Here is a 115,343-nt window from a genome sequence, read left to right as displayed (position 1 = left end):
GCGACGATGGCGGCGAAGGTGCCGGGGATCGACGCGGTCCTCGTCGGGCACGCGCACGTCGAGATCGAGCAGCAGGTCGTGAAGAACGAGAAGACGGGCAGGTCCGTCGTGCTGGCGGAGCCGCTGTGCTACGCGGAGCGGCTCGCGCTGTTCGACTTCGATCTGGTGTGGGAGAAGGGCCGCTGGTCGGTCGAGTCGGTGCGGTCGAAGTTGCTGAACTCGGCGTCTGTGAAGGACGACCCGAAGATCACCAAGCTGCTCGCGGACGAGCACGCGCTGGTCGTGAAGTATGTGAACCAGGTGGTCGGGCAGGCGACGACGACGCTGACGACGGTGGACGCCCGGTACAAGGACGCCCCGATCATCGACCTGATCAACAAGGTGCAGGCGGATGTGGTGACGGAGGCGCTGAAGTCGACGCAGTACGCGTCGCTGCCGGTGCTTTCGCAGGCGTCGCCGTTCTCCCGTACGTCGGAGATCCCGGCCGGTGACGTGACGATCCGCGATCTGTCGAGCCTGTACGTGTACGACAACACGCTGGTCGCGAAGTTGCTGACGGGGGCGCAGGTGCGGGCGTACCTGGAGTTCTCGGCGCAGTACTTCGTGCGGACGGCGGCGGGGGCGCCGGTGGACGTCGAGAAGCTGACGAACGCGGAGAACCGGCCCGACTACAACTACGACTACGTGTCGGGCGTGACGTACGACATCGACATCGCGCAGCCGGCGGGGTCGCGGATCAAGAACCTGAAGTTCGCGGGTGCGGATCTGGACGACGCGGCGCAGTTCGTGTTCGCGGTGAACAACTACCGGGCGAACGGTGGTGGCGCGTTCCCGCATGTGGCGTCGGCGCAGGAGCTGTGGTCGGAGTCGACGGAGATCCGGACGCGGATCGCGGAGTGGGTGACGGCGAAGGGCGTCCTGGACCCGGCGGACTTCGCGTCGGTGGACTGGAGGCTGACGCGGGACGGGACGCCGGTGTTCTAACCCGGAGCCCTGCTAGCTGTGCAGTTCGATGAGGGGGCCGCGCTCTCCTGCCTGGTGTCCGGGCCGGGGGGCGCGGCTTTCGTGTGGGGTGAGGCCGAAGGTGGTGAAGGCGGTGCGGCGGGGCTGCGGGTAGGGCTCGTTCCTCGTCAGGGTGTTGAGGATGGTGGCGCTGCGCCAGGCGGCGAGGCCGAGGTCGGGGGCGCCGACGCCGTGGGTGTGGCGTTCGGCGTTCTGTACGTAGACGGTGCCCTTGACGGTGTCGTCGAGGACGAGGCGGAACTGTTCGTCGATGCGGGGGCGCTCCGACTTGTCGCGGCGGAGGTAGGGGTCGAGGCCGGCGAGGAGCTGGTCGAGGGGGCGTTCGCGGTAGCCGGTGGCGAGGACGACGGCGTCGGTGGTGAGGCGTGAGCGGGTGCCCTGGCGGCGGTGTTCGAGGTGGAGTTCGACCTTGGCGGCGCCGACGCGGCCCGCGGTGCGGACACTGACGCCGGGGGTGAGGGTGGCGTCGGGCCAGCCGCCGTGCAGGGTGCGGCGGTAGAGCTCTTCGTGGATGGCGGCGATGGTGTCGGCGTCGATGCCCTTGTGGAGTTGCCATTGGGCGGGGACGAGGTGGTCGCGTTCGGCCTCGGGGAGGTGGTGGAAGTAGCGGGTGTAGTCGGGGGTGAAGTGTTCGAGGCCGAGCTTGGAGTACTCCATGGGTGCGAACGCCTCGGTGCGGGCGAGCCAGTGGATCTTCTCGCGGCCGGCGGGGCGGGCGCGGAGCAGGTCGAGGAAGATCTCGGCGCCGGACTGTCCTGAGCCGATGACGGTGACGTGCTCGGCGGCGAGGAGGCTTTCGCGGTGGGTGAGGTAGTCGGCGCTGTGCAGGACGGGCACGGTGGGTTCGAGGGCGAGGGGCTTGAGGGGTTCGGGGATGTGGGGTTCGGTGCCGACGCCGAGGGCGATGTTGCGGGTGTACGTGCGTCCCAGGGCTTCGGCCTCGCCGTCGGCGTCGAGCTGGGTGTGGTCGACCTCGAAGGCGGCGCGTTCGGGGTTCCAGCGGACGGCGTCGACCTGGTGGGAGAAGCGCAGCGCGGGGAGGTTCTCGCTGACCCAGCGGCAGTAGGCGTCATACTCGGCGCGCTGGATGTGGAACCGCTCAGCGAAGTAGAAGGGGAAGAGGCGGCCGCGGCTGCGCAGGTAGTTGAGGAAGGTCCAGGGGCTGGTGGGGTCGGCGAGGGTGACGAGGTCGGCGAGGAAGGGGACCTGGAGGGTGGCGCCGTCGATGAGGAGGCCGGGGTGCCAGTGGAAGGCGGGGCGCTGGTCGTAGAAGACGGTGTCGAGGGCGGCGAGGGGGTGGGCGAGGGCGGCGAGGGAGAGGTTGAAGGGCCCGATGCCGATGCCGACGAGGTCGCGGGGCGAGTCGGAGGGGCGTTCGGCTGGCACGGCGTTCATCGGGGGGTGTGTCCTTCCACCGGGGGCGGGGGGAGCGCGGGATGTGGATCTTCAGGGGGGTGGGGGCAGGGCGTCGGACGTGGGTCGGGTCAGCGGGGGATGTGGCCCTCTACCAGTTTCAGGAGGGCCGACAGGTCGCCGGGGTCGGTGTGGGGGTTGAGGAGGGTGGCCTTGAGCCAGAGGGTGCCGTCGGCGGTGCGGGCGCGGCCGAGGACGGCGCGGCCCTCGGTGAGGAGGGCGCGGCGGATGGCGGCGATGGTGTCGGCGTCGGCGTCGTGGGGGCGGAAGAGGACGGTGGAGAGGGTCGGGGTGTCGTAGAGGTCGAAGCCGGGGTGTACGTCGATGAGTGCGGCCAGGTGGTGGGCGAGGGCGATGACCTGGTCGGTGAGGGCGCCGAGTCCGGTGCGGCCGAGCGCTTTGAGGGTGACGGCGATCTTGAGGATGTCGGGGCGGCGGGTGGTGCGCAGGGAGCGGCCGAGGAGGTCGGGCAGGCCGGCTTCGGTGTCGTCGTCGGCGTTGAGGTAGTCGGCCTGGTAGGTGAGGGCGGCGACGTCGGCGGCGTCGCGGACGGCGAGGAGTCCTGCGGCGACCGGCTGCCAGCCGAGTTTGTGCAGGTCGAGGGTGGTGGTGTGGGCGCGCTCCAGGCCGCTGAGGAGGGTGCGGTGGCGGGCGCTGAAGAGGAGGCCCGCGCCGTAGGCGGCGTCGATGTGGAGGCGGGCGCCATGGCGTTCGCAGACGTCGGCGATCTCGGGGAGGGGGTCGATGAGGCCGGCGTCGGTGGTGCCCGCGGTGGCGGCGACGAGTGTGGGGCCGGGGAGGTCGGTGAGGGCCTCGTCGAGGGCGGCGGGGTCGAGGGTGCCGGTGGGCGCGGGCACGGTGAGGGCGCGGGGGAGGCCGTAGAGCCAGGTGGCGCGGGGGAGGCTGTGGTGGGCGTTGGCGCCGACGAGGAGCTGGACGGGTTCGGGGTGGTGGTTCGTCTCGCGGGCGAGGAGGACGGCGAGCTGGTTGGCCTCGGTGCCGCCGGTGGTGACGAGGGCGTCGGCGGTCCGCGCGGTGTCGCTCGTGCCGTAGACCTCGCGGGCGAGGACGCCGGTGACGAGGTCTTCGAGGGCGGAGGCGGCGGGGGCCTGGTCCCAGGAGTCCATGGAGGGGTTGAGGGCGCTCGCGGCGAGGTCGGCGGCTGCGGCGACGGCGAGCGGCGGGCAGTGCAGATGGGCGGCGCACAGGGGGTCGGCGGGGTCGGCGGCGCCTTCGGTGAGGGCACTGACGAGGGTGCGCAGGGCGTCCTGGTCGCCGGTGCCGTGTTCGGGGAGTAAGGGTCCCGCGTGGGCGCGGAGCAGGGCGGCGACGGCGTCGGGTCCGCCGGCGGGGAGGGGGCCGTCGCGGCGGACGGCGCCTTCGTGGAGTGCGTCGAGGACGGTGTCGAGCAGCGGCCGCAGTGCGGCGGGTCCCTGGGTTCCTCCGGCGAGGGGCGGGGTGCTGCTCATGCGTGTCCTTCGGTCCGGTGACGGGTGGGGTGGGCGCGGCAGGGTGAGCCGCGCCGCACCAGTCTTGGACCTCAGGTAAGGGTGCCTTTACCGAATGGAAGGAGGGCAACCCGAAAGGGGTACTCGTGTACGGGTGACGGGTGTTGGTGGTGTATAGGGCGTTTGGGTACGGCTGGGGCAGGGGTTGCGGGGTGTTCAGGGATTACGGGGTGCTCAGGGGTTGCGGGGTGTTTCCGGGTTGCGGGGTGTTCAGGGGTTGCGGGGTGCGCGGACCTTGAGGGCGCGGGCGAGGTCGTCGAGCTGGTCGACGAGTTTGCGGCGCAGGGCCGGGGTGGGGGCGCTTTCGGTGAGGCACTGCTCGCCGAGGCGGAGGGTGTCCTCGTCGACGGCGTGGGCGGGGAAGGCGTGGCGGCCCGCGGCTTCGGCGATGGCGGGGCCGCGGCGGGCGGCGAGGGCGGTGGCGTCGTCGAAGTAGCGGGGGACGTAGCGGCGCAGCAGGTCGGCCTGTTCGGGTTGCCAGAAGCCCTGGGCGGTGGCGGTGAACAGGTAGTTGGAGAGTTCCTGGGCGGGGTCGGTGGTGAACAGGGCGGTCCAGGCGGCTTCCTTGGCCTGCGGGTCGGGCAGGGCGGCGTGGCAGCGGGCGGCGCCTTCCTGTCCTGTGGCGCTGGGGTCGTGGGCGAGTTCGGCCTCGATGACGGCGTCGTCGATGGCGCCGAGGACGCTGAGCCGGCCGAGGATGCGCCACCGTAGTTCGGGGTCGAGGTCGGGTCCGCCGGGGACGGTGTTCGCGTCGAGCCAGTCGCGGAGGGTGTCGGCGTGCTGGGCGGAGCCGATGAGGTGGCGTACGGCGGTGAGGCGCAGGCCGGGGTCGGTGCCGTCGTCGGTGCGGCGCAGGAGGTCCTCGCCGAGGGTGGTGAGGAGGGTGAGTGCGGCGGGGCGTTCGGCGGGGGTGCTGTAGCGGTCGGCGATCTCGGTGCGGGCGAAGGCGAGGACGCCCTGGACGAGGGCGAGGTCGGTCTCCTCGGGGAGGTGCGCGGCGGCGGTCTCCAGGTAGGCGGCGGGTTCGAGGTCGCCGTCGCGGACCATGTCGCGGAGGGTGTTCCACAGGACGGCCCGGGTGAGGGGGTCGGGGACGCCGGAGAGGCCGCGCAGGGCGGCTTCCTCGGAGGCGGGGTCGAGGCGGACCTTGGCGTAGGTGAGGTCCTGGTCGTTGGGGACGATCAGCGCGGGCCGGGGTCCGGGGAAGGTCCGGGTCTCCCCCGGTACGTCGAGGGCCACGCGCTCGCGCAGGGTGAAGCGGCGTCCGTCGGCGGGGTCGCGGTCGTAGAGGCCGACGGCGACGCGGTGGGGGCGGGTGCCGGCGCGGTCGAGGGCGAGGGTCCAGGTGCCGGTGTCGCTCGTGGCGGGGCCCTGCCGCGGCGGCGGGGTGGCGCCGGAGGCGCCTGCGTCGGGCGCCGTGTCGTGGGCGGAGGCGGCGTCCGCGCAGGACACGGTCAGTGTGTCCACGCCGGTGGTGGAGAGCCACGCCGACGCCCAGGCGTGGACGTCCCGGTCGGGGCCGGAGGCCGTGGCGAGGGAGTCGATGAAGTCGGCGAGGGTGGCGTTGGCGAACTTGTGGCGGGTGAAGTGGGTGTTGATGCCGGCCAGGAAGTCCTTCTCGCCGAGCCAGGTGACGAGTTGGCGCAGGGCGCTGGCGCCCTTGGCGTAGGAGATGCCGTCGAAGTTGAGGAGGGCGGAGGCCGTGTCGGGGACGGCTTCGGGGGCGACGGGGTGGGTGGAGGGGCGCTGGTCGGCGTCGTAGCCCCAGGTTTTGCGGGCGACGCCGAAGTCGACCCAGGTGTCGGTGAAGCGGGTGGCTTCGGTGAGGGTCTGGTAGCCCATGTACTCGGCGAAGGACTCGTTGAGCCAGATGTCGTCCCACCACTGGAGGGTGACGAGGTCGCCGAACCACATGTGGGCCATCTCGTGGGAGATGACCATGGCGCGGGTCTGGCGTTCGGTGTCGGTGACGGCGGAGCGGTAGACGAACTCGTCGCGGAAGGTGACGAGGCCGGGGTTCTCCATGGCGCCGGCGTTGAACTCGGGGACGAACGCCTGGTCGTAGGAGTCGAAGGGGTAGGGCTCGGCGAACTTCTCGTGGTAGCGGTCGAAGCACGCGCGCGTGACGTCGAGGATCTCGTCGGCGTCGGCGTCGAGGTGGGGCGCGAGGGAGCGGCGGCAGTGCAGGCCGAAGGGCAGGCCGCGGTGTTCGGTGCGGACGGAGTGCCAGGGGCCCGCGGCGACAGCGATCAGGTAGGTGGAGAGGAGGGGGGTGGTGGCGGCGCGCCACTTCCCCTCCCCCAGGTGCTCGGTGACGGAGTTCGCGAGGACGCTCCAGCCGTCGGGCGCGGTGACGGTGAGGTCGAAGACTGCCTTCAGGTCGGGCTGGTCGAAGGCGGCGAAGACGCGCTGGACGTCCTCCATGAAGAGCTGGGTGTAGACGTACGTCTCCCCGTCGGTGGGGTCGGTGAAGCGGTGCATGCCCTCGCCGGTGTGCGAGTAGCGCATGGCGGTGTCGACGCGCAGTTCGTGCGGGCCCTCGGTGAGGCCGGTGAGCGGCAGCCGGTTGCCGTCCAGGGCGGCCGGGTCGAGGGCCTGTCCGTCGAGGGTGACGGAGCGCAGCTCGGCGGGCTTGAGTTCGACGAAGGTGTCGCCCGGGGTGTGGGCGGTGAAGCGGATCACGGTGCGGGAGTCGAAGGTGTCGCTGCCGCGGGTGAGGTCGAGGTCGACGGTGTACCGCTGGACGTCGATCTGCCGGGCTCGGGTCTGCGCTTCGTCGCGTGTCAGTACGGGCATGGGCTCATGCTGCCGTACGGCTCGGGCGCGGGGACAGGGCGGCCCCGGTCAGCGCTTGCTGTCCTCGGCGATCTGTTCGTGGTGGCGGATGACCTCGCTGATGATGAAGTTGAGGAACTTCTCGGCGAAGGCCGGGTCGAGTTTGGCGTTCTCGGCGAGCTGGCGCAGCCGTTCGATCTGGCGGGACTCGCGGGCCGGGTCGGCCGGGGGCAGCGCGTGCTGGGCCTTGAGGTGGCCGACCTGCTGGGTGCATTTGAAGCGTTCGGCGAGCATGTGGACGACGGCCGCGTCGATGTTGTCGATGCTGTCGCGGAGGCGGTCGAGCTCGGCGCGGACGGCCGGGTCGACGGGCGGCTGTGATGCGGACGTAACGGAAGTCATGACAGGTCAGCCTACGTGGAGCATGGGTGGGTCGTCAGGGTCGGGGATGCGGTCGGACCAGCCGCCGGGGACGGTGCGGCCCTGCTGTTCGCGGAAGCGGACGGGTGCGGTGCCGACGCGGCGGGTGAAGAGGCGGGAGAAGTAGGCGGGGTCGTCGTAGCCGACGCGGCGGGCGACGGCGGAGACGGGCAGTTCGGTGGCGGCGAGGAGTTCTTTGGCGCGGCCGAGGCGGATGCCGAGGAGGTAGTCCTTGGGGCTGCATCCGGCGCCTCGGCGTACGGCGGTGCGCAGTTCGGCGGGGGTCATGCCGTGCCGGGCGGCGTGTTCGGCGACGGACAGCGGCCGGAAGGCGTCGCGGGCGAGGGCCTGGAGGACGGGGTCGCCGTCGGGGGCCATGTCGGCGCGGGCGCGGCGCAGGGTGACGAGGAGTTCGTGGACGGCGGCGCCGGTCTCGACCTCCAGGAGGGGGTTGCCGCGGCGGGCGGCGCGGGCGATGCGGCCGACGACGGCGCGGGCGGGGGCGGCCTCGGAGAGCGGTACGAGGGGCCGGTCGGCGTCGATGTAGCCGAGTTCGGTGTAGGTGGTGGTGGCGGGTCCGGTGAAGTCGACGAAGCACTCGTCCCAGCCGGTGTGCGGGTCGGCGCCGTAGTGGTGGGAGGTGCCCGGGGTGAGCCAGAGGAGGGCGGGGGCGGTGACGGGGGCGCGGTCGCCGTCGGGCAGTTCGATCCAGCCGCTGCCCGCGGTGACGACGACGGCGACGTGGTGGTCGAGGGTGCGGGGGCCGACGGCGGGCAGCAGTCCGTGCTGGAGGCCGACGCCGAGGCAGACCAGGCCGAGGCGGTGGTGGACGGGGCTGGGTGTGAAGTACCGCATCCAGGTGTGGTACGTGGACATGTGTCCCCTCCCGTGGCGTTTTGTGCGGGTGTGCTCTTCCCCGCGGTGTTTCTGCCGGGGCTCCCGTGGCTCGCGTCCAACACCAGCCGATCTTTGTCCATGGACCCCGTCGGCCGCCAGAGGTGACAGTGGCGGGCGGTGGGTGAGGCGCCCACCTGGCACGAAGGGGCACGTCATGGCCGAGTTCAGGGTGGGCGGGGACGATTTCGAGGTGGACGGCCGTCCGGTGCGGCTGCTCTCGGGCGCCCTGCACTACTTCCGGGTGCACGAGGAGCAGTGGGGGCACCGGCTGCGGATGCTGCGGGCGATGGGTCTGAACTGCGTCGAGACGTACGTGCCCTGGAACCTGCACGAGCCGCGCGCGGGCGAGGTGCGGGACGCGGCGGCGGTGGGCCGCTTCCTGGACGCGGCGCGCGAGGCGGGCCTGTGGGTGATCGTGCGGCCGGGCCCCTACATGTGCGCCGAGTGGGAGAACGGCGGCCTCCCGCACTGGGTGACGGGCCCCCTGGGTGCGCGCGTCCGCACCCGCGACCCCGGGTTCCTGTCGTCGGTCGAGCGCTGGTTCCGGGTGCTCATGCCGCACATCGTGGAGCGGCAGATCGACCGGGGCGGCCCGGTGATCATGGTGCAGGTGGAGAACGAGTACGGCAGCTACGGCTCCGACGCGCGTTATCTGCGGGCCCTCGCCGATCTGCTGCTCGATCTCGGGGTGAGCGTGCCGCTGTTCACCTCGGACGGGCCCGAGGACCACATGCTGACGGGCGGCTCCGTCCCGGGCATCCTCGCCACGGCGAATTTCGGCTCGCACGCGCGCGAAGCCTTCGAGACGCTGCGCCGGCACCGTCCGACGGGCCCGCTGATGTGCATGGAGTTCTGGTGCGGCTGGTTCGACCACTGGGGCGCCGAGCACGTCGTACGGGATCCGGCGGACGCGGCGCGGGCGCTGCGCGAGATCCTGGAGTGCGGGGCGTCCGTCAACCTGTACATGGCGCACGGCGGGACGAGTTTCGGCGGCTGGGCCGGGGCGAACCGGGGCGGTGCGCTGCACGACGGCCCGCTCCAGCCGGACGTCACCTCCTACGACTACGACGCCCCCGTCGACGAGTTCGGGCGCCCCACCGAGAAGTTCTGGCTGTTCCGCGAGGTGCTCGGCGCGTACGCGGAGGGGGAGCTGCCGGAGGTTCCGGCGCCGCCGGCGGTGCTCGCGGCGCCGGTGACGGCCGGGTTGGAGGCGTTCACGCCGCTTGCGGACGTGCTCGCGGCGCTGGGCGGACCCGAGTCCGAACATGCGGTGCCGCCGTCGTTCGAGGACCTCGACGTGGACCGGGGCCTCGTCCGGTACGCGGTGACCGTGCCGGGGCCCCGGCAGCCGTACCCCCTCCGGGCGGACGGGTTGCGGGACATCGCCGTCGTGTACGTCGACGGGAAGCGGGCCGGGGTGTTGACGGAGGAGGAGCCGGAACTCCCCGAACCGGTCGCCGGGCACGCGCGCGTGGAGCTGTGGGTCGAGTCCCTGGGCCGCGTCAACTACGGCCCGCGCACGGGTGAGCGCAAGGGCGTCACCGGGGGCCTGCTGCACGAGCGGCAGTTCCTGCACGGCGTCCGCGCGCGCGGTCTCCGCCTGGACCGGTTCACACCCGAGTCGGTCGCCGCGCTGGCGGCGGGTGCGCCGGGTGACGCGGGCCGGGGCCTGCACCGGGGCGCGTTCGAGGTGGCCTCGGGCGCGGGGGACGCGGTGCTCGAACTCGGCGGGGGGTGGACGCGGGGCTTCGTGTGGGTGAACGGATTCTGCGTCGGGCGGTATTGGGGGGTGGGACCGCAACGGGGCCTGTACGTACCGGGACCGGTGCTGCGGGCGGGTACGAACGAGGTCTGGGTACTGGAGCTGGAGGGGGCGGGCCCACCGAGGGCCCTGCTGCGCGCACCCGCGTCTGCCGAGTGACCGTTGACGGGCGACCGCGCCCCTGAAATGGCGCACGCAGTGCGCATTTCAGGGGCGCGGGGAACTGCGCGACCAGCCACGACGCACGTCGCACCCGCCGATGGCCCAGCGCCTAGGTCACATCGAGTTCGCTCACCTCGAACCCGTCAAGCACGAACTCCGCCGTCCCGTGCTCCCCCACCTTGCGCAACCCCACCCACATCTCCCCCTCCGCCGGCGCAGCCACCTCGTACTCCAGCGTGCCGGGCGTCACCGCCACCCCCAGCTCCCGCCGGATCAACTCCGGGGCGCCGGGCCCGTCGACCCCGGTGATCCAGGCGTACTGGCCGGCGAGTTCACACTCGTACCGCAGCCGCACCCGGTAGCGCCGCCCAGGCAGGAAGCGGGCCGTGTGCGGGACCGTGCGGTAGACGAGCCCCTCGTTCTCGCCCCGGGACTTGAGGGACTGCGTGCCGTCGATGACGTCGTCGATGGTCTTGCCGTTCCAGCCGCGCTGGGTGAAGGGCGCGTGCCGCTGGGCGATGTGGGTGCGCGGGTCGGTGGAGCCGCCCGCGTCGCCCTTGACGAAGGGCCCCCAGCCTTGCGGGACGTGTTCGAAGTCCTCGGAGACGAGAACACCGGGCCGCGAGGCCGGGCGTTCGGCCTCGACCACGCGGACGTTGTCGAAGCGCACCCGCGCCGCCCCGGCGGCGGCGCGCAGCGCGAGCGTCGTGGCGCCGCCGCTCTGCGGGACGGTGAAGTGCACGAACATCCGCTGGAAGCGCGTGCCGTGCTTGCGGTCGGCGGCGACGTGGTTGCCGGCGGTCGAGGTGTCCGTCCAGTTGGCGGCGGTCACACCGTCGGCCGTGCGCACTTCGAGGGTGGCCCGGCGCCGCTCCCCCGCCGTGGCGCCCACCTCGACCTGGACGGACGCGGCGTAGGTGCCGGGGGCGAGCCGGGTGAGGCGCTGTGCGACGGTCGCGGCGGCGCCGGGCGCGATGACGAGTTCGTAGTCGCCGAGGGCGCTGCGCTCCACCGACGCCGGGCCCGTCACCTGCCAGCCCTTCAGCGACCCCGCGTGGAACCCCGGGTCGTGCAGCGGCGTGCCTTCGCCCCAGGCGGGGTCGCGGGTGGGGTCGGTGCGGCGGCGGTACACCACGTAGGGCTGGTCGGCGTCGGCGGTGAGCGTCACCTTGCCGTCGGCCACGGGGAGCCAGGAGTGGAAGACGCGGCCCTGGTCGGTGAGGCGGTACACGGCGACGCGGGACGATCGCGTCCAGGCGCGCGGGAGCAGCCATGTGCTGGTGCCGCCGCCGGGGTTGTAGTGGTACAGCTTGGCCGGGTCGCCCGCTTTCGCCGGTTCCCAGGGCAGCAGGTAGGTTCCGGCGTCGTAGACGAGGCGGCCGTCGGTGGTGATGCGGCGGGCGCCCGTCTCGTCGCTCACGGCGGTCCGTTCGTCGCCGAAGAACGTGATCTCGTGCTCGTTCCACGTCTTGATGGGCCGGGCCTGCAGGTATTTGGCGGGGAGCGCGTGGGTCCAGATCAGGCGGTAGAACGTCGTCCAGTCCGTCTTTCCCGTCCAGCCCTCGAAGTTGCCCATCCGGGCGACGCCGAGCAGGGTCGGCCATTTGTCGGCGAAGACGTCCTTCTGGTGGTGGCGGATGAAGCGGATGAGGCGCGAGTTGATGCCGCGGCTGGTGTCGGGGCCGTAGTCCGTCTCTGTCGCCCAGTGCGACCACAGCGACGACCTCTCGAAGCCGTGGCCCCATTCGGTGGTGACGTTCCAGCCCTGGTCGCGGAAGGTGCGCTGGAGACGGTCGGAGGTCCAGCCGGATTCTCGGAACACGTCGATGTAGAGGGTGTTGAGGGCGGGCTCGGTGTCGCGGCGCAATGCGGCGAAGCGCTTGACGATGTCGCCGGAGACGAGGTCGCGGCGCTGGTCGATGCGGTAGCTCTGGTCGAGCCAGTCCCATTGCTTGTCCGTCTTGTCGACGAGGGTCTCGGAGAAGGCGTGGGCGACGGGGTAGGACTCGGTGGCGTTGACGTGGACGCCGAAGTCGCTGTTCCAGGTGGCGCCTTCGCGGACCAGGGTGTTGAGGTCGGGGAGGCCGCCCGCGCGCGTGTTGTAGTTCCCGGCGTAGTCGGGGTGGGCGGAGTCGTGGCCCTCGGACTGGTAGCCCTTGAGGAGCGTGTACTGGCGCAGGCCGTCGGTGGCGAGCGAGATCCGCTTGACGTTGTCGAGGGTCGCCAGGAACGGGTTGGTCGCCTGCGAGGCGAAGTTGAAGGGGATGTGCGGGACGACCCGCAGGTGCTGGCCGTCGGCGCCGCGCGGGGTGACGGCGATGTCCCGGAAGGCGATGGCGGCGTCCTGCCAGTCGACGCGGCCGTCGCCGTTGCGGTCCCCGGTGATGACGACGGTGGCGTACGGGAGGGGTTCGGTGGCGTCGACGGGGGCGGTGGCTGCGCGGTGCGTCCACTGGCCGGGTGCGAGGCGGGCCTCCGTGCGGCCCTCGGTGTCCCGCACGACGGTCTCGCGCCACAGGCGGCCGTTCTCCCAGGTCGTGCCGCCGGTCGGCTTGTCGTGGACGGTGTTGGTCTCGACGGCGCCGCCGAGCGTGTCGTGCGCGAGCACGGCGTAGGCGCAGCCGGTCGGCGCCTCGGCGGGGCTGTCGGGCTTCGGTGTGACGAGGGTGTCGCCGCTCTGCGCCTTGTCGAGCTGGATCCTCGCGGCGAGGAGCGCGGCGCCGGGTTGGTCGCTGCGGACGGAGAGCAGGGCGAGGCCGGGGATCTGGAGGGTGCCGACGCGCAGGGCGGCGGTGTCACGGATGCGGGTGACGCGCCAGTCGACGCGGTGTCCTTCGACGGTGATGCGTACGTCGATGGTGGTGGCGCCGGAGAAGGTGAGCCGGTAGTCGGCGCGGTCCCCGCCGATGTCCGACGTCACCTTCGGGGTGTGCGGGGCGCCGTCGATCAGGACCGTGGTGACCGGGTCGGGTGTGCCGTGCAGGACGGCACCGCGGGCGCGGTCGGTGTAGGAGACGACGGCCGGGAAGCCGGTGGCCACGCGGACGTCGAGGCCTGGGGAGCGGAGCACGGCGGTCGGGTCCTGCGCGTCGGTGCCCTGCGCGGTGGCGGCGCCGGTGAGGCCGAGCGTCAGGCTCACGCCCGTGGCGGTGCCCGCGGCGACGACGGCCCTGCGGCTGGGGTGCTGGGACTCCTCTGACGGGGCGGTGGGCGGCACGTTGCACTCCTTACGCGGGCTGGTGCCCGGCTCGGGACGAGGTGCCGATCACGATGCGCCGCGCGGGGCGCGGGCGCCCATGGACAAAGGAGGGACAGGTGTTGGACTAACGGACGCGCGGCGACGTGCGAGGGCCGCCGGGCCCGTACAGGTCGGGGCGGACGGCCTTACGCTGGGAGCGCCGGGTCCGGGGGCGGGCCCCGGGGGTACACGGCCCGGCGGCCCCTGGGGGTGCGCGGTGAACGGCGGTCCTGTGGTGCACGGCTATCCGCATCTGGAGACCGTGCGGGCGGCGGTCACCGCGCTGTACAAGCGTCTCTCGTACGACACGGTGCACTTGTTCGCGACGAGTGTGGCCCCGGCGGACGTGGCCTTCGGCGACGAGGACGACCTGCATCTCGGGGCGCAGCGGGTGGCGCGCGAGCTGGTGCGCCACTATCACCTCCCCGACGCGCGCATGATCGTCGGGTTCCGGGAGATGGAGCACGCGGCGAGCGTCGAACTGGCGGCGGGGCCCGAGTACTTCATCGAGCTGAACGACCGGTTCCGTACGCATCGCAGGGACATCGGCGCGGCCCTCGCGCACGAGATCATGCATGTGTACCTGCACCGCCTGGACCTGTCGTTCCCGGGGACGCGGGACAACGAGATCCTCACCGACACCGCCGCCACGTATCTGGGCGCGGGCTGGCTGCTCCTGGACGCCTACCGGGAGGACGGCGCGTCGTCGCAGAAGCTGGGTTATCTGACGCCGGAGGAGTTCGGGTACGTCCTGGCGAAGCGGTCGCTGGCGTTCGGGGAGGCGCCGGAGACGTGGTTCACCAGCGCGCAGGCGTACACGGCGTACACCAAGGGCCTGGCGCAGGCGCGCCGTGACGAGCAGCAGCCCCCGCTGACGGCGGCGGGCTGGGCGGGCCGCCGCCGCTATGCGAAGGACCGCCGTTACGCCCAGGACCACAGCACCCGGGGCCCCGCCCCGGCGGGCCCGTACGCGTTCTCGGCGGACGGCCCGCAAGGCCGCGCGGGGCTGCGGGTGTCGTTCCCGTGCCCCACGTGCCACCAGCGGATACGGGTTCCGGTGCGAGGGCGGGTGCGGGCGCGGTGCGGGTTGTGCCGGACGGTGCTGGAGTGCGACACGTGAGACCCGGGGTCCTGGGCGACTTCTACGACGCCCCGTACACCGCCCCCGGCGCCTGCGCCCGCGCCAGCAATTCCCGTACCGCCGCACCGGCGCCCGCCGGGGTCCACCGTTCCGCCTTCTCGGCCGTCGGTCCGGGCCGCCAGCCCTCCATGACGGTGATGCGGCCGGCCTCGACCTCGAAGACGCGGCCGGTGACGTCGTCGCCGGTGGCGGCGGAGCCGAGCCACACCACGAGCGGGGAGACGTTCGCGGGCGCCATCGCGTCGAAGCCGCCGTGCTCGGGTGCGGCCATCGACGCGGCGAACGTGGTCCGGGTCATCCGGGTGCGCGCGGCGGGCGCGATCGCGTTGACCTGGACGCCGTACCGGCCGAGTTCGGCGGCGGCGACGAAGGTCAGGCCGAGGATGCCGGCTTTCGCCGCGCTGTAGTTGCCCTGTCCGACCGAGCCGAGGAGCCCGGCGCCGGAGGAGGTGTTGACGACCCGGGCCGTCACGGGGCGGCCCGCCTTGGCCTGGGCCCGCCAGTACGCCGCCGCGTGCTTCAGGGGAAGGAAGTGGCCTTTCAGGTGGACGCGGATGACGGCGTCCCAGTCGTCCTCGTCCAGGTTCACGAGCATCCGGTCGCGCAGGAACCCGGCGTTGTTGACGAGGGTGTCGAGCCGGCCGAAGGTGTCGACGGCGGTGGCGACGAGCGAGGCGGCGCCCTCGCTGGTGGCGATGTCGCCGCCGTGCGCGGTCGCCTCGCCGCCCGACGCGCGGATCTCGCGGACGACTTGTTCCGCCGGGCTGTGTGCGCCCGGTGTGCCGTCGAGGCCGACGCCGAGGTCGTTCACGACGACCTGCGCGCCCTCGGCGGCGTAGGCGAGTGCGTGTGCGCGGCCGAGGCCGCGACCGGCGCCGGTGACGGCCACGACCCGCCCCGCGCACAGCCCGTCGCCCCCGGTGGTGTCCGCGTCCGTCATGTCGCGCCCCCTTGTCGGCCGTCCTTGTCGGCCGTCGCCGCGTCCAGGAATGCGGGGCGTTCGCCGCCGCCGTGCAGGAGCAGGCTCGCTCCGGTGATGTAGGAGGCCGCGTCGGAGGCCAGGAAGACGGCGGCGGCGCCGATCTCGCGCGGCTCGGCGAGGCGGCCGAGCGGGACGGTGGCGCCCACCGCCGCGATCCCGGCGTCGTCCCCGTAGTGCAGGGCGGAGAGTTCGGTGCGGACCATGCCGAGGACGAGGGTGTTGACGCGGATGTCGGGGGCCCACTCCACGGCCATGGACCGCGCCAGGTTCTCCAGGCCCGCCTTGGCCGCCCCGTACGCGGCCGAGCCGGGTGAGGGGCGGGTCCCGCTGACGCTGCCGATCATGACGATGGAGCCGTGCGCGGCGGCCAGTTGTGCGCGGGCGGCGAGGGAGGCCGTGAGAGGCGCGGTCAGGTTGAGCTCGATCACGCGCGCGTGGCGCTCCGCGTCGGTGTCGCCGAGCAGCCGGTACGGGGTGCCGCCCGCGTTGTTGACCAGGACGTCGACGCGGTCGAGCCCGGCGAAGAGGTCCTGGACGGCGGCCGGGTCCCGCAGGTCGACCGGGACGAACACGCAGCCGGGCCGGGGGTGTTCGGGCGGGCGGCGGGCGCAGACGACGACCTGGGCCCCGGCGCGCAGGAAGGCGTCGGTGATGCCCGCGCCCACGCCTCTGGTGCCGCCCGTGACGACGACGACCCGCCCGCTCAGGTCCGTGCCGGACGCCGCCATACAGCACTCCCTCCCACCAAACAAACGTTAGGTGGGAGGGAGGGTGCGCGTCTAGGCCACGGCGGCCTTACGGTGCCTGCGGGACTCAGGCCGCGGCCTTGCGGGGCCCGCGCGGCCCCTGACCGCGCCGGTTGCCACCCGACGCCGTAGCGCCCGCCGCACCGGAGGCCGAACCCGAGCGGCGACGGCCGCCGGACGCGCTCGCGCCCTGCCCGGAGCGCTGACCGCCCTGGGCCGAACGCTGACCGCCCTGGCCGGACCGCTGACCGCCCTGCGCCGAACGCTGGCCCTCGCCGCGACCGGCGCCGGAGGCACCGCCGCGGGAGCGGCGCGAGGAGCGCCGCGGCTTGTTCGCGGTCTCCGCCGTGGCCTGCTCGGGCACGGCGATGGTGACGGCCACACCGGAGGGCTCGCGCGCGCCGGTGATCGTCACCAGCTCCTCGTCGGTGGAGCGGACCTGGGTCGTGCGGGGCTGCACCTTGGCGTCCCGCATGAGCCGCTGCACGTCCCGCTTCTGCTCGGGAAGGACGAGCGTGACGACGCTGCCGGACTCGCCCGCGCGGGCCGTGCGACCGCCGCGGTGCAGGTAGTCCTTGTGCTCGGTGGGCGGGTCGACGTTGACGACGAGGTCGAGGTCGTCGACGTGGATGCCGCGGGCGGCGACGTTCGTGGCGACCAGAGCGGTGACCCGGCCGTCCTTGAACTGCTCCAGGGTGCGGTTGCGCTGCGGCTGGCTGCGGCCGCCGTGCAGCGGCGCGGCGAGCACGCCGCTGGCCAGGAGCCGCTTGGCGAGCCGGTCGGCGGAGCGCTTGGTGTCGACGAAGAGGATGACGCGGCCTTCGCGGGCGGCGATGCGCGCGGTGACGGCCTTCTTGTCGGTCTCGTCGAGGACGTGCAGGACGTGGTGTTCCATCGTGGTGACGGCGCCCGCGGAGGGGTCGACGGAGTGCACGACGGGGTCGGTGAGGAACTGCTTGACGAGCCGGTCCACGTTCCGGTCGAGCGTCGCCGAGAAGAGCATGGTCTGACCACCCGGCGCGACCTGCTTGAGCAGGGCGGTGACCTGCGGCATGAAGCCCATGTCGGCCATCTGGTCGGCCTCGTCCAGGACGGTGATCCGCACCTCGCCGAGGGCGACGTCGCCGCGCTCGATGAGGTCCTTGAGCCGGCCAGGGGTGGCGACGACGACCTCGGCGCCGCGGCGCAGCTGCCCGGCCTGGCGGCCGATCGACATGCCGCCGACGACGGTGGCCATGCGCAGGTGCAGGGCGGTGGCGTACGGGGTGAGGGCGTCGGTGACCTGCTGGGCGAGTTCGCGCGTGGGGACGAGCACGAGCGCCAGCGGGGTCTTCGGCTCGGCCTTGTTCCCGGCGGTGCGGGCGAGCAGCGAAAGGCCGAAGGCGAGGGTCTTGCCGGAGCCGGTGCGGCCGCGGCCGAGCAGGTCGCGTCCGGCGAGCGAGTTGGGCAGCGTCGCGGCCTGGATCGGGAAGGGCGCGGTGACGCCCTGGGCCGCGAGGGTCTTCAGGAGCGCGGCGGGCATGTCGAGGTCGGCGAAGGCCTCGACCGGGGGCAGCGCGGGGCTGGTGTTCTCCGGCATGGTGAATTCGCGGGGCGGCGTGGGCTGCTGCCTGCGCTGTTGCTCGGGGGCGCGCCGCCTGCCGGCTGCTGCGGGGCGGGGACTGCGACGGCTGGACGGGCGGGCTGAGCTGGCCATGCGGCATGCCTTCCGGGGGGATCTCCGGGGGTCCGGGGGGTGGGGACAGCATGAGCCGGGGCCCGCACCGTGAAGGTGCGGACCCCGGCCCGGTGATGCTGGTCAGGCGGGGAGGATGTTCTCCGCCTGGGGGCCCTTCTGGCCCTGCGTGACGTCGAAGGTCACCTTCTGGCCTTCCTGGAGCTCGCGGAAGCCCGAGGTGGCGATGTTCGAGTAGTGGGCGAAGACGTCAGCGCCGCCGCCGTCCTGCTCGATGAAGCCGAAGCCCTTTTCCGAGTTGAACCACTTGACGGTACCGGTGGCCATGAAATTCTCCTTGAAACAGGTAGCAGCCCCCCACTTCCGAGAATTTCCCGGTAAAACAATAATGCGCCTGAGGAACATTCCCGTCAGGCGCACATAAAGTCTATGGGTACCAAAACTGCAACGCCTTGACCTTAGCACGGTTTTTCAGCGGGCCGCGAGTCCGTCCAGGAGCATGGTCAGGTACTGGCGGGCGATCTCGTCGGGGCTGTGCTGGCCGCCCGGGCGGTACCAGGAGGCGGCGACCCAGACGGTGTCGCGGACGAAGCGGTAGGCGAGGCGCAGGTCCAGGTCGGCGCGGAAGGCCTGGTCGGCGACGCCGCGCTCCAGGGTCGTCAGCCAGGTCCGCTCGAAGCGGCGCTGGGAGTCGGCGAGGAAGGCGAACCGCTCCTGCCCGGCGAGCTGCTTGGCCTCGCGCTGGTAGATCGCGACGGCGGCCCGGTGCCGGTCGATCTCCCGGAAGGACTCGGTGACGAGCGCCTCCAGGGTCTCGCGGGGCCCGAGTCCGGCGTCGAGCACGGTGTCGTAGCCGGTCCACAGCTCGTCGAGGAAGGTCCGCAGGATCTCCTCCAGCATCGATTCCTTGGAGTCGAAGTGGTAGTAGAGGCTGCCGGCGAGGAGGCCCGCCTCGTCGGCGATCTTGCGGACGGTGGTGGCGTTGTAGCCCTGGGCGGCGAAGACCCCGGCGGCGGTCTCCAGGAGTTCGCGGCGCCGCTCGTCGGGGGCGACCTGTGGCTTCTTCTTCGTAGGCACGTCCCTATTGTGGTCCGCCGTCACAGGCCGCCGACGACGGCCACCGGGCCCGGTGCGTGCAGCGCCCCCGCTCCTTCGACGAGTACGGCGTCGTAGCGGCCGAGCTCGTACCCCGCGACCTGGGCGCCGTCCCCGGTGAGGGCGACGACGAGGGTGGGGCCGGGCGCGAGGGGCAGGCGGCCGCGCACGACGGCGACGGCCGGGGGCGCGGGGAGGGCGCCGCGCCGCCACATGACGTTGAGGTTCACGACGGGCCCGCCGATGAGGCGGCAGCCGGTGGGCACGTCCCCGGCGAAGTCGCGTGGCTCGTAGCGGGCATCGACGCGGACGGGGGCGGAGTCGACGGTCAGCTCCATCCCGTCGCCGTCGACCATGGTGAGCGTCCGGTCGACGCCGGGGAACGCGGAGAACGGCCCGTCCGCCGCCACCTCGGCGAGGCTGACCCGCCACCGGAAACCCGTCATGTCCGCGCCCGGCGGCGAGCAGACGATCTCGCGGGTGGTGCCGCCGCCGTTCTTCCAGGCGACGGCGGTGCGGTCGGTGGCGGGCAGCACCCGCACAGCATGGTCGATCATGGTCGCCGAGGGTACGCCGGGACACCCGCGCCGAACGGGCGAGCGGGTTGGTTATGTTGGTCGCGCCTACGTTGATGACCTCAGGAGCCGGCCGTGGAGCCCACCTCTCAGTCCGCCGCGACACCGATGTGCTATCGCCACACCGACGTCGGGACGCACGTCAGCTGCACCCGGTGCGACCGGCCGATATGCCCGACTGCATGCGTGAGGCGTCGGTCGGCTTCCACTGCCCGGAGTGCGTGCGCGAGGGGTCGCGGTCGGTGCGCCAGGCTCGCACGGTGGCCGGGGGCCGGATCTCGGCCGTGCCGCTGGTGACGTACGTATTGATCGCGGTGAACGTCATCGCGTACGTCGCCGAGATCGTCTGGCCCGGCGTCGTCGCGCAGCTGGAGATGGTCGGCCGGGGTCTGGTCGGTCCCGACGGGGTGCGGTACCACTACCAGGAGCTCTACCCGGCGGGCTTCCACACCGACGGCGTGGCCGAGGGCGACTGGTACCGGCTGCTGACCGGCGCGTTCCTGCATCTGCCGCCCGGCGACAGCCCGTTCGCGCTCCTGCACATCCTGTTCAACATGGCCTCGCTGTGGAGCCTCGGCCGGATCGTCGAGGCCCAGCTGGGCCGCGCCCGCTACCTCGCGCTCTATCTCGTCTCCGCGCTCGGCGGCTCGGTCCTGGTGCTGCTGCTCGCGCCCGAGACCCCGACGCTCGGCGCGTCCGGCGCGGTCTTCGGACTCGGCGCGGCGTACTACGTGACCATGCGGCGGCTCGGGGCGGACCGGCGCCAGCTCAACCAGTTCATGGCGTACTTCCTGCTGTGGATGCTGATCTCCGCCGGATTCACGTCGTGGCAGGGGCACTTGGGCGGTCTGCTCACGGGCGCGCTGGTGACCGCGGGGCTGGTGTACGCGCCCCGGGAGCGCAGGAACCTGATGCAGGGGCTGGCGTGCGGGGCGGTAGTGGCGCTGCTGGTGGTCCTGACCGTGGTGAGGGTCTCGGCCCTCTGAGCCGACGCCCGGCGGCTCGTGGCCCCGGGCGCGCCGCGACGCCCACCCTGTCGTCCGGTCGGGGACAGTTGGATGGGCGTCGCGCTCAGTTCCGTACGCCGTTGTACGGGACGTTCAGGGGTGCGGGATCACACCATGAGGGCGCGGTCCGTCGGGCGGATCGGGGCCGGGAGCTCCGAGGCGCCGGTCAGGAAGCGGTCGACGCCGCGGGCGGCCGAGCGGCCCTCCGCGATGGCCCACACGATGAGGGACTGGCCGCGGCCCGCGTCACCGGCGACGAAGACGCCGGGGACGTTGGTCTGGAAGTCGCCGTCGCGCTCGATGTTGCCGCGGGCGTCGAGCTCCAGGGCGAACTGCTCGACCAGGCCGTTCTCCTGGTCGGTGCCGGTGAAGCCCATGGCGAGGGTGACGAGCTGCGCGGGGATCTTGCGCTCGGTGCCGGGCTTCGGGGTGAGCTTGCCGTCGATGAACTCCACCTCGGTGAGGTGCAGCGCCTGGACGTTGCCGTCCTCGTCGCCCTCGAAGTGGGTGGTGGAGACGGAGTAGACCCGCTCGCCGCCCTCCTCGTGCGCGGACGTGACCTTGTAGAGCATGGGGAAGGTCGGCCACGGCTGGCCCGCGTTCCGCTCCTCGCCCGGCCGCGGCATGATCTCCAGCTGCGTGACGGAGGCGGCGCCCTGGCGGTGGGCGGTGCCCACGCAGTCGGCGCCGGTGTCGCCGCCGCCGATGACGACGACGTGCTTGCCCTCGGCGGTGATGGGGGGCTGCACGAAGTCGCCCTCCTGCACCTTGTTGGAGAGCGGCAGGTACTCCATGGCGAAGTGCACGCCGTTCAGTTCGCGGCCCGGGACGGGCAGGTCGCGGGAGATCGTGGCGCCGACGGCGATGACCACGGCGTCGTGGCGCTTGCGCAGCTTCTTGGCGTCGATGTCGCGGCCGATCTCGACACCCGTACGGAACTTGGTGCCCTCCGCGCGCATCTGCTCGATACGGCGGTTGATGTGCCGCTTCTCCATCTTGAACTCGGGGATGCCGTACCGGAGGAGACCCCCGATGCGGTCCGCGCGCTCGTAGACGACGACCGTGTGACCGGCCCGCGTCAGCTGCTGGGCGGCGGCGAGTCCGGCCGGGCCCGAGCCGATGACGGCGACGGTCTTGCCCGAGAGGCGCTCGGGGACCTGCGGGGCGACATCGCCCCGGTCCCACGCCTGGTCGATGATCGAGACCTCGACGTTCTTGATGGTGACCGGCGGCTGGTTGATGCCGAGGACACACGCGGACTCACACGGAGCCGGGCACAGGCGGCCGGTGAACTCCGGGAAGTTGTTCGTCGCGTGCAGGCGCTCCTGCGCGGCCGACCAGTCCTCCCGGTACGCGTAGTCGTTCCACTCGGGGATCAGGTTCCCGAGCGGGCAGCCGTTGTGGCAGAACGGGATGCCGCAGTCCATGCAGCGCGACGCCTGCTTGCTGATGATCGGCAGCAGGGAGCCGGGAACGTAGACCTCGTTCCAGTCCTTGACGCGCTCGCCGACGGGGCGGGTCCTGGCGACCTCGCGCCCGTGGTTGAGAAAGCCCTTGGGATCAGCCATTGGTCGCCGCCTCCATCATCTTCTCGGTGATCTCGGTCTCGGTGAGACCGGCTCGCTCGGCGGCGTCCTTGGCGGCGAGCACTGCCTTGTACGTGCTGGGGATGATCTTGCTGAAGCGCTCCACGGACACGGTCCACTCGGCGAGCAGCTTCTCGGCGACCGTCGACCCGGTCTCCTCGGCGTGGCGGCGCACCACGTCGTGCAGCCACTGCTTGTCGGTGTCGTCCAGGGGCTCGACGGCGCCCTGGCTGGTGACGTTGACGTTGTCCGGGTTCAGGTCGATGACGTAGGCGGTGCCGCCCGACATGCCGGCCGCGAAGTTGCGGCCCGTCTCGCCGAGGATCACCGCGTGGCCGCCGGTCATGTACTCGCAGCCGTGGTCGCCCACGCCCTCCGAGACGACGGTGGCACCGGAGTTGCGGACGCAGAAGCGTTCGCCGGTGCGGCCGCGCAGGAACAGCTCGCCGCCGGTCGCGCCATACGCGATCGTGTTGCCGGCGATCGTCGAGTACTCGGCGAGGTGGTCGGCGCCGCGGTCCGGGCGGACGATGACGCGACCGCCGGAGAGGCCCTTGCCGACGTAGTCGTTGGCGTCGCCTTCGAGACGCAGCGTGACACCGCGCGGCACGAACGCGCCGAACGACTGGCCCGCCGAGCCGGTGAAGGTGATGTCGATGGTGTCGTCGGGCAGGCCCGCGCCGCCGAACTTCTTCGTCACCTCGTGGCCGAGCATGGTGCCGACCGTGCGGTTGATGTTGCGGATGGCGACCTGGGCGCGGACCGGCTGGGCGTCGGTCTGGTCGTTCGCGGCGAGGGCGTCGGCGGCGAGCTTGATCAGCTCGTTGTCGAGCGCCTTCTCCAGGCCGTGGTCCTGCGTCGCGATCTGGTGGCGGACGGCGCCGTCCGGCAGCTCGGGGACGTAGAACAGCGGCTCCAGGTCGAGGCCCTGGGCCTTCCAGTGGGTGACGGCCCGCTCGGTGTCGAGGAGTTCGGCGTGGCCGACGGCCTCCTCGATGGAGCGGAAGCCGAGCCCGGCGAGCAGCTCGCGGACCTCTTCGGCGATGAACTCGAAGAAGTTGACGACGTACTCGGCCTTGCCGGAGAACCGCTCGCGCAGCGTCGGGTTCTGGGTGGCGATGCCGACCGGGCAGGTGTCCAGGTGGCAGACGCGCATCATGACGCAGCCGGAGACGACGAGCGGCGCGGTCGCGAAACCGAACTCCTCGGCGCCGAGCAGCGCGGCGATGAGGACGTCGCGGCCGGTCTTCAGCTGGCCGTCGGTCTGGACGACGATGCGGTCGCGCAGGCCGTTGAGCAGCAGCGTCTGCTGGGTCTCGGCGAGACCGAGCTCCCAGGGGCCACCCGCGTGCTTCAGCGAGGTGAGCGGCGAGGCGCCCGTACCACCGTCGTGGCCGGAGATGAGGACGACGTCCGCGTGCGCCTTGGAGACACCGGCGGCGACGGTACCGACACCGACCTCCGACACCAGCTTCACGTGGATACGCGCGGCCGGGTTGGCGTTCTTGAGGTCGTGGATCAGCTGAGCCAGGTCCTCGATGGAGTAGATGTCGTGGTGCGGCGGCGGCGAGATGAGGCCGACGCCGGGCGTCGAGTGCCGCGTCTTGGCGACCCACGGGTAGACCTTGTGGCCGGGCAGCTGGCCGCCCTCGCCGGGCTTGGCGCCCTGGGCCATCTTGATCTGGATGTCGTCGGCGTTGACCAGGTATTCGGAGGTCACACCGAAGCGGCCGGAGGCGACCTGCTTGATGCTGGAGCGGCGCGCCGGGTCGTACAGGCGGTCGGGGTCCTCGCCGCCCTCACCGGTGTTGGACTTGCCGCCCAGCTGGTTCATGGCGATGGCGAGGGTCTCGTGGGCCTCGCGCGAGATGGAGCCGTAGGACATGGCGCCGGTGGAGAACCGCTTGACGATCTCGGAGACGGGCTCGACCTCGTCGATGGAGATCGGCTCGCGGCCCTCGGCCTTGAAGCCGAACAGGCCGCGCAGCGTCATGAGCCGCTCGGACTGCTCGTTCACGCGGTCCGTGTACTTCTTGAAGATGTCGTAGCGGCGCGAGCGCGTGGCGTGCTGGAGGCGGAAGACCGTCTCCGGGTCGAACAGGTGCGGCTCGCCCTCGCGGCGCCACTGGTACTCGCCGCCGATCTCCAGGGCGCGGTGAGCGGGCGCGATGCCGCTGGCCGGGTAGGCCTTGGCGTGGCGGGCGGCGACCTCTTCGGCGATGACGTCGAGACCGGCGCCGCCGATCTTGGTGGCGGTGCCGTTGAAGTACTTCTCGACGAAGGCCTCGTCCAGGCCGACGGCCTCGAAGACCTGGGCGCCGCGGTAGGAGGCGACGGTCGAGATGCCCATCTTGGACATGACCTTGAGGACGCCCTTGCCGAGCGCGTAGATCAGGTTGCGGATGGCCTGGTCGGGGTCGCCGTTCTCGTCGCCGGCCAGGAAGGTGCCCGCGCGGACCAGGTCCTCGACGGACTCCATGGCCAGGTACGGGTTGACGGCGGCGGCGCCGAAGCCGATGAGCAGGGCGACGTGGTGGACCTCGCGGACGTCACCGGCCTCGACGAGCAGACCCACCTGGGTGCGCTGCTTGGTGCGGATGAGGTGGTGGTGGACGGCCGCGGTGAGCAGCAGCGACGGGATCGGCGCGTGCTCGGCGTCGGAGTGCCGGTCCGAGAGGACGATCAGGCGGGCGCCGGCCTCGATGGCGGCGTCGGCCTCGGCGCAGATCTCGTCGATACGGGCGGCGAGGGCGTCGCCGCCGCCGGAGACGCGGTAGAGGCCGGAGAGGGTCGCGGCCTTCATGCCGGGCATGTCGCCGTCGGCGTTGATGTGGATGAGCTTGGCCAGCTCGTCGTTGTCGATCACCGGGAAGGGCAGGGTGACCGAGCGGCAGGAGGCCGCCGTCGGCGCGAGCAGGTTGCTGCCGGGGCCGAGCGAGGAGCGCAGCGAGGTGACCAGCTCTTCGCGGATGGCGTCCAGGGGCGGGTTCGTGACCTGCGCGAACAGCTGGGTGAAGTAGTCGAAGAGGAGGCGCGGGCGCGCGGAGAGCGCGGCGATGGGCGTGTCCGTGCCCATGGAGCCGATCGGCTCGGCGGCCGTCTTCGCCATCGGCGCGACGAGGATGCGCAGCTCTTCCTCGGTGTAGCCGAAGGTCTGCTGGCGGCGCGTGACGGAGGCGTGCGTGTGCACGATGTGCTCGCGCTCGGGCAGGTCGGACAGCTCGATCTCACCGGCTTCGAGCCAGTCCCCGTACGGGTTCTCGGCGGCGAGTCCGGCCTTGATCTCGTCGTCCTCGATGATGCGGTGCTCGGCGGTGTCGACGAGGAACATGCGGCCCGGCTGGAGCCGGCCCTTGGTGACGACCTTCGCGGGGTCGATGTCGAGGACGCCGACCTCGGAGCCGAGGACGACCAGTCCCTCGTCGGTCACCCAGTAGCGGCCCGGACGCAGACCGTTGCGGTCGAGAACGGCGCCGACCTGGGTGCCGTCGGTGAAGGTGACACAGGCCGGGCCGTCCCAGGGCTCCATCATCGTGGAGTGGTACTGGTAGAAGGCGCGCCGGTCCGGGTCCATGGAGTCGTGGTTCTCCCATGCCTCCGGGATCATCATCAGGACACTGTGCGGAAGCGAACGTCCACCCAGGTGGAGCAGTTCCAGGACCTCGTCGAAGGACGCGGAGTCGGAGGCGTCCGGCGTACAGATCGGGAAGATCCGCTCCAGCTTGTCCTCGCCGAACAGGTCGGAGGCGAGCTGCGACTCACGGGCGCGCATCCAGTTGCGGTTGCCCTTGACGGTGTTGATCTCACCGTTGTGCGCGACGAAGCGGTACGGGTGCGCGAGCGGCCACGACGGGAACGTGTTGGTGGAGAAGCGCGAGTGGACGAGCGCGATGGCCGAGGCGAAGCGGCGGTCGGACAGGTCGGGGAAGAACGGCTCCAGCTGCCCGGTGGTGAGCATGCCCTTGTAGACGAGGGTGCGGGCGGAGAGCGACGGGAAGTACACGTCGGCCTCACGCTCGGCACGCTTGCGCAGCACGAACGCCTTGCGGTCGAGGGCAATGTCCTTGTTGACGCCGTCGGCCACGAAGATCTGCCGGAAGACGGGCATCGTCGAGCGGGCGGTGGCCCCGAGCAGCTGCGGCGCGACGGGAACCTCGCGCCACCCCAGCACGGTGAGCCCCTCCTCACCGGCGATCGTCTCGATCTGCGAGACGAAGGACTCGGTGTCCTCCTCGGGCAGGAACGCAATGCCGACGGCGTACGAACCGGCGTCGGGGAGGTCGAAGTCGACCACCTCGCGCAGGAAAGCGTCCGGAACCTGGGACAGGATGCCCGCACCGTCGCCCGAGTCGGGCTCGGAGCCGGTGGCACCGCGGTGCTCCAGATTGCGCAGAACCGTGAGCGCCTGTTCGACCAGCGTGTGGCTCGCCTCGCCGGTGAGGGTGGCCACGAAGCCGACGCCGCAGGCGTCGTGCTCGTTGCGCGGGTCGTACATGCCCTGGGCGGCAGGGCGAGCATCCATGTGCGACCGGTTCATGAGGTTCCAGCCGTTGTTGGAGTGCTGGGACGGCTGGCGCGGCGTACGCATCGGCTCTCCCGTCGTCGTCGTGGCATTTGCGTGCCGAGGGACGACGTTGGCCCTCTGCGAAAGTTCATGCTGCTGCAAAATTTCGTGCAGGTTACATGATGGAACGTATCTCGGGAATCGGATACTTCATTCCAACATGCGGACACCGCGGTGGCGGTGGAGAGAGACCCTGGCGGGTGGATGGGTGACCCGGGGGCCGATACGTCGTGGCGCGACGTGGGCCTCATTGCCCACAGCGCTTACGGCTCATGCCCCGTGGTCAAACAGTCGAAACAGTCCAGTAACGACTAGTTATGCAAGGCCCTGTATAGCCATCTTCCGGCCGTGACCGGCGAACCGTCAACCTATTGCAGTACCGAAAAGACTGCCCAGGAGATACGTCACACCCGCCGCGGCACCGCCCAGGGCCAACTGCCGCAGACCGCTGAACCACCACGACCGGGCCGTCACCTTGGCCACGACGGCACCGCAGGCGAAGAGCCCGATGAGCGCGAGCACCACCGCCGGCCACAGATCGCTCGCCCCCAGGAGATAGGGGAGCACGGGCAGCAGGGCGCCGAGCGCGAAGGAGCCGAACGAGGAGACCGCGGCGACCATCGGCGAGGGCAGCTCGCCCGGGTCGATGCCCAGCTCCTCGCGCGCGTGGATCTCCAGAGCCTGCTCGGGGTCCTTGGACAGCTGCTTGGCGACCTCCGCGGCCAGCTTCGGCTCGACACCGCGCGACACGTACAGCTCGGCCAGCTCGCGCTCCTCATCGACGGGGTGCTTGCGCAGCTCACGGCGCTCGACGTCCAGCTCGGCCTCGACCAGCTCGCGCTGGGAGGCGACGGAGGTGTACTCACCGGCGGCCATGGAGAAGGCACCGGCGGCGAGACCGGACAGGCCGGTGATGATGACGGTCTGCTGCGAGACGGCGCCGCCCGCGACACCGGCCATCAGGGCGAAGTTGGAGACGAGGCCGTCCATCGCGCCGAAGACCGCCGGACGCAGCCAGCCGCCGTTGACGTCGCGGTGGGTGTGGTTGTCCCGGTGCGCGTCGTGCAGTGCCGCTTCGGTCTCGATGATGGCCATGTCCGTGAACTCCACTCCCCTAGGTCGTCTACACCCTCGAAAGTACGCGCGAGGAGAGGCCGCCGCTAGCAAGGAAGGCCGTACTTACCTGCGGTTTTGCACCCTGCGCAACGCGTCGGTCACCCCCTGACCTCGCTCTTCCCGCGATCACCCGTGAGATGGATCACTCGAAAGATCAGTTGACGGAACGGGGGCCGCGGCCGAGCATCTGTAAACGTTTCCAGCCACCGGAAACGTTTACAGGAACCAGAAAAAGGGGGCATGGGTGCCGATATCAGCCGCGTCGTCACCGCAGCGGGGCCAGCCGACGATCGTCTCCATCGCCGACCGGGCGGGTGTCTCGATCGCCTCCGTCTCGCGCGTCCTGAACGGCCTGGGCGCCCGCCGCGACACCGTCGAACGGGTCGAGCGCGCCGCGGCGGACCTGGGCTACGTCCCCAACGCGGTGGCCCGCTCCCTCAAGGACGGCCGCACCCGCCAGCTCACCTTCGCGATGCCCGACATCGGCAACCCGGTCTACGTGGCCATGGTCCGCGCCATCCAGGCGGTCGCGAAGACCGCCGGCTACCGCCTGCTCCTGCACTCCACGGACGCCGTCGTCGACGACGAGCTGGCGGTGCTCCGCAGCCTCGGCGACCGCACCAGCGACGGCCTCATCATCTGCCCCATCCGCATCACCGACGCCCACCTCCAGGCGCTGCGCGACGCGGCGGGCCCGGTCGTCGTCATCGGCTCGCTCCCCGACGACGTCCCGGTGGACAGCGTGCGCGCCGACTCCGTCGCGGGCGCCGCCCTCGCCGTACGCCACCTGTACGAGACCGGCCGCCGCCGCATCGCCTTCGTCAACGGCCCGGCGGACACCGTCCCCGGCCGCAACCGCGACGAGGGCTACCGCACGGCGCTGGCCGAGTGCGGCCTGCCGCACGATCCGTCCCTGGTCGTCCACACCGACTTCGGCATCGACTCGGGCGCCGAAGCGGCGGCGCGCGTCCTGCCCCACTCCCCCGACGCGGTCTTCTGCGCCAACGACCAGCTGGCGCTCGGCGCGGCCCGCGCCCTGCACGCGCGCGGCCTGCGCATCCCGCAGGACGTGGCGGTCGCGGGCATGGACGACAGCATGCTGGCGCAGGCCGGCTGGCCCCCGCTGACCAGCGTCGACCTCGGTTCGACGGAGCGCGGCAGGCAGGCGGCGGAACTCCTCCTGAAGCGCCTGACCGCGAAGACCCCCGCCACCGGCCACACCCCGAGCACCACCACCGCCCCGCCCCGCCTCGTCGTCCGCGCCTCCACGGGCCCGGCGGCGCCCGACGCTTGAGAGTCACGAGGTTCGAGCCATGAGTCTCACCGCCTCCCGGGACAGTGCCGTCCCGGGCAGCCGCGGCACACCGCCGCCCCGCACCCCCGGTCAGCGCAGAACAGCGCTGGGTCTGGACAAGGGCGCCTGGTTCCTGCTGCTCCCCGCCCTGATCCCGATCCTGGTCCTCAGCGTCGGCCCGCTCCTGTACGGCCTGTCGCTGGCGTTCACCGACTCGCAGGCGGGACGCACGGCCCCCACCCAATTCGTGGGCCTCGACAATCTCCTGGACCTGCGCCACGACAGCCTGTTCTGGGAGTCGTTCCGGATCGGTCTGATCTGGGCGGTGTGCGTGACGGCGCTGCAGTTCGTCCTGGCGCTCGGCCTGGCCCTGCTCCTGAACCAGAACCTGCGTTTCCGCTGGCTGGCCCGCACGCTCGCGCTGGTCCCCTGGGCGATGCCGGAGGTGGTGGTGGGCATCATGTGGCGGCTGGTCTACCACTCGGACGCGGGCATCCTGAACAAGACGCTCACGCGACTCGGCGTGATCCACGAGAACGTCGACTGGCTCTCGGACCTCTCCTACGCGCTGCCCGCGGTGATCGTCGTAGGCGTATGGGCGGGCATGCCGCAGACCACGGTCGTCCTCCTGGCCGGCCTGCAGAACGTGCCGCACGAACTGCGCGAGGCGGCCCAACTCGACGGCGCGGGCCTGTGGCGCCGCTTCACGACGGTCACCTGGCCGGCCCTGAAGCCGGTCGTCCTGGCGGTGACGGCCCTGAACTTCATCTGGAACTTCAACTCGTTCGGCCTGGTCTACGTGCTGACGCAGGGCGGCCCGGGCGGTCAGACGCGCCTGCCGATGCTCTTCGCCTACGAAGAGGCCTTCAAGTACGGCCAGTTCGGATACGCCGCGGCGATGGGCCTGGTCATGATCGCGGTGATCGCGGTCCTCCTCACCCTGTTCCTGCGCAAGAAGCTGAAGGAGGACGCGACATGAGCGCGAGCCGAGCACTTCCCCGGGCGGCGGGCAGAGCGGGCCAGTACGCGGCGCTCCTCTGCTACCTGGTCTTCCTGGCGTTCCCCCTTCTCTGGCTGCTGTCGACGTCGTTCAAGTCCCCGCAGGAACTGGGCTCGATCGACCCGACCTGGCTCCCGCTCCACCCCAGCCTGGACAACTACAGGGCGGCGTTCGACGCGCAGCCCCTCCTCCACTCGGCGCTGAACAGCCTGATCGTGGCGGTGAGCGCGTCCCTGATCTCGGTGGCGATCGCGGTCCCGGCGGCGTACGTGATGGTCCGCCACAGGACCCGGGTCAGCCGGGCGGGCACGGCGTGGATCCTGGTCAGCCAGATGTTCCCGTTCGTCCTGGTGATCATCCCGCTGTTCCTCGTCCTGAAGAACCTGCACATGATCGACAGCATCCCCGGCCTGATCATCGTGTACGTCGTCTGGAACCTGCCCTTCTCGCTCTGGATGCTCCAGGGCTACGTGAAATCCGTGCCGGCCTCGCTCGAAGAGGCCGCGGCGATGGACGGAGCGGGCCGCCTGCGCACGCTCACCGGCGTGGTCCTCCCCTTCTCGCCCCCGGCCTGGTGGCGACGCTGATGTTCAGCTTCGTGACCGCCTGGAACGAGTTCTTCTTCGCCCTGGTCCTGCTCAAGTCCCCGGAGAACCAGACGATGTCGGTCATCCTCACCCGCTTCCTCGGCGCCGAGGGCGTCGCGGACCTGGGCCCGCTGGCGGCGGCCTCGGTCCTGGCCACGATCCCCAGCCTCGTCTTCTTCGCACTGCTCCAGAAGAAATTGGTGGGCGGAATGCTGAGCGGGGCGGTGAAGGGCTGATGAACCGAGCACGCAACGCGATGCCGGTGGCGGCGACGGCACTGACCCTCACCCTGCTGGCCGGCTGCGGCGGCGGAAACGACGAGAATTCGAACGGAAAGGTCACGCTCGAATTCCTGAGCCTCGCCTGGCAGAAAGAGTCGGTGGACGCGAACAAAAAATTGGTCAAACAGTGGAACGACACCCATGCCGACGTAAAAATCGATTACGTACAAGGCAGTTGGGACACCATCCACGACCAGCTCCTCACCTCCTTCGAGGGCGGTGAGGCACCGGACATCCTCCACGACGACGCCTCGGACCTGACGGACTTCGCCAACGGCGGCTACCTGGCCGACCTGACGCCCTACCTCCCGGACTCCCTGCGCAAGGACATCCCGGAAGCCTCCTGGCAGACCACCACCCACGACGACGGCAAGACCTACGGCGTCCCGTTCCTCCAGGAACCCCGCGTACTGATCGCGAACACGAAACTGCTGAAGAAGTCCGGAGTCCGCATCCCCACGCCCGCGCATCCGTGGAGCTGGTCGGAGTTCGAATCGGTGACCAAGAAACTCACGCACGAGAAAACGGGAGACACCCCGGCCACGTACGGGGTGGCCTGGGCGATGAAGGAACCGGTGAGCCAGTCCGTCAACCTCTCCTTGTCCACCGACGGAAAGATCTTCTACAAGAACGAGGACGGCAAGAACGAGATCCGCTACGACGCGAAGGACTCCGCCGTCGCCCAGCTCATCAACCGCCAGGTCAACAAGGACCACACGGCGCCCAAGTCGGGCCTGGGCATGTCGGGTTCCGACACACTGCCCGGCTTCTTCGCGGGCCGCTACGCGATGCTGCCGCTCAACTTCTCCTACCGCCAGCAGGTCCGGCAACAAGCACCCGACGGCTTCGACTGGACGGTGCTCCCCCTGCCGGCGGGCGCGGGCGGCCTGGCCCAGGGCACGGCACCGCAGACCCTCTCCGTGGCGCAGGACAGCAAGCACAAGAAGGAGGCGGCCGCCTTCATCGCCTACCTGACGCAGGCGGACCACCAGGTCGAACTGGCCCGGGGGGACTGGCTCCTGCCGACCAGCACGACGGCGCTGCGAAACCCCGCCCTGACGACGCGGAAGAACGGCTGGAGGACGGGGGCCGACATCGCGACGGCGCTGCGCCCGTCCCCGGTCCTTGGGGTGCGCGGCTACGCCGAATGGAAGGACAAGATCGCCACCCCGGCCTACCAGGAGTACTACAACGGCGCGTTCGGGGTGGACGAACTCCGCGAGCGCCTGGCGAACGACGGCAACCGCATCGTGAACCGCTACCAACGCTGACCACGACGCGCACCACCACGACCACCCGCACCTGTCCACGACCCCGCACGCCACCGCATGACGTGGCACGACCCCGCACGGCCCCGCACGACTGCAGAAAAGAGCACGAGCACCATGAGCGTCAGCGTCGACCCGGACCCACCCGCGGACGACAGTGCCGGCCGCAGACTCACACCGGTCCCCCCGCCGCCACCGCCCGGCGCGATCGCCCCGCGGGACCGGGCCAGGGGCGCGCTCCTCGGCCTCGCCATCGGCGACGCGCTGGGCGCGCCCGCCGAGAACATGAAGCCGTCCCAGATCCGGGAACGCTGGGGCCGCATCGAGGACTTCGTCGCCGACAACCCGGCCGGCACCGACGACACCGAGTACGCGATCTTCTCCGGCCTGCTCCTCGCCGAGCACGGCTCCGCGCTGACCCTCGCCCACGTCGAAGCGGCGTGGCACACATGGATCGCGGACCGGGACGAAGGGCCGTTCAAGGGCGCGGGGTTCAGCGAGCGCGGCACGCTGGAGAACCTGCGCCGCGGACTTGCGGCGCCCATCTCCGCACAGCACCGGCACGCGTGGAGCGACGGGCTCGCGATGCGGGCGGCGCCGTTCGGGGTGTACGCGGCGGGCCGCCCCGCGGAGGCGGCCCGCCTCGTCTCCGTCGACGGCACGGTGTCGCACGACGGCGAGGGCATCCACGGCGGCCGGGCGGTGGCGGCGGGCGTCGCCGCGGCGATGGTCGGGCACAACCCGGACGCGGTGGTCCAGGCGGCGCTCTCCGTGGTGCCGGACGACTCCTGGACCGCCCGCTCCCTGCACCGGGCCGTGCAGGCGGCGCGGCGGGCCCGGCGCGACCCGGACGGTACGCAGCTGTCCATGGAACGGGCGGTACGCAAGGCGGTGGTCATCGGCGGCTACCCCTGGACGGATCTGGCGCCGGAGGCGGTCGGTCTGGCCTTCGGGGCGTTCGCGGTGGCCCGCGGGGACTTCCGGGAGTCCGTCCTCACGGCGGTGAACATGGGGCGGGACGCGGACACGACCGCGGCGGTGGCCGGGGCGTTGGCGGGCGCGTTGCGCGGCGAGTCCGCCATCCCGGCGCCCTGGGCATCGGCGATCGGCCCCGTCCGAGGCAGCTGCCTCCCCTCGATGGCGGGCCGCCACGTCCTGGACGTGGCGGAGGCATTGGCTCCGCCGAGTCGGGGGGCGGTGGCATGACCCCGGCCTCCGGCCCACGAGAACGGCTGCCGCCCCGGTGGTCCGTACCCGGCGACGGTAAGGGCCACCGGTGTGCACCCGCGTCTCGACCGGAGGGGACGTGTCGGGGTGCCCCCGCAGGACTCCGCGGGAATGCAGCGCCGGAGGACGCGCCTATGGCGGACCGCCGGCGATGAGGCCCATCCGGCCGAGGAGGTACCCCGGCGCGGCCCCGCCCCACCTCGTACGCAAGGCGCGACACCAGCGCCCCGCACGTAACCACCCCCGCACCCGACAGCACCCCCACCCACACCCACACCCCCACCCGCACCCACACCGAGAGGCCCCCATGAACAGCCCCCCGAGAGCCAGCGCCAGCGCACCCGCCAGGATCGAAGGCCTGCTCCTCGGAATCGCCGCAGGCGACGCGGCGGGCTGGCCGTCGGGACGACATCGCGCGGCACGGCTCCCCGACTGGACCCGCCGCCTCACCCGCGAACTGGACACGTTCGCGGAGCAGAACGCCACGACCACCCTCCCCGTCCCGATCGCCCTGAACCAGCCCCCCGAACCCCTCCGCCTGGGCCCCTCGGACGACGCGGAGTGGGCCGCGTTCACCGCGACGGCCATCCTGGACGCGTACGCGGACGGCCTGGGCGACCTCCCCCCGGACCACCGGGTCCGCTCCGCGCTGGCCCTCGCCTGGAACACCCTGGCCGACGAGATCGCCGCGGCAGCGGCCCGCGCGGACGAGATCGAGTCGGCGGAGATCCCGCTCCGCGCCCGTATCTCGGTGCGCGCGGGCCTCGGCAATCTGGCCGCGGGCCTGCGCCCGCCGGCGACGGGCCACGACAACCCCCACTACTTCGACGACGCGGCCTGCGTACGCGCGGCGGTCCTGGCGACGGTCCACCCGGCGGACCCGCACCGCGCGGCGGACCTCGCGGAGTTCGACGCCCGGTACACGCAGGACGGCGACGGAGTGCACGGCGCACGGGCGATGGCGGCGGCGGTGGCGACGGCTTTGGGCGGCGCCCCGGTGGAGGCGTGCGTGGACGCGGCGCTGGCCCAGCTCCCCGAGGGCACGGAGATCCACCGCAACGCGCATCGCGCCGTGGAGCTCGGCAGGGCGACCGCGGCGGCCCGCCCGGGCCTGCCGGGGAACGCGTTCGCGCTGGTCCCGACTTTGGAGCACGAGATCGTCGACCACGTCTACAGCTACGGGATCGCGGCCGCAGAGACGGTCCCCGTGGCCCTGGCGGTGGCGACGGCGGCGGCGGGCGCGGTGACGGAGGCGGTGCCGACGACCGCGTGTCTGTCGCGCGTGGCGGATTCGGCCCCCGCGCTGGCGGGCGCGCTGACCGGCGCGATCGGCGGCGCGGACGCGTTGCCGGACAGCTGGCGGGAGGCGTGCCGCACGCTGGCGGGCTGCGCGCTGCCCCGGTTGGCGGGCACGGATCTGACGGACCTCGCGGCACGCCTGGCGGCAACGCACACCACACCGCGCGACAACGCGGCCCTCTCCTCCGCCCCCTCCCCCTCACCGACCCCGGAAGGAACCCCAAAATGAGCACGCCCCAGACCCCGCCCCGAACCGCGCCCGGAACCCCACCCCCTACTCCCACCCCCACCCCCACCCCCACCCCGACCTTGGCGGACCGCACCACGGGCGCTCTGGTGGGCGCGGCCGTCGGCGACGCGCTCGGCGGCCCGGTCGAGGGCTGGACCCCGGAGGCGATCGCGGAGCGGCACGGCGGCCGGGTGCGCGGCATCGTGGAGCCGTTCTACAAGGACGAGTGGAGGACGGCCCGCCCGATCGCCTCGTACCACAAGGGCGACGGCCACGTGACGGACGACACGCTCATGACGCACGCGCTGATCCGCGTGTACGAGAAGGTCCGCGACCACTTGGACGCGTACGCGGTGGCCGACCACCTCGTCCCGGATCTGATCACCACCCCCCGCTGGATCCCGGAGCTGGAGGCGGAGGCGCTGCCCCTGCAGCGCATCTTCCTGGCGGAGAAGTGGATCGTGGCGCGGATCCACTACGGCCACGTGGACCCGCGGGAGGCGGGCGTGGGCAACATCGTGAACTGCGGCGCGGCGATGTACATGGCGCCGGTGGGCGCGGTGAACGCGGGCAATCCGCTGAAGGCGTACGAGGAGGCGCTGGACGTGGCGGGCGCGCACCAGAGCTCGTACGGCAGGGAGGCGGCGGCGGTGTTCGCGGCGGCGGTGGCGGCGGCGTTCAGGCCGGACGCGACGCCGCACACGGTGGTGGAGGAGGCGCTGTCCCTGGCCAAAGACGGAACAAGGTCGGCGATAGAGGCGGTCTGCGAAACAGCGACCCGCTTCACGGACTTCGAGGAAGCGCTGGCCCCCCTCCGCGAAGCGATCACCCCGTTCGACACGGTCGGCCCGGACTACCGCAAGCCGTCGCTCGGCGCCCGCCGCCCCTCCCGCCTGCACGCGATCGAGGAACTCCCGATCGCGCTCGGGATGCTGCTCGTCGGAGGGGGCGACTTCCGGCACACGGTGCTCGGGTCGGTCAACTACGGCCGGGACTGCGACTCGATCGCGACGATGAGCGGCGCGATCGTCGGCGCGCTGTACGGGGAGGGCGCGGTGCCGAAGGAGTGGAGCACGGAGGTGGCGCGGGCCAGCAGGCTGGACCTGCACGCCCCGGCGGCGGCGCTGACCGAGGTGGCCCGCGAGGTGCACACCCGGGATCTGGAGCGGCGCCGCGCGCACGAGTCGGCGTTCGCGGCGATCGCGGGGCTGTGAGGACGCCGATGCTCCGTCTGACCTGGGTACAGCCCGAGGATCTGCTGGGCCACGAACTGCGCCAGGCGGCGCAGGACGGCAGGGACGCGGCGCGGATCGAGCGGCGCTGGCTGAAGGCGGGCGGCCACCTGGCCCCGGCCAGGGCGGGCGCCTCACCGCCGCCCGGCGACCCGGCGCTGCGCGCCCTGGCCGGGGCGCTGCTCGACGAACTCGCCGCGCTGCCGTCCCCCCTGGCCGCCGCCGAGCCCACCGACCTCCCGGCGATCAAGGCGGTCTGCCCGGACTGGCCGGGCCGGCCGGACTGCCCGGCGCCCACCCGGACCCCCGCCTCGTACGACGCGCTGCACGCGGCATGGCTGGGCCGGGCGGCCGGCTGCCTGCTGGGCAAACCGGTGGAGAAGCTGCCGCTGGCGGGCGTCCGCGCTCTCGCCCGGTCGACCGGCAACTGGCCGCTCAGCACGTGGTTCACGGAGATCGGCCTGGACCCGGAGACCGCCGCCGCGTACCCCTGGAACCGTCATAGCGCGCCCACCTCGCTCGCCGAGAACATCGACGGGATGCCGGAGGACGACGACCTCAACTACCCGCTGCTGGCCCTGCTCCTCCTCCGGCGCCACGGCCCGGACTTCACCACCGCCGACGTGGCGGGGCTGTGGCTGGACGAGCTTCCGGCGGGCCGCACGTTCACCGCGGAGCGGGTGGCGTACCGCAACCTCCTGGACGGCGTCGAGCCCCCCGCGACCGCCGCGTACCGCAATCCTTTCCGCGAGTGGATCGGGGCTCAGATCCGCGCGGACGTCTTCGGCTGGACGAACCCGGGCGACCCGGGCCGCGCGGCCGAGCAGGCCCACCGTGACGCGGTCCTGACCCACACGGCGAACGGCGTCTACGGGGAGATGTTCACGGCGGCGGTCATCGCCTCGGCGGCCACGGGCACGCCGAACGTCCACGAGGCGCTCCGTACGGGCCTGCAGGTCATCCCGCCGGCCAGCCGCTACGCACAGGCCATCAGGCTGGGCACGGAGCTGGCGCTCGGCCACGGGGACCAGAGCTTCGACACGGTCGTCGACGCTCTGCACGCCACCTACGCCGACACCCACCACTGGGTCCACGTCCTCCCCAACGCGGCCCTCCTCGCCGCCGCCCTCACCCACGCCGACGGCGACTTCGCGGGCTCGATCTGCCGCGCGGTGTCGGGCGGCTGGGACACGGACTCCAACGGGGCGACGGCGGGTTCGATCGCGGGCCTGCTCGCGGGTGGTCCCGCGGCGCTCGGCGAGCGGTGGACGGCACCGCTGAAGAACCGTCTGGCGACCACGGTCGCCGCGTTCGACGGCATCGGCTTCGACGAACTGGCCAGGCTGACGCAGGAGGCCACGGCATGAACACGCACACTCCCCACGCACCCGAACCACAGGACGGCGCGGGCCCGTTGAAGGGCCTGCGCGTCCTCGACCTGGCCACCCTCTTCGCCGGTCCCCTGTGCGCCACGATGCTCGGGGACTTCGGCGCCGAGGTCGTCAAGATCGAGCACCCGCGCAGACCGGACCCGTCGCGCGGCCACGGCCCGTCGAAGGACGGCGTCGGCCTGTGGTGGAAGCACCTGGGCCGCAACAAGAAGAACCTGACCCTGGACCTCTCCTCCCCCGAGGGCCGCGAGATCCTCCTCAGGCTGGTGGCGGAGTCGGACGTCGCCATCGAGAACTTCCGCCCCGGCACCCTGGAGAAGTGGGGCCTCGGCTGGGACGAGCTGAGCGCCGCCAACCCGGGCCTGGTCCTGGCCCGCGTGACGGGCTTCGGCCAGTTCGGCCCGTACGCCCGCCGCCCGGGGTTCGGCACGCTCGCGGAGGCGATGAGCGGCTTCGCGGCGATCACGGGCCAGCCGGACGGACCGCCGACGCTCCCCCCGTTCGGCCTGGCCGACTCGATCGCCGCGCTCGCGACGTCGTACGCGGTGATGGCGGCGCTGCGCGCCCGGGACGCGACGGGCCGCGGCCAGGTCGTCGACATGGCGATCATCGAGCCGATGCTGGCGATCCTCGGCCCGCAGGCCACCTGGTACGACCAGCTCGGCTACGTCCAGCCGCGCACCGGCAACCGCTCGACGAACAACGCGCCGCGCAACACGTACCGCACGAGCGACGACAAGTGGGTCGCGGTGTCGACGTCGGCGCAGTCGATCGCGGAGCGCGTGCTGCGCCTGGTGGGGCGGCCTGAGTTCATCGAGGAGGACTGGTTCGCGACGGGCTCCGGCCGGGCCGGGCACGCGGACGACCTGGACGCGGCGGTCGGCGGCTGGATCGCGGCCCATACCCGGGACGAGGTGGTCGCCGCGTTCGAGGAGGCGCAGGCGGCGATCGCCCCGGTCTACGACATCCGCGACGTCCTCCAGGACCCGCAGTACCGGGCCCTGAACTCGATCACGGAACTCCCCGACGACGACCTAGGCACGGTGAAGATGCAGAACGTGCTCTTCCGCCTGTCCGAGACGCCGGGCGCGATCAAGTGGACGGGCCGCCCGCACGGCGCGGACACCGACGAGGTGCTCGGCGGCCTCGGCCTGTCGGAGGCGGAGATCGCGGCCCTGAGGGAGGCTGGTGCGGTATGAGCAGCCTGTACCTGACGTGGTTGTACGTCCCCGGCGACCGCCCCGACGTGGTCGCGAAGGCCCTGCGCTCCTCCGCCGACGTGGTCCTCGTCGATCTGGAGGACGCCGTCGCCCCCGACCGCAAGGCGTATGCGCTCGACGCGACGGCGGAGCTGCTCACCGACCGCCCGCCGCTGCCCGTGCACGTCCGCGTGAACGCCCTGGACGGCCCCCTGGCGGAGCGGGAGGTGCGCCGCCTCGCCCCGCTCCCCGGCCTGGACGCGCTGCGCCTGCCGAAGGTGCACGACCGGGCGGACCTGACCGGGGTCACCGAATGGGCGGGCACCGCCGCCCCGCCCCTGTACGCCCTTCTCGAGTCCGCGCTGGGCGTCGAGCACGCCTACGACATCGCGTCCCACCCCGCCGTGCGCGGCATCGCGCTCGGTGAGGCCGACCTCCGCGCCGACCTCGGCGTCGCGGACGCGCGCGGCCTCGCATGGGTGCGCGGCCGGACCGTGGTCGCCGCCCGCGCGGCGCAGCTGCCGCCGCCGCCCCAGTCGGTGTACCCGGACGTCCGCGACACGGAGGGCCTGGCCCGTTCCTGCGCCGAGGGCCGCGCGCTCGGCTTCTTCGGCCGTACGGCGATCCACCCGCGCCAGCTCCCGGTGATCGAGGAGGCGTTCCGTCCGACGGCGGCGGAGGTGGCGGCGGCCCGGGAGATCGTCCAGGCCGCGACCACCGACGCGGGGGCGCTGGCGCTGCCGGACGGGCGGTTCGTGGACGCGGCGGTGGTGGCGGGCGCGGAACGGGTCCTCGCCCTCGCCGACCGCGACCGGAGCCGCTCCGGCGTCTGACGGAGCCCACGCGAGAGGGCGCCGGACCCTCAGGTCCGGCGCCCTCGTCGACGTACAGCAGAGGCCGTCAGCTCTTGTCGGCGTCAGCGGTGTCCTTCTCCGCGGCCGCGTCCTGCTTCTCAGCCAGGTCTGTCTTCCCGGCCGGGTCCTTCTTCTCAGCCGTGACCTTCGCGTCGGCCGGGTCTTTCTCCTCGGCCTCGTCGTCCGGCTCCCCGCCGGAGGCGTCCGGCTTCGCGTCGGTGGCGTTCGGCTCGACGATCTCCTCGCGCCCCGGCCGCTTCTTCGCCGAGACGACCAGGTAGACCACGGCGAGCAGGAAGACGACGAGCGCCGTCCAGTTGTTCAGCCGCAGCCCGAGGATGTGGTGGGCGTCGTCGACGCGCATGTACTCGATCCAGAAGCGCCCCGCGCAGTACGACGCGACGTACAGGGCGAACGCCCGCCCGTGGCCGAGCTTGAACTTCCGGTCGGCCCAGATGACGAGGAGGGCGACGCCGATGCACCACAGCGACTCGTACAGGAACGTCGGGTGGTAGGTGCCGGGCACCCGTCCGTCCGTGTTCGAGGTGATCTTCAGGGCCCACGGCAGATCGGTCTGGCGCCCGTACAGCTCCTGGTTGAACCAGTTGCCCCAGCGGCCGATGGCCTGGGCGAGGGCGATGCCGGGGGCGAGGGCGTCGGCCCAGGCGGGGAGCGGGATGCCACGGCGGCGGCAGCCGATCCAGGCGCCGACCGCGCCGAGCGCGATGGCGCCCCAGATGCCGAGGCCGCCCTCCCAGATCTTGAAGGCGTCGACCCAGTCACGGCCCTCGCTGAAGTACAGCTCGTAGTCCGTGATCACGTGGTAGAGGCGCCCGCCGACCAGGCCGAACGGCACTGCCCAGACCGCGATGTCGGCGACCGTGCCGGGCTGCCCACCGCGGGCGACCCAGCGCTTGTTGCCGAGCCAGACGGCCACGAAGACGCCGATGATGATGCAGAACGCGTAGCCGCGCAGCGGGATGGGCCCGAGGTGGACCACGCCCTGCGACGGACTGGGGATGTAGGCAAGTTCCATGGCAGGGTCGACGCTACCGTGCCGGGCCGGGGACACGTCCGCCAGCCCGGCTACGGCTCCATAACAAGGGGGTGCGGGGACAGCGGCTACTTGTTCGCGTCCTCGACCGTCTTCTTCAGCTTGGCCGGGGTCATGGACTGGTCGTCCATGAGGTTCTTGCCGTCGAGCAGCACCGTCGGCGTGCCCTTGTGGCCGGCGTCCTGGAACGCCTTGTAGGACTTGGTGATCCAGCCGTCGTGCTTGCCGTCGTTCACACAGGACTTGAAGGAGTCCGTAACCAGGCCGTCGACCTTGCCGGCCAGGTCGATCAGCTTGCCGTTGTCGGAGAAGGTGTCGTCGGTCTCCTTCGGCTGATTCTCGAACAGCACGTCGTGGTACGCGGTGAACTTGCCCGCGTCCTGCGCGCACGCCGCCGCGTTCCCCGCGCGCAGGGAGCCGCTGCCGCCCATGTTCGAGTCGATGAGCGTGACCGTGTGGTACTCGGCCTTCAGCTGTCCGGCGTCGGTCAGCTCATTGATGGTGGAACGGAATCCGTCCTCGAAGGACTTGCAGGCGGGGCAGCGGAAGTCCTCCCACACCGTGAGCGTCGACTTGGCGCTGTCCTTGCCCACCGGGACGGCCAGGCCGTCCTTGCCCGCGGCGCCCTTCGGTGGAGCGGCCGAGCCCGACGCGTCCTTGGAACTGTCGCCCCCGGAATTGGCGGCCACGACGCCGATCACGGCGGCCAGACCGAGCACGCAGACGACGGCCGCGGACACGATCAGTGTGCGGCGCCGCTTCTCGGTGACCCTCTGCTTCTCGCGCTCCTCGGCCAGCCGGTCCCGGGCCGCGCGCTTTCCCTCACGGTTCTTCTCGCTCACACCTGCGCCAACGAACCGGGGAGGCACGAGCGTGCCTCCCCGACCCACTTCCACCCAAATGGGTGACTTGGCTACGCGTTGCCCCGAACGCCCGCCGCGAGGTCCGCGGCGAGGTCCCGGACGCCCTTCAGCCCGGACGCCGTGTCGCCGGCGGTCTCGGCGTCGAGCAGCCGCTTCACGAACGCGGAGCCGACGATGACGCCGTCGGCGAAGGAGGCGACCTCCTTCGCCTGCTTGGCGTTGGAGACGCCGAGGCCGACGCAGACCGGCAGGTCCGTGGTGGCCTTGGTGCGGCGTACGAGGTCCTGGGCCTGGTTGCCGACGGACTCGCGGGTGCCGGTGACGCCCATGAGCGAGGCGGCGTAGACGAAGCCGGAACCGGCGGCCGTGATGGTGGCGAGGCGCTCGTCCTTGCTGCTGGGCGCGACGACGAAGACGGTGGCGAGGCCGTGCTTCTCCGCGTGCTCGCGCCAGGTCGCCGACTCCTGCACCGGCAGGTCGGGCAGGATGCAGCCGGCGCCGCCCGCCTCGGCGAGTTCGGCGGTGAACCGCTCGATGCCGTAGCGGTCGATGGGGTTCCAGTAGGTCATGACGAGGACCGGCTTTCCGGTGGCCTCGTGGGCCTCGCGGACCGTCCGCATGACGTCCTTGATCTTCAGGCCGCCGCGCAGCGCGATGTCGTCGGCGGTCTGGATGACCGGACCGTCGAGCACCGGGTCGGAGTGGGGCAGGCCCACCTCGACGACGTCGGCGCCGCCGTCGAAGACGGCCTTGATCGCCGCGATGCCGCCGTCGACCGTCGGGAACCCGGCGGGCAGGTAGGCGATGAGGGCGGCGCGGCCCTCGGCCTTCGCGCCCGCCAGGGTGTCGTTGAGAAGTCGAACGTTCCCGCTCACTTGGCGTCCCCCTCGATCTCGGCGGTGTCGGCGGCGTCGGCCGCGACTTCGGCGTCGGCACCCTCGTCGTAGAGGCCGAAGTAACGGGCGGCGGTGTCCATGTCCTTGTCACCGCGCCCGGAGAGGTTGACGACGATGAGCCCGTCCGGGCCCAGCTCCTTGCCGACCTCGAGCGCCCCGGCGAGGGCGTGCGCGGACTCGATGGCCGGGATGATGCCCTCGGTGCGCGAGAGGAGGCGCAGCGCCTGCATCGCCGCGTCGTCGGTGACGGCGCGGTACTCGCCGCGCCCGCTGTCCTTGAGGTAGGCGTGCTCGGGGCCGATGCCCGGGTAGTCGAGTCCTGCCGAGATCGAGTACGGCTCGGTGATCTGGCCCTCCTCGTCCTGCAGGACGTAGGAGCGGGAGCCGTGCAGGATGCCGGGTTCGCCGGCGCTGAGGGTGGCCGCGTGCTCGCCGGTCTCGATGCCGTGTCCTGCGGGCTCGCAGCCGATGAGGCGGACGCCGGTGTCCGGGACGAAGGCGTGGAAGAGGCCGATGGCGTTGGAGCCGCCGCCGACGCAGGCGATGGCGGCGTCGGGCAGGCGCCCCGCGCGCTCCAGGATCTGCCGCCGGGCCTCGACGCCGATGACGCGGTGGAAGTCGCGGACCATCGCCGGGAACGGGTGCGGGCCCGCGACCGTGCCGAAGAGGTAGTGCGTGCGGTCGACGTTGGCGACCCAGTCGCGGAACGCCTCGTTGATGGCGTCCTTCAGGGTGCGGCTGCCGGACTTCACGGCGATGACCTCGGCGCCGAGCATCCGCATCCGGGCCACGTTGAGGGCCTGGCGCTGGGTGTCGATCTCGCCCATGTAGATGGTGCATTCGAGGCCGAACAGGGCGCAGGCGGTGGCCGTCGCCACGCCGTGCTGGCCCGCGCCGGTCTCGGCGATGACGCGGGTCTTGCCCATGCGCTTGGTGAGCAGCGCCTGGCCGAGCACGTTGTTGATCTTGTGGGAGCCGGTGTGGTTCAGGTCCTCGCGCTTGAGGAAGACGCGGGCGCCTCCGGCGTGCTCGGCGAACCGGGGCACCTCGGTGAGGCTGCTCGGGCGGCCGGTGTAGTGGACCATCAGGTCGTCGAGCTCACGGGCGAACTCGGGGTCGTTCTTGGCCTTGTCGTACTCGACGGCGACCTCGTCCACGGCGGCGACGAGCGCCTCCGGGATGAACTTGCCGCCGAACGCGCCGAAGTACCCTTCGGCGCTGGGGACTTGACCGTCCGGGTCTGGGTGGAAGTACTCGCTGGACATGCCTCTACCTCACGTGGCGTGACAGGGTGATCATGGGATACGACCGCCCCCGCCAGGGGCGCGGGGAACTGCGCGAGCAAGCCCCACCGAGGTGAGGACGGCTACGCGCCGTAGTAGGCAGACGAATCGTCCGGCCGACGTGACGTCGTGGCCGCTCGCGCCGCTTTCCGCGCCCCTGGCGGGGCGCTTTGCCATCGCATCCCGTTCACCTGGCCCGGCTCATCCCCGATGACGTACCGCACCCGGCGACCATGAACGCGCCGCGCAGGCGCCCGGCAGCCGCGGGGGCGGCAGCCGGGTGCGAGGCGGGCGGCGATGGGCATGGGGTGGGGTCAGCCCCGTCCGTGGCGCAGGGCCGGGTGGGCGCCCGCGGCGACGAGGTCGGAGACGGCGGAGCGCGGGTCGCGGCCGGTCACCAGGGACTCGCCGACGAGGACGGCGTCCGCGCCCGCGTTGGCGTACGCGATGAGGTCGTGCGGGCCGCGCACACCGGACTCGGCGACCTTGACGATGTGGTCCGGGATGTCCGGGGCGACGCGCTCGAAGGTGCCGCGGTCCACGGACAGGTCCTTGAGGTTGCGGGTGTTGATGCCGATGACCTTGGCCCCGGCGTCGACGGCCCGCTCCACCTCGTCCTCGTCGTGCGCCTCGACGAGCGGGGTGAGGCCGATGGACTCGGCGCGCTCGATGAGGGACTCCAGGGCGGGCTGGTCCAGGGCGGCCACGATCAGCAGGGCGAGGTCGGCGCCGTACGCGCGGGCCTCCCACAACTGGTACGAGGTGACGATGAAGTCCTTGCGCAGGACCGGGATGTCCACCTTGGCGCGGACGGCCTCCAGGTCGGCGAGGGAGCCGCCGAAGCGCCGCTGCTCGGTGAGGACGGAGATGACGGCGGCGCCGCCCGCCTCGTAGTCGGCGGCGAGCCCCGCCGGGTCGGCGATCGCGGCGAGCGCGCCCTTGGACGGGCTGGACCGCTTGACCTCGCAGATGACCTTCACGCCGTCGCCGCGCAGCGCCGCGACCCCGTCCTTGGCGGCGGGTGCCTTGGCCGCGCGCTCCTTGAGCTCGTCGAGGCCGACCCGGGCCTGCCGTTCCGCGAGGTCGGCACGGACTCCGTCGATGATCTCGTCGAGCACACTCACGCGGGCGGACTTCCTTTCCTACAATTCGGTTCTTTGAGCAACCGAGCGGTCACTGTGATGGTATCCGCAGGAGGGCCGAGGCTCCGCATCCGGTTGACCGCACTCTCACTACCTGGACAAATGTCGGTGATCAAGGGTGTAGGAAGCCACCCAGGGGCAGGTTCCGGACAACGGTGAAGACGGTGACGACGGCGCCGAGCGTCCACAGGTGGCCGCGGGTGAGGGCGAGGCCGAGGGGCCGCCCGCGCGCCGACCGGGTCAGCCATACGGCCCAGACCACGGCGAACAGGGCGTAGCCGACGACGGCGAGGGCGTTGGCGCCGAGGGCGCCGCCCAGGTCGCCGTGGACGAGCGCGTGGGCGCTGCGCAGACCGCCGCAGCCGGGGCAGAAGACGCCGGTGGCGGCCAGGAGCGGACAGGCGGGGTAGTGGCCCGCCTCGTTCGGGTCGACGGCGCCGACGTAGGCGAAGGCCGCCGCGACGCCGCCGAGGACGCCCAGCGGGACCGCGGTGCGGCGCAGCGGGTGGGGGCGGGCGGTGCGGGTCGTCTGCACGGTCACCCGTGGATTGTCCCCCGGTGTCGCGCGCTCCGCCCCCGGGCGACACGCGGAGGCGGGCAGGCGCGAGTGCCACGCGCGCGTGGCACGGAAAAGGGGCGGGCGGCGATCGTGTCGCCGCCCGCCCCTGTCCGCGGCGGAAGTGCCAGGTGTGTCCGGCGGGTCAGCCGTGCGAGCCCGCGGCGTAGCCCGCGACCTCCAGCTCGGCGCGCTTGGGCTTGCCGAGGCCGACCATGCTCATGATGCCGCCGACGATCGCGGCGAGGACCAGCAGCGCCATGCCGACCCAGAACCCCACCACGTTCGCCATCACCATGAAGGTGCCGGCGACGATGAACCCGATGAAGGCGATGATGACACCGGTCCAGGCGGCCGGGGTGTGTCCGTGGCTCTTGTCCGCCATGGCTTGCTCCTCGTTGCTTTTGGCCTCTGCGCACGCAGGGCGCACGACTCTCCGCTTCCATTCTCCCGCACGCGCGCGTGCGGGCCGCACCCGGGGTCAGGCCGTGCCCGTCGGGTCCTCGCCGCGGTCCAGGGCCTTCCACAGGTCCTCGGGGCGGTCCGGATCGAGCGCCTTCTGCTTACGGGGGCGGGGGGTGCCGTCACGCTCGTAGCGGCCGCCCATCGAGGGCCAGGCGGCGCCGTAGACGACGGCGAGGATCCCGGCGATGAGGAGGAGCGCGCCGCCGCCGGCCGCGACGTAGGGCCAGGCGGTGTGGGAGAGCGCGTCGATGCCGGTGGTGGCGCCGCCGGAGGCCTGGGCGGCCTTCTCGTCGAGGGCGGCGCTGTCGTCGGCGCCGAGGAGGGCGGCGGCGACGGCGCCCGCACCGCTCAGGGCGAGCAGGCCGGCGACCAGGACGCGGCCCGCCTTGCGCACCGCGAAGACGGCGACCAGGGCGGCGAGGCCCACTATGGCGAGGGCCGCGGGGACGCCCGTGACGTCGCTGCCCTTGGCGGTCAGCGGCAGCTTCCCGCCCGCGACGGCGGCGACGCCGGAGCACCACTCCTGCCGGGACGCGAGCAGCGCGACCGCGGCGCCCGCGGCACCGAAGAGCAGGGCAACACCGAGACTGCGCCGGCCGTTCTTGCTGGGCCCGGCGGTCTCGGAGGCTTCGGTTCGGGGGTGCGGTACAGCAGTCACGTACTCCACTATCGCCTGTCCGCACACCTGTGTGTGTACCGGGAGCGGGAGGCGTGGGTCACTTCACACCGGTTCCGGCGGCGCCCATGCGGTTGGCGGTGTGGACGGCGCGGAGGACGGCGGCGGCCTTGTTGCGGCACTCCGTGTCCTCGGCGACGGGGTCGGAGTCGGCGACGACGCCCGCCCCGGCCTGCACGTACGCGGTGCCGTCGCGAAGGAGGGCGGTGCGGATGGCGATGGCGGTGTCGGAGTCCCCGGCGAAGTCGAGGTAGCCGACGCACCCGCCGTACAGGCCGCGCCGGGAGGGTTCGAGCTCGTCGATGATCTGCATCGCGCGGGGCTTGGGGGCGCCGGAGAGGGTGCCGGCCGGGAAGCAGGCGGTGAGCACGTCGAAGGCGGTGCGACCGGCGCTGACCTGCCCCGTCACCGTCGAGACGATGTGCATGACGTGCGAGTACCGCTCGATGGACATGAAGTCGACGACCTCGACGGAGCCAGGTTCGCAGACCCGCCCGAGATCATTGCGCCCGAGGTCGACGAGCATGAGGTGCTCGGCGCGCTCCTTGGGGTCGGCGAGCAGTTCGTCGGCGAGCGCCTGGTCGGCCTGCGGGGTGGCGCCGCGCGGCCGGGTCCCGGCGATGGGATGGAGCAGGGCGCGCCCGTCCTCGACCTTGACGAGAGCCTCGGGCGAGGACCCGACGACATCGAAGCCGTCGAAGCGGAACAGGTACATGTAGGGCGAGGGGTTGGTGGCGCGGAGCACGCGGTAGACGTCGAGCGCACTGGCGGTGCACGGCGTCTCGAACCGCTGCGAGGGCACGACCTGGAAGGCCTCGCCTGCCCGGATGCGCTCCTTGATGTCCTCGACGGCCTCCTGGTACTGCTCGCCGCCCCACAGCGCGGTGAAGTCGGGCAGTTCGGAGGGCGGGAGCGCGGCCGGGGCGGTGTGCGCGGCCTTGCCGAGGTCGGCCTCCATGGCGTCGAGACGGGCCACGGCGTCGGCGTAGGCCTCGTCGACACCGGTGTCGAGGTCGTTGTGGTTGATGGCGTTGGCGATGAGCAGAACGGAACCGTCCCAGTGATCGAGGACGGCGAGATCACTGGTGAGCAGCATGGTCAGTTCGGGCAGCCGCAGGTCGTCGCGCTCACCGGGGCCGATCTTCTCCAGGCGGCGCACGATGTCGTAGCCGAGATAGCCGACCATGCCGCCGGTGAACGGCGGGAGCCCGTCGTAGCGCGGGGTGTGCAGCGCCTCGATGGTGGCGCGCAGCGCGGCGAGCGGGTCGCCGTCCGTGGGGACGCCGACCGGCGGGGTGCCGAGCCAGTGGGCCTGCCCGTCGCGGGACGTGAGGGCGGCGGCCGAGCGGACGCCGACGAAGGAGTAGCGGGACCAGGAGCGCCCGTTCTCCGCGGACTCCAGGAGGAACGTGCCGGGCCGCTCGGCGGCGAGCTTGCGGTAGAGACCGACGGGCGTGTCGCCGTCCGCGAGGAGCTTGCGGCTGACGGGGATCACTCGGCGGTCGGTCGCGAGCTTGCGGAAGGTCTCGAGATCCATGGGAGGAGCTTAGGTGTTACGCGACCGGGCCCGTGACCGGCAGTTGGTCGGCGTCGAAGCAGGTACGGGCGCCGGTGTGGCAGGCGGCCCCCACCTGGTCGACCCGGACGAGGACGGTGTCGGCGTCACAGTCCAGGGCGACGGACTTCACGTACTGGAAGTGGCCGGAGGTGTCCCCCTTGACCCAGTACTCGCTCCGGCTGCGCGACCAGTACGTGCAGCGCCCCGTGGTCAGGGTGCGGTGCAGCGCCTCGTCGTCCATCCAGCCGAGCATCAGGACCTCGCCGGTGTCGTACTGCTGGGCGATGGCGGGGACCAGGCCGTCGGCGCTGCGCTTGAGGCGGGCGGCGATGGCGGGATCGAGGCTGCTGGACTGGGGCGCGCTGGTCATGGGGCCATTGTGCCGCGCCGCGGCGGGACTCCCCCGGGGCGTCCACTGTCCGGACGGTGCGGGCGGCCGTAGGGTTGCGGACATGTCGACCCATGCCAAGCGTGAACGTCTTCTCCTCGCCGACCTGTTGGAGGCGGCGGGCCCGGAGGCCCCCACCCTGTGCGAGGGCTGGACCGCCCGCGACCTCGCGGCGCACGTCGTGGTGCGCGAGCGCCGGCCCGACGCGGCCGGCGGCACCCTGGTCAAGCAGCTCGCCTCCCGCCTGGAGCGGGTCCAGAACGAGTTCGCGGAGAAGCCGTACGAGGAACTGATCCAACTCATCAGGACGGGCCCGCCCCGTTTCTCGCCCTTCGCCCTCAAACAGCTCGACGAGGCGGCGAACGTGGTCGAGTTCTACGTCCACGCCGAGGACGTGCGGCGCGCGCAGCCCGACTGGTCGCCGCGCGAGCTCGACCCCGTCTTCGCCGAGGTCCTCTGGTCCCGCCTGGAGCGGATGGCCCGGGTGATGGGCCGCAAGGCGCCCGTCGGCCTGGTCCTGCGCCGCCCCGACGGCCAGACGGCGGTCGCGCACCGGGGCGCACCGGTGGTGACGGTGACCGGCGAGCCCTCCGAGCTGCTGATGTACGCGTTCGGCCGGCAGGAGGCGGCGAAGGTCGAGCTCGACGGCGACAAGACGGCGATCACTCAGCTGAGCGAGACGAAGGCGCTGGGGCTCTAGGGCTGCCCCCGGCCGGGCGCAGCCGGTGGGCGTGCAGCGCCAGGGCCAGCTCCACCTGGTCGGCCGGGCGGGTCAGGCTGCGCCCGGTGAGCTGCTCGCAGCGGCGCAGCCGGTTCAGGACCGTGTTGCGGTGACAGTAGAGCCGGGCGGCGGCGCGCTGGGCCGACCCGTCGCAGTCCAGCCAGGCGGTGAGCGTGTCAAGGAGCACGGCGCCGTCCGCGGGCGGCAGGGCGCGCAACGGGCCCAGCACCTTGTCGACGAGGAGGGCGCCGAGCGCGGGGGCCCCGGCCACCAGTGCGGCGGGCAGTTCGTCGTCCAGGAGTACGGTGCCGCCGCCCGCCGGGCAGATCCGCAGGGCGGTCTCGGCGAGGCGCCGGGCGACACCGACGCCGGCCAGTCCCTCCACCGCTGAGCTGATGCCGATGCGCACCCCGTCGCCGGGGGCGGTCGACTCGCGCCAGCGGGCGGCGAGCTCCCGTACGTCGTACGCGCCGAGGGCGACGATGCCGCGCTCGGCGTCCGGCCCCGGGTGCCAGACGGTACGGGTGCCGGTGGCGCGGGGTGCCGTGGGGCGGCCGCCGGCGACGAGCACGACGGCGTAGCGGCCCTGCTCCGGCAGTCCGAGCGCGGTGGCGGCCTCGGGGAGATCGGCGATACGGGTGGCTCCGTCGAGGAGGGCGGCGGCCATGAGGCGGCGCCGGTTCTCGCGGCGCCAGGTCAGTTCGTGCTCCGCCCGGCGGTAGGCGTCGGCGACGCAGGCGCAGTGCTCGTCGACGAAGCCGCGGACGTCCGCGGCGAGGTGGACGAGGAGATGCGCGTCGCGCGGATGGTGCCGGGTGACCTCGTCGACCAGGGCCTGCCAAACCAGGGCGCCGCCCAGCCGGAAGGCGTGCACCAGGGCGTCGAGAGGGAGACCGCGGGCGGCGCGCTCCGCCCCGATCCGGGCGGTGCAGGCGCGGGCCGCCTCGCGGGAGCGGACGGGGTCGAGCAGCGACGCGACGCTGTGCCGCAGGGAGCGCTGGACCTCGCGGCGTACGTCGCCGGGGTCGGTGTCGATCGCCGTGCGGTAGGCGGGCTCCCTGGCGTACAGCTCGGCCGTGAGCCGGTCGGTCAGGGCGGGGATCTGGCCCGTCAGGGGCAGTGCGGCGCGGCGCAGGACGGCGATCGCGTCCGTTCCGGCGGGGGTGGTGCCGGTCCGGTGGTGGGGGCGGGGGCGTACGAGGTGCGCGGGCATCACGGTCCTCCTCGGTTCAGCTCACCAGGACGTGCCGGAGCGGCCCTGGCCCCGAAGAATGACATACCGTCTGGTCGGTCTCCAGCCCCCCGGGGATAACGACATGGTGAAAGGACGAACGAGTCCGGGTGGAGCGCCGGCCGCTTCTGTCCGGTTGGGCGGCCCGGCGTACCCGGCGCCCGTACGGGCCACCCGGTGCGCCCGCGTGGCTACGGGAGGGGACGTGTCGGGGTGCCCCCGCAGGACTCCGCGGGAACGCAGTCCGGGATCTTCACAGCGTCCCCTCCGCCCGGTCCACCAAGCGGGCCAGTTCCACCCGGGAGCGGACGCCCAGCTGGGCGAAGACGTTGCGGAGGTGGTGGTCGACCGTGCGAGGGCTCACCGACAGACGCGAGGCCACCTCGCGATTGGTGGCGCCCTCCGCCACGCAGTGGGCGATGCGGAGCTGTTGCGGGGTCAGCTCGGACAGCCTGCCCGGGGGTTCGGGACGGGCAGGCGCTTCGCCCGTGGCCCGCAACTCCGCCGCCGTACGGGCGGCCCAGACCGACGCCCCGCACCGCTCGAAGGCGACGAGCGCGTCGCGGAGCAGCACCCGCGCCCGGGCGGGCCGACGCGCACGCCGCAGCCATTCCCCGTGCAGTTCAGCGGTGCGGGCCCGCTCGAAGTCCCCACCGGCCCGCTCGTGCCGGGCGAGCGCCTCGGTGAAGCGGGCGTCCGCGCGCACGGGGTCACCGGAGGACAGCAGGGCTTGGCAGCGGGCCAGCTGAGCCCCGGCCTGGGGGTCGTACCCGCGCTCGGCCCACACGGTGAACTCGGCGACAGCCGCCCGCGCCCCGCCCAGGTCCCCCGCCGCCACCGCCGCCTCCACGAAACAGGGCACGGCGAGCATCCGTACGGCGAAGTGCCCTTGCCGCGGCCCGGGCCGGACGAGCGGCGCGAGCCGGGCCGTCGCCTCGGCCGCCCGGCCCCGGGCCAGATCAGCGCGGGCGAGGGCCCACTGCGCGAGGGTGGCGGCTTGGACGAGCCCGTGCCGGGCGGCGATGTCCTGCGCGGCGGAGGCGTGCCGGGCGACGGTGCCGGCGTCGCTGTCGAGGGAGGCGACGAGGGCGAGGATGGCGTGCTGGTGGGCGAGGACGTTGCGCTGCCCGGTGGCGCGGGCGGCGCGGAGCCCTTCCTCGGCGTGCGCGCGGGCGCGCCCGTGGCGCCCGGCGCGCAGTTCGCCGTAGGCGAGGAGTTCGAGGGCGCGGGGCAGTTCGGGCCGCGCGTCGAGGGCCCGGGCGGCGGCGAGGGCCCGGCTGCCGAGGCGGCAGGCGGCGTCGACCTCCCCGGCGACGAGCGCGGCGGCCCCGGCCCGCAGCAGCGCGTCGGGGGCTCCGGCGAAGGCCGCCTGGGCGATGACCCGGCGCAGGGTGACGCGCCCGGCGGCGTACCGGTCGTCGAGGGCGGCGGCCATGCCGAGCCCGAAGTCGCGGGCGGTGGCGGCGCCGTCCCGCTGCCCGGCGACGGCTTCCTGGTAGGCGCGGGCGTCCCCGAGCGCCCATGCGGCCTCCGCGGCGGCGAGCCGGGCGTCGAGGGCCCGTTCGCCGGGGCAGAGCCGGGCGGCGAGGAGGAGGGAGGCGCGGGCGTCGGCCATGGGCCCGTCGCGCAGGGCGAGCAGCCCTCGTACGAGGGCGGCGTTGCCCTGCACTTCATCGGTGGGAGTCAACTCCTCCACGCGGCGCAGGAGTTCACGGGACCGGTGCGGACGCCCGGCCAGCCGGGCCTGGTCGGCGGCGGCGACGAGCCGTCCGGCGCGGACCTCGGGGTCGGCGGCGAGCGCTGCCGCGTGGGCAAGGGCGGCGGCCCGCTCGCCGTGGGAGGGGCCGGGCAGGCGCGCCGCGGCGGCGAGTTCGGTGCCGAGCGCGCTGTCCGGGTAGGCCGCGGCGAGCGCCCGGTGCAGGAGACCTGCCGGCCGAAGCCGCTCCCCCAGTGCGGCTTCGGCCAGCAGGCGATGGGCGGCCCTGCGATCCGCGGGGCGTGCCGCTTCGTACACGGCGCGGCGGCCGGGGAGCCGCAGCCGTCCGTCGGGGCCGCGTTCGAGGCCCGCGCGTTCGGCGGCGTCGAGGGCGCAGGCGCCGAGTCCGGCGCGCGCGGCGGCCCGCAGCACGAGCCCGCCGTCCACCCACGGCCCGTCCGGGTCGCTCTCGTAGGCGGCAGCCGTCAGCAACAGGACATGTCTCGCGGTCACTTACGTCACCGTAGGAGCGGGCCGCGGCGCCCGCAGCGCCGGTTGGGAGCGGGCCCAACCGGCGCCGGGTGAACTCTGTGCTCACGCACAGGGCGGCAGGCTCATGACGCTACGAGGTGTGCGGGCAGGTGCCCCGGTACTCGGCGATCGTGAGGCTCGCGGAGGGCAGCGGGCAGAGGAACTGTTCGTAGCGGGTGTCGTTGTCGATGAACCGCTTCAGCCACGAGATGCTGTACTTCGCGATCGTGGTGTTGGAGCTGTTCGGGGTGAAGTGCGTGGCGCCGCGCAGCTCCAGGTACGCCTTGTCGAGGGAGCTGGGCAGGCTCGTGTAGAACGGCTCGGAGTGCGTGGCGACGGGCGCGACGGTGTCCCCGTCCGCGCCCACGACGAGCGTCGGCGTGCTGACCTCGGGCCAGGTCTTGTCGGTGTTCCAGCCGGTGAGCGGGATCGCCGCCTGGAGCGAGGGCCGGCTCTTGGCGGCTTCGAGGGTGCCGCCGCCGCCCATGGAGTGGCCCATGACACCGAGCCGGCTGGAGTCGATCCGGCCGCGCACCGAACTCTGCTGCGTCAAGTAGTCGAGAGCGGCGAGGAGTTGACGGCCCCGACTGTCGGGCTGGTCGAGCGTCGTGTTCGTGTCGATGGTGAAGACGACGAACCCCTGCGAGGCGAGGCGCGGGCCCAGCCAGGAGATCGACGACTGGTAGGCGGTGAAGCCGGGCGAGATCGCGACGGCCCCGAACGTGCCGTCCGACGTCGACGACGGGTAGTAGATCGTCCCGCCGCCGAACCCGGAGACGCTCAGCGACGACACGCTGGTCTCCGACACGGAGTACGGGCCGCGCAGCGCCTCGATGCTGGAGTTGCTGGGGGCGGGGCCGCGCTCGTAGGGGTTGTCGGCGGTGGGGGCGGCCTGGGCGGTCACGGCCTGCGAGGTGGCCAGGCCGCCGAGGGCCAGCAGGGTGGCGAGGCCTGTTCGGATCAGACGGGTTCGCATCTTCAGCACGGATGCGGTCCTCTCGGGGGGAGGGTGGCGTGCCCCGTCCCGGGGGGAGCCACCGTGGTTTCTGACAGCGACCACGGTGCGGGGTGCCCCGCTGGTTGTGCATCGGCGAAATCACCGGTTCCGCCTGTTGGTGCAACGCGATTTCGTCCGCGGGCCCGGTGGGGGCTGGTCGCGCAGTTCCCCGCGCCCCTGAGAGGCGCGCACGCGGGGAACCGCGCGACCAGCCACGACGGACGCCGCACCCGGCGACGAGACCTGAAACGACAGCGGCGCTAGCGACAGCGGCGCTATCGAACCGGCCGCCCCGCGGAGCGCAACGCCGACTTGACGTCCCCGATCCGCAGATCCCCGAAGTGGAACACCGACGCCGCGAGCACCGCGTCCGCCCCGGCCGCGACGGCCGGCGCGAAGTGCGCCGGCGCCCCCGCCCCGCCGGAGGCGATCACCGGTACGGACACGTGCCGCCGAACCGCCTCGATCATCGGGAGGTCGTAGCCGTCCTTCGTCCCGTCCGCGTCCATCGAGTTGAGCAGAATCTCACCGGCGCCGAGTTCGGCAGCCTGGTGGGCCCATTCGACGGCGTCGATCCCGGCGGACCGGCGTCCGCCGTGGGTCGTGACCTCGAAGGAGCCCGTCTCGGTGCGCCGCGCGTCGACGGAGAGGACGAGCACCTGCCGCCCGAACCGCTCGGCGATCTCGCGGATCAGTTCGGGCCGGGCGATGGCGGCGGTGTTGACGCCGACCTTGTCGGCGCCGGCCCGCAGCAGCTTGTCGACGTCCTCGGCGGTGCGGACGCCGCCGCCGACGGTGAGCGGGATGAAGACCTGTTCGGCGGTGCGGCGCACCACGTCGTAGGTGGTCTCGCGGTTGCCGGAGGAGGCGGTGATGTCGAGAAAGGTCAGTTCGTCGGCGCCCTCGGCGTCGTAGACCTTGGCCATCTCGACGGGGTCACCGGCGTCGCGCAGGTTCTGGAAGTTGACGCCTTTGACGACGCGCCCGTTGTCGACGTCGAGGCAGGGGATGACGCGTACGGCGAGGCTCACCGGTCCCCTCCCGCGACTCCGGCTTCGGCCTCGGCTTCGGCTTCGGCTTCGGCTTCGGCTTCGGCCCCGGCTTCGGCGGGCCGGTACGCCTCGACCTCGACCTCGACGACCAGACTCGGGTCGACGAACCCGGAGACGATGAGCATGGACGCGGCCGGGCGGACCTCGTCGAACAGCTCCTTGTGGGCGCGGCCCACATCGTCGACGTCGCGCGCGTGGGTGAGGTACATGCGGGTGCGGACGACGTGCTCGCGGCCGAGGCCGACCGTCTTCAGGGCGTCGAGGGCGACCCCGAAGGCGTTGAGCGCCTGCTCGTAGGGGGTGCCCGCGTCGATGACACCGTTGACCACGGAGGTGCAGCCGGAGACGAGGACGAGGCCGTTGGGCAGTTCGACGGCGCGGGAGTAGCCGATGGCGTCCTCCCAGGGGCCGCCGGAGCCGATCCGCCGCACGGGCTGCTCGCTCATGACGACGCCACGGCGGCGAGCGCCTCTTCCAGGGTGAACGCCTTGGCGTACAGCGCCTTGCCGACGATGGAGCCCTCGACGCCGAGCGGAACGAGTGCGGCGATGGCGCGCAGGTCGTCGAGCGAGGAGACCCCGCCCGAGGCCACCACCGGACGGTCCGTCACGGCGCACACGTTCTTCAGGAGTTCCAGGTTCGGGCCCTGGAGGGTGCCGTCCTTGGCGATGTCGGTGACGACGTAGCGGGCGCAGCCCTCGGAGTCGAGGCGCGCCAGGGTCTCGTAGAGGTCGCCGCCGTCGCGGGTCCAGCCGCGGCCGCGCAGCGTCGTGCCGCGCACGTCGAGGCCGACGGCGATCTTGTCACCGTGCTCGGCGATGACCTTGGCGACCCACTCGGGGGTCTCCAGGGCGGCGGTGCCGAGGTTGACGCGGGTGCAGCCGGTGGCGAGGGCGGCGGCGAGGGTGTCGTCGTCGCGGATGCCGCCGGAGAGTTCGACCTTGATGTCCATGGCTTCGGCGACCTCGCGGATCAGCGCGCGGTTGTCACCGGTGCCGAACGCGGCGTCGAGGTCGACGAGGTGCAGCCACTCGGCGCCCGCGGACTGCCAGGCGAGGGCGGCCTCCAGCGGGGAGCCGTAGGAGGTCTCGCTGCCGGACTCGCCGTGGACGAGGCGGACGGCCTGGCCGTCGCGGACGTCGACGGCGGGGAGGAGTTCGAGCTCGGTAGCCATCAGAGGGTTCCGATCCAGTTCTTCAGCAGCTGGGCTCCGGCGTCGCCGGACTTCTCGGGGTGGAACTGGGTGGCCCACAGGGGGCCGTTCTCCACGGCGGCGACGAACGGCTCGCCGTGCGTGGCCCAGGTGACCTGCGGGGCGCGCAGGTGCGGGTTGTGCACCTCCAGCTGCCAGTCCTGGACGGCGTAGGAGTGCACGAAGTAGTACCGCTCGTCGGCGTCGAGGCCCGCGAAGAGGCGGCTGTCCCCGGGCGCGCGGACGGTGTTCCAGCCCATGTGGGGCACGACGTCGGCCTTGAGGGGTTCGACGGCGCCGGGCCATTCGTCGAGGCCCTCGGTCTCGACGCCGTGCTCGATGCCGCGGGCGAAGAGGATCTGCATGCCGACGCAGATGCCCATGACGGGGCGGCCCCCGGAGAGGCGGCGGCCGATGATCCAGTCGCCGCGGGCCTCCTTGAGCCCCTTCATGCAGGCGGCGAAGGCGCCGACGCCGGGGACGAGGAGCCCGTCGGCGTTCATGGCCTTGTCGTAGTCGCGGGTGATCTCGACGTCGGCGCCCGCGCGGGCGAGGGCGCGCTCGGCGGAGCGGACGTTCCCGAACCCGTAGTCGAAGACGACGACTTTCTTCTCGGTCATCACTGTCATCTGATCAGTTCCAGTAGTCGAGCCGCAGCACGCCGGCGATCAGGCACATGGCCGCGCCGATGGACAGCAGGGTGATGAGGCTCTTGCCCATGCCCTGCTTGACGAACGAGTAGACGCCGCCGAGCAGGAACAGGCCCACGAGGATGAGGACGGTCGCGAGGCCGTTCATGGCTTAGAGGGCGCCCTTCGTCGAGGGGAGGATGCCGGCGGCGCGCGGGTCGCGCTCGCTGGCGTAGCGCAGGGCGCGCGCGAGGGCCTTGAACTGGCACTCCACGATGTGGTGGGCGTTGCGCCCGTAGGGCACGTGGACGTGCAGGGCGATCTGCGCCTGGGCGACGAAGGACTCCAGGATGTGCCGGGTCATCGTCGTGTCGTACTCGCCGATCATCGGCGCCATCTTCTCGGGCTCGGTGTGCACGAGGTAGGGGCGGCCGGAGAGGTCGACGGTGACCTGGGCGAGCGACTCGTCGAGGGGGACGGTGCAGTTGCCGAAGCGGTAGATGCCGACCTTGTCGCCGAGCGCCTGCTTGAAGGCGGCGCCGAGGGCGAGGGCGGTGTCCTCGATGGTGTGGTGGGAGTCGATGTGCAGGTCGCCCTCGGTCTTGACGGTGAGGTCGAAGAGGCCGTGGCGGCCGAGCTGGTCGAGCATGTGGTCGTAGAAGCCGACACCGGTCGCGACGTCGACCTTGCCGGTGCCGTCGAGGTCGATCTCGACGAGGACCGAGGTCTCCTTGGTGGTGCGCTCTACACGTCCTACGCGGCTCATCGGCCGAACTCCTTTGTCGCTTCGCGGGCCGCGTCCAGGAACGCGTCGTTCTCTTGGGGGGTGCCGACGGACACCCGCAGTCGTCCCGGTACGCCGTTGTCACGGATGAGGACGCCGCGGTCGAGGATGAACCGCCAGACGGCGTGCGGGTCCTCGAAGACGCCGAACTGGACGAAGTTGGCGTCGGCGACGGTGACGTCGAAGCCGAGGCCGGTCAGCTCGGCGACGATGCGGTCGCGTTCGCCCTTGAGCTGCTCGACGTAGCCGAGCAGGGTGTCGGTGTACTCCAGGGCGGCGAGCGCCGTGGCCTGGTTGACGGCCGACAGGTGGTAGGGCAGGCGCACCAGCTGGACGGCGTCGACGACGGCCGGGTCGGCGGCGAGGTAGCCGAGGCGGAGCCCCGCTGCGCCGAACGCCTTCGACATGGTGCGCGAGATCACCAGATTCGGTCGGCCCTCGATCAGCGGCAGGAGCGATTCTCCGTGGCTGAACTCGGTGTACGCCTCGTCGACGATCACCATCGCGTCCCGGCCGGCCGCCTCGTACAGGGCGAGGACGTCCTCCGCCGCGACCGCGTTGCCGGTCGGGTTGTTGGGGCTGGTGATGAAGACGACGTGCGGCGTGTGGGCCTTGATCGCCTCGATCGCGGCGGGCACGTCGAGCGAGTAGTCCGCCGTGCGCGGGGCGCTGAGCCAGCCCGTGTTGGTGCCGCGGGCGAGCAGCGGGTGCATGGAGTACGAGGGCTCGAAGCCGAGGGCGGTGCGGCCGGGGCCGCCGAACGCCTGGAGCAGCTGCTGAAGCACCTCGTTGGACCCGTTGGCCGCCCACACCTGCTCCATGGTGACCGGGTGGCCCGTGGTGCGGGTGAGGTACTTCGCCAGCTCCGTGCGGAGCTCGACCGCGTCCCGGTCCGGGTAGCGGTTGAGGTTCCGGGCGGCGTCGGCGACGCGCTCGGCGATCCGCGCGACGAGCGGCTCGGGCAGCGGGTACGGGTTCTCGTTGGTGTTCAGCCGGACGGGCACGTCGAGCTGGGGCGCGCCGTACGGGGACTTGCCGCGCAGCTCGTCCCGTACGGGGAGGTCGTCGATGCCGGTCACGCGGTGGGCACCTTCCAGCCGAAGCGGGCCTTGAGGGCGGCGCCGTGCGCGGGCAGGTCCTCGGCCTCGGAGAGGGTCACCACGTGCCGGGTGATCTCGGCGAGGGCGTCGCGGCTGTAGTCGACGACGTGGATGCCGCGCAGGAAGGACTGCACGGACAGGCCGGAGGAGTGGCAGGCGCAGCCGCCGGTGGGCAGGACGTGGTTGGACCCGGCCGCGTAGTCGCCGAGGGAGACCGGGGACCAGGGGCCGACGAACACCGCGCCCGCGTTGCGCACCTTCTCGGCGACGGCGGCGGCGTCGGCGGTCTGGATCTCCAGGTGCTCGGCGCCGTAGGCGTTGACGACCGCGAGGCCGTCGTCGAGGGAGTCGACGAGGACGATCGCGGACTGCTTGCCGGTGAGCGCGGGCTCGATGCGCTCGGCGCGGTGCTTGGCGACGGCGACCTGGGCCGCCAGCTCCTTGACGACGCCCTCGGCCAGCTCCTCACTGTCGGTGACGAGGACCGAGGCGGCGAGCGGGTCGTGCTCGGCCTGGCTGATCAGGTCGGCGGCGACGTGCACCGGGTCGGCGGTGGAGTCGGCGAGGACGACGATCTCGGTCGGGCCCGCCTCGGAGTCGATGCCGATGACGCCGGTGAAGTAGCGCTTGGCGGCGGCCACCCAGATGTTGCCGGGGCCCATCACCATCGGGGCGGGCGGGCAGGACTCGGTGCCGTAGGCGAACATCGCGACGGCGGTGGCGCCGCCCGCCGCGTACACCTCGTCGACGCCGAGCAGCGCGCAGGCGGCCAGGATCGTCGGGTGCGGCAGGCCGCCGAACTCCTTCTGGGCGGGCGAGGCGAGGGCGATCGAGGGGACCTCGGCCTCCTGCGCCGGGACCACGTCCATGATCACGGAGGACGGGTAGACGGCGCGGCCGCCCGGCGCGTACAGGCCGACCCGGTCCACCGGGACCCACTTCTCGGTGACGGTGCCGCCGGGCACGACCTGCGTCGTCTCGGTGGTGCGGCGCTGGGCGCGGTGCACGATCCGGGCGCGCCGGATCGACTCCTCCAGGGCGGCCCGGACGTCCGGGTCGAGGGTCTTCAGGGCGTCGGCGATCGCCTCGGCCGGGACGCGCACGCTCTCCAGCGTCACGCCGTCGAATTTCTCCGCGAAGTCGATCAGCGCCGCGTCGCCACGATGATGTACGTCCTCGCAGATCGGCCGCACCTTCTCCAGGGCGGCCGTGACGTCGAAGTCGGCACGGGGCAGCAGCGAGCGCAGGGCCTGACCCTCGGGGAGGGCGGCGCCGCGCAGATCGATTCGAGAGATCACGCACCAATTCTCTCAGACGCCGGATCTCGGCCGGTGGCCCGTATCAGTGAGTGATACACGTCCGTTTTCGGCCGTTCTTGGACAGGTCCCCCGCAGACCCCCGCCCTCGGCTTTCAGAGGGTCACGCACCGGGAATGAACGGTTGTACGAACCCAGGAGTAACTCGAAGCAGGGAGAGGCACACCGCTTGAACCACCCCAGTACTGGCGGGAACGACGGAGAGGTACCGGAAGGACTGAGCGCCGCCGAGGTCGGCATGTGGCTCGCATTCCGCAACGGCACGGTCTACGACCTGCGCAGCGGCAACGCGGCGGTGGACGACCCGCACGGCGGACACGCCTGGGGGCCCGAGCGGAGCGTGCGGGCACGCATCGTGGCCTGGCTGCTGCTCGACGGCCCGCCCGCGCTCTCCGGGCGTGTCTCGTCCCTCAAACTCCAGGGCATCCAGATCACGGACGTGCTCGACCTGGCGGGCGGCACGATCGGCCCGTACGTGGAGCTGCAGCAGTGCCGGTTCGAGAAGGAGGTGCTGCTGCCCGAGGCGCGCTTCACGACGGTCCGCATGGTCGACTGCTCCGTGCCGCGCCTCGAAGCGGCCCGGATCCACACCGAGGGCGACCTCCACCTGCCGCGCTGCCGCTTCCACCACGGCATCCGGCTCACCGACGCCCAGATCGGCACGGACCTGCTGCTCAACCAGGCCGTCGTCTTCCGTGACCGGCGCGGCAAGTCCCTGATGGCGGACGGCCTCTCGGTCGGCCAGGACCTTCAGGCGGAGATGGTCCAGACGCACGGCGAGGTCAGTCTGCGCGGCGCCACCATCGGCGTGTCGCTGTCCCTGCGCGGCAGCCGCCTGAGCAACACGCAGGGGCGGCGGGCCCTGAACGCGCCGCAGCTCAGCGTCGAGCGCACGCTGTATCTGACCCCCGCCGGGCTCAACCCGTGGCAGACCCGGGGCACCACGCCCGCGCTCGGCACGCGCGTGCAGAGCTTCCAGTGCGTCGGCGGGGTCCGCCTCGACGACGGGCGGTTCGGCGACGCCGTCGACCTCGACTCGGCCCGCTTCGTCCTGCAGAACGACCAGGAGCTGTCGCTGCGCCGCGTCCAGACGCCCGAGCTGCGCTTCCTCGGCGAGCGGCTTGAGCGCGGCAATGTCGTGCTGTCCGGCGCGAAGGTCGTCAACCTCGTCGACCAGGCCGTGAGCTGGCCGGGCCCCGGGCACATACGGATCAGCGGCTTCGCCTACGAGAACCTGATCCCGCTCGGCCCCTTCCCGCTCACCCGGCGCCTGGAGTGGCTCGCCTCGGCGACCCCCGAGTACAGCCCGGAGCCGTACGAGCGGCTCGCCACGGTGCTGCGCAACAGCGGCGAGGACGCCGACGCGCGCGAGGTGCTCCTCGCCAAGCAGCGGCGCCGCCGCGAGACCCTGCCGCTCGCGGCGAAGCTGTGGGGCCACCTCCAGGACTGGACCGTGGCCTACGGGTACCGGCCGGGCCGGGCCGCCGTGTGGATGGCCGTGCTGTGGGCGGTCGGCGCGTTCGCCTTCCGGCACGCACCCCACCCGCCGACGCAGGCCGGCGGGGGCGCGGAGTGGGACTCGACGCTGTTCGCCCTCGACCTCCTGCTGCCGGTGATCGACCTCGGCCAGGCCGGCAGCTGGCAGCTGCGGGGCGGCTGGCAGTGGGCGGCGGCGGTCATGGTGATGCTCGGCTGGATCCTGGCGACGACGGTGGCGGCCGGGGCGACGCGGCTGCTGCGCCGGAACTGAGGCGTTCATCGCCCTGGCCCGGACCAGGCACTTCGCTTCCGCGCAAGGTGAGAATGGCGACAGCCGCACCCGGGCAACCATGGGGCCGCCCCGGCCGTCATCCCAGGGCCGTCGTCCGGTCCCGTTCCGGCCCCCTACCCGTACGCAGAGGAGCATCGTGCCGTTCCTGCGTGCCTTCGTCCGGACCGCCCGCATGATCCGGCACACCGGCGCCCTCGCCGCCGGTCTGCCGCCGGACGACGAGGTGCTGCTCGACGCCGCGGACGAGCGGCTCGCCCCCGCCCTGGTCGCCGCCGGGCGCGGCGCGTACGGGCCGGCCGCCGAGGTCCTCGCCCACACGCGCGGGGCGGCCGAATGGGAGAACCGCGACCGCTACGTCCTGCACCTCGCCGCGTTCGCGGCCTTCCGCACCGAGTGGTTCGGCGCCTGGCAGGCCGCGGCCCCGCACGACCCGGACCTGCTGCTCGTCAAGGCCGAACTCGCCGTGAACCGGGCTTTCGGCTCACCGGCCCGCGCCGAGCTGCTCCGCGACGTCACCCCGCTGATCACGGCCGCCGCCGAGGCCGAACCGGGCGACCCGGTCCCCTGGCGCGTCGCCCTGGACCAGGCGCGCGGCACGAACGCCCCGCACACCGAGTTCGAGGCGCTGTGGGCGCAGGCGGTGCGCCGCTCCCCGCACCACTACGGCTGTCACGTCGCGGCGCTGCGCTACCTGTCCGCCGCCTGGTACGGCTCCCACGCCGAGTGCTTCGACTTCGCCGAGCGCGCGGCCCAGGACGCCCTGCCCGGCTCCCTCCTGCAGGCGCTGCCCGCCCGCGCCGCCTTCGCGTACCTGACGGCGCCCGCCCCGCGGGGCGTCCCGCGCGCCCGTCTCGACGCCGCCGCGGACCTCGCCGTCGGCCTCTCCCGGCGCTACCCGGCGGGCGACCCGTGGCCCGCTGAGGTGCGCAATGTGCTGACCTGCGTCCTCGCGGAACTCGAACGCTGGCCGGACGCCCTGGGACAGTTCCGCCTGATCGGCCCGTACGCCACGTCGTTCCCCTGGGACCGGCTCTCGGAGGATCCGCTGGGCCGCTTCCTGGAGCTGCGGGACACCGTCCGCCTGGAGGTCGCGGCACAACTGCCGCTGCGCGGCGGACCGGGCGGCTCGGACGCCCATTACGCTTGACCGTCGTGACCACCGTCCGGCTTCCGCTCTTCCCGCTCAACTCGGTGCTGTTCCCGGGGCTCGTCCTCCCGTTGAACGTGTTCGAGGAGCGTTACCGCGCCCTGATGCGCGACCTGTTGAAGGCGTCCCCCGATGACCCGACCGCCACCGACGACGACGAGCCGTCCGTCTCGGACGAGCCGCGCCAGTTCGTCGTCGTCGCGATCCGCGACGGCCACGAGGTGGCGCCGAGCGCGTCCGGGATGCCCGACGACATCACCACCAAGGAGGCGGGCGCGGGCCCCGCGGCCGGCTTCGGCGACGACCCGCTGAAGTCGTTCCACGGGACGGGCTGCATCGCGGACGCGGCGACGATCCGCGAGCGCGCCGACGGCGGCTTCGAGGTCCTGGCCACCGGCACCCGCCGGGTCAAGCTGCACTCCGTGGACGCCTCCGGCCCCTATCTGACCGCCGAGGTCGAGGAGCTGCCCGAGGAGGACGGCGACGAGGCGGGCGCCCTGGCCGAGGGCGTCCTGCGCGCGTTCCGCACGTACCAGAAGCGGCTGGCCGGGGCCCGTGAGCGGACGCTCGCGACCGGCGCGGAGCTGCCCGACGAGCCGTCGGTGGTGTCCTACCTGGTGGCGGCCGCCGCGGTGCTCGACGTGCCGACCCGGCAGCGGCTGCTCCAGGCCCCGGACGCGGCGTCCCGGCTGCGCGACGAGCTGAAGCTGCTGCGCGCCGAGACGGCGATCATCCGGCACCTGCCGTCGCTGCCCGCGACGGACCTGACGCGCCAGGCCACCAGCCGCAATTAGCCGCGATCAGCCGGACCCGGCTGTGTCGCACCCAGCTGTGTCGCACCTAGCTGTAAGGAACGCTCACGTTGGCGAAGAAGGCCAAGAAGCAGCAGCACCAGTCCGGCGGGACGCCCGCCACGGTGGCGCTCACCGCCGCCGGGACGGCGTTCACCGTCCACTCCTACGACCACGACCCGGCCCACCCCTCCTACGGCGAGGAGGCGGCCGAGGCGATGGGCGTCTCCCCCGACCGCGTCTTCAAGACGCTCGTCGCGGACGTCGACGGACAGCTCACGGTGGCGGTCGTGCCGGTGGCGGGCCAGCTCGACCTCAAGGCGCTCGCCGCGGCGGTCGGCGGCAAGCGCGCCGCCATGGCCGACCCGGCCCTCGCCGAGCGCACCACCGGCTACGTTCGCGGCGGGATCTCCCCGCTCGGCCAGCGCAAGAAGCTCCGTACGGTCGTCGACTCCTCGGCGGAGCGGCACGCGACGATCTGTGTCTCCGCGGGCCGTCGCGGCCTGGAGGTCGAGCTGGCGCCGAAGGACCTGGCGGAGCTGACCGACGCGGTGCTCGCGCCCGTCGGGCGTGCGTGACCCCTCGACGGACCGGGCCGCTTCGGCTAAGCACCAAGGGCATGTCGAAGAAGACGCGCAAGCGGAAGTGGCGGATCAAGAAGGGCAAGGCCAACCACGGGCGTCGCCCCGCCTGAGGCGAGGCGCGGCACTGCGAGGCGTGGCACTGCGAGGCGCGACAGGGCGGGGGCGCACCTTCCGGGACCCTTGACACCGCTGTCGTCGGTACCGCACTGTCACGGACAAGGTGGGACGTCCCACGTCCTACCTATCACCTGTTTCGCCGTGCTGTGCCGAGCCGCTCCGGGAGACCACCGCCATGCCTCTCCGCGCCCCGTTCCCCGCCCCGCTCCGTGGCGTCGTCCCGCCCCTGATCACCCCGCTCACGCCGGAGGGCGAGGTGGACGTGGCCTCGGTGCGGCGCCTGGCCGAGCACCTGATCGGGGCCGGGGTGCACGGCCTGTTCCTGCTCGGTTCGAGCGGCGAGGCGGCCTTCCTCACGGACGCGCGACGGCGCACCGCGCTCGAAGCGGCCGTGGAGGCGGCGGCCGGGCGCGTCCCCGTGCTGGCGGGCGTCGTCGAGACGACCACCCCGCGCGTCCTGGAGCGCGCGAAGGACGCGGTGAAGGCGGGCGCGGACGCGCTCGTGGCGACGGCCCCGTTCTACGCGCGCACGCACCCGGCCGAGACCGCCGACCACTTCCGGCGGCTGCGGGCCGACGCGGACCTGCCGGTGTTCGCCTACGACATCCCGGCCGCCGTCCACACCAAGCTGGGCCGCGACACCGTCCTCGCCCTCGCCGCCGACGGCACGCTCGCCGGGCTCAAGGACTCCAGCGGCGACGAGGGCTCCCTGCGCCGCCTGCTCGCCCCGCTGCGCGCCGCCGCCCCCGCCTTCTCGGTGCTCACCGGCTCCGAACTCACCGTGGACGGCGCGCTGCTCGCGGGCGTCGACGGAGTCGTCCCGGGCCTCGGCAACGTGGACGCGCACGGCTACGTACGGCTCTACGAGGCCGCCCGCGCGGGCGACTGGGACGCGGCCCGGCGCGAACAGGACCGGCTCGCCGCGCTCTTCGCGATCGTCGACACCGGCGATCCGGCGCGGATGGGCGGCTCGTCCTCGGCGCTCGGCGCGTTCAAGGCGGCGGCCCACCTCCAGGGGATCATCGACTGCCCGGCGACGGCGGCGCCCCAGGTCCCCCTGGACGCGGCCGAGTCCGCGCGCGTACGCCGTGCTCTGGTGGCGGCGGGGCTGCTGCCCGCCGGGGACACCTCAGCCGTTGCTGTCGGCTGATCCCTGCGCGGGCCGCGGCGTGTGCTCGTAGTAGCCCGCGTACGGGTCGGGGTCGCGCGGGCCGAGCAGGCCCGTGAGCGCGAGGTGGACCACCAGGGCGGCCAGCGGCCAGGCGAGCAGCGCCCCCTTGGCCTTCAGTTCGAGGGGCGCGTCGAAGACGACGCCCTTGCCGACCTCCTTGGCGTGCGCCGCCACGTCCTGCGCAGGGCCGAGCCAGATCCCGAAGCGCCAGGCGAGCAGTCCGCCGAGGAGGGAGCCGAGCGCGAGCCCGGCCACCAGGGGGACGCCGCCGCGCCTGCGCCACAGGAAGACGACGGCGCCGGTGACCGCGCCGAACGCGAGGCCGAGCAGGGTGAACGTGCCGTCGATGCCGATGGCCTGTTCGCCCTCGGTGTCCTTGAGGTAGACCGCCGAGGCGTCCGAGACGAGCGGAACCCGGGGCGCGAGCCACAGCCACAGCGCCCCGAGCAGCAGGCCGAGGAGCGCGACACCCACCGCCACCACGGCGGCCTCGCGCACCTCGGTCCGCAGCCCGGGTCCGTCGTCCGTGGCGGTGGAGGGCGCGGGGGGCAGGGCGTGCGTCATGGGGTCGGGGGCCTGCCACGGGTCACTGTGCCCATTGTTGTGCGGGGGCTGATGGGGCGGCGGCGTCAGCGGTGCGGTCACCCTGCCATCGTGCCAGGCGTACCTGTCGGGCGCGTCACCGGACGGCGGCCCGCCGGTACGCCCAGGCCGCCACGGCGAGCGAGGCGACGCCGACGGCGGCGCAGACACCCAGGTCGAGCAGGACGGTCGGCCAGTCCGGGTGGTCCCCGAAGGTCCGCGCGAAGGCCTCGACGCCATAGGTGGAGGGCAGCAGATCACGCGCGTACTGCACGAACTGCGGCATCCGGTCGGCGGGGAGCACCCCGAGGAGCAGCGCCGCCGACATGCCCAACTGGCCGAGCAGTGTCGCCAGTTCGGGGCGCGGCGCGAGCAGCCCGAGCGCGGCGCCGAGCCCGGCGAGGGCGGCCCCGGCCAGCGGGATCACGGCGGCGAGCACCCACAGGTGCGTCAGCGGCAGGTCGAACATGAAGCAGCCCGCGACGGCGGTGACGACGGTGCCGGGCACGGTGAAGGAGGCGTACGCCCCCGCCGCGCCGAGGACCACGGACGCGGGCGGCACCGGCAGGGTCGCGTAGTGGTCGAGCCCGCCCGCGGCGCGGAGCTGCCCGAAGTACTGGGCGAGCAGGTTCAGCGCGACGAAGGCGACGACGAGCACGGCGGAGCCCGCGACGACGGCGCGGGCCTCGCTGCCGCCCTCGTCGACCACGCCGCGCATGAGGATCATGATGCCGATGGACTGGAACGTCGCGACGAACAGCAGCGGGATGCGCGCCACGCGCGCGCGGGAGAGCTGCGCGCGGTAGACGGCGGCGAGGGAGGGCAGAAAGCGAGCGCGGGGCGCGAGCCCGTCGTCGAGCGCCGCGGCGGACGGCCTGGACCCTCCGGTGGTCTGCCGCACGGTGTCGGCGGACGGCTCTGCGGATACGACGGTCATGCCTTCACCAGGCCCTTCACGCTGCTGCGGCTGCCGCCGAGCGCCAAGTACACGTCCTCCAGGCTCGGGGTGGCGAGCGTGAAGTCGTCGAGGAAGTCGAAAGCGGGGCCGCCGGTGACCGCGGCGACGGCGGTTCGGGCCGCCTCCGGGGCGAGCCGCAGCGACCAGCGCCGGCCGGCCTCCACCGCGTGCTCGCGCAGCCGGGCGACCTCGGCGAGGTGCAGCGGCGCCTTCTCCCGCCACACCAGCTCGACCCGCACTTCTCCGGCGACACGGTCCTTGAGCCCGGCCGGTGAGTCGCAGGCGATGACGCGCCCGGCGTCGAGCACGGCGACCCGGTCGAGGACGGTCTCCGCCTCGATCACGTTGTGCGTGACCAGGAGGACGGTGGTGCCGCGCTCGGCGCGCCGCCGGTCCACCGCCGCCCACACGGCGCGCCGCGCCACGGGGTCCATGCCGGTCGTCGGCTCGTCGAGGACGAGCAGCGGGCGTTCGCCGACCAGGGCGGCGGCGAAGCACGCGAGCCGCCGCTGTCCGCCCGAGAGCTTCTTCAGCGGGCGGGAGGCGAGCGGGGCGAGCCCCAGCTCCTCCAGGACGGCGTCCCGCTCGGCCCGCGCCTCCTTCAGGGGAAGCCCGCGCAGGCGCCCGGTGGTCTCGGCGGCGAGCGACACGGTCAGCTCGTCGAGCGCGGTCGACTCCTGGCCGAGGTAGGCGAGGATCCGGGCGGCCCGCTCGGGGTGGCGCACGATGTCGTGCCCGAGGATCTCCACGCTCCCGGCGTCGGGCCGCATGAGCCCGGTGAGCTGGCGTACGAGGGTGGACTTGCCGGCGCCGTTGGGCCCGAGGAGGCCGAAGATCTCGCCGCGGGCGATGTCGAGCCGGACGTCGTCGGTGGCCCGTACGGGCGGGGTCGCGGGCGCGCCACGCCGCCCGCGCGCGGCGGGATACGTCTTGCTGAGGCCCCGTACCGCGCACACGACAGCGTCCCGTTCATGGATCGGGGCAGCATCATCGGTGCGCGTACTCACGAGGAACGAGAGTACGGGGTCCGGCGGCCCCCATTGCGCGCGGGGCCGGACAAATGAGGCGGGCGGCGGGTCGCGCGCACGGGCGGCGCTACTCCCCCGCCGTCGCGTGTTCGGCGGTCCGCACGTCGATCTCGCGCCAGAAACCGGCCCGGATCGCGTACCGGTCGTGCTCGTCGATCTGGTCGTCCTTGTGGGCGAGGAGGCCGAACCGGGCCGCGTACCGCAGCAGCTCGCCGTCGATGCGGTGCGGCACGCGCGGGTACATGGTCGCCAGTTTCTGGAGCTGCACCGGGTCGGCGAGGCGCGCCATCCACCGGCGGGCGAACACCTGTCCGACCTCGTAGGGGTCGCCGCTGACCGTGGTGATGTCCTCCTCGCGGTCCGCCCACCGCTGCTCGGCCGTGGTGAGCTGCGCCAGGGTCGGCAGCGACGCCGCCTCCGGGGGCTCGCCGCCGGTTCCGGGGCGCTCGACCCAGCCCTTGTCGCTCGACCAGCGCAGGGTCGCGCTCGTCGGATGCTGGGCGGTCGGCGGGGGCGTCGTGCCGGGGCCGCGCAGTGCGGCCAGGTCCTTCGGGGTGGGGACCCCCCTGGCCGCGTTGGTGCGCTCCTCCGCGTCGCTCTGCGGCCGCGCGGACGGCGCATGCTGGGCGGGCGGCGCGTCCACCGCGTCGTCCACCGGGCGTCCCGCACCACCCGGCGCCGATTCGGGCAGCGGCGCGGACAGGATCGCGGCGATCTCCGGGCGCGGCACGGACTGCGGGGCGCAGATCCCGCCGATCTCCTTGGCGCGGACGGCCTTGGTGATCCAGATGCGGTCGAGCACCCGGCGCTCGTCGGCCTCGGCGACCAGGTCCTCGGACTGGTTGTAGTCGCCGTCGGCGGCCTGCACGGCCCAGAGGTGGACGGCGACGCCGTGCTCCTTGGCGGCCATCATGCCGGGCAGCAGATCGCCGTCGCCGGTGACGAGGACCACGTCGGAGCAGGCGCGGTTGCGGGCCAGCTCGGTCAGCTCGGCGTGCATGGCGGCGTCGACGCCCTTCTGCGCCCAGCGCCCGTCGCTGCGGGTCAGGGCGCCGAGCCGGACGGTGACCCGGGGCATGACGCGCAGCCTGCGGTGCTCCGGCTGCGGCACCCGGTCGGGGGCGCCGTCGAACCAGTAGATGCGCAGGAGCTGCCGCTCGGTCTCGGACTCGGCACGATCGCGCAGGCCCTGGATGAGGGCGGCGTGGTCGACGTGGATACGGGACCGGGAGGGCTCGCCCGCGAGGAGGCTCGCGGCGGCCCCCAGGAGATATCCGGCATCCACCAGGACGATGCAGCGGTCCACGCGATCCACCCTCTTTCGCCGACTTACGACAGTCCGGACGCGCTCACGGGGCGGCGCCCGCGGGTTCGCTTCGGGTTTCCTTCGAGTCTGCCCGACCGGGCGGGGGTTAACGGCCCGAACTCGATCTTCGGCGTGGCGGATGAGGTGAAGGTGGTATGCGCGCGCCGTCGTTCCTCCGTGTCACGGACGGTGATTGCCCGATATGCGATCTTTGATACCCCATGTGAGTCTGAACGCGACTGGCCCCGAGATCTCCCAATCTCCCCCCATAGGAGGCAGATCAATATGGCCAAGAACAAGAATCGCAAGCAGAACAGCGACCTGAACCGCGCGTCCGTCACGGAAGAGACGCAGGAGCCGTCCAGGTCGGCGTCGGAGACGCAGTCCACGGAGTCCCAGATCATGGGCAACCCGTCGGACATGGCCCGTAAGCACCAGAAGCGCTTCGGCCACAACTGACGCGCGGCGCCGCATCATTGCAACGCCTGAGGGGCGCACCCAGGATCCGGGGTGCGCCCCTCTAGAACTGCGCGGCTACGGGGTCAGCCCGCGAGGCACGACGGGCCGAGCAGCACCTTCAGGTCGCCGAAGAGCGCCGGGTCCGGCTTCACCCGGTGCCGGTCGAGGCGGAGCACGGTGGTCTTGCGGGGACCTTGCAGCTTGATGCGGACCTCGCTGTCGCCCCGGTGGTGGGTGAGGATCTCGCCGAGCCGGCTGATCATCGGCGGGGTCACCTTGAGCGCCGGGATGGTGAGGATCACGGGCGCGTTGGTGCCCGCGTTCGACAGGTCAGGGATCTGCATCTCCATGGCGACCAGACGCGGTACGTCCTCGCGCTTGTCGAGGCGGCCCTTGACGAACACGACGGCGTCCTCGACCAGTTGCGTCGAGACGAGCTGGTACGTCGCCGGGAAGAACATGCACTCGATGGAACCGGCGAGGTCCTCGACGGTCGCGATCGCCCACGCGTTGCCCTGCTTGGTCATCTTGCGCTGCAGGCCCGAGATGATGCCGCCCACCGTGACGACGGCGCCGTCGGAGAAGTCACCGCCGGTCAGCTGCCCGATGCCCGCGTCCGCCTTGTCGGACAGGACGTGCTCCAGGCCGAACAGCGGGTGGTCGGAGACGTAGAGGCCGAGCATCTCCCGCTCCTGGGCGAGGAGATACGTCTTCTCCCACTCGTCGGTGGAGAACTCGACGTCGAGCCCGAACCCGGGCTCGCTGCTGTTCTCGTCGCCCATGCCGCCGAAGAGGTCGAACTGGCCCTCGGCCTCCTTGCGCTTCACCGCGACGACATTGTCGATCATCGGCTCGTACTGCGCGGTGAGGCCCTTGCGGGTGTGCCCCATGGTGTCGAACGCGCCCGCCTTGATGAGCGATTCGGTGGTCCGCTTGTTGCAGGCGGCGGCCTCGACCTTGTCGAGGTAGTCGGGGAACGACTCGAACTTCCCCTTCGCCTTGCGCGAGCGGATGATCGAGTCCACCACGTTCGTCCCGACGTTGCGCACGGCCTCCAGGCCGAAGAGGATCACGTCGTCGCCCTGGGCCGCGAAGTTGTGCACCGACTCGTTCACGTTCGGCGGGAGCACCTTGATGCGCATGCGCCGGCACTCGTTGAGGTAGACCGCCGACTTGTCCTTGTCGTCCTTGACGGAGGTGAGCAGCGCCGCCATGTACTCGGCCGGGTAGTTCGCCTTCAGGTAGGCGGTCCAGTAGGTGACCAGGCCGTACGCGGAGGAGTGCGCCTTGTTGAACGCGTAGCCCGCGAACGGCACCAGGACGTCCCACAGCGCCTGGATCGCCGCGTCCGAGTAACCGTTCTTCTTCGCGCCCTCCTGGAAGAGGACGAAGTTCTTCGCCAGCTCCTCGGGCTTCTTCTTGCCCATCACGCGGCGCAGGATGTCGGCCTCGCCGAGCGAGTAGCCGGCGATGATCTGCGCGGCCTTCTGCACCTGCTCCTGGTACACGATGAGGCCGTAGGTCAGGCCGAGCGTCTCCTTCAGGGGCTCTTCGAGCTCCGGGTGGATCGGCGTGATCTCCTGGCGGCCGTTCTTGCGCTCCGCGTAGTTCGTGTGCGAGTTCATGCCCATCGGGCCCGGCCGGTACAGGGCCGAGACGGCGGAAATGTCCTCGAAGTTGTCGGGCTGCATCTGGCGCAGCAGCGAGCGCATCGGGCCGCCGTCGAACTGGAAGACGCCGAGCGTGTCACCGCGGCAGAGCAGTTCGAAGGTCTTCGGGTCGTCGAGCGGGAGCGAGAGCATCTCCAGGTCGATGCCCTTGTTCGCCTTCACCATCTTGACGGCGTCGTCCATGATCGTGAGGTTGCGCAGGCCCAGGAAGTCCATCTTGAGCAGGCCGAGCGACTCGCACTGCGGGTAGTCCCACTGCGTGATCGTGACGCCGTCGGTGTGCCGCACCCAGATCGGGGCGTGGTCGACGATCGGCTCGCTGGACATGATCACGCCGGCCGCGTGCACGCCCATCTGCCGGACCAGGCCCTCGACGCCCTTGGCGGTGTCGATGACCTTCTTCACGTCCGGCTCGTTCTCGTACATCCCCCGGATCTCGCCCGCCTCGCTGTAGCGCGGGTGCTTGGGGTCGGTGATGCCGGAGAGGTCGATGCCCTTGCCGAGGACGTCGGCGGGCATCGCCTTGGTGAGCCGGTCGCCCATCGCGTACGGGTAGCCGAGCACGCGCGCGGAGTCCTTGATCGCGTTCTTGGCCTTGATCTTGCCGTAGGTGCCGATCATGGCGACCTTGTCGGCGCCGTACTTCTCGGTCACGTACCTGATCACCTCGACGCGCCTGCGCTCGTCGAAGTCGATGTCGACATCGGGCATGGAGACGCGCTCGGGGTTGAGGAACCGCTCGAAGATCAGCCCGTGGGTGATCGGGTCGAGGTCGGTGATGCCCATGGCGTAGGCGACGATCGAACCGGCCGCGGAGCCTCGGCCCGGGCCCACCGCGATGCCGTTGTTCTTGGCCCACATGATGAAGTCGGCGACGACCAGGAAGTACCCCGGGAACCCCATCTGGATGATGATGTCCATCTCGTACTCGGCCTGCTTCTGCCGGTCGTCGGGGACGCCGCCCGGGTAGCGGCGCTCCATGCCGCGGCGGACCTCCTCCTGGAACCAGGTGACCTCGGTGAAGCCGTCGGGGATGTCGAACTTCGGCATGAGGTCGCGCTTCTCGAACATGCCGGTCGTGTCGATCTGCTCGGCGACCAGGAGCGTGTTGCGGCACCCCTCCTGCCAGGCGTCCGAGGAGTCGACCGCGTACATCTCGTCGGTCGACTTCAGGTAGTAGCCGGTGCCGTCGAAGCGGAAGCGGTCCGGGTCGGAGAGGTTCTTGCCGGTCTGGATGCACAGCAGGGCGTCGTGCGCGGTCGCCTCGTGCGCGTACGTGTAGTGCGAGTCGTTCGTCACCAGGGGCGGGATGCCGAGCTTCTTGCCGATCTCCAGGAGCCCGTCGCGGACCCGGCGCTCGATCTCGATGCCGTGGTCCATCAGCTCCAGGAAGTACCGGTCCTTGCCGAAGATCTCCTGGTACTCGGCGGCCGACTTCAGCGCCTCGTCGAACTGGCCGAGGCGGAGCCGGGTCTGCAGCTCACCCGAGGGGCAGCCGGTGGAGGCGATCAGCCCCTCGCTCCACTGGGAGATCGTCTCCTTGTCCATGCGCGGCCACTTCTGCAGCCAGCCCTCGGCGTACGCGTCCGAGGAGAGCCGGAACAGGTTGTGCAGGCCCGTCTTGTTCGCGGCCCAGATCGTCTTGTGCGTGTAACCACCCGAACCGGACACGTCGTCGCGCTTCTGGTGCGGCTGGCCCCACTGGATCTTGCGCTTGTTGCGCCGCGACTCCGGGGCGACGTACGCCTCGATGCCGATGATCGGCGTGACGCCCGCCTTCTGCGCGGAGTGGAAGAAGTCGTACGCCCCGTGCAGGTTGCCGTGGTCGGACATCGCGATGTGCGTCATGCCCATCTCGTTGCACGCGTTGAACATGTCCTTCAGGCGCGCGGCACCGTCCAGCAGTGAGTACTGGGTGTGGACGTGCAGGTGCGTGAAGGGCGGCTTTGACACGGTTGCTGCTCCAAAGGCGAACGGGCGGCGACGGGACGGGGACGACTTGGAAGTCTACGACCGCGATCTGACAGCCGACGGGCACTCCGGAGTACGGTCGGGCGTTGGACGGGACAGAAGACCTGTCCTGCGTGTCACACGAGCCCACGCACCACCTGTACCAGGAGGCACCCGGCGATGTCGGTCCCGCAGCCCACCGCTGAGCAGCGCGGCGAGGAGATCCTCGCCGTCTTCGACACCGCGTTCGGCGAGCTCCTTGCCGCGGACCCCGCCGCGTTCCGGGTGAAGTTCCGCAAGATGGCCGCCTCCGCGTTCGCCTTCTACCGGGGCACGGCCTGCCTGTTCTACCGGGACGTGGAGCGGGAGCAGCACGGCGGTCCCTACCTGGACGACCGCACCAGCCGGGTGTGGATCCACGGCGACCTGCACGCGGAGAACTTCGGCACGTACATGGACGCCACGGGCCGGCTGATCTTCAACGTGAACGACTTCGACGAGGCCTACGTCGGCCCCTTCACCTGGGACCTCAAGCGGTTCGCCGCCTCCGTGGCGCTGATCGGCTACGCCAAGGCGCTCGGCGACGACCAGATCACCGACCTCGTGCGCACCTACGCGGCGGCCTACCGCGAGCGCATCCACGCCCTCGCGACGGGCGCCAAGAGCGACGAGGTGCCGCCCTTCACCCTGGACACGGCCGAGGGCCCGCTCCTGGACGCGCTGCGGGACGCCCGCTCCCTGACCCGCTTCGGGCTGCTCGACTCGATGACGGTGATCCGCGACTTCGAGCGCCGCTTCGCCGACGACGGGGGCGCCATCGAACTGGACGCGGCGACCCGCTACAAGGTCCTCGCGGCGTTCGACGGCTATCTGGAGACGCTGCCGGAGTCGTCGCTGACCCGCCCGGACTCCTACCGCGTCAAGGACGTCGTGGGCCGCCGCGGCATCGGCATCGGCTCGGCGGGCCTGCCCTCGTACAACATCCTCCTGGAGGGCAACAGCGACGCCCTGGAGAACGACGTCGTGATCTACATGAAGCAGGGCCAGACCCCCGCGGTCTCCCGGCACATCACGGACGCGTCGATCCGCGACTACTTCCAGCACGAGGGCCACCGCACCGTCATCTCCCAGCGCGCTCTCCAGGCCCACGCCGACCCGTGGCTGGGCTGGACCGAGCTGGACGGCTCGGGGCAGCTCGTCGCCGAGGTGTCCCCGTACGCCGTCGACCTGGACTGGGGCGACATCGACGACTACGACGAGATCACCGCGGTCGTCGCCGACCTCGGCCGGGCCACGGCCGCCATGCACGCGGCGGCGGACGACCTCTCCGGCCAGTCCCTCGTGCCGTTCTCCACGGAGCGCGCCATCGACGCCGCCATCGCCGCCGACGAGGACGGCTTCGCGGGCCTCCTGGTCGACTTCGCGCACAGCTACGGCGCCCGCGCTCGCGGCGACCACCAGATCTTCGTGGACCTGTTCCGCAACGGCCGCATTCCGGGCCTCACCGCCTGAAGGCGCGGGGGCCGGCCCACGATTCCATAACGCACAGGTGTCCTTTAGCCATCGCCTACAGCTAGCCATGGCACACTCCGTAGCGATGGACGACATATCCGGGACCCAGCTCAGAGCCGTGCGCGCGGCCCTCTTCACGGCGCTCGCCGTGACGCTCTCCGCCGCGTCGCACGTCCTGCTGTCCCGGGTCCCGCTGCCGCTCACGACGGTCGCCGCGACCGCCGTCGCCGTCTTCGTGATCGCGTACGCGCTGGCCGGCCGTGAGCGCCGCTTCGGCCGGATCGCGGCGCTGCTCGTCCCGCTGGAACTGGCCGCCGACACGCTCTTCACCACCGGCCAGCACGTCTGCTACGGCGAGGCGGGCGGCCCGGTCGCCGGGCCGCTGCGCTACCTCGGCTTCGACGTGCTGTGCGGCGGGAGCGTCGGCACGCCCCTCGCCCGGATGACCGGCGGCACCAGCGACAAGGCCGCCGCCCTGCTCGCCCACAGCGACCCGGCGGCGTCCTGGCTGCTGCTCGGCGCGCACGTGACCGTGGGGCTGCTCGCGGCCGCCTGGCTGCGCCGCGGCGAGCAGGCCCTCGCGCAGCTCCTGCGCGCCGTGGCCGCGTTCGCGTTCCGGCCGCTGCTGATCGCGTTCGCCGCGGTCACCGGCCGCCTGGAGGCGACCCCGCGCCGCCCGCACCCGGGCACGCGCGCGCGGGTGGCCCGTACGCGGATCGCCCTGCACTCCGTGGGACGACGCGGACCGCCGTGCCCGGCCGCCTGAACCACGGCTACCGGCAGAGCACGACAGTCCCCATCCTTTTCACGTATTCACGGAGCGACAGAACATGAGCAAGCGCAACAGCCAGCAGGCGAAGTCGGCGGCCCGCGAGCGGCTGCGGATCGAGCGGGAGCGCCAGGCCAAGAAGGACAAGGCGAAGCGGACGGCGATCGTCGCGGGCTCCATCGTCGGCGTCCTCGCGATAGCCGGCGTCGTCAGCTACCTGGTGATCCAGGGCAACAAGCCCTCGTACTGGGAGGCGGCGAAGGACGACGCCCTGGTCGCGCCGAAGAACACCAGCGGCGAGAACAACACCACGGTGGTCCTCGGCAAGGACTCCGCCAAGAAGACGATCATCGCGTACGAGGACTCGCGCTGCCCCGTCTGCGCCAGCTTCGAGCAGACCGTCGGCCCGACGGTCAAGAAGGACATGGACGCCGGCAAGTACAAGATCCAGTACGTCGGCGCGACCTTCCTCGACAACAACCTCCAGGGCGAGGGCTCGAAGAACGCCCTGAGCGCCCTCGGCGCCGCCCTGAACGTCTCCAAGGACGCCTTCTGGGACTACAAGGAGGCCCTGTACTCCGCGAAGTGGCACCCCGAGGAGACGACCGACAAGTTCAAGGACGACTCGTACCTGATCAAGGTCGCGAACACGATCCCGGAGCTGAAGGACGACAAGACGTTCCAGAAGGACGTCAAGGACGGCACCTTCGACAAGTGGGCGCTGGAGATGTCGAAGCAGTTCGACGACAACAAGTACGGCGTGCAGGGCACCCCGTCCTTCGTCGTCGACGGCAAGAAGCTCACGGGCCCCGACGGCGACAACGCGCCGAGCACCGTCGCGGACTGGAACACCGCGGTGGACAAGGCCCTCAAGGGCTGACCCCCGCGGGGATCCCCTACAAGGTCTCCAGGAAGCCGAGCGCCACCCGCCAGGTGGCCTCGGCGGCCTCCGCGTCGTAGTCGGGCAGGCCGGGGTCGGTGTAGAGGTGGCCGGCCCCCGGGTAGCGGTAGACCTCGACGTCCGCCCCGGCCCGGCCCATCTGCAGGTACCAGGCGGTCAGCCAGTCGTCCGTCTCGAACGGGTCCGGCTCGGCGACGTGCAGCTGGACCGGCAGCTCGTCCACCGACGCGTTCTCCGCGAGGTCGGACGTGCCGTGCAGGAGCAGCAGCCCCTTCGCCTTGTCGTCGCCCAGGGCGAGCGTCTGCGCGGTCGCGGCGCCGAACGAGAACCCGGCGTAGACGAGGCCCCGGTCCGAGTAGGGCGCGGCGGCGAGCACGGCGCGCTTGAGCAGTTCGTCCTTGCCGATCTCGTCCCGGAGGGCCATCCCGTCCTCGACGGTGTCGAAGGTCTTTCCCTCGAAGAGATCCGGGGTCCACACCTCGTGCCCGGCCTCGCGCAGCCGGTCGGCGGCGGCCACGACGGCGGGCCGCAGTCCGAACGTGGAGTGGAAAAGCATGATGTTCATGGTGGCCATGGTGCCAGGAACGCCACAGGTTAGAGGCGGCTGATCCCGGTTACCGTCGAGGAATGGAGAACGTACTGCGCCCTCTGATCGTTGTCGGCGGCTCGGTCGTGCTCACACTCCTCCTCGGGTGGGCCGTCGACCAGCTGCTGCAACGCGCCGACCGACGCCACCACGAGACACCGCTGTGGGGACTGCTGCGCCGCTGTCGTCTGCCTCTGCAACTGGTGCTCTGCGCGGCCCTGCTGCGCGGCACCTACGACCACGCGGAGATCAGCAAGGAGCACTCGGCCGGGATCGGCCAGACCCTGAGCCTCGTCCTGATCGGCGCGACCGCCTGGCTGATCGTGCGGATCGCCACCGCCGTCGTCGAGTCGTCCTACGCCCGCTACGCCACCAGCCACCGCGACGCCGCCCGGGTCCGCCGGGTCCGCACCCAGGTCACCCTGATCCAGCGCATCGTCATCGCGGTCGTCGGCGTCGTGGCGGTGTCCGCGATGCTCCTGACGTTCCCGGCGTTCAAGGCCGCCGGCGCCTCGCTCCTCGCCTCCGCCGGAATCCTGGGCATCGTCGCCGGTGTCGCCGCCCAGTCGACGCTCGGCAACCTCTTCGCCGGGTTCCAGATCGCGTTCGGCGACATGGTGCGGATAGGCGACACGGTCGTGGTCGACGGCGAGTGGGGCACCATCGAGGAAGTCACCCTCACCTACCTCGCCGTCCGCACCTGGGACGAGCGCCGGATCACGATGCCGGTGTCGTACTTCACATCGAAGCCGTTCGAGAACTGGTCGCGCGGCGGCGCCCAGATGACCGGCACCGTCTTCTTCCACCTCGACCACAGCGCACCCGTCCCGCAGATGCGCGAGAAGCTGCACGACATCCTGCTCGACTGCGCCGCCTGGGACGGCCGCGACTGGAGCCTCGCCGTCACCGACACCACGCCCAGCACGATGCAGGTCCGCGCCGTCGTCACCGCCAAGGACGCCGACGACATCTGGACGGTACGGGTCCGGGTGCGCGAGCAGCTGCTGCGCTGGCTGACCGAGTACCACCCCTACGCGCTGCCGCGCATCAACACGGCGACCGCGCTGATCGCCCCGAACGAGATCGGCACGTCGCTGCCGGACCACCACGTGCTGATGCGGGACGGCCGCGCCCCGCGCACGGGCCGCGGCTGACGCCCCTACCGCCCCTACCGCAGACTGCGTACGTCGAGCTGCCGCAGCACCCGGTCGACGACCTCCGGGTCGGCGCCGGGCTCGCTGCGGGCGGCGAGCACCTCGTGGCGCGCCGCCGACAGCATCTCGTTCTGGATCCGCCGCACCCGCTTGATCCGGGCGTACCGCTTCTCGTGCGTCGCCCGCCGCTCCTCCGCCCCCATCTCGGGGTTGATCCGCAGGCCGATGTCGTAGGCGCGCCGGACCATCTGCTCCTGCACGTCCTCCGGCAGGTCCTCGACCTCCTCGATCTCCTTGAGCCGCCGCTTGGCGGCCTTGGCGGCGCGCAGCGCGAGGTCCTTCTCGTACTCCTGCTCGAGGACGGTGTCGGCCTGGACGCCGAGCTTCCGCACGAGCCAGGGCAGGCTGAGGCCCTGGAGGATCAGTGTCGCCATGATCACACCGAAGGCGATGAAGATGATCTCGTCCCGCTTCGGGAACGGCGACTTGTCGTCCATGGTCAGCGGGATGGCGAGGGCGAGCGCCACGGAGGCCACCCCGCGCATTCCCGCCCACCACATGATCACGGTCTCGCGCCAGCTCACCGGGATCTCCTCGGCGACGTCGCGCCGCGCGTGCAGCCGCTGGGTCACCCAGGTCATCGGCAGCAGCCACAGCAGGCGGACGACGATGACGACGGCGACGACCGCCGCCGACCAGCCGAGCATCTCGCTCCAGTGCCCCTCCGCCGTCCGGACGACGTTGTGCACCTCCAGGCCGATGAGGCCGAAGGCGACGCCGGTGACGAGGGTGTCGACGACGTCCCAGAAGGCGCGCCCGGTCAGCCGCGTCAGTACGTCGTCGGCGTCGAAGGCCCGCTCGGCCAGGAACATGGCGACGGTCAGGACGGCGAGGACGCCCGAGCCGCGCAGCTCCTCGGCCAGGACGTAGGAGGCGTACGGGACCAGGAGCGTCAGGCCGATCTGGAGGGTGGCGTCGCCGAGGTAGCCCATGAGCCGGTTCGCGGCCCAGCCGAGCGCCACACCGACCGCGACGGCGACGACGGCGGACAGGAGCAGTTCGAGCGCGGCGTGCGGCATCGAGAAGCTGCCGCTGACCGCTGCGGTGATCGCCACGTGGTAGAGCGTGATCGCGGTGACGTCGTTGAAGAGGCCCTCGCCCTCCAGGATCGACACCAGGCGCCGGGGCAGCCCGAGCTGCCCCGCGACAGCGGTCGCGGCGACCGGGTCGGGCGGCGCGACGAGCGCGCCGAGGGCCACGGCGGCGGCGACCGGCAGACCGGGCACGACGGCGCCCGCGACGGCGGCGACGGCGGCGGTCGTGACGAAGACGAGCGCGACGGCCAGCAGGAAGATCGGCCGCTTGTTGGCCGCGAACTGGCGCCAGGAGGTGCGGTGCACAGCCGCGTAGAGCAGGGGCGGCAGCACCAGTGGGAGGATCAGATCGGGCTGGATGTCGACGTTCGGGACGACGCGGATCAGGGCCAGGACGATGCCCAGCAAGGTCATCAGCACCGGTGCGGGGAGCTTGAGCCGGTCGCCGAGCGGGACGCTCAGGACGGCCCCGAGCAAGAGCACGAACAGCAGCGCCAATTGATCCACGGGTGCACCGGCCAGGGTCGACGATCAAGAACGTTCGACCTCAAGAGTGCCACGCCGTCCCGGCCTCACCAGGGATCGGCCGGGTGCCGGTTCAATGCGGGTGCGGCGCCGTCGTGGCTGGTCGCGCAGTTCCCCGCGCCCCTGTCATGCGCACTTCGTGCGGCACTTCTTCCCGTCGTCCGGCTGCGGCTTTCGTCGCGGTCGCTCGCGCCGTTCCCGCGCCCCTGGGACATGCGGCTTCGCCGCAGCCCCATGGCGCCGAGCCGGCGCACGCAGTGCGCGTCTCAGGGGCGCGGGGAACGGCGCGACCAGCCACGACGGCGCCGCGCACGGCCACGGGCCTCAGCCCAAGGACTTCCTCATCGCCAGATGCGGAATCCCCGCGTCAGGAAACTCGGGCCCGTACGCGACGTACCCGAGCCGTTCGTAGAACCCCAGCGCATGCGTCTGCGCATGAAGATCGACCGCGGTCATCCCCCGGTCCCGAGCCGCGTCCTCGATGCCCCGCACCAGCGCCGCCCCGACACCCAGGCCGCGCGCAACCTTGCGCACGGCCAGCCGCCCGAGCGCCCCCACATCCGGAGCCCCGCCGTTCTTCACCGCCGCGGCGTCACCGGTCAGCAACCGCCCCGCACCGAGCGCCGAGCCGTCGTCCCGCACCGCCAGCACATGAACCGCCCCGGCGTCGTACGCGTCGTACTCCAGCTCCTCCGGCACGCCCTGCTCGTCGACGAACACCTCCCGGCGCACGGCGAAGCAGGCCTCCCGGTCCGCACCGGTCCCGGCGACCCGCACGACGTACCCCTGCCGAGCGGAGCTCACTCGCTCTCCGCGCGCACCCGGTCGAGCGCGACCTGGAGGTCCTCGGGGTACTCGCTGGCGAACTCGACCCACTGCCCGTCGGCCGGGTGCTCGAACCCGAGCCTGACCGCGTGCAGCCACTGCCGGGTGATCCCGAGCCGCTTGGCGAGGGTGGGGTCGGCGCCGTAGGTCAGGTCGCCGACGCAGGGGTGCCGGTGCGCGGACATGTGCACGCGGATCTGGTGCGTGCGGCCGGTCTCCAGCTTGATGTCGAGCAGGGACGCGGCGCGGAACGCCTCGATGAGGTCGTAGTGGGTGACCGAGGGCTTGCCCTCCGCCGTGACGGCCCACTTGTAGTCGTGGTTCGGGTGGCGCCCGATCGGCGCGTGGATGGTGCCGCTCATCGGGTCGGGGTGGCCCTGCACGAGCGCGTGGTAGCGCTTGTCCGGGACGCGCTCCTTGAACTGCCGCTTCAGCGACGTGTACGCCCGCTCGGACTTGGCGACGACCATGAGCCCGGACGTGCCCACGTCGAGGCGGTGGACGATGCCCTGCCGCTCGGCGGCGCCGGACGTGGAGATCCGGTACCCGGCGGCGGCGAGCCCGCCGATGACGGTCGTGCCGGTCCAGCCGGGGCTCGGGTGCGCGGCGACGCCCACGGGCTTCACGATGACCACGATGTCGTCGTCGTCATGGACGATCTCCATGCCCTCGACCGGCTCGGCGACGATCTGCACGGGCGCGGGCGCCTGCGGCATCTCGACCTCGAGCCAGGCACCGCCGTGCACGCGCTCGGACTTGCCCACGACCGAACCGTCCACCGTGACCTTCCCGGCGGCGGCGAGTTCGGCGGCCTTGGTGCGGGAGAAGCCGAACATGCGGGAGATGGCGGCGTCGACGCGCTCGCCCTCAAGGCCGTCGGGCACGGGCAGGGTGCGGATCTCGGGAATGGTGCTCACGCATCGAGTATGCAGGAGCGCACCGACAGCCTCGTACGCCAGCCCGGCCGATCAGCGCCCCGGGCCCCGCTCCGTCAGTCCTTGTGGACGGTCCCGTCCGGGTCGATCCCGCGGAAGGAGAGCACCACGATCAGGATGCCGCCGCACACGATCGCCGAGTCCGCGAGGTTGAACACGGGGTAGTTCTTCGGCGCGATGAAGTCGACGACGGCACCCTCGAAGACGCCGGGGGCGCGGAAGATCCGGTCGGTGAGGTTGCCGAGCGCCCCGCCGAGCAGCAGGCCGAGCGCGATCGCCCAGGGCGTGCTGTAGAGCTTCTTCGCCAGGCGGGCGATGACGACGATCACGGCCGCCGCGATCACCGTGAAGACGATCGTGAACGCCTCGCCGATGCCCCAGGCGGCCCCGGGGTTGCGGATCACGTCGAGCTGGAGCCAGTCACCGAGGACCCGGATGGAGTCCCGGTGCTCGAGCTTCGCGACCACGAGCAGCTTGCTGCCCAGGTCCAGGGCGTACGCCAGCGCCGCCACGATGAACAGCGCGGCGATCCGCCGCCTGCCCCGGGGGCCTCTCGCCGGCTCCGGCTCCGCTGCTGCCCCGGCTTCGGATTCCGGGGTGTCCGGCGTACCGATGATGCGCTCCGCCTCTGCCACGTGAGTCCCTCGACCTAGATACCTGACTGAGGACGAGAGTACGGCACACGCGCGCGGGAACCCATGGACGGTACGCCCCCGGCCTCCCCCGGAACTCAGTAACGCCGCTCCTGCTTCTGCTTGCACTCCACGCACAGGGTGGCCCGCGGGAACGCCTGCATGCGCGCCTTGCCGATGGGGTTGCCGCAGTTCTCGCAGAGACCGTACGTACCGGCGTCCAGGCGCTCCAGGGCGCGCTGGGTCTGCTCCAGCATCTCGCGTGCGTTGGCGGCCAGCGCCATCTCGTGCTCGCGGGTGATGTTCTTCGTCCCGGTGTCCGCCTCGTCGTCCCCCGCCCCGTCCCCGGAGTCCCGCATCAGACCCGCGAGCCCGGTCTCCGCCGCCTCGATCTCGCTGCCGAGCCGCATGGTCTCGCTCTGCAGCTCAGCTCGGGCCTCCGCGACCTCGTCCGGCGTCCAGGGGTCCTCGCCGGGCCGTACGGCCAGCTCACCGGCGTCGACGGCGGACTCCCGCGCCTTGGGAACCCCGCCGGGCTGCTGCGCCGCCGTGGCCGTGCCCTGACTCTTCTTCGCAACCACTGTCGTGGCTCCCGTCGTCTTCGCGGCATCGGCCGCGCCCTCGGCCGCGGAGGCGGCCGACTTCTTCGCACCCTTGCGCCCGGCGGCCTTCTCGGACGTGCCGGCCGCCTTCTCCGCCTTCTTGGACATACGTTTCCCAGATCCGGCCTCGCCCGCACCCGCCGCCTTCTCAGGGGTGCTCCCCGTGGTCTTCTTCGCCACCATGGCCGGGACCCCTTCACAAATGGTGATCTTGCACGCGAATCGTGCTGGGACGATAAATCGACTCCAGGCCCGCGGCAACGGGGCACACAGGCCGATCCGGCCGTCTCACCGCCTCCGCGCGACGGATCCGCGCGCGTCCTGCCCTGGTCGGCGCCCGGTGGGCCCGGCGATCCGCCCCCTTCCGGTCCCCGCCGGGCGACCAGCCGGGATCAGTCACCGTACGTATCGCCATTCGGGTCACCGCGCGCAGTCGTCCGCCGCGCCGGGCGACCCCGCGAAAAGCGGTCTGCCGCCGTTGTCCGGGCGCCGTACACTGGGGCCAGCGAGAGGCACGGATGGGGCCGAGTAGCGGCGTACGCAGCCAAGAGCGATCCGGGGACGGTGGGAGCCCGGAGGCGAGCGCGGCGTGAAGATCACCCCGGAGCCGTCGGAAGAACACCGCCACGCACGCGTGGCGGACAGTAGAACCGGCATCGCGACCCCAATGAGGGGGCTCACCGGAGCACACCACGCACCGGGGGCCAAGGAGGGTGGTACCGCGGGAGCGCGCCGCACACGGCGCACGGCTCTCGTCCCTCCGACGGAGAGAGCACGTCCGCCGGAGGAAGACTGATGACGCAGTACCGCCAGGTGCCCGCCCAGGTCGACCTGCCCGCCCTCGAGCACGCGGTGCTCGACTTCTGGGCCGAGCAGAAGATCTTCGCCAAGACCCTGGAGCAGTCCGAGGGGCGCCCCGAGTGGGTGTTCTACGAGGGCCCGCCCACGGCCAACGGCATGCCGGGCGCCCACCACATCGAGGCCCGCGTCTTCAAGGACGTCTTCCCCCGCTTCCGCACCATGCGCGGCTACCACGTGGCCCGCAAGGCGGGCTGGGACTGCCACGGGCTCCCCGTCGAGCTGGCGGTCGAGAAGGAGCTGGGCTTCAGCGGCAAGAAGGACATCGAGGCGTACGGCATCGCCGAGTTCAACGCCAAGTGCCGTGAGTCCGTCCTGCGCCACACCGACGCGTTCGCCGAGCTGACGACGCGCATGGGGTACTGGACCGACATGGACGACCCCTACGTCACGATGGACCCCGAGTACATCGAGTCGGTCTGGTGGTCGCTGAAGGAAATCTTCAACAAGGGGCTGCTCGTCCAGGACCACCGTGTCGCCCCCTGGTGCCCGCGCTGCGGCACCGGCCTCTCCGACCACGAGCTGGCGCAGGGCTACGAGACGGTCGTCGACCCGTCCGTCTACGTGCGCTTCCCGCTCACCTCGGGCCCGCTGGCCGGCCAGGCCGCGCTCCTGATCTGGACGACCACGCCGTGGACGCTGGTGTCCAACACGGCGGTCGCCGCCCACCCCGAGGTCCGCTACGTCGTCGTGAGCGACGGCGCCGAGAAGCTCGTCGTCGCCGAGCCGCTCGTCGAGAAGGCGCTCGGCGAGGGCTGGGAGAAGACCGGTGAGTCGTACACCGGTGCCGACATGGAGCGCTGGACGTACCAGCGCCCCTTCGACCTGGTCGAGTTCCCGGCCGAGGCCCACTTCGTCGTCAACGCCGAGTACGTGACGACCGAGGACGGTACGGGTCTGGTCCACCAGTCCCCCGCCTTCGGCGAGGACGACCTCAAGGTCTGCCGCTCCTACGGCCTCCCGGTCGTCAACCCGGTCCGCCCCGACGGCACCTTCGAGGAGGACCTCCCCCTCGTCGGCGGCGTCTTCTTCAAGAAGGCCGACGAGGCGCTCACCGAGGACCTGAAGAACCGCGGCCTGCTCTTCAAGCACCTCCCGTACGAGCACAGCTATCCGCACTGCTGGCGCTGCCACACGGCGCTGCTGTACTACGCGCAGCCGTCCTGGTACATCCGCACCACGGCCGTCAAGGACCGCCTCCTGGAGGAGAACGAGGGGACCAACTGGTTCCCGGGCAGCGTCAAGCACGGCCGCTTCGGCGACTGGCTGCAGAACAACATCGACTGGGCGCTCTCCCGCAACCGCTACTGGGGCACCCCGCTGCCGATCTGGCGCTGCGAGGACGACCACCTCACCTGCGTCGGCTCGCGCGAGGAGCTGTCGCAGCTCAGCGGCGCCGACCAGTCCCAGCTGGACCCGCACCGCCCGTTCATCGACGACATCACGTTCCCCTGCACCGCCGAGGGCTGCGCGCACACCGCGGTGCGCGTCCCCGAGGTCATCGACGCCTGGTACGACTCGGGCTCCATGCCGTTCGCGCAGTGGGGCTACCCGTACAAGAACAAGGAGCTGTTCGAGGCGCGCTACCCCGCGCAGTTCATCTCCGAGGCGATCGACCAGACGCGCGGCTGGTTCTACACGCTGATGGCCGTCGGCACCCTGGTCTTCGACAAGTCCAGCTACGAGAACGTGGTCTGCCTGGGCCACATCCTCGCCGAGGACGGCCGCAAGATGTCCAAGCACCTGGGCAACATCCTGCAGCCGATCCCGCTCATGGACCAGCACGGCGCCGACGCGGTGCGCTGGTTCATGGCGGCCGGCGGCTCCCCCTGGGCGGCCCGCCGCGTCGGCCACGGCACGATCCAGGAAGTGGTCCGCAAGACCCTCCTCACGTACTGGAACACAGTCGCCTTCCAGGCCCTGTACGCCCGCACCGCCGACTGGGCGCCCAGCGCGGCGGACCCGGCCCCGGCCGAGCGCACCGTCCTCGACCGCTGGCTCCTGTCCGAGCTGCACCAGCTCACCGACGAGGTCACCCAGGCACTGGAGGCCTACGACACCCAGCGCGCGGGCAAGCTGCTCTCCGCGTTCGTCGACGACCTGTCCAACTGGTACGTGCGCCGCTCGCGCCGCCGCTTCTGGCAGGGCGACAAGGCCGCGCTGCGCACCCTGCACGACGTGGTCGTCACCGTCACCCAGCTGATGGCCCCGCTGACCCCGTTCATCACCGAGCGGGTCTGGCAGGACCTGGTCGTCCCGGTCACCCCGGACGCGCCCGAGTCGGTGCACCTCTCCTCGTGGCCGGAGGCCGACCGCTCGGCGATCGACCCGACCCTGTCCACGCAGATGGCGCTCGTCCGCCGCCTGGTGGAGCTGGGCCGCGCCACGCGCGCGGAGTCCGGTGTCAAGACCCGCCAGCCGCTCTCCCGCGCGCTGGTCGCGGCGTCGGGCTTCGAGGCCCTGTCCCCGGATCTGCGCGCGCAGATCACGGAGGAGCTGAACGTCACGTCCCTGGCCACGCTCGCGGAGGTCGGCGGCTCCCTGGTCGACACGACGGCCAAGGCGAACTTCCGGGCGCTCGGCAAGCGGTTCGGCAAGCGCGTCCAGGACGTCGCCAAGGCGGTCGCCGCGGCGGACGCGGCGGCGCTCTCCCTGGCCCTGCGCGAGGGCAACGCCTCCCTTGAGCTGGACGGCGAGACGATCGCCCTCGCCCCGGACGAGGTCATCATCACCGAGACCCCGCGCGAGGGCTGGTCGGTGGCGTCCGACTCCGGCGCGACGGTCGCCCTCGACCTGGAGCTGACCGAAGAACTGCGCCAGGCGGGCCTCGCCCGTGACGCGATCCGCCTGATCCAGGAGGCCCGCAAGAACAGCGGCCTGGACGTCGCGGACCGCATCGCCCTGCGCTGGACCTCGACGGACCCGGCGGTGATCTCGGCCCTGACCGAGCACACGGCCCTGATCGCGGACGAGGTCCTGGCCACGGACTTCGCCCAGGGCGAGCCGGACGCCACCTACGGCACCCCGTTCACGGACGAGGGCCTGAGCCTGACGTTCAGCCTCCGCAAGGCGTAACCGCTCCGCTCTGCCCACGTGAGGGGTCGGCCCCCGCCGGAGATGCTCCGGCGGGGGCCGACCCCTCTCCGCACACCCGCGGCAACAGCGCACCCGGCAACAGCGCACCCGGCAACGGAAAAGGCCGCGGCCCGGATCGCTGTTCACGATCCGGGCCGCGGCCTGAATGAACGCCGACGCCTGCTGTACAGGCGCGGAGCGCCTTAGTTGTCGTCCTCGTCGATGAGGAACCCGCGCATCGGCGAGGGCGCCTGCTGCATCGGCTGCGGCGCCTGCGGCCGCACCGGTGCCATCGGCTGGGTCATCGCGGGCGACATCTGCTGCTGGCCGCCACCGTAGGACGGGCCACCGCTCTGCTGGTTGCCGCCCATGCCCTGGTTGGAGCCGTAGGACGGGGCACCCGCGCCGGCCGGGGCCATGGAGGGCGCCGGGGACGGCGGCAGCGAGGCGGTCGCGGGGGTCCGCGGCGGGGCGAGCGAGTCGTCCGCCTGGGTCTCCAGCTGGCGCAGCTGCGACTCGAGGTAGGACTTCAGGCGCGTACGGTACTCGCGCTCGAAGCCGCGCAGGTCCTCGACCTTGCGCTCGAGGGTGGCGCGGGCGGACTCGAGGGAGCCCATCGCGACACGGTGCTTCTCCTGCGCGTCCCGCTCCAGGGCGTCGGCCTTGGCGCGGGCGTCCCGCTCCAGACCCTCGGCGCGGCTGCGGGCCTCACCGACGATCTTGTTGGCCTCGGAACGGGCCTCGGCGATCGCCTGGTCGGCGGTCTGCTGGGCGAGGGAGAGGACCCGCGCGGCGCTGTCGCCACCGGGACCGCCCTGGCCGGGCTGCTGCATCTGCGGAGGACCGCCGTGACCGCCCATGGGGCCGCCCATCGGTCCGCCGAGCTGCGGCTGGCCGCCCATCTGGCCCTGCATCGGACCCTGGCCCATGGGGCCCTGCCCCATCGGTCCTGGACCCTGCGGGCCGCCGGGTCCCTGGGGACCGTGGCCACCGGGACCGGCCGGGAGCTGCGGGGCGCCGCTCGGCAGCTGCGGGGGCCCGCCCATGGGGCCGCCCATCTGCTGCTGCGGCGGGCCCGATATGCCGGCGGGCACCGGCTGGCCGGGGCCGCGCATGCCCTGCGGGGGTCCCTGCTGGTGGCCCTGCTGGTCCTGCGGTCCGCCCTGGCCCTCGGGGCCACCGGGGCCGCCGGGGCCCTTGCGCATACCGCCCTGCTGCTGGTTCTGCGCGGCGGCGCGGGTGGCCGCGGCCAGCTTGGCGCGCAGGTCCTCGTTCTCGCGGAGCAGGCGGGTCAGTTCGGCTTCGACCTCATCGAGGAAGGCATCGACCTCGTCCTCGTCATAGCCTTCTCGGAGGCGGACGGTCGTGAACTGCTTGTTCCGCACGTCCTCGGGGGTCAACGGCATCTCTTCACCTCAACGTAGTCGTCGGCATTCGGCAAGACCGTATCGTTCACAGCCGGCTCACGACGGAGATCAGGATGTAGACGATGATCATCAGTACGAAGAAGGACAGGTCGAGCGCCACGCCCCCGAGACGCAGCGGCGGGATGACCCGCCGCAGAAGCTTGAGCGGTGGATCAGTGACAGTGTAGGTGGCCTCAAGGACCACCACCATCGCCTTGCCGGGTTGCCACGAGCGGGCGAACTGGAACACATAATCCATGACCAGCCGGAAGATCAGCACGATGAGGAAACACATCAGCGCGATGTAGACCACATCCAAAAACACGCCCATGTCGGCGGTTCCCTCTCCCCTGTTGCTCGTGCCTGGTGACTGGCCGGCCAGTCGTCGAAACCGGTGTTGCGTCTCAGCTCTGGTTGAAGAACCCACCCTCTGCGATACGGGCCTTGTCCTCCGCCGTGACATCGACGTTAGCAGGAGACAACAGGAACACCTTCTGCGTCACCCGCTCAATGCTTCCGTGCAGACCGAAGACGAGACCGGCGGCAAAGTCGACAAGTCGCTTCGCGTCGGTGTCGTCCATCTCGGTCAGATTCATGATCACCGGAGTGCCCTCGCGGAAGTGTTCCCCGATGGTACGGGCCTCGTTGTAGGTCCGGGGGTGCAGTGTGGTGATGCGGTAGGGCTCCCGCTCGGACACGACCTTGGGCATGATCACCGGTGCGTTCTTCTCCAGGCTCTGACGTTCAGGTGTGATGGATGCCACGGGGGCGATTCGCGCCGGACGTCCGGATTCAGCGGCGAGCGAAGCGGACTGGCGGGCCGGCTCGCGCTGTGCGGGCGGCTGTACGACTCGTACCGATTCGTCCGCTTCCGGGGCGCGGGAGTTGTGTGACTGATGCGACGGTTCGTGCCGCCGCCGATCACGCTCGGGCTCCGGGTCAAGCTCGGGTTCGAAGTCGTCGTCGGGGTCGAACCCCCGGCCGTCGTACCCATCGTCCTCCACGAGGCCGAGGTAGACCGCCATCTTGCGCATCGCGCCGGCCATGCTCTGAGTCCTCCGCTCTGTGGTGGATCGGCTGACGTCAACCAAGCTGCCCGCGATCCACGTGATCTCCCCGCCCATCAGCGGGAATGACCATATTTTCTGCTGTGGTCCGACTTCTTGGCGACGTTACCCGAGCCTGGGTCGGACTCCGAGTACCGCCGTACCGACGCGCACATGTGTCGCTCCGGCCGCCACGGCCTGTTCGAGATCCGAACTCATCCCTGCCGACACCATGTTCGCAGCCGGACGGGAAGCGCGCAGGGCAGTCGACAAATCCATGAGCCGTTCGAACGCGGCCTGTTGCCGGCCCGCGTAGGCCCCCGTGAGCGGCGCCACGGTCATCAGTCCGTCGAGCCGCAGCCCCGGGGCCTCGGCCACGCGCGCGGCCAACTCCTCGACGCCACCGGGGCCGATGCCGCCGCGCTCGCCCCGGCCGTCCTCCTGCGCGTCGAGCGCGACCTGGATGAGGCAGCCGAGCTCGCGCCCGGCCCGCTCGGCCTCCTTGGACAGCGCCGTGACGAGCCTGGCCCGGTCCACGGACTGCACCAGATCGGCATAACCCACCACGGACCGGACCTTATTGGTCTGGAGCTGGCCGACGAAGTGCCAGGTGAGCGGGAGGTCCGCGCACTCCTTCGCCTTGGGGGCGGCGTCCTGGTCCTTGTTCTCGGCCACGTGCCGCACACCGAGCTCGGAGAGGATCCGCACATCGCTCGCCGGGTAGGTCTTGGTGACGACGATGAGGGTCACCTCCTCGCGCTTGCGCCCGGCCGCCGCACAGGCGGCGGCGATGCGCTCCTCCACCTTGGCCAGGTTCGCGGCGAGTTCTTCCCTGCGCCCCGAAAGGTCCTGGAGTTCCTGAGGGTCCGTCATGTCGTATCAGTCCAGCCAGACATAGCCCGCGAGCCGACCGGTGGTCCTGTCGCGGCGGTACGAGAAGTGGTCCTGCGACTCGCGCGTGCAGAGCGGCGACTGCTCCCGGTCGCGCACCCCGAGCCGCTCCAGTTGGGCATGGACCCCGGCGCCCACGTCGACGGCGGGGGTGCCCCAGCTGGTCTCGGCGTACGCGGCCGGTTCGACCGCGGCGGCCTCGGCGCGCATCCGCTCCGGCACCTCGTAGCACCGTCCGCAGACGGCGGGCCCGGTGCGGGCGACCATCCGGGCGGGGTCGGCGCCGAGCCCCACCATCGCCTCCACGGCGGCGGGGACGACCCCGGCGAGCATGCCGGGGCGGCCCGCGTGGGCGGCGGCGACGACCCCGGCGACCGGGTCGGCGATCAGGACCGGGACGCAGTCCGCGGTCAGTACGGCGAGGGCGAGCCCGCGCCGGACGGTGACCAGCGCGTCGACCTGCGGAATGTCGGCTTCCGTGGCCCAGGGCCCGTCCACCACGGCGACGTCGGGGCCGTGCACCTGGTTCATCCAGACGACCCTGGTCGCTTCGAGGCCGAGCGCCTTGGCGGCCAGCTCCCGGTTGCGCAGTACGGCGGCGCGGTCGTCGCCGACGGCGCCGCCGAGGTTGAGCTCCTCGTACGGAGCGGCGCTCACCCCGCCCCACCGGTCAGTGAAGGCGAAGTGCGCGCCACTCGAAGAGGTCACAGCGACCACAGAGGTCACATCGTCCCGCTGGCCTATCACCGTCGTGCGGTTCCCGTCGGGCCCGGGAACGTCCCCGCCGGGGACGGCACTGTCAGGAACGTCACTTCAGGAAGTCCGGGACGTCCAGCTCCTCGGCCTGGCTGTCCGGGTAGGACGGCCGCGGCACGTGGGGCGGGGTGACCGGGGGGACGGGGGTCTCGCTCGCCGGGGCGGGCACCTCGATCGGCTCCGGCTTCTGCTCCTCGCGCGGGGTGACGCTGCCGAGGCCGCCGAAGGCCGGGCGCGCGGGCTCGGGGGCCGGCGCCGGGCGGGAGGCGGGCACCGGTTCCTCGCGCTTGGCGGAGGACGAGCCGATCACGTTGTCCCGCTTGGCCGGTGGCTGGCCGCCGTCGAATCCGGCGGCGATGACCGTGACCCGGACCTCGTCGCCGAGGGCGTCGTCGATGACCGCGCCGAAGATGATGTTGGCCTCGGGGTGTGCGGCCTCGCTGACCAGTTGCGCCGCCTCGTTGATCTCGAAGAGACCGAGGTCGGAGCCGCCGGAGATGGAGAGCAGCACGCCGCGGGCGCCGTCGATGGAGGCTTCGAGCAGGGGCGAGGAGATCGCCATCTCGGCGGCGGCCACCGCGCGGTCGTCGCCGCGGGCGGAGCCGATGCCCATGAGCGCGGAGCCGGCCTCGGACATCACGGACTTGACGTCGGCGAAGTCGAGGTTGATCAGGCCGGGCGTGGTGATGAGGTCGGTGATGCCCTGGACACCGGAGAGCAGGACCTGGTCCGCCGACTTGAAGGCGTCGAGGACGGAGACCTGGCGGTCCGAGATGGACAGGAGCCGGTCGTTGGGGATGACGATGAGGGTGTCGACCTCTTCGCGGAGCTCGGCGATGCCGTCCTCCGCCTGGTTGGCCCGGCGCCGTCCCTCGAAGGTGAACGGGCGGGTGACGACGCCGATCGTCAGGGCGCCGAGCGAGCGGGCGATGTTGGCCACGACGGGTGCGCCGCCGGTGCCGGTGCCGCCGCCCTCACCGGCGGTGACGAAGACCATGTCGGCCCCCTTGAGGACCTCCTCGATCTCCTCGCGGTGGTCCTCGGCCGCCTTGCGCCCGACTGCCGGATTGGCTCCGGCGCCGAGTCCGCGGGTGAGTTCACGGCCGACGTCGAGCTTGACGTCCGCGTCGCTCATCAACAGGGCTTGCGCGTCGGTGTTGATGGCGATGAACTCGACGCCCTTGAGACCGACCTCGATCATCCGGTTGATGGCATTGACACCACCGCCGCCGACACCGATGACTTTGATGACTGCGAGGTAGTTCTGCGGTGCTGCCACGTCGAAGGCCTCTCGCCTCGAGTTACGTGTCGCCGCTTCGCGTTCTGCCGAGGCGACGACTGATGTCGAATGGGGACGGTCCGGACTACTAGTCGACTGCCGACCCGAACCCTAACGGTGAAGTTTAGGGTTACCAGTGTGTCTGTTCCCTGGACTCTTCCGAACCTGACACTAAGTCGACAAGTGGCGCCCGTTCAACGAACACGCCGAACCTCCCGTTTTTCTTTTCACCCTATGTGATCAGGCGTAGCGCTGCCCAACCAGGGTGCTGGCCTGCGCGGATGTGCGTCAACTCCCTGATGTGGCAGGCGCGGTGGGAACACTCACGTCGAAGTGAGACGCCTTGGGAGCTGCTTTCATGAGGCTGCGCAGTACGCGTGCCTTCGCGCCGCCCTTCTCGGCACTTCCCCAGACGACGGTGCGCCCTCCGGTGAGTCCCAGCGAGATGTCGTCGTAGGAACGGACCTTGACGGTACGGGTGTCACGCGCGACGGCCGCCGGAAGGTGCCCGCCGACCCGGACCGCCTCGCGAACCAGGCGGTCGGTACCGAAGCGTCGCAGGCTTGCCGCGGCCCCCGTCTGATCCGGCGTCAATTCCAGCCGGGGAACACCCTTCGGGGCTTTGTCGACCGTCGCAAAACGCACACCCTCGTCGTCCACTTCGATGAACTTGCCCGAATTTCGGGCGTCTTCGACAAGGAGAACAGGCTTGCGTTCCGTCACTTTCAGCCCGATTCCATGCGGCCAGGAACGCACCACGTCCACCGAGTCGACCCGGGGCAGCTCGTTCCGGATCCGGTCCGCGATGGCGTCGGTGTCGACGGAGATCAGCGGGGCGCCGACCGGGACCGCGGCGGCCTCGCGCACCTGCCCGGGGGTGAGGACCTCGGTCCCGGAGGCCGTGACGCGCTCGACGCGCAGCCACTGCGATCCGTACAGGGCCCAGACCGAGCCCGCGCCCACCAGGACGACGAGGACACCGCCCACGACGAGGGTGCGCAGGCGGGGCAGGCGCAGCCGGGGCGGCGGCGGGCCGGAGGGGCCCGCGGGGGTCGCCTCGGCCTCGTCTCGTTCGCCGCGGTCCGCGGTGGTCGCTCCGGCCACGCTGCCCTGCCTCATGTGTCGTACGCCCTAGCGGCGTGAGTTGATCGCCTCGTACACCATCCCGACGAGCAGGTCGTCGGCGTCCCTACGGCCGAATTCGGAGGCGGCGCGGGACATTTCGTACAGCCGGTGCGGGTCGGCGAGGACGGGCAGGACGTTGCCCATGACCCACTCGGGGCTCAGCTCCGCGTCGTCGACCAGCAGGCCGCCGCCGGCCTTCACCACCGGCTGGGCGTTGAGCCGCTGTTCGCCGTTGCCGATGGGCAGCGGGACGTAGGCGGCCGGGAGTCCGACGGCGGAGAGTTCGGCGACGGTCATCGCGCCCGCGCGGCAGAGCATCATGTCGGCCGCGGCGTACGCGAGGTCCATCCGGTCCACGTACGGTACCGGGATGTAGGGGGGCATTCCCGGCATCTGCTGTACGTGCGGCAGTTCGTTCTTCGGGCCGACCACGTGCAGGATCTGGATGCCGGACTGCTGGAGCAGCGGCGCGACGCGCGTGACGACCTCGTTCAGGTGGCGGGCGCCCTGGGAGCCGCCGGAGACGAGCAGCGTCGGCAGGTTCGGGTCCAGGCCGAACGCGGCACGGGCCTCGGGGCGGACCGCGGCGCGGTCGAGCATGGCGATGGTGCGGCGCAGCGGGATGCCGATGTAGCGGGCGTCGCGCAGCTTGCTGTCCGGGGTGGAGACGGCGACCCCTGCCGCGTACCGGGAGCCGATCTTGTTGGCCAGGCCCGGCCGGGCGTTCGCCTCGTGCACCACGATCGGCACGCCCGCGCGCTTGGCGGCGAGGTAGCCGGGCAGCGCGACGTAGCCGCCGAAGCCGACGACGCAGTCCGCCTTGGTGCGCTCCAGGATCTGCTCGGCGGCCTTGATGGTGCCGCGCAGCCGCCCGGGAACCGTGATCAGTTCAGGCGTGGGTTTGCGGGGCAGCGGGACGGCGGGAATCAGCGCCAGCTCGTAGCCGCGCTCCGGTACGAGACGGGTCTCCAGGCCGCGCTCCGTGCCGAGGGCCGTGATCCCCACGGTCGGGTCCTGCCTGCGCAGGGCGTCCGCGAGGGCGAGCGCCGGCTCGATGTGGCCGGCGGTCCCCCCACCGGCGAGTACGACATGCACCGAAATTCACCGCTCTCCGGACGTACGCGCCGAGGCGCGCCGTCGCATCGTGTTCCATCTCATCCGTGGCTGCCGCATGGCCAGGGCCGCCCGTGCCGCCGGTTCGTCCCGCGCGAACGCGATCAGAAGTCCCACGGCGAACATGGTCGGCAGCAGCGCGGACCCCCCGTACGAGAACAGCGGGAGCGGGACCCCGGCGATCGGCAACAGGCCGAGCACCGCACCGATGTTGACCACGGCCTGCGCCGTGATCCAGGTGGTCACGCCTCCCGCGGCATATCTCACGAAGGGGTCCTCCGTGCGTCCGGCCACGCGGATACCCGCATAGCCTAGAGCCGCGAACAGGGCGAGCACCGACAGCGTCCCCGACAGGCCCAGTTCCTCACCGGTGATGGCAAAGATGAAGTCGGTGTGCGCTTCGGGAAGTTGACCCCATTTTTCCACACTGGCGCCGAGCCCGGAACCGAAGAGTCCGCCGGAGGCCAGGGCGTAGATCCCGTGCAGTCCCTGCCAGCACATGTCGTCGGGTCCGGCGTCGGCGCGGCCCAGGCAGGCGAGGCGGGCCATACGGTTCGGGCTGGTCTTGATCAGCATGACGCCGATCAGGCCCGCCACGGACAGGACGCCCACGAACAGCCGGGTGGGGGCGCCCGCCATCCACAGCAGGCCGAAGAGGATCGCGGTGAGCAGGATCGCGGTGCCCATGTCGCCGCCGAGCATGATCAGGCCGAGCAGCAGGAACGCCATGGGGACGAGCGGCACCAGCATGTGCTTCCACTGGGTGAGAAGCCGCTTGTCGTGCTTACGGGCGAGCAGGTCGGCGCCCCACAGGATCAGCGCCAGCTTGCCGAACTCGCTGGGCTGGAGCATGAAGGGCCCGCCGAGGGAGATCCAGTTCTGGTTGCCGTTGATCGACACCCCTATCCCGGGCACCTGCACCAGGACCATCAGGAAGACGCTGACGGCGAGGATCGGGTAGGCGAGGGCCCGGTGGAGCTTGACCGGCATCCGCATGGCGAGCACGAGCAGGATCGCGCCGAGCACGGCCGCGACGAACTGCTTGCGGAAGAAGTACGAGCTGGACAGGCCCATCTGCAGGGCCGTGATCATCGACGCCGAGTAGACCATCACCAGGCCGAGCCCGGTGATGAGCAGGGCCGAGCCGAGGATCAGGTAGTACGCGGTGAGCGGCCGGTCCCAGGCGCGGCGGGCCTGGCCGTAGATCCGTCGTACGGGGTTGGCGCGGGCCCGGTAGACGCGGCTGGTGCGCCTCGGCGGGGCCGCGGGGCGTTTGGTGGTTCCGGCGCTACCGGGCATTGCCGCTCCCCCACAGTGAGAGCCTGTGCCGGCTCCACGTTCGCTGGTGCGCTGCCACGTTCCCCTCCCGAGGGTGCCCGGCGTCACCGGGCACCCGAAGGTACCGTCAGACGCTGGTGGCGCCCAGTTCGCGGACCGCTTCCGCGAACGCCTCGCCACGCTTGTTGTAGTTCGTGAACATGTCCATCGACGCGCAGGCCGGGGCCATCAGGACCGTGTCTCCCGGGCGGGCGAGCCGCGCCGCCTCCCGGACCGCCGCGGACATCGCCCCAGTGTCGGTCCGGTCGAGGTCGACCACCGGTACTTCCGGGGCGTGTCGCTCCAGGGCTTCGCGGATCAGGGCGCGGTCGGCGCCGATCAGGACGACGCCGCGCAGCCGCTTCGCGGCGCCCGTGACCAGCTCGTCGAAGGTGGCGCCCTTGGCGAGGCCGCCGGCGATCCACACGATCGGCTCGTACGCGGCCAACGACGCCTGCGCGGCGTGGGTGTTGGTCGCCTTGGAGTCGTTCACGTAGGCCACCCCGGCGACGTCGGCGACGTGCGCGATGCGGTGGGCGTCGGGCGTGAAGGCGCGCAGTCCGTCACGGACGGCGGCCGGTTCGACGCCGTACGCGCGGGCGAGGGCCGCCGCCGCGAGGGCGTTGGCGATGTTGTGCGGGGCCGGCGGGCGTACGTCACCGATCTCGGCCAGCTCCTGGGCGTTCTTCTGCCGGTCCTCGACGAAGGCGCGGTCGACGAGGATGCCCTCGACGACGCCCAGCTCGGAGGGGCCCGGAGTGCCGAGCGTGAAGCCGATGGCGCGGCAGCCCTCCTCGACGTCGGCCTCGCGGACCAGGTCCTCGGTGGCCTTGTCGGCGGTGTTGTAGACGCAGGCGACCTGGTTGCCCTCGTAGATGCGGCCCTTGTCGGCGGCGTACGCCTCCATGGAGCCGTGCCAGTCGAGGTGGTCGGGCGCGAGGTTGAGGACGGCGGCGGAGTGGGCGCGCAGGGAGGGCGCCCAGTGCAGCTGGTAGGAGGACAGCTCGACGGCGAGGACGTCGTAGGCGTCGTCGCCCTCCAGGACGACGTCCACGATCGGGGTGCCGATGTTGCCGACGGCGGCCGTGCGCTTGCCCGCCGCCGTCAGGATCGAGGCGAGCATCTGCGTCGTGGTCGTCTTGCCGTTGGTGCCGGTGATGGCGAGCCAGGGCGCCGCGTCGGGGCCGCGCAGCCGCCAGGCGAGCTCCACGTCGCCGATGACGTCCACGCCCGCCTCGGCGGCGGCGGCGAACAGGGGCGACGTCGGCTTCCAGCCCGGCGAGGTGACGATCAGCTCGGTGCCCTCGGGCAGCGTCCCGGCATCCCCGAGGCGTACGGCGATGCCCTCTTCTTTAAGAAGAGCCGCCTTTTCGCGCTGGGCGGGGCCGTCGCCGCCGTCCACGACGGTGACCGACGCGCCGAGGCCGGCCAGGGCGCGGGCGGCGCTGAGGCCGCTCACGCCGAGACCGGCGACGGTGATGGTCGTCCCCTGCCAGGGGTTCTGACCGGATGTCACTTCTTGGCTGCCCATCCTGCGTAGAAGAGGCCGAGTCCGACGATCACGCACATGCCCTGGATGATCCAGAAGCGGACCACGACAAGGACTTCGGACCACCCCTTGAGTTCGAAGTGGTGCTGGAGTGGCGCCATGCGGAAGACGCGCTTGCCGGTGAGCTTGAAGGAGCCGACCTGGATGACCACGGACATGGTGATCATCACGAAGAGGCCGCCGAGCAGGGCGAGCAGCAGTTCGGTGCGCGAGCAGATCGCGAGGCCGGCGAGGGCGCCGCCCAGGGCGAGCGAGCCGGTGTCACCCATGAAGATCTTGGCGGGCGAGGTGTTCCACCACAGGAAGCCGAAGCAGGCGCCCATGAGGGCCGAGGCGACGACGGCTAGGTCGAGTGGGTCTCTGACCTCGAAACACGCGGCCGGGTTGGTGAGGGTCTGCGCGTTGGCGCAGGACTCCTGGAACTGCCAGACGCCGATGAAGGTGTAGGCGCCGAAGACCATCACGGAGGCGCCGGTGGCGAGGCCGTCGAGGCCGTCGGTGAGGTTCACGCCGTTCGACATCGCGAGGATCATGAACAGCGCCCAGACGACGAAGAGCACCGGGCCGATCGTCCAGCCGAAGTCCTCCACGAAGGAGAGCCGGGTGGAGGCCGGGGTCTGTCCTCTGGCGTCCGCGAACTGCAGGGAGAGCACGGCGAAGGCGATGCCGACGATCAGCTGTCCGGCCATCTTCGCCTTGGCCCGCAGACCGAGCGAGCGGCGCTTGACGATCTTGATGTAGTCGTCGAGGAAGCCGACCAGGCCCATGCCGGCCATCAGACCGAGCACCAGGAGACCCGACAGGGTCGGGGACGCGCCGGTGATCAGCTTGGACAGGAAGTACGCGATGAGGGTCGCCAGGATGAAGGCGATACCACCCATGGTCGGCGTACCGCGCTTGCTGTGGTGCTCGCGCGGGCCGTCGTCACGGATGTACTGGCCGTAGCCCTTGCGGGCGAGGAGCTTGATCAGCAGGGGCGTGCCGACAAGGGTCAGGAACAGACCGATGACGCCCGCGAAGAGGATCTGCTTCATCATCGGGCATCGACCTCGCCCTCGAGCAGCGCCTGTGCCACGCTCTCCAGGCCCACCGACCTGGAGGCCTTCACGAGCACGACGTCACCCGGGCGCAGCTCGCTGCGCAACAGGTCGACCGCCGCCTGTGCGTCGGACACGTGCACCGACTCCTCACCCCACGAACCCTCGTTATAGGCGCCCAGTCGCAACCAGGACGCTTCCCTGCCCCCGACTGCCACGAGCTTGCTGACGTTGAGCCGGACGGCGAGCCGTCCGACCGCGTCGTGCTCGGCCAGCGACTCGTCGCCGAGCTCGGCCATGTGCCCGAGCACCGCCCACGTCCGCCGCCCCTTGCCCATGGCCACGAGCGCGCGCAGGGCGGCTCGCATGGACTCGGGGTTCGCGTTGTAGGCGTCGTTGACGATCGTGACGCCGTCCGGACGCTCGGTGACCTCCATCCGCCAGCGGGACAGGGAGTCCGCTTCGGAGAGCGCGAGCGCGATCTCCGAGGCGGACATGCCAAGGTCATGGGCGACGGCGGCCGCGGCGAGCGCGTTCGACACGTGGTGCTCACCGTACAGGCGCAAGGTCACTTCGCTGCACCCGGAGGGTGTGTGAAGGTCGAAGGCGGGCCGCCCGTTCTCCGTGAGCCGGACATTCGCGGCACGTACGTCGGCTTCGGCGGCCTCTCCGAAGAGGAGCACCTTGGCCTTCGTACGGGACTCCATGGCCCGGACGAGGGGGTCGTCGGCGTTGAGGATCGCGGTGCCGTCGGCGGGGAGCGACTCGACCAGCTCACCCTTCGCTTCCGCGATCTGTTCCTTGCCGCCGAACTCGCCGATGTGCGCGCTGCCGACGTTGAGGACGACGCCGACGCGCGGGGGCGTGAGGCCCGTCAGGTACCGGATGTGGCCCTTGCCGCGGGCGCCCATCTCCAGGACGAGGAACTTCGTCTCGTCGGTGGCGGACAGGGCGGTCAGCGGCAGCCCGATCTCGTTGTTGAACGAGCCGGGCGTGAAGACGGTGGGCGCCTTGCGGCTCAGCACCTGGGCGATGAGGTCCTTGGTGCTGGTCTTGCCGGCCGAGCCGGTCAGCGCGACGAGGGTGGCGCCGAGCCGCTCGACGACGTGCTGGGCGAGCGCGCCGAGCGCCGCCTTCACGTCGTCGACGACGATGGCGGGCACGCCGACGGGGCGGGACGCCAGGACGGCGGCCGCTCCCTTGTCGACGACCTCGCGCGCGTAGTCGTGGCCGTCCACGCGCTCACCGGCGAAAGCGGCGAACAGGCTGCCGGTCTCGACCTTGCGCGAGTCGATGACGACCGGGCCGGTGACCCGGACCTGATCGTCCGGTATGTCGTAGGTCTGCCCGCCGACAGCTGAGGCGATCTCGGCGAGGGAGAGGGCGATCACAACTTCATCCCTGGGTCTGCTCGATGGCTTCGCGAAGCACCTGGCGGTCGTCGAAGGGACGCACCACCCCGGCGATGTCCTGGCCCTGCTCGTGGCCCTTGCCCGCGACGAGCACCGTGTCGCCGGGCCGTGCGCGCGCGACGGCGGCGGCGATGGCGGCGGTCCGGTCCTCGAAGACGGCGACGTCGCCGCGCTCGTGCGCGGGCACGTCGGCGGCGCCGGCCAGCATGGTGGCGAGGATCGCGAGGGGGTCCTCGCCGCGCGGGTTGTCGGAGGTGAGGATGGCCGTGTCGGCGAACCGCGCGGCGGCGGCGCCCATCGGCATCCGCTTGGTCCTGTCGCGGTCGCCGCCGCAGCCGAGCACGATGTGCAGCTTGTTCTCGGTGACCTTGCGCAGGGCCCGCAGGACGGACTCGACGGCGTCGGTCTTGTGCGCGTAGTCGACGACGGCGAGGTAGTCCTGGCCGGCGTCCACGCGCTCCAGGCGGCCCGGTACGCCGGGCACGGCGGCGACGCCGTCGGCGGCGGTCTGCGGGTCGATCCCGGCGACGGCGAGGGTGACGATCGCGGCAAGGGTGTTCGCGACGTTGAAGGCGCCCGGCAGCGGCGCCTTGGCGGCGAACCGCTCGCCCTTGGGGCTCACGACGGTCAACGTGGAGCCGAGCGGCCCCACTTCGACGTCCTCGGCGCGCCAGTCGGCGTCGGGGTGCCCCTCGGCCGAGAAGGTCACGACGGGCACTTCCGACTCGCGGACGAGCCGGCGCCCGTACTCGTCGTCGAAGTTCACGACGCCCTGTTTGCTGCGTGCACGCGTGAACAACTGCGCCTTCGCCCGGAAGTAGTCCTCCATGTCGGAGTGGAACTCCATGTGCTCCGGGCTGAGGTTGGTGAAGACCCCGATGTCGAAGACGCAGCCGTCGACCCGGCCGAGCACCAGGGCGTGGCTGGAGACCTCCATGGCGACGGCGTCGACGCCGCGCTCGCGCATGACCGCGAACAGCGCCTGCAGGTCGGTGGCTTCGGGCGTGGTCCGCTCGGACTTGATGCGCTCGTCGCCGATGCGCATCTCGACCGTGCCGATGAGACCGGTGGAGCGGACCGCCTTCAGACCGCCCTCGACGAGGTACGCGGTGGTGGTCTTGCCCGACGTGCCGGTGATGCCGAGCTGGAGCAGGTCCTTGCCCGGGTGGCCGTAGATCGTGGCGGCCAGTTCGCCCATCCGCGCGCGCGGGTTGTCCACGACGAGCGGGACGAGCCCGGCCTCGGCGACGCGCTCCGCGCCGGCCGGGTCGGTCAGCGCGGCGACCGCGCCGAGCGTGGCCGCCTGGGCGGCGTAGTCGGCGCCGTGCGCGCGGGCGCCCGGCAGGGCCGCGTACAGGTCGCCGGGGCGCACCGCGCGGGAGTCGTGGGTGATGCCCGTGATGCTCGGGCCGCTTTCGCCCGCGTCGGTGGTCCGGGGTGCGGGGACACCCAGCTGATCTGCCAGTTCCGCGAGGGGCGTGGCGGAGACCTCGACCGGCCGCGGCGGCCCGGGATATGTCACGGGTGCGCCCTTCTGGGTGGTTTGGGACTGATCAGCGTGTGGCACGGCGGTGAGCGTACCGGGCGGACCCCCCGCTGAGCGAAGCGAGGGGCGTGGCGGGAGCTGGTTCCCGGAGTCGGAGGTGATGGTTGTCACGAGCTCTCAGGCTGTCTGGTGCGGGTGGGGTGATCATGGACACGGTGGTTCCCGGCCGTCATGGCTGGAACGTGACGGGAAGGCGGGCGGACTTGGCGCCCGTGGGCGGTACTTGGAGGGTCTTCAGCGCGAACTCCATGACCTGCTTGTAGATGGGGCCGCAGATCTGGCCGCCGAAGTAGCTGCCCTTGGTGGCGTTCTGGATGGCGCAGTAGACGGTGACCCGCGGCTTGTCGGCGGGCGCGAACCCGGCGAAGGACGACGTGTACCCCTTGTAGCGGCCGGTGGCCGGGTCCACGCGGTTGGCCGTACCCGTCTTGCCCGCGACGCGGTAGCCGGGGATGCGCGCCTTGGTGCCGGTGCCTTCCTCGTCGTCGACGACGGACTCCAGCATCCTGGCGACCGTCTTCGCCGTCTTGGCGCTGACGACCCGGGTCTCCTTGGGCCGCGGGGCGGGCCGGAACCGGCCGTCGGCGTCCTTCGCGCCGCGTACCAGCGTCGGCTCGATCCGTACGCCGTCGTTGGCGATCGTCGAGTAGACGGAGGCGGCCTGCATGGCGTTGATGGAGAAGCCCTGTCCGAACGGGATCGTGTACTGCTGCGACGTCGACCACTTGGCGGGCGGCGCGAGGATGCCGGAGGTCTCGCCGGGGAAGCCGAGACCGCTCTGCTCTCCGATGCCGAACTTGCGCAGGTAAGAGGAGAGCACCCGGTTGGCCTCCGGCTGGGTCTCGCCCAGCTCGCCGGTGGCGAGGATCGTGCCGATGTTGCTGGACTTGGCGAGGACGCCGTTGAGCGTGAGGTGCCAGGTCTCGTGGTCGATGTCGTCCTGGAAGAGCCGGTCGCCGCGGTGCAGCCGGTTGGGCACGGTGACGTGGGTCAGGGGCGTCGCCGCGTTCTCCTCCAGGATCGCCGCCATCGACATGACCTTGGCGGTGGAGCCGGGCTCGTACGCGTCCTGCAGCGCGGCATTGCCGAGCGCGGCCGGGCTGGCGTCCGAGAGGTCGTTGGGGTCGAAGCCGGGCGCGTTCGCCATGGCCAGGACCTCGCCGGTGCGGGTGTCCTGCACTATGACGTAGCCGCGGTCGGCGCCGGACTTCTTCACCTGCTGGTCGATGGCGTGCTGCGCGGCCCACTGGATGTCGCGGTCGATGGTCAGCTCGACGTCGGAGCCGGCCACCGCGGGCTGTTCGGTGCTGCCCGCGGTCGGCACCTGGCGGCCGCCGGACTGGGCGTAGCGGATCTTGCCGTTCTTGCCCGACAGCTCCTTGTTCAGCTGCTGCTCGACACCGCCGCCGCCCTTGCCGTCGGCGTTGACCCAGCCCAGTATCCCGGCGCCGAGGTCGCCGTTCGGATAGACGCGCTTGCTGCTGGGGTCGGCGAGGACGCCGGACAGGACGCCGGCCTCACGGCCCTCGGCGTTGGCCTTGTCGTTCAGCGTCGACCTGAGGTCCTTGATCTGCTTCCAGACCTGCGGCGTCTGCCGCGCGGCGAGGCGCACGTACCGCGTCTTCTCGGTCCGCAGCTTCTTCGCGATCTCGTCCGTGTCACCCCCGACGATCGGCGCGAGGAGCGCCGCCGCCTGCTCGGGGGCGTCCTTCACCTTGGTGACCTTCTCGGTGAAGAGGGTCGGGTCCGCGGTGATGTCGTAGGCGTCCACGCTGGTCGCGAGGGAGATGCCCCTGCGGTCGGTGATGCCGCCGCGCTCGGCGGCGATGGTGTGGCTGACGTACCGGTTCAGCTCGGCCCGCGCGGCGTAGGCGTTCGCGTCGACGCCCTGCACCTGGAAGAGGCGGACGACGAAGACCAGGAGGACGAGCGTGAGGCCGAGGCTCACCATCCGCAGGCGGGGCCGCGGGCTGCCCAGGCGCAGTGGGGTGCGGCTTTTCGCGGACTGGGGGCGCGGGCGCCGCGCGGCGGGGCGCGCGCCGGGTCCGGGGCGCCGCTGCTGCGGGGCGGGGCGGCGCGACGTGCCGCCGCCGCGCGCGGGTCCTGGCACGCGGCGGCGCGGAGGCTCCCTGTCGGTCATGGCGTCACCTGCCGGAGTTCGAAGGAGCGGGGGCCGTCACGGCGGGCGCCGGGGCGGCGGGGGCCGTCCCGGCGGAGGACGTCGCGGCGGGATGCGTCGCGGCGGGCGCCGTCGGCTCGGCCGGCGTGACCGGCGACGGGGTCGCGACCGGCGACGGAAGCGCGCTCGGGACCGTGACCACGGTCTCCCGCGGCGCGGGCGCCTGCTGGTACAGCGGCGCGGAGTACGCGGCCGGCTTCGGCACGCCGCGCACCTTGCCGTTCGGATCGAGGAAGGCGGGGTCGCCGCCCGGGACCATGCCGAGCTCGCGGGCGCGGCGCTGGAGGGCGTCGGGCGCCGAGTAGGAGTCGACGTCGCGCTGGAGCTGCTGCTCGTCGTCGGTGAGCTCGGTGGTCTCCTTCTTGAGCCGGCTCAGCTTGAACGATCCTTCGTTGAGCGAGGAGTTCAGCACCAGCAGCGTGATCAGTCCGCCGCCCAGGAGCAGCACGACGAGGAGGACGAACGGGGTCCGGGCCGCCTGGGCGCCGCCGGACGGGGAGACCGGGATGAGCCGCGCGAGGCGGGCGGCGCGCCCGCGCGGGGGCGCCGCGGCCTTCTTCGGCCTCCCGGCACCCTTTCCGTCCCCGGGCCCTTTGGCGCCCTGCGGGCTTCTGCCCTTGGCGGTCCTGGCCTCGTTCGAGCCGCTCCTGGCGGTCATGACCACCTCTCCACGCGCGCGTGCCTCACTCGGCGACCTCCTCGCGGATGCGCTGCGCACCCCGCAGCCGTGCCGGAGCCGCCCGGCGGTTCTCGGCGACCTCTTCCTCCGTGGGGAGTTCGGCGCCGCGGGTGAGCAGCTTGAGCCGGGGCTGGTAACGCTCGGGGACGACGGGCAGGCCCGGCGGGGCCGTGGTGGCGGCGCCCGCCGCGAAGACCTGCTTGACCAGCCGGTCCTCCAGCGAGTGGTAGGACAGGACCGCGATCCGGCCGCCCACCGCGAGCGCCTTGACCGCCGCGGGGACGGCCCGCTCCAGGACGCTCAGTTCGCCGTTGACCTCGATGCGCAGGGCCTGGAAGGTGCGCTTGGCGGGGTTGCCGCCGGTGCGCTTGGCGGCCTGCGGCAGGGAGTCGCGGATCAGCTCGACGAGCCGGGCGCTGTTGCTGAACGGCTCCTTCTCGCGCTCCCGCACGACGGCCGAGACGATGCGCTTGGCCTGCTTCTCCTCGCCGTACTGGCGCAGGATCCGCACGAGCTCGCCGGCCGGGTACGTGTTGAGGACCTCGGCGGCGCTCATCCCCGTCGTCTGGTCCATGCGCATGTCCAGCGGCGCGTCCTGGGCGTAGGCGAAGCCGCGGTCGGCCTCGTCGAGCTGCATGGAGGAGACGCCGAGGTCGAACAGGACGCCCTGGACGCGCGGGATCTCCAACCGGTCGAGGACCTCGGGCAGTTCGTCGTAGACGGCGTGCACGAGAGTGGCCCGGTCGCCGAAGCGGGCCAGGCGCTCGCCCGACAGGCGCAGCGCCTCCTTGTCGCGGTCGAGGGCGACCAGGCGGCAGGCGGGGAACGTGGCGAGCAGGGCCTCGCTGTGGCCGCCGAGCCCGAGCGTGCAGTCGACGACGACCGCTCCGGGCTCGGCAAGCGCCGGGGCCAACAGGTCCAGGCAGCGCTGGAGCATCACCGGGACATGTCGCTGACTCAAGGGGCCCTCTCAGGTCCGGCGGGGCGGTCGCACGCACTGCCGGGTCCCCGCCCGCTCGTGAAGGGGAAAGTGGTCCGTCGGCGCCGGGGAAGTGACGCCGGCCGACCCGAGCGGGAGGAGGCCGAGCCGTACGTACGCGCCGCGCACGCGGGGAGCGTCCGGCGGTGCCGGGATCTCCGTGTTGCTTCGATTTTTCGGGGTTCGGCGTCACTTTAGTCCACGGTGTCCCGCGGTCAATCAACCGGCCTGCGCGTCGCCGGGCGCGTCGCCGGATGCCGCGCACCGCGCCTTTTCACCCGTTCGGCCTGGTCGGCGCGGCCCTGTGGGGTACCTCACAACAAGCCGCCATGACGTTCTTTGTCCCGACCCACAGCGGGCTTCGCCACCCCGGGGCGATTACCGTCTCCACCATGACGACGCCTGCTTCCAGCCCCAGCCCCGACGACGCCGTTCAGGGCGCCGCCACCGTGACCGACCGTTGCATCGAGGCGAACGTGCGCTACACCGCCGCGTTCAGCGACCCCGGCCTGAGCGCGCGCCCCGCCGCCCAGGTCGCCGTCGTCACGTGCATGGACGCCCGCCTCGACCTGTACGGCGCGCTCGGCCTCCAGATCGGTGACTGCCACACCATGCGCAACGCGGGCGGCGTCGTCACCGACGACGTGATCCGCTCGCTCACCATCAGCCAGCGCGCGCTCGGCACCCGCAGCGTGCTCCTGATCCACCACAGCGGCTGCGGCATGGAGGGGCTCGGTGACGAGTTCCGCCAGGAGCTCGAACAGGAGGTCGGTCAGCGCCCGAACTGGGCCGTCGAGGGGTTCGCCGACGTCGAGCAGGACGTCCGGCAGTCCATCGAGAAGGTGCGCACCTCACCTTTCCTGCCGCACACCGATGACGTGCGCGGCTTTGTCCTCGACGTCCACACGGGCGAGCTGCGGGAGATCAAGCCCCGCTGAAACCCGACATATCGCGGCCAGTTGTCCACAGGCGAGTGACACGAACCGGTAACGCCAACAAGAATGCGGGTGTGGCACCTCGCGCGAGCTTCGGAACTTTTCGCGCGTGGTGTCCGTGTTTCGGGGAGGGCCGGTCCGCATCGCAGAGCGTCGGCCCGGGAAAGTACGGGCCGAGGAGGGCCGGGTGACGACCTATGACGATCGAGCGAGCCTCACTGATCTGACCACCACCGCGGAGCGTGTGCGCCAGTCGGTGGAGGGTGTGATCGAGGGCAAGCCGGAGGTCGTACGGCTTTCGCTGACAGTGCTGCTCGCCGAGGGACATCTGCTCATCGAGGATGTCCCCGGCGTCGGCAAGACCATGCTCGCCAAGGCGCTGGCGCGCTCCATCGACTGCTCGGTACGGCGGATCCAGTTCACGCCCGACCTGCTGCCGTCGGACATCACCGGCGTGTCGATCTGGGACCAGCAGCGCCGGGACTTCGAGTTCAAACCGGGGGCGATCTTCGCGCAGATCGTGATCGGCGACGAGATCAACCGGGCCTCGCCCAAGACGCAGTCGGCGCTCCTGGAGTCCATGGAGGAGCGCCAGGTCACCATCGACGGCAAGACCTACGAACTGCCCAGCCCCTTCATGGTGGTGGCCACGCAGAACCCGGTCGAGATGGAGGGCACCTATCCGCTGCCCGAGGCGCAGCGCGACCGGTTCATGGCCCGCGTCTCCATCGGCTATCCGAGCCCGGACGCCGAGCTGCAGATGCTCGACGTGCACGGCGGCGCCTCGCCGCTCGACGACCTCCAGCCGGTGGCGCACGCGCACGACATCGTGAAGCTGGTCGACGCGGTGCGCACGGTGCACGTCGCCGACGCGGTACGGCGCTACGCGGTCGACCTGGTCGCCGCCACGCGTACGCACCCGGATCTCAGACTCGGCGCGTCCCCGCGCGCGACGCTGCACCTGCTCCGGGCGGCCAAGGCGTCGGCGGCGCTCAGCGGCCGCGAGTACGCGCTCCCGGACGACGTGCAGGCGCTCGCCGTCGCCGTCCTGGCGCACCGTCTGCTGCCCACCGCGCAGGCGCAGTTGAACCGGCGGTCGGCCGAGCAGGTCGTCATGGACATCCTCCAGCGCACCCCGGTCCCGGCGGCCGACACGCGGATGCCCGGCTATCCCGCCCATCCCCCGATCTACGGCCAGCAGCCGCCCGGCGCCCGGGGCCTGTGATGACGGCAGGGGGGTATCCCGCGCCGGACCCCGGGGGCGGCTTCACCGGCGGGGACGGCGCGACGAACGACAAGGGCGACAAGAGCGGCCTGCGCACCGCCCTCGCCGGTCTCACCACGCGCGGCCGCTCCTTCCTCGCGGCCGGTGTGGCGGCGGCGATCTGCGCGTACGTCCTGGGCCAGAGCGATCTGCTCCGGGTCGGACTGCTGCTCGCGGCGCTGCCGCTGGTCTGCGCGGGCGTCCTGTACCGCACCCGCTACCGGGTCGCGGGCAGCCGCCGCCTCTCCCCCGCGCGCGTGCCCGCCGGTTCGGAGGCGCGCGTGCACCTGCGGATGGACAACATCTCGCGGCTGCCCACGGGCTTGCTGATGCTCCAGGACCGGGTGCCGTACGTGCTCGGGCCCCGGCCCCGCTTCGTCCTCGACCGGGTCGAGGCGGGCGGCCGCCGCGAGGTGTCCTACCGGGTCCGCTCGGACCTGCGCGGCCGCTACCCGTTGGGCCCGCTGCAACTGCGCCTCACCGACCCCTTCGGCATGTGCGAGCTGACCCGGTCCTTCTCCACGTACGACACCCTGACGGTGATCCCGCGCGTGGAGCCGCTGCCACCGGTGCGGCTCGCGGGCGAGGCCAAGGGGTACGGGGACGGGCGGCAGCGCTCGCTCGCCCTGGCCGGCGAGGACGACGTGATCCCGCGTGGCTACCGGTACGGGGACGACCTGCGCCGCGTCCACTGGCGTTCGACGGCCCGCTACGGCGAGCTGATGGTGCGCCGCGAGGAGCAGCCGCAGCGGGCCCGCTGCACGGTGCTGCTCGACACGCGCGAGGTCGCCTTCCAGGGCGCGGGCCCGGACTCGGCCTTCGAGTGGGCGGTGTCCGGCACGGCCTCCGCCCTGGTCCACATGTTGGAGCGGAGCTTCTCCGTCTGCCTCCTGACCGACACGGGCACGATGGTCCCGGGCGAGGGCTCGGACGGCTTCGCGGGCGCGGGCCAGGAGTCGGCGGACGCGGCGGGCCTGATGATGGACACGCTCGCGGTCGTCGACCACTCCGACGCGTACACGCTCTCGGCGGCCTACGACGTCCTGCGCGGCGGCAACGAGGGCCTTCTCGTCGCCTTCTTCGGCGACCTGGACGAGGAACAGGCCGCCGTGGCCGCCAAGATGCGGCAGCGCAGCGGCGCCGCCGTCGCCTTCCTCCTGGACAGCGCCTCCTGGACGCAGGGCTTCGGGACGTCCGTCTCGCAGGAGTGCGCGGAGCGGTTGCGCATGTTGCAGGAGGCGGGCTGGACCGCGGTCGTCGTGCCGCCCGGCGCGTCCGTCGCGGACATGTGGCGCCAGGCGAACCGGGAACGGACGGGGACCGTCACGGCCCCCGGCGCTACAGGGGGTTGGTCATGAGCGGCGGAGCACGTCTCTCGATCTGCGCGACACTGGCCACGTTCCTGGCCTCGTGCTCGCTGCTGCCGCTCGTCGACAGGTCCACCTGGATCATCCAGGCCGCGATCCTGCTGATCATCCAGGCCGCGGTCGGCGCGGCGGCCCGCAGGGTGCCGCTCCCGCGGCCGCTGACGGTCGCCGCCCAGGCGCTGGTCTCCCTGCTGCTGCTCACGCTCGTCTTCGCGCACGAACAGGCGCTCGGCGCGGTGATCCCGGGCCCCGAGGCGTTCCGGCACTTCGGTCTGGTCCTGCAGTCCGGCGGCGACGACATAGGCCAGTACATGATCCCGGCGCCGCTGACCGACGGCATCCGCCTGATGCTGGTGGGCGGCGCGCTGGTGATCGGGCTCCTCGTGGACATGCTCGCGGTGACGTTCCGCGGCGCGGCCCCGGCCGGTCTGCCGCTGCTCGCGCTGTACTCGGTCGCCGCCGGGCTCTCCGACGGCGGGACCGACTGGTTCTGGTTCCTGCTCGCGGCGGGCGGCTACCTCGTGCTGCTGCTCGCGGAGAGCCGCGACCGGCTCTCGCAGTGGGGCCGCGTCTTCGGTGGCACCGGGCGCGCGCCCGGCGGGGTGGCGCCGGGCCGCGACGGCGGGGGCGCCGCGGTCGCCCCGGTCCGCACCGGCCGCCGCATCGGCGTCCTCGCCCTCGGCATCGCCCTGGTCGTGCCGCTGGCCCTGCCCGCGCTCGACGGCGGCCTCCTCGGCCCGTCCGGCACCGGGGTGGGCAAGGGGTCGGGGGGCGGCGGCACCATCTCCGCGGTCAATCCGCTGGTCTCGCTGCAGAACAGCCTGAACCAGCCGGAGGACCGGACGGTGATGACGTACCGGACCAACGCCGAGCAGACGTCCGACATGTACCTGCGGATCGTCTCGCTCGACGAGTTCGACGGCACCACCTGGCGCCCCTCGGTCCGCAGCATCACCGATGTGCCGTCCCCGCTGCCGAACCCGCCGGGGCTCGGCGCGGACATCGGCAGGACCGAGATCACCACCCGGATCTCGGCGGCCGACTGGTACCAGCAGGACTGGCTGCCGATGCCGTACCCGGCGACGCAGGTGTCGATCGACGGGCGCTGGCGCTTCGAGCAGGTCGGCCGCACCCTGGTGGGCGACCACGGGCAGACCACGCGCGGGAAGTCGTACACCGTCAAGAGCATGATCGTGCAGCCGACGGCGGCGCAGCTGGCGAACGCGGGGGCGCCGCCGAACGAGCTGGCGCGCGAGTTCACCAAGGTCCCCGGCTCGCTGCCGGACGTGGTGCACCGGACCGCGCTGCGGGTCACGGCGGGCGCGTCCGACAACTACGAGCGCGCGGTCAAGCTGCAGGACTGGTTCGCGGTGAACGGCGGGTTCACCTACAACACGGAGGTGCAGGCGGGCAGCGGTTCCAGCGCCATAGCGCGGTTCCTGAAGCAGAAGGAGGGCTTCTGCGTCCACTTCTCCTTCTCGATGGCGGCCATGGCGAGGACGCTCGGCATCCCCGCGCGCGTGGCGGTCGGGTTCACCCCCGGCTCGTCGGCCGGGGACGGCAGCTACTCGGTGGGGCTGCGGGACGCGCACGCCTGGCCGGAGCTGTACTTCGAGGGCGTGGGCTGGACCCGCTTCGAGCCGACGCCGAACCGCGGCACGGTTCCGCAGTACACGCAGGACGACACCCCGGCCGGCGGCCCCAGCGACCCGGCGGCGCCCACCGAGTCGGCCTCCACGGCGCCCTCGGCATCGCAGCCGTCGTCGTCGCAGAGCTGCTCGGCGGCCCAGCTCAAGGACGGCTCCTGCGGCAATACGGCCCAGGCGGTCGTGGGCGGTCCCACGGACGGGGGCCCGCCCTACGCCACGATCATCCTGGTGACCCTGGCCGTCCTGCTGGCCCTTCTGCTGCCGCTGCTGCCGATGCTGTGGCGCAAACGGGTCAGGGCGCGCAGGCTCGGATCGTTCGGGCGCACGGACGCCGACGCCGGTCCGCGCACCCTCGCGGCCTGGCGCGAGGTGACGGACACGGCGTGGGACCACGGCATCGCGCCGGACGATTCACTGACCCCGCGCGGCGCCGCCGCGCGCGTCATCGGGGCCGGGCAGCTCGACCCGCCCGCCGCCGAGGCGGTCCAGCGGGTGGCGTCCGCCGTGGAGCAGGTGCTGTACGCGCCGCGGCCCGCCCCCGCGTTCGGTCTCGGCGAGGACGTGCGGCATGTGTGCGCGGCTCTGCACGCGAAGGCGAGCCGCCCGGCGCGGCTGCGGGCGACGCTCGCGCCGCGCTCGGCCGTCCGGGTGATCTGGGCGCTGGCCGAGCGCTGGGACGCCTTCTCGGCGGGCCTGCGGACCCGCTTCTCCCGGCCGTCGGGCCAAGAAGGCTGACGCGATTGCGCGGAAAGGGTGACCGCCTCGGGCGGTCACCCTTTCCGAACGTCAACGATGCGTGGCCCGCACGGTGGAGCCGCTCAGCGACCGCCGCCCTGCTCGTCGCGACGACGCTGCCAGCGCTGCTCGATCCGGTCCATCATCGAGCGCTTGGGTTTGGACTGGCGCCGGGCGGCCGGTGCGCCTGGCACCGCCCCCGCCGGCTGTTCGCCCGGCTTGGGGGCTTTGCGCCACCCAGTGACGGCGAGCACCGCACACCCCAGCATGACGAGGAACCCCACCACACTGATCCAGATCTGCTGCGCGACCATTCCAGCCATGAGGAGCGCGATACCCACCAGGAAGCCCGCGACTGCCTGGTAGACCCGACGTCGGGTGTACGTACGCAGCCCGCTTCCCTCAAGCGCTGTCGCGAACTTGGGATCTTCGGCGTACAGCGCTCGCTCCATTTGCTCGAGCATTCGCTGCTCGTGCTCCGAGAGCGGCACGGAGTCCTCCTCATCGTGCAGTCGCCGGGGCGACCGGGGGTCCCCTTCAGGATAGGCAGGGAATCGCCCCCGTGAAACCCGCCCCTCTACGCCAACTTCACCATTCCGGACCGCGCCACGCCGCTCCGGCTCACTGAGCGTCATTCCCCAGCGGCCGGCCCGTCATGCCGGACGGTCTACCCCGATCATACGGCGACACGCGCCCGATCGGGGGGCCTGTGGCGTACTCCATCTGCCGCTGCGTCGCTGATCAGCGGCGGCCGTCCGGAGTCGCTCAGGCCTCTTGCGCCGCTCGCTTCGCACCGAGCACATGCAACTGCGTGGCCACGGCGTGGAAGGCGGGGAGTTCGGCGGCGGCCGCCTCCAGCTTCACGAGCTCCTGGAAGGCGCCGGGTTCGGTGTCCACGAGGACCCCGGGGACGAGGTCGGCGAAGACCCGTACGCCGTGCACCGCGCCGACGTCCACGCCCGCGTCGCCGACGAGTCCGGAGAGCTGGTCGGCGGTGAAGCGCCGGGGCACCGGGTCGCCCTCGCCCCAGCGGCCCGCGGGGTCGCCGAGCGCCTGCCGGGCCTCCTTGAAGTGCCCGGCGAGGGCCCGCGCGAGGACGGCGCCCCCGAGGCCCGCGGCGAGGAGGCTGAGGACGCCGCCGGAGCGCAGCGCGCCCACCGCGTTGCGCACACCCTCAGCGGGCTCCTCGACGTACTCCAGGACGCCGTGGCACAGGACCGCGTCGTAGGCGTCGCGCTCGACGACGTCGAACAGGCCCGAGATGTCGCCCTGGACGCCGCGCACCCGGTCGGCCACGCCGGCCTCGGCGGCGCGGCGCTCCAGCGCGAACAGCGCGTTCGGGCTGGGGTCGACGACGGTGACGTGGTGACCGAGGCGGGCGACGGGCACCGCGAAGTTGCCGCTGCCGCCCCCGGTGTCGAGGACCTTCAGCTCGGGCTGGCCGCCGGTCTTGGCGCGGTCGTCGAGGGCGTCCTTGAGTACCTCCCAGACCACGGCGGTGCGCAGCGAGGCGCGGGAGCGTGAGGGGTCGGTGTGCGGCGTCGCCGTTCGAGGATGAGAGACGGGGTGGCGCGACGGGTCCGACACGGCAGCTGACTCCTCGTCGTGAACAGGTTGGGGCGCCTCCAGCCTAATGGGCCGGGACCGGCCGCCCTGCCATCCCCGCACACCGGCGCCCGCGCTGGTCACCCCGCGTCGGGCACCTCCCTGCCGAGGCCGCGTGCGGCGTCCTCGTGGCGCGGCTGGGGCAGGACCGGCTGCAGGACGAGCATCCGCTCGACCAGGCGCAGGAACATCGCCACGTCGCGCAGGAGGTCGTCGGCGTCGCGGGCGCTCGCCGCGCCGCGTATGCCCGCTTCGGCACGGGCGCGGCGGTCGGCGCCCGAGGCGAACAGGGCGCCCCAGTCGGCCAGCTCGGGGGCTATCTCGGGGAGCACTTCCCAGGCGCTCCTGATCCTGGCGCGGCGCTTGGGCGTCTCCTCGGGGCGGCCCCGCGCGGCGAGTACGGCGGCGGCAGTGCGCAGGGCGGCGAGGTGGGCCGTCGCGTACCGCTCGTTCGGCGGTTCGAGGACGGCCGCCTCCTCCAGGCCGGCGCGCGCCTGGGAGAGCAGGTCGAGGGCCGCGGGCGGGGCGCCCGCGCGGCGCAGCACGGGGTGGACGTCGCTCGCCGGTCCCGTCAGTGAGGGGGCAGGGCCGGTGGTGGCGCGGCGGCGTGCGGCGGCTGCGGGGTACCTGGCCATGACGAACCTCCTGTCGTCTGGGTGACGGCGCTGTGGCCGTATGTACCCATCGTGGGACGTACCACTGACAATCGGCTCTGACCTGGCCTTTTGCTGGGAGCAAGGGGGCGAGGTAGTTTTTGCACTGACCGGTCAGTGCAAAAAGTTGGAGGGGGTCCACGACCATGGACGGTCCAAGCGGTCCGGAGAACCCGGAGAGTCCGGAGAGTCCGGAGAACCCGGAGAGTCCGGAGAAGCCCGAGGGGCCTGACGGTCCCGGGAGCCCGGAGGATGCGGAGGGCGGTGCCGCCGTCTCCGCCGTGGAGTTCGGGGTGAAGGGGCCGCGCGGCTGGGCCTTCCGCGGCGTCGACATCGACGCGGCGCCCGGCTCACTCGTCGCGGTCGAGGGCCCGTCCGGCAGCGGCCGCACCAGTCTGCTGCTCGCGCTGACGGGACGGATGCGCTCCGCCGACGGCACCGCGACCGTGGCCGGTCACCGGCTGCCGAAGCAGATGGCCGCCGTGCGACGCGTGAGCGCGCTCGCGCACGTGCCCGGGGTCACCGATCTGGACCCGGCGCTCACCGTCGCCGAGCACATCCGGGAACGGGCGCTGCTCCAGCGCCGCTTCGACGGCTCCCTGCGCGGGCTGCTGCGCTCCCCCGCCGCGCGCAAGGCCGAGGCCCGGCAGCGGACCGACGCCGCGCTGGCCGCCGCCGGGCTCGACCTCGACGCCCTGCCCAAGGGGCCCCGTACGGCCGTCCGCGACCTGGAGCGCGTCGAGGCGCTGCGGCTCTCGCTCGGGCTCGCCCTCGTGGGCCGGCCGCGCCTGATCGCCGTGGACGACACCGACCTGAAGCTCGCCGACGCGGAACAGGACGAGATCTGGGCCCAGTTGCGGGCCGTCGCGGCGGCGGGCACCACCGTCGTCGCCGTGTGCAGCCAGGCGCCGGACACCGCGGACGTCGTCGTGTCGACCGCGCCCGAACGCCCCGCCGCCGTACCGACCACCCCCACCGACAAGGAGACGGCCGATGCGCTCGCCGAAGCTGGCCGCGCTTGAGCTCAGGCGCTTCGGCAGGGGCAAGCTGCCGCGCGCCGCGCTCGCCGCACTACTGCTCCTCCCGCTGCTCTACGGCGCGCTGTACCTGTGGTCCTTCTGGGACCCGTACGGGCGCCTGGACAAGATCCCCGTGGCGCTCGTCAACGCCGACAAGGGCGCCTCCGCCGAGGGCAAGAAGGTCAGCGCGGGCGACGACATCACCGAGGGGCTGCACGACAGCGACACCTTCCAGTGGCACGAGGTCGGCGCGGAGGAGGCCGAGCGGGGCGTCGAGGACGGCAGGTACTACCTGTCGCTGACCTTGCCGGAGGACCTCAGCAAGCGGATCGCGTCCAGCTCCGGGGACACCCCCGAGACCGGCGCCCTCCAGGTGCGGACGAACGACGCGAACAACTACATCGTCGGGCAGATCTCCCGGACGGTGTTCTCCGAGGTCCGCTCCGCCGCGTCCACGAACGCCTCGCGGTCCTTCCTCGACAAGATCTTCGTCTCCTTCTCGGACATCCATGACGAGACGCAGAAGGCCGCCAAGGGCGCGGACGACCTCGAGACCGGCATCGGCAAGGCCAAGAAGGGCTCCAAGGACCTGGCCGACGGCCTGAAGGACGCCAAGAAGGGCAGCGGCGACCTGGCGACAGGGCTGACCAAGCTCGACAAGGGCGCGGCCGACCTGGAGACGGGTTCGCGGCAGGTCTCCGACGGCACGCAGCAGCTCGCGGACAAGGCCAACGGCGCGGCCGACCAGGTCCTGCCCTTCCTGAAGGGCAACAAGAAGCAGATCGCCGACACGGCCAGGCTCGTCGCCGACTCGGCGCGGGGCGTCCGGACCAACCTCGACGACCTGGTGAAGATCGCGCCCGTCGCCCGCCAGGGCGCCCACACGGGCTCCGACCTCCTGGCCGGCGTCTACGAGCGGCGCTGCGAGAAGGCGCCGGTCGCCGACCCGGCCTGCCCGGACCTGAAGAAGGCCATGACGGCCGCCGCCGACGTCGCCACGGTCTCCGACGACCTGGACACGCTCATCAAGGACGAGCACGGCGATCTGAAGCTCATGGACAGCCACCTCAGGACGCTCCAGACGCAGTCCGAGGAGCTGGCGCGGCGCGCCCCCACGCTCGACA

At 72.0% G+C, this 115,343-nt stretch carries 97 protein-coding genes and 2 pseudogenes (2 of these 99 cut by a window edge); 32 read left to right on the top strand and 67 right to left on the bottom strand.

Translation table 11 applies throughout. The annotated features are described in order from the left end of the window. Positions 1 to 984, top strand: partial view of a bifunctional metallophosphatase/5'-nucleotidase gene (locus tag C1N81_RS32965; RefSeq protein ID WP_394434960.1) — the 3' portion only. Its footprint begins 834 nt before the window's first position; the window shows 984 of its 1,818 coding nt (coding positions 835-1,818); its start codon lies off the left edge, out of view; its stop codon occupies positions 982 to 984. Between the two features lie 12 nt (positions 985 to 996). Here C1N81_RS32965 and C1N81_RS32960 read toward each other — a convergent pair whose 3' ends face one another. From C1N81_RS32960 to C1N81_RS32940, 5 genes are all read right to left on the bottom strand, one after another. Further along, a complete protein-coding gene (locus C1N81_RS32960; protein ID WP_394434959.1) occupies positions 997 to 2,418 on the bottom strand; it encodes a lysine N(6)-hydroxylase/L-ornithine N(5)-oxygenase family protein in 1,422 nt (473 codons plus the stop codon). Positions 2,419 to 2,507: 89 nt separating this feature from the next. Further along, positions 2,508 to 3,905, bottom strand: a complete 1,398-nt coding sequence (locus C1N81_RS32955; protein ID WP_394434958.1) for a pyridoxal phosphate-dependent decarboxylase family protein — start codon at positions 3,903 to 3,905, stop codon at positions 2,508 to 2,510. A 249-nt stretch (positions 3,906 to 4,154) separates the two neighbouring features. Beyond that, complete coding sequence (gene pepN, locus C1N81_RS32950) at positions 4,155 to 6,740, bottom strand: aminopeptidase N (protein ID WP_394434957.1); 2,586 nt, start codon at positions 6,738 to 6,740, stop codon at positions 4,155 to 4,157. Between the two features lie 48 nt (positions 6,741 to 6,788). Further along, complete coding sequence (locus tag C1N81_RS32945) at positions 6,789 to 7,121, bottom strand: chorismate mutase (protein ID WP_394434956.1); 333 nt, start codon at positions 7,119 to 7,121, stop codon at positions 6,789 to 6,791. A 6-nt stretch (positions 7,122 to 7,127) separates the two neighbouring features. After that, complete coding sequence (locus tag C1N81_RS32940) at positions 7,128 to 8,015, bottom strand: helix-turn-helix domain-containing protein (protein WP_394434955.1); 888 nt, start codon at positions 8,013 to 8,015, stop codon at positions 7,128 to 7,130. Between the two features lie 175 nt (positions 8,016 to 8,190). Here C1N81_RS32940 and C1N81_RS32935 point away from each other — a divergent pair, with 175 nt between their 5' ends. Next, positions 8,191 to 9,957 (top strand): glycoside hydrolase family 35 protein, encoded by a 1,767-nt coding sequence (locus C1N81_RS32935; protein WP_394434954.1) that lies wholly within the window; start codon positions 8,191 to 8,193, stop codon positions 9,955 to 9,957. Positions 9,958 to 10,069: 112 nt separating this feature from the next. Here the strand turns inward: C1N81_RS32935 and C1N81_RS32930 are convergent, their stop codons facing one another. After that, positions 10,070 to 13,177, bottom strand: a complete 3,108-nt coding sequence (locus C1N81_RS32930) for an endo-alpha-N-acetylgalactosaminidase family protein (protein ID WP_394434953.1) — start codon at positions 13,175 to 13,177, stop codon at positions 10,070 to 10,072. A 238-nt stretch (positions 13,178 to 13,415) separates the two neighbouring features. Between C1N81_RS32930 and C1N81_RS32925 the strand changes: the two genes are divergently transcribed. Next, positions 13,416 to 14,318, top strand: a complete 903-nt coding sequence (locus tag C1N81_RS32925; protein WP_394434952.1) for a hypothetical protein — start codon at positions 13,416 to 13,418, stop codon at positions 14,316 to 14,318. Positions 14,319 to 14,340: 22 nt separating this feature from the next. Here the strand turns inward: C1N81_RS32925 and C1N81_RS32920 are convergent, their stop codons facing one another. The 6 genes from C1N81_RS32920 to C1N81_RS32895 all read right to left on the bottom strand — a co-directional run bounded on the left by C1N81_RS32920 (position 14,341) and on the right by C1N81_RS32895 (position 19,394). Next, the gene (locus C1N81_RS32920; RefSeq protein ID WP_394434951.1) at positions 14,341 to 15,279 is read right to left on the bottom strand and encodes an SDR family oxidoreductase; all 939 of its coding nucleotides are present in this window, start codon (positions 15,277 to 15,279) and stop codon (positions 14,341 to 14,343) included. Beyond that, positions 15,276 to 16,049, bottom strand: coding sequence for an SDR family oxidoreductase (locus C1N81_RS32915; protein ID WP_394434950.1), 774 nt, complete (start codon positions 16,047 to 16,049; stop codon positions 15,276 to 15,278). The genes C1N81_RS32920 and C1N81_RS32915 overlap by 4 nt, the downstream gene beginning before the upstream one ends. 85 nt (positions 16,050 to 16,134) lie before the next feature. Further along, positions 16,135 to 17,763, bottom strand: coding sequence for a DEAD/DEAH box helicase (locus C1N81_RS32910; RefSeq protein WP_394434949.1), 1,629 nt, complete (start codon positions 17,761 to 17,763; stop codon positions 16,135 to 16,137). Between the two features lie 102 nt (positions 17,764 to 17,865). Beyond that, a complete protein-coding gene (locus tag C1N81_RS32905) occupies positions 17,866 to 18,069 on the bottom strand; it encodes a cold-shock protein (RefSeq protein WP_005318814.1) in 204 nt (67 codons plus the stop codon). Between the two features lie 144 nt (positions 18,070 to 18,213). After that, the gene (locus C1N81_RS32900) at positions 18,214 to 18,819 is read right to left on the bottom strand and encodes a TetR/AcrR family transcriptional regulator (RefSeq protein ID WP_394434948.1); all 606 of its coding nucleotides are present in this window, start codon (positions 18,817 to 18,819) and stop codon (positions 18,214 to 18,216) included. Positions 18,820 to 18,839: 20 nt separating this feature from the next. Then, positions 18,840 to 19,394 carry a HutD/Ves family protein gene (locus tag C1N81_RS32895; RefSeq protein WP_394434947.1) on the bottom strand — a complete coding sequence of 185 codons (555 nt, stop codon included), beginning with the start codon at positions 19,392 to 19,394 and terminating at the stop codon, positions 18,840 to 18,842. Positions 19,395 to 19,487: 93 nt separating this feature from the next. Here C1N81_RS32895 and C1N81_RS32890 point away from each other — a divergent pair. Continuing rightward, positions 19,488 to 20,398: pseudogene (locus tag C1N81_RS32890) on the top strand (rhomboid family intramembrane serine protease). A gap of 128 nt (positions 20,399 to 20,526) precedes the next feature. On the opposite strand, the gene C1N81_RS32885 reads toward C1N81_RS32890, so the two are convergent. From C1N81_RS32885 to C1N81_RS32875, 3 genes are all read right to left on the bottom strand, one after another. Beyond that, the gene (locus tag C1N81_RS32885) at positions 20,527 to 21,987 is read right to left on the bottom strand and encodes a glutamate synthase subunit beta (protein WP_394434946.1); all 1,461 of its coding nucleotides are present in this window, start codon (positions 21,985 to 21,987) and stop codon (positions 20,527 to 20,529) included. Continuing rightward, positions 21,980 to 26,593: a glutamate synthase large subunit gene (gene gltB / locus C1N81_RS32880; protein ID WP_394434945.1), complete on the bottom strand. Its 4,614-nt coding sequence runs from the start codon at positions 26,591 to 26,593 to the stop codon at positions 21,980 to 21,982. The genes C1N81_RS32885 and gltB overlap by 8 nt, the downstream gene beginning before the upstream one ends. 339 nt (positions 26,594 to 26,932) lie before the next feature. Further along, complete coding sequence (locus tag C1N81_RS32875; protein ID WP_394434944.1) at positions 26,933 to 27,664, bottom strand: VIT1/CCC1 transporter family protein; 732 nt, start codon at positions 27,662 to 27,664, stop codon at positions 26,933 to 26,935. Positions 27,665 to 27,929: 265 nt separating this feature from the next. On the opposite strand from C1N81_RS32875, the gene C1N81_RS32870 reads away from it, so the two are divergent. The 10 genes and pseudogenes from C1N81_RS32870 to C1N81_RS32825 all read left to right on the top strand — a co-directional run bounded on the left by C1N81_RS32870 (position 27,930) and on the right by C1N81_RS32825 (position 39,525). Next, positions 27,930 to 28,979: a LacI family DNA-binding transcriptional regulator gene (locus C1N81_RS32870; RefSeq protein ID WP_394434943.1), complete on the top strand. Its 1,050-nt coding sequence runs from the start codon at positions 27,930 to 27,932 to the stop codon at positions 28,977 to 28,979. 19 nt (positions 28,980 to 28,998) lie between these two features. Continuing rightward, positions 28,999 to 29,958: a carbohydrate ABC transporter permease gene (locus C1N81_RS32865; protein WP_394434942.1), complete on the top strand. Its 960-nt coding sequence runs from the start codon at positions 28,999 to 29,001 to the stop codon at positions 29,956 to 29,958. Next, positions 29,955 to 30,802 (top strand): annotated as a pseudogene (locus tag C1N81_RS32860) (carbohydrate ABC transporter permease). Before C1N81_RS32865 ends, C1N81_RS32860 begins: the two are co-directional and overlap by 4 nt. After that, positions 30,802 to 32,118, top strand: coding sequence for an ABC transporter substrate-binding protein (locus tag C1N81_RS32855; RefSeq protein WP_394434941.1), 1,317 nt, complete (start codon positions 30,802 to 30,804; stop codon positions 32,116 to 32,118). The pseudogene C1N81_RS32860 and the gene C1N81_RS32855 overlap by 1 nt, the downstream one beginning before the upstream one ends. A 114-nt stretch (positions 32,119 to 32,232) precedes the next feature. Then, positions 32,233 to 33,321, top strand: coding sequence for an ADP-ribosylglycohydrolase family protein (locus tag C1N81_RS32850; RefSeq protein WP_394434940.1), 1,089 nt, complete (start codon positions 32,233 to 32,235; stop codon positions 33,319 to 33,321). A gap of 328 nt (positions 33,322 to 33,649) precedes the next feature. Next, a complete protein-coding gene (locus C1N81_RS32845; RefSeq protein WP_394434939.1) occupies positions 33,650 to 34,870 on the top strand; it encodes an ADP-ribosylglycohydrolase family protein in 1,221 nt (406 codons plus the stop codon). After that, positions 34,867 to 36,084 carry an ADP-ribosylglycohydrolase family protein gene (locus tag C1N81_RS32840; RefSeq protein WP_394434938.1) on the top strand — a complete coding sequence of 406 codons (1,218 nt, stop codon included), beginning with the start codon at positions 34,867 to 34,869 and terminating at the stop codon, positions 36,082 to 36,084. The genes C1N81_RS32845 and C1N81_RS32840 overlap by 4 nt, the downstream gene beginning before the upstream one ends. Positions 36,085 to 36,092: 8 nt before the next feature. Continuing rightward, a complete protein-coding gene (locus C1N81_RS32835) occupies positions 36,093 to 37,469 on the top strand; it encodes an ADP-ribosylglycohydrolase family protein (protein WP_394434937.1) in 1,377 nt (458 codons plus the stop codon). Continuing rightward, complete coding sequence (locus C1N81_RS32830) at positions 37,466 to 38,692, top strand: CaiB/BaiF CoA transferase family protein (RefSeq protein WP_394434936.1); 1,227 nt, start codon at positions 37,466 to 37,468, stop codon at positions 38,690 to 38,692. The genes C1N81_RS32835 and C1N81_RS32830 overlap by 4 nt, the downstream gene beginning before the upstream one ends. Further along, complete coding sequence (locus C1N81_RS32825; protein ID WP_394434935.1) at positions 38,689 to 39,525, top strand: HpcH/HpaI aldolase/citrate lyase family protein; 837 nt, start codon at positions 38,689 to 38,691, stop codon at positions 39,523 to 39,525. The genes C1N81_RS32830 and C1N81_RS32825 overlap by 4 nt, the downstream gene beginning before the upstream one ends. A 67-nt stretch (positions 39,526 to 39,592) precedes the next feature. Here the strand turns inward: C1N81_RS32825 and lgt are convergent, their stop codons facing one another. From lgt to hisI, 11 genes are all read right to left on the bottom strand, one after another. Next, a complete protein-coding gene (gene lgt / locus C1N81_RS32820; RefSeq protein ID WP_394434934.1) occupies positions 39,593 to 40,582 on the bottom strand; it encodes a prolipoprotein diacylglyceryl transferase in 990 nt (329 codons plus the stop codon). Positions 40,583 to 40,668: 86 nt separating this feature from the next. Beyond that, the gene (locus C1N81_RS32815) at positions 40,669 to 41,442 is read right to left on the bottom strand and encodes a DsbA family protein (RefSeq protein ID WP_394434933.1); all 774 of its coding nucleotides are present in this window, start codon (positions 41,440 to 41,442) and stop codon (positions 40,669 to 40,671) included. Between the two features lie 71 nt (positions 41,443 to 41,513). Beyond that, a complete protein-coding gene (gene trpA, locus C1N81_RS32810; RefSeq protein WP_394434932.1) occupies positions 41,514 to 42,338 on the bottom strand; it encodes a tryptophan synthase subunit alpha in 825 nt (274 codons plus the stop codon). Next, positions 42,335 to 43,624 (bottom strand): tryptophan synthase subunit beta, encoded by a 1,290-nt coding sequence (gene trpB, locus C1N81_RS32805; RefSeq protein ID WP_394434931.1) that lies wholly within the window; start codon positions 43,622 to 43,624, stop codon positions 42,335 to 42,337. Before trpB ends, trpA begins: the two co-directional genes overlap by 4 nt. Before the next feature lie 101 nt (positions 43,625 to 43,725). After that, on the bottom strand, positions 43,726 to 43,947 hold the full coding sequence (trpM, locus tag C1N81_RS32800) for a tryptophan biosynthesis modulator TrpM (protein ID WP_394434930.1): 222 nt from the start codon (positions 43,945 to 43,947) through the stop codon (positions 43,726 to 43,728). Positions 43,948 to 43,956: 9 nt separating this feature from the next. After that, a complete protein-coding gene (gene trpC / locus C1N81_RS32795; protein ID WP_394434929.1) occupies positions 43,957 to 44,766 on the bottom strand; it encodes an indole-3-glycerol phosphate synthase TrpC in 810 nt (269 codons plus the stop codon). Positions 44,767 to 44,896: 130 nt separating this feature from the next. Next, entirely contained in the window at positions 44,897 to 45,325 is a 429-nt protein-coding gene (locus tag C1N81_RS32790) for a DUF2752 domain-containing protein (RefSeq protein ID WP_394434928.1), read from the bottom strand. Positions 45,326 to 45,485: 160 nt separating this feature from the next. Next, on the bottom strand, positions 45,486 to 45,725 hold the full coding sequence (locus tag C1N81_RS32785) for an HGxxPAAW family protein (protein ID WP_394434927.1): 240 nt from the start codon (positions 45,723 to 45,725) through the stop codon (positions 45,486 to 45,488). Between the two features lie 96 nt (positions 45,726 to 45,821). Next, positions 45,822 to 46,472 (bottom strand): TIGR02234 family membrane protein, encoded by a 651-nt coding sequence (locus C1N81_RS32780; RefSeq protein WP_394434926.1) that lies wholly within the window; start codon positions 46,470 to 46,472, stop codon positions 45,822 to 45,824. A 49-nt stretch (positions 46,473 to 46,521) separates the two neighbouring features. After that, positions 46,522 to 48,018: an anthranilate synthase component I gene (locus tag C1N81_RS32775; RefSeq protein ID WP_394434925.1), complete on the bottom strand. Its 1,497-nt coding sequence runs from the start codon at positions 48,016 to 48,018 to the stop codon at positions 46,522 to 46,524. A gap of 16 nt (positions 48,019 to 48,034) precedes the next feature. Further along, entirely contained in the window at positions 48,035 to 48,409 is a 375-nt protein-coding gene (hisI, locus tag C1N81_RS32770; protein WP_394434924.1) for a phosphoribosyl-AMP cyclohydrolase, read from the bottom strand. 82 nt (positions 48,410 to 48,491) lie between these two features. Here hisI and C1N81_RS32765 point away from each other — a divergent pair, with 82 nt between their 5' ends. Beyond that, complete coding sequence (locus C1N81_RS32765) at positions 48,492 to 49,127, top strand: TIGR03085 family metal-binding protein (protein ID WP_394434923.1); 636 nt, start codon at positions 48,492 to 48,494, stop codon at positions 49,125 to 49,127. Here C1N81_RS32765 and C1N81_RS32760 read toward each other — a convergent pair. The 11 genes from C1N81_RS32760 to hisD all read right to left on the bottom strand — a co-directional run bounded on the left by C1N81_RS32760 (position 49,090) and on the right by hisD (position 59,658). Beyond that, positions 49,090 to 50,361: a PucR family transcriptional regulator gene (locus tag C1N81_RS32760; protein ID WP_394434922.1), complete on the bottom strand. Its 1,272-nt coding sequence runs from the start codon at positions 50,359 to 50,361 to the stop codon at positions 49,090 to 49,092. The genes C1N81_RS32765 and C1N81_RS32760 overlap by 38 nt on opposite strands. 271 nt (positions 50,362 to 50,632) lie before the next feature. Beyond that, positions 50,633 to 52,588 (bottom strand): LuxR C-terminal-related transcriptional regulator, encoded by a 1,956-nt coding sequence (locus C1N81_RS32755; protein WP_394434921.1) that lies wholly within the window; start codon positions 52,586 to 52,588, stop codon positions 50,633 to 50,635. A 109-nt stretch (positions 52,589 to 52,697) separates the two neighbouring features. Further along, positions 52,698 to 53,582, bottom strand: a complete 885-nt coding sequence (locus C1N81_RS32750) for a bis(hydroxyethyl) terephthalate hydrolase (protein ID WP_394438378.1) — start codon at positions 53,580 to 53,582, stop codon at positions 52,698 to 52,700. Positions 53,583 to 53,878: 296 nt separating this feature from the next. Then, positions 53,879 to 54,634 carry an imidazole glycerol phosphate synthase subunit HisF gene (gene hisF, locus C1N81_RS32745; protein WP_394434920.1) on the bottom strand — a complete coding sequence of 252 codons (756 nt, stop codon included), beginning with the start codon at positions 54,632 to 54,634 and terminating at the stop codon, positions 53,879 to 53,881. Then, the gene (locus tag C1N81_RS32740) at positions 54,631 to 55,101 is read right to left on the bottom strand and encodes a RidA family protein (protein WP_394434919.1); all 471 of its coding nucleotides are present in this window, start codon (positions 55,099 to 55,101) and stop codon (positions 54,631 to 54,633) included. The genes hisF and C1N81_RS32740 overlap by 4 nt, the downstream gene beginning before the upstream one ends. Further along, positions 55,098 to 55,829, bottom strand: coding sequence for a bifunctional 1-(5-phosphoribosyl)-5-((5-phosphoribosylamino)methylideneamino)imidazole-4-carboxamide isomerase/phosphoribosylanthranilate isomerase PriA (priA, locus tag C1N81_RS32735; RefSeq protein WP_394434918.1), 732 nt, complete (start codon positions 55,827 to 55,829; stop codon positions 55,098 to 55,100). Before priA ends, C1N81_RS32740 begins: the two co-directional genes overlap by 4 nt. Then, entirely contained in the window at positions 55,829 to 56,476 is a 648-nt protein-coding gene (hisH, locus tag C1N81_RS32730; RefSeq protein ID WP_394434917.1) for an imidazole glycerol phosphate synthase subunit HisH, read from the bottom strand. Before hisH ends, priA begins: the two co-directional genes overlap by 1 nt. Before the next feature lie 4 nt (positions 56,477 to 56,480). After that, the gene (locus C1N81_RS32725; RefSeq protein WP_361074999.1) at positions 56,481 to 56,645 is read right to left on the bottom strand and encodes a hypothetical protein; all 165 of its coding nucleotides are present in this window, start codon (positions 56,643 to 56,645) and stop codon (positions 56,481 to 56,483) included. A gap of 3 nt (positions 56,646 to 56,648) precedes the next feature. Further along, on the bottom strand, positions 56,649 to 57,242 hold the full coding sequence (gene hisB, locus C1N81_RS32720; RefSeq protein WP_394434916.1) for an imidazoleglycerol-phosphate dehydratase HisB: 594 nt from the start codon (positions 57,240 to 57,242) through the stop codon (positions 56,649 to 56,651). After that, positions 57,239 to 58,339 (bottom strand): histidinol-phosphate transaminase, encoded by a 1,101-nt coding sequence (locus C1N81_RS32715; protein ID WP_394434915.1) that lies wholly within the window; start codon positions 58,337 to 58,339, stop codon positions 57,239 to 57,241. Before C1N81_RS32715 ends, hisB begins: the two co-directional genes overlap by 4 nt. After that, positions 58,336 to 59,658, bottom strand: coding sequence for a histidinol dehydrogenase (gene hisD / locus C1N81_RS32710; protein ID WP_394434914.1), 1,323 nt, complete (start codon positions 59,656 to 59,658; stop codon positions 58,336 to 58,338). The genes C1N81_RS32715 and hisD overlap by 4 nt, the downstream gene beginning before the upstream one ends. A 256-nt stretch (positions 59,659 to 59,914) precedes the next feature. Here hisD and C1N81_RS32705 point away from each other — a divergent pair, with 256 nt between their 5' ends. The 5 genes from C1N81_RS32705 (at position 59,915) to C1N81_RS32685 (ending at position 65,236) form a co-directional block, all read left to right on the top strand. Then, positions 59,915 to 61,426, top strand: a complete 1,512-nt coding sequence (locus tag C1N81_RS32705) for an oxidoreductase (protein WP_394438376.1) — start codon at positions 59,915 to 59,917, stop codon at positions 61,424 to 61,426. Positions 61,427 to 61,619: 193 nt separating this feature from the next. Beyond that, positions 61,620 to 62,594, top strand: coding sequence for a hypothetical protein (locus C1N81_RS32700; RefSeq protein ID WP_394438373.1), 975 nt, complete (start codon positions 61,620 to 61,622; stop codon positions 62,592 to 62,594). A gap of 5 nt (positions 62,595 to 62,599) precedes the next feature. Continuing rightward, positions 62,600 to 63,388 carry an LON peptidase substrate-binding domain-containing protein gene (locus tag C1N81_RS32695; protein ID WP_394434913.1) on the top strand — a complete coding sequence of 263 codons (789 nt, stop codon included), beginning with the start codon at positions 62,600 to 62,602 and terminating at the stop codon, positions 63,386 to 63,388. Positions 63,389 to 63,456: 68 nt separating this feature from the next. Next, a complete protein-coding gene (gene ybaK, locus C1N81_RS32690) occupies positions 63,457 to 63,963 on the top strand; it encodes a Cys-tRNA(Pro) deacylase (RefSeq protein ID WP_394434912.1) in 507 nt (168 codons plus the stop codon). 298 nt (positions 63,964 to 64,261) lie between these two features. Continuing rightward, the gene (locus tag C1N81_RS32685) at positions 64,262 to 65,236 is read left to right on the top strand and encodes a dihydrodipicolinate synthase family protein (RefSeq protein ID WP_394434911.1); all 975 of its coding nucleotides are present in this window, start codon (positions 64,262 to 64,264) and stop codon (positions 65,234 to 65,236) included. On the opposite strand, the gene C1N81_RS32680 is transcribed toward C1N81_RS32685, so the two are convergent. The 4 genes from C1N81_RS32680 to C1N81_RS32665 all read right to left on the bottom strand — a co-directional run bounded on the left by C1N81_RS32680 (position 65,216) and on the right by C1N81_RS32665 (position 69,131). Beyond that, positions 65,216 to 65,902, bottom strand: a complete 687-nt coding sequence (locus C1N81_RS32680; protein ID WP_394434910.1) for a DUF2567 domain-containing protein — start codon at positions 65,900 to 65,902, stop codon at positions 65,216 to 65,218. The two genes, C1N81_RS32685 and C1N81_RS32680, sit on opposite strands and share 21 nt — an antisense overlap. 34 nt (positions 65,903 to 65,936) lie before the next feature. Continuing rightward, a complete protein-coding gene (locus C1N81_RS32675) occupies positions 65,937 to 66,776 on the bottom strand; it encodes an ABC transporter permease (RefSeq protein WP_394434909.1) in 840 nt (279 codons plus the stop codon). After that, a complete protein-coding gene (locus C1N81_RS32670; protein ID WP_394438371.1) occupies positions 66,773 to 67,753 on the bottom strand; it encodes an ABC transporter ATP-binding protein in 981 nt (326 codons plus the stop codon). The genes C1N81_RS32675 and C1N81_RS32670 overlap by 4 nt, the downstream gene beginning before the upstream one ends. A 139-nt stretch (positions 67,754 to 67,892) precedes the next feature. Continuing rightward, positions 67,893 to 69,131, bottom strand: a complete 1,239-nt coding sequence (locus C1N81_RS32665; protein WP_394434908.1) for an NYN domain-containing protein — start codon at positions 69,129 to 69,131, stop codon at positions 67,893 to 67,895. A gap of 285 nt (positions 69,132 to 69,416) precedes the next feature. On the opposite strand from C1N81_RS32665, the gene C1N81_RS32660 reads away from it, so the two are divergent. After that, complete coding sequence (locus C1N81_RS32660; RefSeq protein WP_394434907.1) at positions 69,417 to 69,590, top strand: hypothetical protein; 174 nt, start codon at positions 69,417 to 69,419, stop codon at positions 69,588 to 69,590. Positions 69,591 to 69,673: 83 nt separating this feature from the next. On the opposite strand, the gene dnaE is transcribed toward C1N81_RS32660, so the two are convergent. After that, on the bottom strand, positions 69,674 to 73,213 hold the full coding sequence (gene dnaE / locus C1N81_RS32655) for a DNA polymerase III subunit alpha (protein WP_394434906.1): 3,540 nt from the start codon (positions 73,211 to 73,213) through the stop codon (positions 69,674 to 69,676). A gap of 177 nt (positions 73,214 to 73,390) precedes the next feature. On the opposite strand from dnaE, the gene C1N81_RS32650 reads away from it, so the two are divergent. The 3 genes from C1N81_RS32650 to C1N81_RS32640 all read left to right on the top strand — a co-directional run bounded on the left by C1N81_RS32650 (position 73,391) and on the right by C1N81_RS32640 (position 76,371). Beyond that, positions 73,391 to 74,722, top strand: coding sequence for a DUF2252 domain-containing protein (locus tag C1N81_RS32650; protein ID WP_394434905.1), 1,332 nt, complete (start codon positions 73,391 to 73,393; stop codon positions 74,720 to 74,722). 85 nt (positions 74,723 to 74,807) lie between these two features. Continuing rightward, positions 74,808 to 75,488, top strand: coding sequence for a hypothetical protein (locus C1N81_RS32645; protein ID WP_394434904.1), 681 nt, complete (start codon positions 74,808 to 74,810; stop codon positions 75,486 to 75,488). Positions 75,489 to 75,552: 64 nt separating this feature from the next. After that, positions 75,553 to 76,371, top strand: a complete 819-nt coding sequence (locus tag C1N81_RS32640) for a thioredoxin domain-containing protein (protein ID WP_394434903.1) — start codon at positions 75,553 to 75,555, stop codon at positions 76,369 to 76,371. Positions 76,372 to 76,387: 16 nt separating this feature from the next. Here the strand turns inward: C1N81_RS32640 and C1N81_RS32635 are convergent, their stop codons facing one another. Beyond that, a complete protein-coding gene (locus tag C1N81_RS32635; protein ID WP_394434902.1) occupies positions 76,388 to 76,957 on the bottom strand; it encodes a dienelactone hydrolase family protein in 570 nt (189 codons plus the stop codon). A gap of 62 nt (positions 76,958 to 77,019) precedes the next feature. Here C1N81_RS32635 and C1N81_RS32630 point away from each other — a divergent pair, with 62 nt between their 5' ends. Then, positions 77,020 to 78,132, top strand: coding sequence for a mechanosensitive ion channel family protein (locus C1N81_RS32630; protein ID WP_394434901.1), 1,113 nt, complete (start codon positions 77,020 to 77,022; stop codon positions 78,130 to 78,132). A 14-nt stretch (positions 78,133 to 78,146) separates the two neighbouring features. Here the strand turns inward: C1N81_RS32630 and C1N81_RS32625 are convergent, their stop codons facing one another. From C1N81_RS32625 to C1N81_RS32605, 5 genes are all read right to left on the bottom strand, one after another. After that, positions 78,147 to 79,733, bottom strand: coding sequence for a Na+/H+ antiporter (locus C1N81_RS32625; protein WP_394434900.1), 1,587 nt, complete (start codon positions 79,731 to 79,733; stop codon positions 78,147 to 78,149). A gap of 342 nt (positions 79,734 to 80,075) precedes the next feature. Then, positions 80,076 to 80,555 carry a GNAT family N-acetyltransferase gene (locus tag C1N81_RS32620; RefSeq protein WP_394434899.1) on the bottom strand — a complete coding sequence of 160 codons (480 nt, stop codon included), beginning with the start codon at positions 80,553 to 80,555 and terminating at the stop codon, positions 80,076 to 80,078. Beyond that, positions 80,552 to 81,493: an RluA family pseudouridine synthase gene (locus C1N81_RS32615; RefSeq protein WP_394434898.1), complete on the bottom strand. Its 942-nt coding sequence runs from the start codon at positions 81,491 to 81,493 to the stop codon at positions 80,552 to 80,554. Before C1N81_RS32615 ends, C1N81_RS32620 begins: the two co-directional genes overlap by 4 nt. A 74-nt stretch (positions 81,494 to 81,567) precedes the next feature. After that, a complete protein-coding gene (gene lspA, locus C1N81_RS32610) occupies positions 81,568 to 82,146 on the bottom strand; it encodes a signal peptidase II (protein ID WP_394434897.1) in 579 nt (192 codons plus the stop codon). A 95-nt stretch (positions 82,147 to 82,241) separates the two neighbouring features. Then, entirely contained in the window at positions 82,242 to 82,928 is a 687-nt protein-coding gene (locus C1N81_RS32605) for a TraR/DksA family transcriptional regulator (RefSeq protein WP_394434896.1), read from the bottom strand. A gap of 612 nt (positions 82,929 to 83,540) precedes the next feature. Here C1N81_RS32605 and ileS point away from each other — a divergent pair. Further along, positions 83,541 to 86,678, top strand: a complete 3,138-nt coding sequence (gene ileS, locus C1N81_RS32600) for an isoleucine--tRNA ligase (protein WP_394434895.1) — start codon at positions 83,541 to 83,543, stop codon at positions 86,676 to 86,678. A gap of 203 nt (positions 86,679 to 86,881) precedes the next feature. Here the strand turns inward: ileS and C1N81_RS32595 are convergent, their stop codons facing one another. The 16 genes from C1N81_RS32595 to rsmH form a co-directional block, all read right to left on the bottom strand. Next, complete coding sequence (locus C1N81_RS32595; protein WP_394434894.1) at positions 86,882 to 88,084, bottom strand: DivIVA domain-containing protein; 1,203 nt, start codon at positions 88,082 to 88,084, stop codon at positions 86,882 to 86,884. 46 nt (positions 88,085 to 88,130) lie between these two features. Next, positions 88,131 to 88,415, bottom strand: a complete 285-nt coding sequence (locus C1N81_RS32590) for a YggT family protein (protein ID WP_394434893.1) — start codon at positions 88,413 to 88,415, stop codon at positions 88,131 to 88,133. Between the two features lie 73 nt (positions 88,416 to 88,488). Beyond that, positions 88,489 to 89,130 (bottom strand): cell division protein SepF, encoded by a 642-nt coding sequence (locus C1N81_RS32585; RefSeq protein ID WP_394434892.1) that lies wholly within the window; start codon positions 89,128 to 89,130, stop codon positions 88,489 to 88,491. Between the two features lie 126 nt (positions 89,131 to 89,256). After that, entirely contained in the window at positions 89,257 to 90,003 is a 747-nt protein-coding gene (locus C1N81_RS32580) for a YggS family pyridoxal phosphate-dependent enzyme (RefSeq protein ID WP_394434891.1), read from the bottom strand. A gap of 6 nt (positions 90,004 to 90,009) precedes the next feature. Continuing rightward, positions 90,010 to 90,768, bottom strand: coding sequence for a peptidoglycan editing factor PgeF (gene pgeF, locus C1N81_RS32575; RefSeq protein ID WP_394434890.1), 759 nt, complete (start codon positions 90,766 to 90,768; stop codon positions 90,010 to 90,012). A gap of 61 nt (positions 90,769 to 90,829) precedes the next feature. Next, positions 90,830 to 92,056 carry a cell division protein FtsZ gene (ftsZ, locus tag C1N81_RS32570; protein WP_394434889.1) on the bottom strand — a complete coding sequence of 409 codons (1,227 nt, stop codon included), beginning with the start codon at positions 92,054 to 92,056 and terminating at the stop codon, positions 90,830 to 90,832. A 288-nt stretch (positions 92,057 to 92,344) separates the two neighbouring features. Further along, complete coding sequence (locus tag C1N81_RS32565) at positions 92,345 to 93,160, bottom strand: cell division protein FtsQ/DivIB (RefSeq protein WP_394438369.1); 816 nt, start codon at positions 93,158 to 93,160, stop codon at positions 92,345 to 92,347. A gap of 27 nt (positions 93,161 to 93,187) precedes the next feature. Then, the gene (gene murG, locus C1N81_RS32560) at positions 93,188 to 94,276 is read right to left on the bottom strand and encodes an undecaprenyldiphospho-muramoylpentapeptide beta-N-acetylglucosaminyltransferase (protein ID WP_394434888.1); all 1,089 of its coding nucleotides are present in this window, start codon (positions 94,274 to 94,276) and stop codon (positions 93,188 to 93,190) included. 6 nt (positions 94,277 to 94,282) lie between these two features. Beyond that, complete coding sequence (gene ftsW, locus C1N81_RS32555; RefSeq protein ID WP_394434887.1) at positions 94,283 to 95,593, bottom strand: putative lipid II flippase FtsW; 1,311 nt, start codon at positions 95,591 to 95,593, stop codon at positions 94,283 to 94,285. A gap of 106 nt (positions 95,594 to 95,699) precedes the next feature. Continuing rightward, a complete protein-coding gene (murD, locus tag C1N81_RS32550) occupies positions 95,700 to 97,142 on the bottom strand; it encodes a UDP-N-acetylmuramoyl-L-alanine--D-glutamate ligase (RefSeq protein ID WP_394434886.1) in 1,443 nt (480 codons plus the stop codon). Then, positions 97,124 to 98,197: a phospho-N-acetylmuramoyl-pentapeptide-transferase gene (mraY, locus tag C1N81_RS32545; protein ID WP_361075060.1), complete on the bottom strand. Its 1,074-nt coding sequence runs from the start codon at positions 98,195 to 98,197 to the stop codon at positions 97,124 to 97,126. The genes murD and mraY overlap by 19 nt, the downstream gene beginning before the upstream one ends. Beyond that, the gene (murF, locus tag C1N81_RS32540; protein WP_394434885.1) at positions 98,194 to 99,588 is read right to left on the bottom strand and encodes a UDP-N-acetylmuramoyl-tripeptide--D-alanyl-D-alanine ligase; all 1,395 of its coding nucleotides are present in this window, start codon (positions 99,586 to 99,588) and stop codon (positions 98,194 to 98,196) included. Before murF ends, mraY begins: the two co-directional genes overlap by 4 nt. Positions 99,589 to 99,592: 4 nt before the next feature. Then, on the bottom strand, positions 99,593 to 101,266 hold the full coding sequence (locus C1N81_RS32535; protein WP_394434884.1) for a UDP-N-acetylmuramoyl-L-alanyl-D-glutamate--2,6-diaminopimelate ligase: 1,674 nt from the start codon (positions 101,264 to 101,266) through the stop codon (positions 99,593 to 99,595). A 58-nt stretch (positions 101,267 to 101,324) separates the two neighbouring features. Beyond that, complete coding sequence (locus C1N81_RS32530) at positions 101,325 to 103,295, bottom strand: peptidoglycan D,D-transpeptidase FtsI family protein (RefSeq protein WP_394434883.1); 1,971 nt, start codon at positions 103,293 to 103,295, stop codon at positions 101,325 to 101,327. Between the two features lie 4 nt (positions 103,296 to 103,299). Continuing rightward, on the bottom strand, positions 103,300 to 103,992 hold the full coding sequence (locus tag C1N81_RS32525; protein WP_394434882.1) for a septum formation initiator family protein: 693 nt from the start codon (positions 103,990 to 103,992) through the stop codon (positions 103,300 to 103,302). A 25-nt stretch (positions 103,993 to 104,017) separates the two neighbouring features. After that, entirely contained in the window at positions 104,018 to 104,974 is a 957-nt protein-coding gene (rsmH, locus tag C1N81_RS32520; protein WP_394434881.1) for a 16S rRNA (cytosine(1402)-N(4))-methyltransferase RsmH, read from the bottom strand. Positions 104,975 to 105,384: 410 nt separating this feature from the next. Here rsmH and C1N81_RS32515 point away from each other — a divergent pair, with 410 nt between their 5' ends. The 4 genes from C1N81_RS32515 (at position 105,385) to C1N81_RS32500 (ending at position 110,942) form a co-directional block, all read left to right on the top strand. Continuing rightward, positions 105,385 to 105,930 (top strand): beta-class carbonic anhydrase, encoded by a 546-nt coding sequence (locus C1N81_RS32515; RefSeq protein ID WP_394434880.1) that lies wholly within the window; start codon positions 105,385 to 105,387, stop codon positions 105,928 to 105,930. A gap of 184 nt (positions 105,931 to 106,114) precedes the next feature. Continuing rightward, positions 106,115 to 107,152: an AAA family ATPase gene (locus C1N81_RS32510; protein WP_394434879.1), complete on the top strand. Its 1,038-nt coding sequence runs from the start codon at positions 106,115 to 106,117 to the stop codon at positions 107,150 to 107,152. Then, entirely contained in the window at positions 107,152 to 108,549 is a 1,398-nt protein-coding gene (locus C1N81_RS32505) for a DUF58 domain-containing protein (RefSeq protein WP_394434878.1), read from the top strand. Before C1N81_RS32510 ends, C1N81_RS32505 begins: the two co-directional genes overlap by 1 nt. Further along, on the top strand, positions 108,546 to 110,942 hold the full coding sequence (locus tag C1N81_RS32500; RefSeq protein WP_394434877.1) for a transglutaminase TgpA family protein: 2,397 nt from the start codon (positions 108,546 to 108,548) through the stop codon (positions 110,940 to 110,942). Before C1N81_RS32505 ends, C1N81_RS32500 begins: the two co-directional genes overlap by 4 nt. A gap of 83 nt (positions 110,943 to 111,025) precedes the next feature. Here C1N81_RS32500 and C1N81_RS32495 read toward each other — a convergent pair whose 3' ends face one another. From C1N81_RS32495 to C1N81_RS32485, 3 genes are all read right to left on the bottom strand, one after another. Beyond that, on the bottom strand, positions 111,026 to 111,433 hold the full coding sequence (locus tag C1N81_RS32495; protein ID WP_363193917.1) for a DUF3040 domain-containing protein: 408 nt from the start codon (positions 111,431 to 111,433) through the stop codon (positions 111,026 to 111,028). Positions 111,434 to 111,707: 274 nt separating this feature from the next. Next, positions 111,708 to 112,529 (bottom strand): methyltransferase, encoded by an 822-nt coding sequence (locus C1N81_RS32490; protein WP_394434876.1) that lies wholly within the window; start codon positions 112,527 to 112,529, stop codon positions 111,708 to 111,710. A 98-nt stretch (positions 112,530 to 112,627) separates the two neighbouring features. After that, positions 112,628 to 113,182, bottom strand: coding sequence for an SAV_6107 family HEPN domain-containing protein (locus C1N81_RS32485; protein WP_394434875.1), 555 nt, complete (start codon positions 113,180 to 113,182; stop codon positions 112,628 to 112,630). 164 nt (positions 113,183 to 113,346) lie between these two features. Here C1N81_RS32485 and C1N81_RS32480 point away from each other — a divergent pair, with 164 nt between their 5' ends. Both C1N81_RS32480 and C1N81_RS32475 read left to right on the top strand, forming a co-directional pair. Beyond that, positions 113,347 to 114,222, top strand: a complete 876-nt coding sequence (locus tag C1N81_RS32480) for an ATP-binding cassette domain-containing protein (RefSeq protein ID WP_394434874.1) — start codon at positions 113,347 to 113,349, stop codon at positions 114,220 to 114,222. After that, positions 114,194 to 115,343 carry the 5' portion of a YhgE/Pip family protein gene (locus C1N81_RS32475; protein WP_394434873.1) on the top strand. It continues 935 nt past the right edge of the window, so 1,150 of the gene's 2,085 nt are visible here — the first part of the coding sequence; it begins with the start codon at positions 114,194 to 114,196; its stop codon lies off the right edge, out of view. Before C1N81_RS32480 ends, C1N81_RS32475 begins: the two co-directional genes overlap by 29 nt.

This window comes from Streptomyces sp. SGAir0957, assembly GCF_043523415.1.
Note: the sequence above shows the minus strand (reverse complement) of the source record. Positions and strands in the feature narration are given on the sequence as shown.

Bases quoted from the DNA above. Each gene is read 5' to 3' on its own strand.
- C1N81_RS32960 (WP_394434959.1), bottom strand. From the start codon at position 2,418: ATGAACGCCGTGCCAGCCGAACGCCCCTCCGACTCGCCCCGCGACCTC.
- C1N81_RS32955 (WP_394434958.1), bottom strand. From the start codon at position 3,905: ATGAGCAGCACCCCGCCCCTCGCCGGAGGAACCCAGGGACCCGCCGCA.
- pepN (WP_394434957.1), bottom strand. From the start codon at position 6,740: ATGCCCGTACTGACACGCGACGAAGCGCAGACCCGAGCCCGGCAGATC.
- C1N81_RS32945 (WP_394434956.1), bottom strand. From the start codon at position 7,121: ATGACTTCCGTTACGTCCGCATCACAGCCGCCCGTCGACCCGGCCGTC.
- C1N81_RS32940 (WP_394434955.1), bottom strand. From the start codon at position 8,015: ATGTCCACGTACCACACCTGGATGCGGTACTTCACACCCAGCCCCGTC.
- C1N81_RS32935 (WP_394434954.1), top strand. From the start codon at position 8,191: ATGGCCGAGTTCAGGGTGGGCGGGGACGATTTCGAGGTGGACGGCCGT.
- C1N81_RS32920 (WP_394434951.1), bottom strand. From the start codon at position 15,279: ATGACGGACGCGGACACCACCGGGGGCGACGGGCTGTGCGCGGGGCGG.
- C1N81_RS32915 (WP_394434950.1), bottom strand. From the start codon at position 16,049: ATGGCGGCGTCCGGCACGGACCTGAGCGGGCGGGTCGTCGTCGTCACG.
- C1N81_RS32910 (WP_394434949.1), bottom strand. From the start codon at position 17,763: ATGGCCAGCTCAGCCCGCCCGTCCAGCCGTCGCAGTCCCCGCCCCGCA.
- C1N81_RS32905 (WP_005318814.1), bottom strand. From the start codon at position 18,069: ATGGCCACCGGTACCGTCAAGTGGTTCAACTCGGAAAAGGGCTTCGGC.
- C1N81_RS32895 (WP_394434947.1), bottom strand. From the start codon at position 19,394: ATGATCGACCATGCTGTGCGGGTGCTGCCCGCCACCGACCGCACCGCC.
- C1N81_RS32885 (WP_394434946.1), bottom strand. From the start codon at position 21,987: ATGGCTGATCCCAAGGGCTTTCTCAACCACGGGCGCGAGGTCGCCAGG.
- gltB (WP_394434945.1), bottom strand. From the start codon at position 26,593: ATGCGTACGCCGCGCCAGCCGTCCCAGCACTCCAACAACGGCTGGAAC.
- C1N81_RS32875 (WP_394434944.1), bottom strand. From the start codon at position 27,664: ATGGCCATCATCGAGACCGAAGCGGCACTGCACGACGCGCACCGGGAC.
- C1N81_RS32865 (WP_394434942.1), top strand. From the start codon at position 28,999: ATGAGTCTCACCGCCTCCCGGGACAGTGCCGTCCCGGGCAGCCGCGGC.
- C1N81_RS32855 (WP_394434941.1), top strand. From the start codon at position 30,802: ATGAACCGAGCACGCAACGCGATGCCGGTGGCGGCGACGGCACTGACC.
- C1N81_RS32850 (WP_394434940.1), top strand. From the start codon at position 32,233: ATGAGCGTCAGCGTCGACCCGGACCCACCCGCGGACGACAGTGCCGGC.
- C1N81_RS32845 (WP_394434939.1), top strand. From the start codon at position 33,650: ATGAACAGCCCCCCGAGAGCCAGCGCCAGCGCACCCGCCAGGATCGAA.
- C1N81_RS32840 (WP_394434938.1), top strand. From the start codon at position 34,867: ATGAGCACGCCCCAGACCCCGCCCCGAACCGCGCCCGGAACCCCACCC.
- C1N81_RS32835 (WP_394434937.1), top strand. From the start codon at position 36,093: ATGCTCCGTCTGACCTGGGTACAGCCCGAGGATCTGCTGGGCCACGAA.
- C1N81_RS32830 (WP_394434936.1), top strand. From the start codon at position 37,466: ATGAACACGCACACTCCCCACGCACCCGAACCACAGGACGGCGCGGGC.
- C1N81_RS32825 (WP_394434935.1), top strand. From the start codon at position 38,689: ATGAGCAGCCTGTACCTGACGTGGTTGTACGTCCCCGGCGACCGCCCC.
- lgt (WP_394434934.1), bottom strand. From the start codon at position 40,582: ATGGAACTTGCCTACATCCCCAGTCCGTCGCAGGGCGTGGTCCACCTC.
- trpB (WP_394434931.1), bottom strand. From the start codon at position 43,624: ATGTCCAGCGAGTACTTCCACCCAGACCCGGACGGTCAAGTCCCCAGC.
- trpM (WP_394434930.1), bottom strand. From the start codon at position 43,947: ATGCCCATCGCCGCCCGCCTCGCACCCGGCTGCCGCCCCCGCGGCTGC.
- C1N81_RS32785 (WP_394434927.1), bottom strand. From the start codon at position 45,725: ATGGCGGACAAGAGCCACGGACACACCCCGGCCGCCTGGACCGGTGTC.
- C1N81_RS32775 (WP_394434925.1), bottom strand. From the start codon at position 48,018: ATGGATCTCGAGACCTTCCGCAAGCTCGCGACCGACCGCCGAGTGATC.
- hisI (WP_394434924.1), bottom strand. From the start codon at position 48,409: ATGACCAGCGCGCCCCAGTCCAGCAGCCTCGATCCCGCCATCGCCGCC.
- C1N81_RS32765 (WP_394434923.1), top strand. From the start codon at position 48,492: ATGTCGACCCATGCCAAGCGTGAACGTCTTCTCCTCGCCGACCTGTTG.
- C1N81_RS32760 (WP_394434922.1), bottom strand. From the start codon at position 50,361: ATGCCCGCGCACCTCGTACGCCCCCGCCCCCACCACCGGACCGGCACC.
- C1N81_RS32750 (WP_394438378.1), bottom strand. From the start codon at position 53,582: ATGCGAACCCGTCTGATCCGAACAGGCCTCGCCACCCTGCTGGCCCTC.
- C1N81_RS32740 (WP_394434919.1), bottom strand. From the start codon at position 55,101: ATGAGCGAGCAGCCCGTGCGGCGGATCGGCTCCGGCGGCCCCTGGGAG.
- priA (WP_394434918.1), bottom strand. From the start codon at position 55,829: ATGGCTACCGAGCTCGAACTCCTCCCCGCCGTCGACGTCCGCGACGGC.
- hisH (WP_394434917.1), bottom strand. From the start codon at position 56,476: ATGACAGTGATGACCGAGAAGAAAGTCGTCGTCTTCGACTACGGGTTC.
- C1N81_RS32725 (WP_361074999.1), bottom strand. From the start codon at position 56,645: ATGAACGGCCTCGCGACCGTCCTCATCCTCGTGGGCCTGTTCCTGCTC.
- hisB (WP_394434916.1), bottom strand. From the start codon at position 57,242: ATGAGCCGCGTAGGACGTGTAGAGCGCACCACCAAGGAGACCTCGGTC.
- C1N81_RS32705 (WP_394438376.1), top strand. From the start codon at position 59,915: ATGTGGCTCGCATTCCGCAACGGCACGGTCTACGACCTGCGCAGCGGC.
- C1N81_RS32700 (WP_394438373.1), top strand. From the start codon at position 61,620: ATGATCCGGCACACCGGCGCCCTCGCCGCCGGTCTGCCGCCGGACGAC.
- C1N81_RS32685 (WP_394434911.1), top strand. From the start codon at position 64,262: ATGCCTCTCCGCGCCCCGTTCCCCGCCCCGCTCCGTGGCGTCGTCCCG.
- C1N81_RS32675 (WP_394434909.1), bottom strand. From the start codon at position 66,776: ATGACCGTCGTATCCGCAGAGCCGTCCGCCGACACCGTGCGGCAGACC.
- C1N81_RS32660 (WP_394434907.1), top strand. From the start codon at position 69,417: ATGGCCAAGAACAAGAATCGCAAGCAGAACAGCGACCTGAACCGCGCG.
- C1N81_RS32650 (WP_394434905.1), top strand. From the start codon at position 73,391: ATGTCGGTCCCGCAGCCCACCGCTGAGCAGCGCGGCGAGGAGATCCTC.
- C1N81_RS32645 (WP_394434904.1), top strand. From the start codon at position 74,808: ATGGACGACATATCCGGGACCCAGCTCAGAGCCGTGCGCGCGGCCCTC.
- C1N81_RS32640 (WP_394434903.1), top strand. From the start codon at position 75,553: ATGAGCAAGCGCAACAGCCAGCAGGCGAAGTCGGCGGCCCGCGAGCGG.
- C1N81_RS32635 (WP_394434902.1), bottom strand. From the start codon at position 76,957: ATGAACATCATGCTTTTCCACTCCACGTTCGGACTGCGGCCCGCCGTC.
- C1N81_RS32630 (WP_394434901.1), top strand. From the start codon at position 77,020: ATGGAGAACGTACTGCGCCCTCTGATCGTTGTCGGCGGCTCGGTCGTG.
- C1N81_RS32605 (WP_394434896.1), bottom strand. From the start codon at position 82,928: ATGGTGGCGAAGAAGACCACGGGGAGCACCCCTGAGAAGGCGGCGGGT.
- ileS (WP_394434895.1), top strand. From the start codon at position 83,541: ATGACGCAGTACCGCCAGGTGCCCGCCCAGGTCGACCTGCCCGCCCTC.
- C1N81_RS32595 (WP_394434894.1), bottom strand. From the start codon at position 88,084: ATGCCGTTGACCCCCGAGGACGTGCGGAACAAGCAGTTCACGACCGTC.
- C1N81_RS32590 (WP_394434893.1), bottom strand. From the start codon at position 88,415: ATGGGCGTGTTTTTGGATGTGGTCTACATCGCGCTGATGTGTTTCCTC.
- C1N81_RS32585 (WP_394434892.1), bottom strand. From the start codon at position 89,130: ATGGCCGGCGCGATGCGCAAGATGGCGGTCTACCTCGGCCTCGTGGAG.
- C1N81_RS32580 (WP_394434891.1), bottom strand. From the start codon at position 90,003: ATGACGGACCCTCAGGAACTCCAGGACCTTTCGGGGCGCAGGGAAGAA.
- ftsW (WP_394434887.1), bottom strand. From the start codon at position 95,593: ATGCCCGGTAGCGCCGGAACCACCAAACGCCCCGCGGCCCCGCCGAGG.
- murD (WP_394434886.1), bottom strand. From the start codon at position 97,142: ATGGGCAGCCAAGAAGTGACATCCGGTCAGAACCCCTGGCAGGGGACG.
- mraY (WP_361075060.1), bottom strand. From the start codon at position 98,197: ATGATGAAGCAGATCCTCTTCGCGGGCGTCATCGGTCTGTTCCTGACC.
- C1N81_RS32530 (WP_394434883.1), bottom strand. From the start codon at position 103,295: ATGACCGACAGGGAGCCTCCGCGCCGCCGCGTGCCAGGACCCGCGCGC.
- C1N81_RS32525 (WP_394434882.1), bottom strand. From the start codon at position 103,992: ATGACCGCCAGGAGCGGCTCGAACGAGGCCAGGACCGCCAAGGGCAGA.
- C1N81_RS32515 (WP_394434880.1), top strand. From the start codon at position 105,385: ATGACGACGCCTGCTTCCAGCCCCAGCCCCGACGACGCCGTTCAGGGC.
- C1N81_RS32505 (WP_394434878.1), top strand. From the start codon at position 107,152: ATGACGGCAGGGGGGTATCCCGCGCCGGACCCCGGGGGCGGCTTCACC.
- C1N81_RS32500 (WP_394434877.1), top strand. From the start codon at position 108,546: ATGAGCGGCGGAGCACGTCTCTCGATCTGCGCGACACTGGCCACGTTC.
- C1N81_RS32485 (WP_394434875.1), bottom strand. From the start codon at position 113,182: ATGGCCAGGTACCCCGCAGCCGCCGCACGCCGCCGCGCCACCACCGGC.
- C1N81_RS32480 (WP_394434874.1), top strand. From the start codon at position 113,347: ATGGACGGTCCAAGCGGTCCGGAGAACCCGGAGAGTCCGGAGAGTCCG.